At 72.3% G+C, this 109,447-nt stretch carries 121 protein-coding genes, 2 pseudogenes and 1 riboswitch (2 of these 124 only partly in view); of the genes and pseudogenes, 58 read left to right on the top strand and 65 right to left on the bottom strand.

Annotated features, from left to right (window positions below):
• Together ACNF49_RS20075 and ACNF49_RS20070 are read right to left on the bottom strand one after the other, a co-directional pair.
• Positions 1–1,043, bottom strand: the beginning of a protein-coding gene (locus tag ACNF49_RS20075; protein WP_482944653.1) for an AAA family ATPase. 2,005 nt of this gene lie to the left of the window's left edge; 1,043 of the gene's 3,048 nt are visible here — the first part of the coding sequence; the start codon lies at positions 1,041–1,043; the stop codon falls past the left edge of the window.
• Between the two features lie 10 nt (positions 1,044–1,053).
• Positions 1,054–1,701, bottom strand: a complete 648-nt coding sequence (locus tag ACNF49_RS20070; protein ID WP_482944652.1) for a hypothetical protein — start codon at positions 1,699–1,701, stop codon at positions 1,054–1,056.
• A gap of 292 nt (positions 1,702–1,993) precedes the next feature.
• Between ACNF49_RS20070 and ACNF49_RS20065 the strand changes: the two genes are divergently transcribed.
• The gene (locus ACNF49_RS20065) at positions 1,994–2,329 is read left to right on the top strand and encodes a carboxymuconolactone decarboxylase family protein (protein ID WP_352324894.1); all 336 of its coding nucleotides are present in this window, start codon (positions 1,994–1,996) and stop codon (positions 2,327–2,329) included.
• Here the strand turns inward: ACNF49_RS20065 and ACNF49_RS20060 are convergent.
• Positions 2,289–3,437 (bottom strand): PQQ-dependent sugar dehydrogenase, encoded by a 1,149-nt coding sequence (locus tag ACNF49_RS20060; protein ID WP_482944651.1) that lies wholly within the window; start codon positions 3,435–3,437, stop codon positions 2,289–2,291. The genes ACNF49_RS20065 and ACNF49_RS20060 overlap by 41 nt on opposite strands.
• A gap of 46 nt (positions 3,438–3,483) precedes the next feature.
• On the opposite strand from ACNF49_RS20060, the gene ACNF49_RS20055 reads away from it, so the two are divergent.
• Entirely contained in the window at positions 3,484–4,236 is a 753-nt protein-coding gene (locus ACNF49_RS20055; protein ID WP_357964698.1) for an SDR family NAD(P)-dependent oxidoreductase, read from the top strand.
• Between the two features lie 111 nt (positions 4,237–4,347).
• Here the strand turns inward: ACNF49_RS20055 and ACNF49_RS20050 are convergent, their stop codons facing one another.
• Entirely contained in the window at positions 4,348–5,559 is a 1,212-nt protein-coding gene (locus ACNF49_RS20050; protein ID WP_352357172.1) for an ABC transporter ATP-binding protein, read from the bottom strand.
• Between the two features lie 174 nt (positions 5,560–5,733).
• Here ACNF49_RS20050 and ACNF49_RS20045 point away from each other — a divergent pair.
• Positions 5,734–5,823: pseudogene (locus tag ACNF49_RS20045) on the top strand (LacI family DNA-binding transcriptional regulator); the annotation flags it as partial.
• A gap of 134 nt (positions 5,824–5,957) precedes the next feature.
• Here ACNF49_RS20045 and ACNF49_RS20040 read toward each other — a convergent pair.
• Positions 5,958–6,239 carry a hypothetical protein gene (locus ACNF49_RS20040; protein WP_482945743.1) on the bottom strand — a complete coding sequence of 94 codons (282 nt, stop codon included), beginning with the start codon at positions 6,237–6,239 and terminating at the stop codon, positions 5,958–5,960.
• Between the two features lie 60 nt (positions 6,240–6,299).
• On the opposite strand from ACNF49_RS20040, the gene ACNF49_RS20035 reads away from it, so the two are divergent.
• Positions 6,300–6,815, top strand: coding sequence for a substrate-binding domain-containing protein (locus tag ACNF49_RS20035; RefSeq protein ID WP_482944650.1), 516 nt, complete (start codon positions 6,300–6,302; stop codon positions 6,813–6,815).
• Positions 6,816–6,839: 24 nt separating this feature from the next.
• Here the strand turns inward: ACNF49_RS20035 and ACNF49_RS20030 are convergent, their stop codons facing one another.
• Positions 6,840–7,637, bottom strand: a complete 798-nt coding sequence (locus ACNF49_RS20030; protein WP_482944649.1) for an alpha/beta fold hydrolase — start codon at positions 7,635–7,637, stop codon at positions 6,840–6,842.
• 155 nt (positions 7,638–7,792) lie between these two features.
• On the opposite strand from ACNF49_RS20030, the gene ACNF49_RS20025 reads away from it, so the two are divergent.
• A complete protein-coding gene (locus ACNF49_RS20025) occupies positions 7,793–8,743 on the top strand; it encodes an alpha/beta hydrolase (protein WP_482944648.1) in 951 nt (316 codons plus the stop codon).
• A complete protein-coding gene (locus ACNF49_RS20020; RefSeq protein ID WP_482944647.1) occupies positions 8,736–9,899 on the top strand; it encodes an acyltransferase family protein in 1,164 nt (387 codons plus the stop codon). Before ACNF49_RS20025 ends, ACNF49_RS20020 begins: the two co-directional genes overlap by 8 nt.
• On the opposite strand, the gene ACNF49_RS20015 is transcribed toward ACNF49_RS20020, so the two are convergent.
• On the bottom strand, positions 9,896–10,381 hold the full coding sequence (locus tag ACNF49_RS20015; protein WP_482944646.1) for a glutathione peroxidase: 486 nt from the start codon (positions 10,379–10,381) through the stop codon (positions 9,896–9,898). The two genes, ACNF49_RS20020 and ACNF49_RS20015, sit on opposite strands and share 4 nt — an antisense overlap.
• A gap of 187 nt (positions 10,382–10,568) precedes the next feature.
• On the opposite strand from ACNF49_RS20015, the gene ACNF49_RS20010 reads away from it, so the two are divergent.
• Together ACNF49_RS20010 and ACNF49_RS20005 are read left to right on the top strand one after the other, a co-directional pair.
• Positions 10,569–10,964, top strand: a complete 396-nt coding sequence (locus ACNF49_RS20010; RefSeq protein ID WP_397163737.1) for an aggregation-promoting factor C-terminal-like domain-containing protein — start codon at positions 10,569–10,571, stop codon at positions 10,962–10,964.
• Between the two features lie 332 nt (positions 10,965–11,296).
• Positions 11,297–11,752 (top strand): aggregation-promoting factor C-terminal-like domain-containing protein, encoded by a 456-nt coding sequence (locus ACNF49_RS20005; RefSeq protein ID WP_357964708.1) that lies wholly within the window; start codon positions 11,297–11,299, stop codon positions 11,750–11,752.
• A gap of 40 nt (positions 11,753–11,792) precedes the next feature.
• On the opposite strand, the gene ACNF49_RS20000 is transcribed toward ACNF49_RS20005, so the two are convergent.
• Entirely contained in the window at positions 11,793–12,425 is a 633-nt protein-coding gene (locus ACNF49_RS20000; RefSeq protein ID WP_352357184.1) for a TetR/AcrR family transcriptional regulator, read from the bottom strand.
• A gap of 89 nt (positions 12,426–12,514) precedes the next feature.
• On the opposite strand from ACNF49_RS20000, the gene ACNF49_RS19995 reads away from it, so the two are divergent.
• Entirely contained in the window at positions 12,515–13,636 is a 1,122-nt protein-coding gene (locus ACNF49_RS19995; RefSeq protein WP_357964710.1) for a ferritin-like domain-containing protein, read from the top strand.
• 27 nt (positions 13,637–13,663) lie between these two features.
• Here ACNF49_RS19995 and ACNF49_RS19990 read toward each other — a convergent pair whose 3' ends face one another.
• Positions 13,664–14,143, bottom strand: a complete 480-nt coding sequence (locus tag ACNF49_RS19990) for a nucleoside deaminase (protein ID WP_482944645.1) — start codon at positions 14,141–14,143, stop codon at positions 13,664–13,666.
• 220 nt (positions 14,144–14,363) lie between these two features.
• Between ACNF49_RS19990 and ACNF49_RS19985 the strand changes: the two genes are divergently transcribed.
• Complete coding sequence (locus ACNF49_RS19985; protein WP_357964713.1) at positions 14,364–16,145, top strand: ABC transporter ATP-binding protein; 1,782 nt, start codon at positions 14,364–14,366, stop codon at positions 16,143–16,145.
• Positions 16,142–17,974 carry an ABC transporter ATP-binding protein gene (locus tag ACNF49_RS19980; RefSeq protein WP_357964715.1) on the top strand — a complete coding sequence of 611 codons (1,833 nt, stop codon included), beginning with the start codon at positions 16,142–16,144 and terminating at the stop codon, positions 17,972–17,974. Before ACNF49_RS19985 ends, ACNF49_RS19980 begins: the two co-directional genes overlap by 4 nt.
• A 55-nt stretch (positions 17,975–18,029) precedes the next feature.
• On the opposite strand, the gene ACNF49_RS19975 is transcribed toward ACNF49_RS19980, so the two are convergent.
• From ACNF49_RS19975 to ACNF49_RS19950, 6 genes are all read right to left on the bottom strand, one after another.
• Entirely contained in the window at positions 18,030–18,470 is a 441-nt protein-coding gene (locus ACNF49_RS19975; protein WP_357964716.1) for a hypothetical protein, read from the bottom strand.
• 165 nt (positions 18,471–18,635) lie between these two features.
• Positions 18,636–18,950 (bottom strand): hypothetical protein, encoded by a 315-nt coding sequence (locus tag ACNF49_RS19970; protein WP_357964718.1) that lies wholly within the window; start codon positions 18,948–18,950, stop codon positions 18,636–18,638.
• A 50-nt stretch (positions 18,951–19,000) separates the two neighbouring features.
• A complete protein-coding gene (locus tag ACNF49_RS19965; protein WP_357964720.1) occupies positions 19,001–19,330 on the bottom strand; it encodes a DUF202 domain-containing protein in 330 nt (109 codons plus the stop codon).
• On the bottom strand, positions 19,331–19,657 hold the full coding sequence (locus tag ACNF49_RS19960; protein WP_357964722.1) for a YidH family protein: 327 nt from the start codon (positions 19,655–19,657) through the stop codon (positions 19,331–19,333). It abuts the gene before it with no gap.
• A 47-nt stretch (positions 19,658–19,704) separates the two neighbouring features.
• Positions 19,705–20,091: a DUF8711 family protein gene (locus ACNF49_RS19955; protein WP_357964723.1), complete on the bottom strand. Its 387-nt coding sequence runs from the start codon at positions 20,089–20,091 to the stop codon at positions 19,705–19,707.
• A gap of 45 nt (positions 20,092–20,136) precedes the next feature.
• Positions 20,137–21,321: an aminotransferase class I/II-fold pyridoxal phosphate-dependent enzyme gene (locus ACNF49_RS19950; protein WP_482944643.1), complete on the bottom strand. Its 1,185-nt coding sequence runs from the start codon at positions 21,319–21,321 to the stop codon at positions 20,137–20,139.
• 172 nt (positions 21,322–21,493) lie between these two features.
• On the opposite strand from ACNF49_RS19950, the gene ACNF49_RS19945 reads away from it, so the two are divergent.
• Positions 21,494–21,751, top strand: a complete 258-nt coding sequence (locus ACNF49_RS19945) for a ubiquitin carboxyl-terminal hydrolase 14 (RefSeq protein ID WP_482944642.1) — start codon at positions 21,494–21,496, stop codon at positions 21,749–21,751.
• A gap of 37 nt (positions 21,752–21,788) precedes the next feature.
• On the opposite strand, the gene ACNF49_RS19940 is transcribed toward ACNF49_RS19945, so the two are convergent.
• Both ACNF49_RS19940 and ACNF49_RS19935 read right to left on the bottom strand, forming a co-directional pair.
• On the bottom strand, positions 21,789–23,393 hold the full coding sequence (locus tag ACNF49_RS19940) for a Na+/H+ antiporter (protein ID WP_357964727.1): 1,605 nt from the start codon (positions 23,391–23,393) through the stop codon (positions 21,789–21,791).
• A gap of 63 nt (positions 23,394–23,456) precedes the next feature.
• Positions 23,457–24,530, bottom strand: coding sequence for a hypothetical protein (locus ACNF49_RS19935; RefSeq protein ID WP_482944641.1), 1,074 nt, complete (start codon positions 24,528–24,530; stop codon positions 23,457–23,459).
• 392 nt (positions 24,531–24,922) lie between these two features.
• On the opposite strand from ACNF49_RS19935, the gene ACNF49_RS19930 reads away from it, so the two are divergent.
• Entirely contained in the window at positions 24,923–26,896 is a 1,974-nt protein-coding gene (locus ACNF49_RS19930; protein WP_357964730.1) for an ATP-dependent DNA helicase, read from the top strand.
• Between the two features lie 288 nt (positions 26,897–27,184).
• Here the strand turns inward: ACNF49_RS19930 and ACNF49_RS19925 are convergent, their stop codons facing one another.
• The 6 genes from ACNF49_RS19925 to ACNF49_RS19900 are packed head-to-tail and all read right to left on the bottom strand — an operon-like array spanning position 27,185 to position 31,776.
• The gene (locus ACNF49_RS19925; protein WP_482944640.1) at positions 27,185–27,937 is read right to left on the bottom strand and encodes an SGNH/GDSL hydrolase family protein; all 753 of its coding nucleotides are present in this window, start codon (positions 27,935–27,937) and stop codon (positions 27,185–27,187) included.
• Entirely contained in the window at positions 27,934–28,368 is a 435-nt protein-coding gene (gene aroQ / locus ACNF49_RS19920; protein ID WP_352363963.1) for a type II 3-dehydroquinate dehydratase, read from the bottom strand. The genes ACNF49_RS19925 and aroQ overlap by 4 nt, the downstream gene beginning before the upstream one ends.
• Positions 28,365–29,435 (bottom strand): 3-dehydroquinate synthase, encoded by a 1,071-nt coding sequence (aroB, locus tag ACNF49_RS19915; RefSeq protein ID WP_482944639.1) that lies wholly within the window; start codon positions 29,433–29,435, stop codon positions 28,365–28,367. The genes aroQ and aroB overlap by 4 nt, the downstream gene beginning before the upstream one ends.
• On the bottom strand, positions 29,432–29,932 hold the full coding sequence (locus ACNF49_RS19910; protein ID WP_482944638.1) for a shikimate kinase: 501 nt from the start codon (positions 29,930–29,932) through the stop codon (positions 29,432–29,434). Before ACNF49_RS19910 ends, aroB begins: the two co-directional genes overlap by 4 nt.
• Before the next feature lie 37 nt (positions 29,933–29,969).
• On the bottom strand, positions 29,970–31,151 hold the full coding sequence (gene aroC, locus ACNF49_RS19905) for a chorismate synthase (RefSeq protein ID WP_482944637.1): 1,182 nt from the start codon (positions 31,149–31,151) through the stop codon (positions 29,970–29,972).
• 43 nt (positions 31,152–31,194) lie between these two features.
• Entirely contained in the window at positions 31,195–31,776 is a 582-nt protein-coding gene (locus ACNF49_RS19900; protein ID WP_482944636.1) for a prepilin peptidase, read from the bottom strand.
• 266 nt (positions 31,777–32,042) lie between these two features.
• Between ACNF49_RS19900 and ACNF49_RS19895 the strand changes: the two genes are divergently transcribed.
• On the top strand, positions 32,043–32,426 hold the full coding sequence (locus tag ACNF49_RS19895; protein ID WP_352363953.1) for a hypothetical protein: 384 nt from the start codon (positions 32,043–32,045) through the stop codon (positions 32,424–32,426).
• Between the two features lie 23 nt (positions 32,427–32,449).
• Positions 32,450–32,830 carry a hypothetical protein gene (locus ACNF49_RS19890; RefSeq protein WP_357964741.1) on the top strand — a complete coding sequence of 127 codons (381 nt, stop codon included), beginning with the start codon at positions 32,450–32,452 and terminating at the stop codon, positions 32,828–32,830.
• A gap of 135 nt (positions 32,831–32,965) precedes the next feature.
• Here ACNF49_RS19890 and ACNF49_RS19885 read toward each other — a convergent pair whose 3' ends face one another.
• A complete protein-coding gene (locus tag ACNF49_RS19885) occupies positions 32,966–33,502 on the bottom strand; it encodes an SseB family protein (protein ID WP_357964742.1) in 537 nt (178 codons plus the stop codon).
• Between the two features lie 101 nt (positions 33,503–33,603).
• Between ACNF49_RS19885 and ACNF49_RS19880 the strand changes: the two genes are divergently transcribed.
• On the top strand, positions 33,604–34,212 hold the full coding sequence (locus ACNF49_RS19880) for a nucleotidyltransferase family protein (RefSeq protein ID WP_482944635.1): 609 nt from the start codon (positions 33,604–33,606) through the stop codon (positions 34,210–34,212).
• A gap of 10 nt (positions 34,213–34,222) precedes the next feature.
• Here the strand turns inward: ACNF49_RS19880 and bar are convergent, their stop codons facing one another.
• Positions 34,223–35,314, bottom strand: coding sequence for a barbiturase (gene bar / locus ACNF49_RS19875; protein ID WP_357964746.1), 1,092 nt, complete (start codon positions 35,312–35,314; stop codon positions 34,223–34,225).
• Between the two features lie 180 nt (positions 35,315–35,494).
• Here bar and ACNF49_RS19870 point away from each other — a divergent pair, with 180 nt between their 5' ends.
• The 3 genes from ACNF49_RS19870 (at position 35,495) to ACNF49_RS19860 (ending at position 38,021) form a co-directional block, all read left to right on the top strand.
• A complete protein-coding gene (locus tag ACNF49_RS19870) occupies positions 35,495–36,163 on the top strand; it encodes an alpha/beta fold hydrolase (RefSeq protein WP_482944634.1) in 669 nt (222 codons plus the stop codon).
• A 90-nt stretch (positions 36,164–36,253) separates the two neighbouring features.
• Positions 36,254–36,901, top strand: coding sequence for a TMEM175 family protein (locus ACNF49_RS19865; protein ID WP_482944633.1), 648 nt, complete (start codon positions 36,254–36,256; stop codon positions 36,899–36,901).
• 88 nt (positions 36,902–36,989) lie between these two features.
• Entirely contained in the window at positions 36,990–38,021 is a 1,032-nt protein-coding gene (locus tag ACNF49_RS19860; protein ID WP_482944632.1) for an FUSC family protein, read from the top strand.
• 21 nt (positions 38,022–38,042) lie between these two features.
• Here the strand turns inward: ACNF49_RS19860 and ACNF49_RS19855 are convergent, their stop codons facing one another.
• The 3 genes from ACNF49_RS19855 to ACNF49_RS19845 all read right to left on the bottom strand — a co-directional run bounded on the left by ACNF49_RS19855 (position 38,043) and on the right by ACNF49_RS19845 (position 40,243).
• The gene (locus tag ACNF49_RS19855; RefSeq protein ID WP_482941599.1) at positions 38,043–38,936 is read right to left on the bottom strand and encodes an IS982 family transposase; all 894 of its coding nucleotides are present in this window, start codon (positions 38,934–38,936) and stop codon (positions 38,043–38,045) included.
• Between the two features lie 222 nt (positions 38,937–39,158).
• The gene (ahpD, locus tag ACNF49_RS19850) at positions 39,159–39,695 is read right to left on the bottom strand and encodes an alkylhydroperoxidase, AhpD family (protein WP_357964753.1); all 537 of its coding nucleotides are present in this window, start codon (positions 39,693–39,695) and stop codon (positions 39,159–39,161) included.
• Positions 39,692–40,243, bottom strand: a complete 552-nt coding sequence (locus tag ACNF49_RS19845) for a peroxiredoxin (protein ID WP_357964755.1) — start codon at positions 40,241–40,243, stop codon at positions 39,692–39,694. Before ACNF49_RS19845 ends, ahpD begins: the two co-directional genes overlap by 4 nt.
• Before the next feature lie 116 nt (positions 40,244–40,359).
• Here ACNF49_RS19845 and ACNF49_RS19840 point away from each other — a divergent pair, with 116 nt between their 5' ends.
• Entirely contained in the window at positions 40,360–41,283 is a 924-nt protein-coding gene (locus ACNF49_RS19840) for a LysR substrate-binding domain-containing protein (protein WP_482944631.1), read from the top strand.
• On the opposite strand, the gene ACNF49_RS19835 is transcribed toward ACNF49_RS19840, so the two are convergent.
• From ACNF49_RS19835 to ACNF49_RS19825, 3 genes and pseudogenes are all read right to left on the bottom strand, one after another.
• Positions 41,273–41,647: a type II toxin-antitoxin system death-on-curing family toxin gene (locus ACNF49_RS19835; protein WP_482944630.1), complete on the bottom strand. Its 375-nt coding sequence runs from the start codon at positions 41,645–41,647 to the stop codon at positions 41,273–41,275. The genes ACNF49_RS19840 and ACNF49_RS19835 overlap by 11 nt on opposite strands.
• Entirely contained in the window at positions 41,644–41,847 is a 204-nt protein-coding gene (locus ACNF49_RS19830; protein WP_357964761.1) for a ribbon-helix-helix protein, CopG family, read from the bottom strand. The genes ACNF49_RS19835 and ACNF49_RS19830 overlap by 4 nt, the downstream gene beginning before the upstream one ends.
• 88 nt (positions 41,848–41,935) lie before the next feature.
• Positions 41,936–42,358 (bottom strand): annotated as a pseudogene (locus ACNF49_RS19825) (aldo/keto reductase); the annotation flags it as partial.
• A 38-nt stretch (positions 42,359–42,396) separates the two neighbouring features.
• Between ACNF49_RS19825 and ACNF49_RS19820 the strand changes: the two are divergent.
• On the top strand, positions 42,397–42,780 hold the full coding sequence (locus ACNF49_RS19820; protein ID WP_482944628.1) for an SbtR family transcriptional regulator: 384 nt from the start codon (positions 42,397–42,399) through the stop codon (positions 42,778–42,780).
• On the opposite strand, the gene ACNF49_RS19815 is transcribed toward ACNF49_RS19820, so the two are convergent.
• A complete protein-coding gene (locus ACNF49_RS19815) occupies positions 42,758–43,927 on the bottom strand; it encodes a pyridoxal phosphate-dependent aminotransferase (RefSeq protein WP_357964767.1) in 1,170 nt (389 codons plus the stop codon). The two genes, ACNF49_RS19820 and ACNF49_RS19815, sit on opposite strands and share 23 nt — an antisense overlap.
• A gap of 40 nt (positions 43,928–43,967) precedes the next feature.
• Here ACNF49_RS19815 and ACNF49_RS19810 point away from each other — a divergent pair, with 40 nt between their 5' ends.
• Genes ACNF49_RS19810 through ACNF49_RS19790 form a run of 5 tightly spaced genes read left to right on the top strand, consistent with a single transcriptional unit; the run spans position 43,968 to position 48,224 of the window.
• A complete protein-coding gene (locus ACNF49_RS19810) occupies positions 43,968–45,674 on the top strand; it encodes an alpha/beta fold hydrolase (RefSeq protein ID WP_482944627.1) in 1,707 nt (568 codons plus the stop codon).
• Positions 45,671–46,612, top strand: a complete 942-nt coding sequence (locus tag ACNF49_RS19805) for a DUF418 domain-containing protein (RefSeq protein WP_357964769.1) — start codon at positions 45,671–45,673, stop codon at positions 46,610–46,612. Before ACNF49_RS19810 ends, ACNF49_RS19805 begins: the two co-directional genes overlap by 4 nt.
• Positions 46,572–47,381, top strand: a complete 810-nt coding sequence (locus ACNF49_RS19800; protein ID WP_357964771.1) for a carbon-nitrogen hydrolase family protein — start codon at positions 46,572–46,574, stop codon at positions 47,379–47,381. Before ACNF49_RS19805 ends, ACNF49_RS19800 begins: the two co-directional genes overlap by 41 nt.
• A 4-nt stretch (positions 47,382–47,385) precedes the next feature.
• Positions 47,386–47,832, top strand: a complete 447-nt coding sequence (locus ACNF49_RS19795) for a hypothetical protein (RefSeq protein ID WP_482944626.1) — start codon at positions 47,386–47,388, stop codon at positions 47,830–47,832.
• Positions 47,829–48,224, top strand: coding sequence for a hypothetical protein (locus ACNF49_RS19790; RefSeq protein WP_352363918.1), 396 nt, complete (start codon positions 47,829–47,831; stop codon positions 48,222–48,224). Before ACNF49_RS19795 ends, ACNF49_RS19790 begins: the two co-directional genes overlap by 4 nt.
• A gap of 4 nt (positions 48,225–48,228) precedes the next feature.
• Here the strand turns inward: ACNF49_RS19790 and ACNF49_RS19785 are convergent, their stop codons facing one another.
• Together ACNF49_RS19785 and ACNF49_RS19780 are read right to left on the bottom strand one after the other, a co-directional pair.
• Positions 48,229–49,713: a carboxyl transferase domain-containing protein gene (locus ACNF49_RS19785; RefSeq protein WP_357964775.1), complete on the bottom strand. Its 1,485-nt coding sequence runs from the start codon at positions 49,711–49,713 to the stop codon at positions 48,229–48,231.
• A gap of 73 nt (positions 49,714–49,786) precedes the next feature.
• On the bottom strand, positions 49,787–50,944 hold the full coding sequence (locus ACNF49_RS19780) for a CaiB/BaiF CoA transferase family protein (protein WP_357964777.1): 1,158 nt from the start codon (positions 50,942–50,944) through the stop codon (positions 49,787–49,789).
• Positions 50,945–51,019: 75 nt separating this feature from the next.
• On the opposite strand from ACNF49_RS19780, the gene ACNF49_RS19775 reads away from it, so the two are divergent.
• From ACNF49_RS19775 to ACNF49_RS19765, 3 genes are read left to right on the top strand one after another with little or no spacing between them, the layout of a single operon-like run.
• Positions 51,020–51,550, top strand: a complete 531-nt coding sequence (locus ACNF49_RS19775) for a uridine kinase family protein (protein ID WP_357964779.1) — start codon at positions 51,020–51,022, stop codon at positions 51,548–51,550.
• Between the two features lie 47 nt (positions 51,551–51,597).
• Positions 51,598–52,131 carry an RNA polymerase sigma factor gene (locus tag ACNF49_RS19770; protein ID WP_482944625.1) on the top strand — a complete coding sequence of 178 codons (534 nt, stop codon included), beginning with the start codon at positions 51,598–51,600 and terminating at the stop codon, positions 52,129–52,131.
• Positions 52,121–52,570, top strand: a complete 450-nt coding sequence (locus ACNF49_RS19765) for a hypothetical protein (protein WP_482944624.1) — start codon at positions 52,121–52,123, stop codon at positions 52,568–52,570. Before ACNF49_RS19770 ends, ACNF49_RS19765 begins: the two co-directional genes overlap by 11 nt.
• On the opposite strand, the gene ACNF49_RS19760 is transcribed toward ACNF49_RS19765, so the two are convergent.
• A complete protein-coding gene (locus ACNF49_RS19760; RefSeq protein ID WP_357964784.1) occupies positions 52,548–53,228 on the bottom strand; it encodes a histidine phosphatase family protein in 681 nt (226 codons plus the stop codon). The two genes, ACNF49_RS19765 and ACNF49_RS19760, sit on opposite strands and share 23 nt — an antisense overlap.
• Before the next feature lie 72 nt (positions 53,229–53,300).
• On the opposite strand from ACNF49_RS19760, the gene ACNF49_RS19755 reads away from it, so the two are divergent.
• On the top strand, positions 53,301–54,170 hold the full coding sequence (locus ACNF49_RS19755; RefSeq protein WP_357964786.1) for an NAD(P)-dependent oxidoreductase: 870 nt from the start codon (positions 53,301–53,303) through the stop codon (positions 54,168–54,170).
• A gap of 14 nt (positions 54,171–54,184) precedes the next feature.
• Here the strand turns inward: ACNF49_RS19755 and ACNF49_RS19750 are convergent, their stop codons facing one another.
• From ACNF49_RS19750 to ACNF49_RS19740, 3 genes are read right to left on the bottom strand one after another with little or no spacing between them, the layout of a single operon-like run.
• On the bottom strand, positions 54,185–55,993 hold the full coding sequence (locus ACNF49_RS19750; RefSeq protein ID WP_482944623.1) for a hydantoinase B/oxoprolinase family protein: 1,809 nt from the start codon (positions 55,991–55,993) through the stop codon (positions 54,185–54,187).
• Positions 55,986–57,986 carry a hydantoinase/oxoprolinase family protein gene (locus ACNF49_RS19745; RefSeq protein ID WP_357964790.1) on the bottom strand — a complete coding sequence of 667 codons (2,001 nt, stop codon included), beginning with the start codon at positions 57,984–57,986 and terminating at the stop codon, positions 55,986–55,988. Before ACNF49_RS19745 ends, ACNF49_RS19750 begins: the two co-directional genes overlap by 8 nt.
• Before the next feature lie 6 nt (positions 57,987–57,992).
• Entirely contained in the window at positions 57,993–58,331 is a 339-nt protein-coding gene (locus ACNF49_RS19740) for a hypothetical protein (RefSeq protein WP_352363898.1), read from the bottom strand.
• A gap of 135 nt (positions 58,332–58,466) precedes the next feature.
• On the opposite strand from ACNF49_RS19740, the gene ACNF49_RS19735 reads away from it, so the two are divergent.
• Positions 58,467–59,081, top strand: coding sequence for a thymidine kinase (locus ACNF49_RS19735; protein ID WP_352322400.1), 615 nt, complete (start codon positions 58,467–58,469; stop codon positions 59,079–59,081).
• Positions 59,082–59,129: 48 nt separating this feature from the next.
• On the opposite strand, the gene ACNF49_RS19730 is transcribed toward ACNF49_RS19735, so the two are convergent.
• From ACNF49_RS19730 to ACNF49_RS19715, 4 genes are read right to left on the bottom strand one after another with little or no spacing between them, the layout of a single operon-like run.
• Complete coding sequence (locus ACNF49_RS19730; protein WP_357964792.1) at positions 59,130–59,534, bottom strand: MarR family winged helix-turn-helix transcriptional regulator; 405 nt, start codon at positions 59,532–59,534, stop codon at positions 59,130–59,132.
• A gap of 34 nt (positions 59,535–59,568) precedes the next feature.
• On the bottom strand, positions 59,569–60,240 hold the full coding sequence (locus ACNF49_RS19725; protein ID WP_482944622.1) for a DsbA family oxidoreductase: 672 nt from the start codon (positions 60,238–60,240) through the stop codon (positions 59,569–59,571).
• A 47-nt stretch (positions 60,241–60,287) separates the two neighbouring features.
• On the bottom strand, positions 60,288–61,184 hold the full coding sequence (locus ACNF49_RS19720) for a hypothetical protein (RefSeq protein WP_482944621.1): 897 nt from the start codon (positions 61,182–61,184) through the stop codon (positions 60,288–60,290).
• Between the two features lie 55 nt (positions 61,185–61,239).
• Positions 61,240–61,875 carry an SRPBCC family protein gene (locus ACNF49_RS19715; RefSeq protein WP_357964798.1) on the bottom strand — a complete coding sequence of 212 codons (636 nt, stop codon included), beginning with the start codon at positions 61,873–61,875 and terminating at the stop codon, positions 61,240–61,242.
• A 96-nt stretch (positions 61,876–61,971) separates the two neighbouring features.
• Here ACNF49_RS19715 and ACNF49_RS19710 point away from each other — a divergent pair, with 96 nt between their 5' ends.
• From ACNF49_RS19710 to cydB, 4 genes are all read left to right on the top strand, one after another.
• A complete protein-coding gene (locus ACNF49_RS19710; RefSeq protein ID WP_482944620.1) occupies positions 61,972–62,253 on the top strand; it encodes a hypothetical protein in 282 nt (93 codons plus the stop codon).
• Positions 62,214–62,894, top strand: coding sequence for a polysaccharide deacetylase family protein (locus tag ACNF49_RS19705; RefSeq protein WP_482944619.1), 681 nt, complete (start codon positions 62,214–62,216; stop codon positions 62,892–62,894). Before ACNF49_RS19710 ends, ACNF49_RS19705 begins: the two co-directional genes overlap by 40 nt.
• Positions 62,895–63,064: 170 nt before the next feature.
• Positions 63,065–64,408: a cytochrome ubiquinol oxidase subunit I gene (locus ACNF49_RS19700; RefSeq protein ID WP_482944618.1), complete on the top strand. Its 1,344-nt coding sequence runs from the start codon at positions 63,065–63,067 to the stop codon at positions 64,406–64,408.
• Between the two features lie 12 nt (positions 64,409–64,420).
• Positions 64,421–65,302, top strand: a complete 882-nt coding sequence (gene cydB / locus ACNF49_RS19695; RefSeq protein ID WP_482944617.1) for a cytochrome d ubiquinol oxidase subunit II — start codon at positions 64,421–64,423, stop codon at positions 65,300–65,302.
• A 6-nt stretch (positions 65,303–65,308) separates the two neighbouring features.
• Here the strand turns inward: cydB and ACNF49_RS19690 are convergent, their stop codons facing one another.
• From ACNF49_RS19690 to ACNF49_RS19650, 9 genes are all read right to left on the bottom strand, one after another.
• Complete coding sequence (locus ACNF49_RS19690; protein WP_482944616.1) at positions 65,309–65,734, bottom strand: hypothetical protein; 426 nt, start codon at positions 65,732–65,734, stop codon at positions 65,309–65,311.
• 54 nt (positions 65,735–65,788) lie between these two features.
• Positions 65,789–66,802 carry a leucine-rich repeat domain-containing protein gene (locus tag ACNF49_RS19685; protein ID WP_482944615.1) on the bottom strand — a complete coding sequence of 338 codons (1,014 nt, stop codon included), beginning with the start codon at positions 66,800–66,802 and terminating at the stop codon, positions 65,789–65,791.
• Positions 66,803–66,810: 8 nt separating this feature from the next.
• Positions 66,811–69,162: an aerobic carbon-monoxide dehydrogenase large subunit gene (gene cutA / locus ACNF49_RS19680; protein WP_482944614.1), complete on the bottom strand. Its 2,352-nt coding sequence runs from the start codon at positions 69,160–69,162 to the stop codon at positions 66,811–66,813.
• Between the two features lie 37 nt (positions 69,163–69,199).
• Positions 69,200–69,676 (bottom strand): (2Fe-2S)-binding protein, encoded by a 477-nt coding sequence (locus ACNF49_RS19675; protein ID WP_357964812.1) that lies wholly within the window; start codon positions 69,674–69,676, stop codon positions 69,200–69,202.
• Complete coding sequence (locus tag ACNF49_RS19670; protein WP_482944613.1) at positions 69,666–70,538, bottom strand: FAD binding domain-containing protein; 873 nt, start codon at positions 70,536–70,538, stop codon at positions 69,666–69,668. The genes ACNF49_RS19675 and ACNF49_RS19670 overlap by 11 nt, the downstream gene beginning before the upstream one ends.
• Positions 70,535–71,959: a uracil-xanthine permease family protein gene (locus ACNF49_RS19665; protein ID WP_482944612.1), complete on the bottom strand. Its 1,425-nt coding sequence runs from the start codon at positions 71,957–71,959 to the stop codon at positions 70,535–70,537. The genes ACNF49_RS19670 and ACNF49_RS19665 overlap by 4 nt, the downstream gene beginning before the upstream one ends.
• Before the next feature lie 151 nt (positions 71,960–72,110).
• On the bottom strand, positions 72,111–73,439 hold the full coding sequence (locus tag ACNF49_RS19660) for a uracil-xanthine permease family protein (protein ID WP_357964818.1): 1,329 nt from the start codon (positions 73,437–73,439) through the stop codon (positions 72,111–72,113).
• Between the two features lie 103 nt (positions 73,440–73,542).
• A complete protein-coding gene (locus tag ACNF49_RS19655; RefSeq protein WP_352363868.1) occupies positions 73,543–73,752 on the bottom strand; it encodes an RNA-binding S4 domain-containing protein in 210 nt (69 codons plus the stop codon).
• Positions 73,753–73,763: 11 nt separating this feature from the next.
• Positions 73,764–75,374, bottom strand: a complete 1,611-nt coding sequence (locus ACNF49_RS19650) for a PucR family transcriptional regulator (protein WP_357964820.1) — start codon at positions 75,372–75,374, stop codon at positions 73,764–73,766.
• Between the two features lie 130 nt (positions 75,375–75,504).
• Here ACNF49_RS19650 and ACNF49_RS19645 point away from each other — a divergent pair, with 130 nt between their 5' ends.
• The 8 genes from ACNF49_RS19645 (at position 75,505) to ACNF49_RS19610 (ending at position 85,518) form a co-directional block, all read left to right on the top strand.
• Positions 75,505–76,353, top strand: coding sequence for an oxamate carbamoyltransferase subunit AllH family protein (locus ACNF49_RS19645; RefSeq protein ID WP_482944611.1), 849 nt, complete (start codon positions 75,505–75,507; stop codon positions 76,351–76,353).
• Positions 76,350–77,693, top strand: coding sequence for an AllF/FdrA family protein (locus ACNF49_RS19640; RefSeq protein ID WP_482944610.1), 1,344 nt, complete (start codon positions 76,350–76,352; stop codon positions 77,691–77,693). The genes ACNF49_RS19645 and ACNF49_RS19640 overlap by 4 nt, the downstream gene beginning before the upstream one ends.
• 52 nt (positions 77,694–77,745) lie before the next feature.
• Positions 77,746–79,116, top strand: coding sequence for a YlbE family protein (locus ACNF49_RS19635; RefSeq protein ID WP_482944609.1), 1,371 nt, complete (start codon positions 77,746–77,748; stop codon positions 79,114–79,116).
• A gap of 202 nt (positions 79,117–79,318) precedes the next feature.
• On the top strand, positions 79,319–81,457 hold the full coding sequence (locus tag ACNF49_RS19630) for a serine/threonine-protein kinase (protein WP_482944608.1): 2,139 nt from the start codon (positions 79,319–79,321) through the stop codon (positions 81,455–81,457).
• A gap of 44 nt (positions 81,458–81,501) precedes the next feature.
• Entirely contained in the window at positions 81,502–82,074 is a 573-nt protein-coding gene (locus ACNF49_RS19625; RefSeq protein ID WP_482944607.1) for a TetR/AcrR family transcriptional regulator, read from the top strand.
• A gap of 65 nt (positions 82,075–82,139) precedes the next feature.
• The gene (locus ACNF49_RS19620; RefSeq protein ID WP_482944606.1) at positions 82,140–83,330 is read left to right on the top strand and encodes a Cmx/CmrA family chloramphenicol efflux MFS transporter; all 1,191 of its coding nucleotides are present in this window, start codon (positions 82,140–82,142) and stop codon (positions 83,328–83,330) included.
• Between the two features lie 15 nt (positions 83,331–83,345).
• A complete protein-coding gene (locus ACNF49_RS19615) occupies positions 83,346–84,167 on the top strand; it encodes an MOSC domain-containing protein (protein ID WP_482944605.1) in 822 nt (273 codons plus the stop codon).
• 76 nt (positions 84,168–84,243) lie between these two features.
• Positions 84,244–85,518, top strand: coding sequence for an MFS transporter (locus tag ACNF49_RS19610; protein ID WP_357964835.1), 1,275 nt, complete (start codon positions 84,244–84,246; stop codon positions 85,516–85,518).
• Positions 85,519–85,568: 50 nt separating this feature from the next.
• On the opposite strand, the gene ACNF49_RS19605 is transcribed toward ACNF49_RS19610, so the two are convergent.
• Positions 85,569–87,143 carry a bifunctional 3'-5' exonuclease/DNA polymerase gene (locus ACNF49_RS19605; protein WP_482944604.1) on the bottom strand — a complete coding sequence of 525 codons (1,575 nt, stop codon included), beginning with the start codon at positions 87,141–87,143 and terminating at the stop codon, positions 85,569–85,571.
• 15 nt (positions 87,144–87,158) lie between these two features.
• Positions 87,159–88,469, bottom strand: a complete 1,311-nt coding sequence (locus ACNF49_RS19600; protein ID WP_482944603.1) for a metallophosphoesterase family protein — start codon at positions 88,467–88,469, stop codon at positions 87,159–87,161.
• A gap of 306 nt (positions 88,470–88,775) precedes the next feature.
• Here ACNF49_RS19600 and ACNF49_RS19595 point away from each other — a divergent pair, with 306 nt between their 5' ends.
• The gene (locus ACNF49_RS19595) at positions 88,776–89,186 is read left to right on the top strand and encodes a hypothetical protein (RefSeq protein WP_357964838.1); all 411 of its coding nucleotides are present in this window, start codon (positions 88,776–88,778) and stop codon (positions 89,184–89,186) included.
• On the opposite strand, the gene ACNF49_RS19590 is transcribed toward ACNF49_RS19595, so the two are convergent.
• A complete protein-coding gene (locus tag ACNF49_RS19590) occupies positions 89,165–90,739 on the bottom strand; it encodes an FAD-binding oxidoreductase (protein WP_357965853.1) in 1,575 nt (524 codons plus the stop codon). The two genes, ACNF49_RS19595 and ACNF49_RS19590, sit on opposite strands and share 22 nt — an antisense overlap.
• A gap of 31 nt (positions 90,740–90,770) precedes the next feature.
• Here ACNF49_RS19590 and ACNF49_RS19585 point away from each other — a divergent pair, with 31 nt between their 5' ends.
• The 6 genes from ACNF49_RS19585 to ACNF49_RS19560 all read left to right on the top strand — a co-directional run bounded on the left by ACNF49_RS19585 (position 90,771) and on the right by ACNF49_RS19560 (position 96,577).
• On the top strand, positions 90,771–91,280 hold the full coding sequence (locus tag ACNF49_RS19585) for a TetR/AcrR family transcriptional regulator (RefSeq protein WP_482944602.1): 510 nt from the start codon (positions 90,771–90,773) through the stop codon (positions 91,278–91,280).
• A complete protein-coding gene (locus ACNF49_RS19580; RefSeq protein ID WP_482944601.1) occupies positions 91,273–92,760 on the top strand; it encodes a glycerol-3-phosphate dehydrogenase/oxidase in 1,488 nt (495 codons plus the stop codon). Before ACNF49_RS19585 ends, ACNF49_RS19580 begins: the two co-directional genes overlap by 8 nt.
• Before the next feature lie 110 nt (positions 92,761–92,870).
• On the top strand, positions 92,871–93,743 hold the full coding sequence (locus ACNF49_RS19575) for a sucrase ferredoxin (protein ID WP_482944600.1): 873 nt from the start codon (positions 92,871–92,873) through the stop codon (positions 93,741–93,743).
• A 96-nt stretch (positions 93,744–93,839) separates the two neighbouring features.
• Positions 93,840–94,151 carry a WhiB family transcriptional regulator gene (locus ACNF49_RS19570; RefSeq protein ID WP_125634885.1) on the top strand — a complete coding sequence of 104 codons (312 nt, stop codon included), beginning with the start codon at positions 93,840–93,842 and terminating at the stop codon, positions 94,149–94,151.
• A gap of 340 nt (positions 94,152–94,491) precedes the next feature.
• Positions 94,492–95,712: an esterase-like activity of phytase family protein gene (locus ACNF49_RS19565; RefSeq protein ID WP_482944599.1), complete on the top strand. Its 1,221-nt coding sequence runs from the start codon at positions 94,492–94,494 to the stop codon at positions 95,710–95,712.
• Between the two features lie 67 nt (positions 95,713–95,779).
• Positions 95,780–96,577, top strand: coding sequence for an alpha/beta fold hydrolase (locus ACNF49_RS19560; protein WP_482944598.1), 798 nt, complete (start codon positions 95,780–95,782; stop codon positions 96,575–96,577).
• A gap of 35 nt (positions 96,578–96,612) precedes the next feature.
• Here the strand turns inward: ACNF49_RS19560 and ACNF49_RS19555 are convergent, their stop codons facing one another.
• Positions 96,613–97,242 (bottom strand): TetR/AcrR family transcriptional regulator, encoded by a 630-nt coding sequence (locus ACNF49_RS19555; protein WP_482944597.1) that lies wholly within the window; start codon positions 97,240–97,242, stop codon positions 96,613–96,615.
• 83 nt (positions 97,243–97,325) lie between these two features.
• Between ACNF49_RS19555 and ACNF49_RS19550 the strand changes: the two genes are divergently transcribed.
• Positions 97,326–97,958 carry a maleylpyruvate isomerase N-terminal domain-containing protein gene (locus ACNF49_RS19550; RefSeq protein ID WP_482944596.1) on the top strand — a complete coding sequence of 211 codons (633 nt, stop codon included), beginning with the start codon at positions 97,326–97,328 and terminating at the stop codon, positions 97,956–97,958.
• Here the strand turns inward: ACNF49_RS19550 and ACNF49_RS19545 are convergent, their stop codons facing one another.
• Positions 97,959–98,192 carry a DUF397 domain-containing protein gene (locus ACNF49_RS19545; protein WP_352327185.1) on the bottom strand — a complete coding sequence of 78 codons (234 nt, stop codon included), beginning with the start codon at positions 98,190–98,192 and terminating at the stop codon, positions 97,959–97,961.
• A gap of 133 nt (positions 98,193–98,325) precedes the next feature.
• On the bottom strand, positions 98,326–99,207 hold the full coding sequence (locus ACNF49_RS19540) for a Sco1979 family transcriptional regulator (protein WP_482944595.1): 882 nt from the start codon (positions 99,205–99,207) through the stop codon (positions 98,326–98,328).
• Between the two features lie 231 nt (positions 99,208–99,438).
• Between ACNF49_RS19540 and ACNF49_RS19535 the strand changes: the two genes are divergently transcribed.
• Positions 99,439–99,810, top strand: a complete 372-nt coding sequence (locus ACNF49_RS19535) for an ATP-binding protein (RefSeq protein WP_357964858.1) — start codon at positions 99,439–99,441, stop codon at positions 99,808–99,810.
• A gap of 32 nt (positions 99,811–99,842) precedes the next feature.
• On the opposite strand, the gene ACNF49_RS19530 is transcribed toward ACNF49_RS19535, so the two are convergent.
• From ACNF49_RS19530 to ACNF49_RS19520, 3 genes are all read right to left on the bottom strand, one after another.
• Positions 99,843–100,469, bottom strand: coding sequence for a phosphoribosyltransferase (locus ACNF49_RS19530; RefSeq protein ID WP_482944593.1), 627 nt, complete (start codon positions 100,467–100,469; stop codon positions 99,843–99,845).
• Positions 100,470–100,634: 165 nt separating this feature from the next.
• The gene (rsgA, locus tag ACNF49_RS19525; protein WP_482944592.1) at positions 100,635–101,108 is read right to left on the bottom strand and encodes a ribosome small subunit-dependent GTPase A; all 474 of its coding nucleotides are present in this window, start codon (positions 101,106–101,108) and stop codon (positions 100,635–100,637) included.
• Positions 101,045–101,731 carry a ribosome small subunit-dependent GTPase A gene (locus ACNF49_RS19520; protein WP_482944591.1) on the bottom strand — a complete coding sequence of 229 codons (687 nt, stop codon included), beginning with the start codon at positions 101,729–101,731 and terminating at the stop codon, positions 101,045–101,047. Before ACNF49_RS19520 ends, rsgA begins: the two co-directional genes overlap by 64 nt.
• A gap of 235 nt (positions 101,732–101,966) precedes the next feature.
• Here ACNF49_RS19520 and ACNF49_RS19515 point away from each other — a divergent pair, with 235 nt between their 5' ends.
• Both ACNF49_RS19515 and ACNF49_RS19510 read left to right on the top strand, forming a co-directional pair.
• Positions 101,967–102,563: a sigma-70 family RNA polymerase sigma factor gene (locus ACNF49_RS19515; protein ID WP_482945548.1), complete on the top strand. Its 597-nt coding sequence runs from the start codon at positions 101,967–101,969 to the stop codon at positions 102,561–102,563.
• Positions 102,560–103,282, top strand: a complete 723-nt coding sequence (locus ACNF49_RS19510; RefSeq protein WP_482944590.1) for an anti-sigma factor family protein — start codon at positions 102,560–102,562, stop codon at positions 103,280–103,282. Before ACNF49_RS19515 ends, ACNF49_RS19510 begins: the two co-directional genes overlap by 4 nt.
• 46 nt (positions 103,283–103,328) lie before the next feature.
• Here the strand turns inward: ACNF49_RS19510 and ACNF49_RS19505 are convergent, their stop codons facing one another.
• Entirely contained in the window at positions 103,329–103,661 is a 333-nt protein-coding gene (locus ACNF49_RS19505) for an ArsR/SmtB family transcription factor (RefSeq protein WP_482944589.1), read from the bottom strand.
• Between the two features lie 87 nt (positions 103,662–103,748).
• On the opposite strand from ACNF49_RS19505, the gene ACNF49_RS19500 reads away from it, so the two are divergent.
• Positions 103,749–104,747: a zinc-dependent alcohol dehydrogenase family protein gene (locus tag ACNF49_RS19500; protein WP_482944588.1), complete on the top strand. Its 999-nt coding sequence runs from the start codon at positions 103,749–103,751 to the stop codon at positions 104,745–104,747.
• A gap of 55 nt (positions 104,748–104,802) precedes the next feature.
• Here the strand turns inward: ACNF49_RS19500 and glyA are convergent, their stop codons facing one another.
• The 4 genes from glyA to ACNF49_RS19480 form a co-directional block, all read right to left on the bottom strand.
• Complete coding sequence (gene glyA / locus ACNF49_RS19495) at positions 104,803–106,080, bottom strand: serine hydroxymethyltransferase (RefSeq protein WP_482945547.1); 1,278 nt, start codon at positions 106,078–106,080, stop codon at positions 104,803–104,805.
• 1 nt (position 106,081) lies between these two features.
• Positions 106,082–106,170: riboswitch (ZMP/ZTP riboswitch) on the bottom strand.
• A gap of 34 nt (positions 106,171–106,204) precedes the next feature.
• On the bottom strand, positions 106,205–107,137 hold the full coding sequence (locus tag ACNF49_RS19490; RefSeq protein WP_357964876.1) for a YihY/virulence factor BrkB family protein: 933 nt from the start codon (positions 107,135–107,137) through the stop codon (positions 106,205–106,207).
• A 58-nt stretch (positions 107,138–107,195) separates the two neighbouring features.
• Complete coding sequence (locus tag ACNF49_RS19485) at positions 107,196–107,570, bottom strand: YccF domain-containing protein (protein ID WP_357964879.1); 375 nt, start codon at positions 107,568–107,570, stop codon at positions 107,196–107,198.
• A 54-nt stretch (positions 107,571–107,624) separates the two neighbouring features.
• Complete coding sequence (locus tag ACNF49_RS19480) at positions 107,625–108,389, bottom strand: TIGR03084 family metal-binding protein (protein ID WP_482945546.1); 765 nt, start codon at positions 108,387–108,389, stop codon at positions 107,625–107,627.
• Positions 108,390–108,444: 55 nt separating this feature from the next.
• On the opposite strand from ACNF49_RS19480, the gene ACNF49_RS19475 reads away from it, so the two are divergent.
• From ACNF49_RS19475 to ACNF49_RS19465, 3 genes are all read left to right on the top strand, one after another.
• Positions 108,445–108,570, top strand: a complete 126-nt coding sequence (locus tag ACNF49_RS19475) for a hypothetical protein (protein ID WP_352328175.1) — start codon at positions 108,445–108,447, stop codon at positions 108,568–108,570.
• Positions 108,571–108,637: 67 nt separating this feature from the next.
• Positions 108,638–108,721, top strand: a complete 84-nt coding sequence (locus ACNF49_RS19470) for a putative leader peptide (RefSeq protein ID WP_311132608.1) — start codon at positions 108,638–108,640, stop codon at positions 108,719–108,721.
• 103 nt (positions 108,722–108,824) lie between these two features.
• Positions 108,825–109,447, top strand: partial view of a nitrite/sulfite reductase gene (locus tag ACNF49_RS19465; RefSeq protein WP_357964881.1) — the beginning only. 1,051 nt of this gene lie beyond the right edge of the window; only the first 623 of its 1,674 coding nucleotides appear in the window; it begins with the start codon at positions 108,825–108,827; its stop codon lies off the right edge, out of view.

Genomic DNA, 109,447 nt, shown 5'->3' with positions numbered 1-109,447 from the left:
TCCTCCGACAGGTACGTCATCCCGTGGCAGCCGGAGTGCGCCGAGAAGCCGCCCTGCCCGGGTGGCCCCTGCTGGGCCAGCTTGCCGCGCTTGCCGAGCGAGTCGGCCTCGTCGAAGAAGACGATCACCCCGCCGTACCGCAGCGCCAGCTTGCGCAGCTTCCTGAACAGGCCCTTGACCTTCAGGATGCCGACGCCCATGAACATGTTCGTGAAGGCTCCCGGATCCACGAACACGTACGGCTTGCCGGTCTCGCCCGCCACGGCCTCGGCCATCAGGGTCTTGCCGGTGCCGGGCGGGCCCCACAGCAGCAGGCCGCTGGGCACGTACCCGCCGCGCCGCTCGATCTCGTCGGGCCGCTCCAGGAAGACGATGTTCTCCTGGACCCGCTCGACCACGTGGTCCTGGCCCCAGACGTCGGCGAAGCGGGTCTTGATGTCGTCGGGGAAGTACGTCTCCACGCCGCCCCTGGACAGGAACCAGAACAGGCCGACGAACTGGATGATGACGAAGAAGAACAGGAAGACGATCTGCAGCAGGAACGGCAGCGCCTGCCAGATCAGCGTCGGCGCCTGCAACAGGGCGACGAACGGGCTGACGTCCAGCACCGCCCCCGCCACCAGCGCGATCAGCGTGACGAAGAAGGCGATCTTCAGGGCCCTGGAGATGCGGTATCTGGTCCAGTCGTCGAAGCGCCGGTGCGTCCACCGCTCGAACCCGCCGAAGACCTTCTGGCTCCAGAACCGGTGATAGCCCGACCAGTGCTCGCTGACGAGGAAGTGCAGTTGCCGCCCGGCCTCGGCGCCGAGCAGCCAGAAGATCCACTGGTACTCGTAACCGACTTTCCAGGCCGCCTCGGGGAAGGCCACGACGCCCGTCCAGTCGGCCGTCACCTTCCAGGTGAGGATCAGGTAGGCCAGGACCAGCGCGACGAGGAACTTGCTCCGGTCCCAGAACTGCATCTTCTTCCTGGTCACGGAGTCCGGGTCGGAGGGCCCGCTGCCGGGTGCGCGCAGCCCTTCGTGCTGAAAGGTGGTGGTCACTGACGCCCCCTCATCCGGGCAGCCGGAGCAGCTTGAACGAACCCGCGATCTTGTCGAACTCGGCGCCGCGGTCGCGGTAGCAGGTCGCCCGGCAGCCGATGAGCATGACCGAGACCGTCGCGCCCTTCTCGTCGAGGATCGCGGTCTGGTCGAACGTCTGTACGTCGGCGCCGATCTGGTAGTTGAAGCGCACCCGTACGCCTCTGGCGCCGTTCTCCAGGGCGAGGACGTCGTCGCTGAGGAGCTCGAACTTGGCGAACATCGGCGGCCGGCCGGTGCTCATGGTCCGCTGCTCGTACAGCTCGCGCATCGGGTCCGTGACGGGCAGGACGAAGTCGCGCAGCCGGTTGAGCGAGATCGCGTCGCGCTGCTGCTCGGTGAGCTTGTGCACGGTGGCGTACACGAACGGGTCGGACGAGCTCAGCAGATGGTTGACCGACGGCTCGGCCGACTGGTCGAAGGCCGTGGACCAGACCCGCTGCGCGCGTGTCGCCGCCGCCAGCGAACCGGGTTGGTCACCCGTCAGATACAGTTCGATCGGATAGGCGTTGAGCTGCTTGAACGAGGCGGGCACCTTGAAATAGGTGGTCCCTTCCCTGTCCCGCACGTAGGTGAACTCCGGCTGCCCGCACGCCGACAGCACGAAAACCGCGACCATGAGCGCGATCCAAGCCCGTGTCCTTTTCACCAGGGCTTACCTCCGCTTTACGGACCAACGCAGTTGTTGTGCCCGCTTTCATGCGGAATGAGGCCGGATGCACGATGAGAAATCTTGACCAAATCTTGGCCATTGATTGGCTTTACTTGTTACAGATCACCAAATGATGGTATGGGCCAGGCCGCCACACTCTACGGTCGCCCGGGATACAACGTTCGTGCAACCCCCATTGGTAGACCACAGGAAGTAGCAAAGGATATGAGGACGCCCATCCCGAGCCCCGGAGCGCACCATGAAAGAACCCGCGATGGAGACCGTCGACTCCTTCGGCATGACGGCTGAGCGGCAGTTCGCCGACCTGTGGTCAAGGACCGCCCTGTCGGTCAAGGAGCGCCGGCTGCTCCTGCTCGGGCTGCTCGTCGGACAGGGGCTCGACGAGCTGACCGCCGTACAGCTCGACGTCGCGCTGCGGGCGGGCGACCTGAGCGAGAGCGAGTTGCGCGAAGTGGTGGTGTTCCTGACCCACTACGCCGGCTGGACCCGCGGATCGCGGCTCAACGACCAGGTCGAGGAGCTGATCGAGCGGGTCAGGCAGGCTCGATCCGGTAGAGCGGACCCCGCAGGCTGAGCGCGTAGAGCTCGCCGTCGAGCCCCTCGCCGAACGAGGACAGCTGCTCGACCGTGCCGATCTCGGCCGCCTTCGACGGCTCCCCCGCGGGCGCGGCCCTGACCCAGCCGGCGCAGAAGTCCCCGTACAGGAAGCTGCCGCGCAGCCAGGGCAGCGCGGCGCCGCGGTAGACGTACCCGGCGATCACCGAGCAGCTGCCGTCCTTGCGCAGGGGGTAGGTGATGACCGGCTCGGTCAGGCCGCGGCCCGTGCCGCCGCGGAAGGGCCGCTCGCCCTCGCGCAGGTTCCAGCCGTAGTTCTCGCCGCCCTTGGAGGCGGCCGGCTGGCGGTCGACCTCCTCCACCTCGTCCTGGCCGACGTCGCCGATCCACAGGTCGCCGCTGTGCCGGTCGAAGCCGAACCGCCAGGGGTTGCGCAGGCCGTAGGCCCAGATCTCGGGCCGCGCGCCGTCCTTCCCGGCGAACGGGTTGTCCCGCGGCACCTTGTACGGCCTGCCGCGCGGATCGATGCGCAGGATCTTGCCCAGCAGCGTGCCGAGGTCCTGGCCGTTGCCCTGCGGGTCGCCCGCGCTGCCGCCGTCGCCGAGCCCTATGTAGAGATGGCCGTCGGGGCCGAAGGCGAGCTGGCCGCCGTTGTGGTTGGCGTACGGCTGCTCCTGGGTGAGCACGTCGCGCCGGCCGGTGGCACGATGCCCGTCGAAGGCCCATTCGGTGACGTGGGTGGCGCCGCGGGTGTCGGTCCAGTCGAGGTAGAGCCAGCGGCCCGAGGGATGGAAGGCCACGCCGAGCAGGCCCTGCTCGTTGCCGCCGCTCACCTCGCCCGACAGGTCCACGAGGACGTCGCCGTCCGTGGCGCGCAGCCGGCCGCCCTGCTCGGCGACGTAGAGCCGGGCGTCGCCCTTGCGCACGGCGAGGGCGACCGGCCGTTCGAACCGGCCGATCTCACGGAAACGCACCTGCCGGGGAGCGCTTTTCGGCTCAGGGCTCGCCGGCGTGGAAGCCCGAGTGGCGGCCGGCGGGGCGGAGGACACGGTGGCCGGGCCGGGCGGGGGCGAGGCGGCCGAGCAGGCGGTGAGGGCCAGGAGGAGCACGGCCGCGAGGGGGCGCACGCCGTCCATACTCGCACGCCCGACCGGGGACGTTAAGGTTCAGGACATGCCAACCGCATTGATCACGGGCGCCACCGCCGGCATCGGCGCCGCGTTCGCCCGCCGCCTGGCCGCCGACGCCTGCTCGCTCGTCCTGGTCGCGCGCGACGAGCAGCGGCTCGTCCAGGTCGCCGACCAGCTCAGGCTCAGGTACGGCGTGCACGTCGAGGTGCTGCCCGCCGACCTGGCCACCGAGGAGGGCCTGGCCAGGGTCGAGTCGAGGCTCCGCGACGGCGTCGACCTGCTGGTGAACAACGCCGGCTTCGGCCACCCCGGCGACTTCCTGAAGGTGCCGGTCGAGGACGAGCTGCGCATGCTCAAGGTCCACTGCGAGGCCGTGCTGCGGCTCACCCTGGCGGCGCTGCCCGCGATGCGCAAGCGCGACCGGGGCGCGGTGATCAACGTGGCGTCGGTCGCGGCGTTCTTCTCCCGCGGCACCTACAGCGCCTCGAAGGCGTGGGTGGTCAACTTCAGCGAGTCCGCGGCCAACGACGTGCGCAACCCGCGGATCAAGATCATGGCGCTGTGCCCCGGTTTCGTGCGCACCGAGTTCCACCAGCGGGCGTCCATGGACACCTCGGGCATCCCGGGGTTCCTGTGGCTGAAGGCCGACAACGTGGTCAGGGACGCCATGCGCGACCTCGCGCTCGGCAAGCGGGTCTCGGTGCCCGACCTGCGCTACAAGGCCATCGTGGCGATCGGCAAGCTGGTGCCGCACAACCTGGCCGGGCGCGTCTCGGCCCGGCTCGGCCGCCGCTGACCTCGGGGCGTACAACAAGGTTGGGCCCCCGCCGCGGGAGGGGGTCGCGGTGGGGGCCCGGGACGGCCGTGAGGAACTCACGGCCGGGACCGGCAGATCCGGCCGGACCTGCTAGCGGTTGGCCTCGTGGCCGATGGCCAGGCCGCTCGTCGGGTCGAAGAAGTGCAGGTTGTGCGTGTCCAGGACCAGGTCGATGCGCTGGCCGGGGCGCACGTGGCTGCGGGCGTTGACGCGGGCGGTCCACAGGGACTTGTCGCCCACCAGCGGCAGCGCCGCCTCCTCGTCGTCGCCCGTGTCGGCGGCGGCGACGGTGTCCTTGTGCTCGACCGGCGGGGCGTCGATCAGGAACAGCACGTTGATCTCGGAGCCCAGCTCCTCGGTGACCTCCGCCTTGACGGGCAGGGTGGCCCAGCCGTTGGCGTGGTTGCCGGCCGAGTTGGCGTCCTCGAAGTCCGACGGGCGGATGCCGAGGATGACCTTCTTGCCGATGTACTGGTCGAGGCCCGGCTTGTCGGCGAACGCCGAGTCGGGGATCGGCAGGCTGATGTCGGCGAAGCGCACGACCGCGCCGTTGTCGCGGGCCAGCTCGGCGGTGACGAAGTTCATCGAGGGCGAGCCCATGAAGCCGGCGACGAACAGGTTGACCGGCTTGTCGAACAGGTTCTGCGGGGTGTCGACCTGCTGCAGCAGACCGTCGCGCAGGACGCAGACGCGGTCGCCGAGGGTCATGGCCTCGACCTGGTCGTGGGTGACGTACACGGTGGTGACGCCGAGGCGCTCGTGCAGGGTGTTGAGCGAGGCGCGCATGGAGACGCGGAGCTTGGCGTCGAGGTTCGACAGCGGCTCGTCCATGAGGAAGGCCTGCGGCTCACGGACGATGGCGCGGCCCATGGCGACACGCTGGCGCTGACCACCGGACAGGGCGGCCGGCTTGCGCTTGAGGTAGGTCTCCAGGCCGAGCATCTTGGCGGCCTCGTTGACCCGCTTCTGGATCTCCGGCTTGGGCATCTTGCGGAGCTTGAGGCCGAAGGCGAGGTTCTCCTCGACCGTCATGTGCGGGTAGAGCGCGTAGTTCTGGAAGACCATCGCGATGTCGCGGTCCTTGGGCGGAAGGTGGTTGACCACCTTGTCGCCGATGGCGATCTCGCCGCCGCTGATGTCCTCGAGGCCGGCGATCATCCGGAGCGCGGTCGACTTACCGCAACCCGATGGGCCCACCAGCACCATGAACTCGCCGTCCTTGATCTCAAGGTTCAGCCCGTTCACGGCCTTCACGCCACCGGCGTAGATCTTGTCGACGTTCGTCAGAACGATGGATGCCATGACATTCCTTCGCGCTCCAGGGCGATCGGCCCGGACGTTGGTTCTCGGTTCCCGTGGATACGTTTTCACGTATCTCACCCGAAACGGACATCCGTGTCAAGGGGTACCGCGTGACCAGCCTTTGTAGGCACGGCGCTCTTCCGGTGGACCGGAATCCATGATGGAATCGTTTCCATGGAGAAGCGGGCGACGATCAAGGATGTGGCCGAGGCGGCGGGCGTCGGCGTCGCGACCGTGTCCCGGGTGTTGTCGGGCGGCTCGGCCAGCCCCAGCACCAGGGAACGGGTCCCGGCCGTCGCCGCCCAGCTCGACTACCGGCCCAGCGCGCTCGGCCGCAACCTGCGCCAGCGCCGCACCGGCGGCCTCGGCCTGCTGGTGCCCGACCTCACCGACACCTTCTACGGGCAGCTCTGCGAAGGCGTGCTCGCCTGCGCCCGGTCGGCGGGCGAGCCGGTCGTGCTGGGCTCGACGGGCGGCGACCCCGAGCAGGAGGCCGAGCTGATCGGCATGCTGCTCGAACAGAGCGTCGACCGGGTCATCGCGGTGCCCTCCGGCGACGCCGAGACGTGGGCCCCCGCGCTCAGGGCGGGCATGACGGTGGTCTTCGCCGACCGCCTGCCGCCCGAGGCCGGGCGCGACGGCGACCGCGACCCCGCCGAGAGCGCCCTCGACGATCTCATGCTCCTCGACGGCGTGGCCCCCGCGGGCGCGTCCCCGAGGGCGCCGCGCGGCCCCTGGACGTGCCCGCCGTCCTGGCCGACGACCGCGCCGGCATCCGTACGGCCGTGCGCTACCTGCGTGGCCTCGGCCACCGGCGCATCGCCTTCCTCGGCGGCCCCGGCCACGACCGGCGGGCCGCCGCCTTCCGCGAGGCCGTGGGCGCGCCGGTGGACGAGGAGCTGGTGGTGTTCGGCACCGGCAGCCGCGACTCGGCGTACGCCGCCGCCTCCGGCCTGTTCCAGAGCCGTCCCGACCTGTCGGCCGTCGTCGCGGGCGGGAACGTCCTGGGCGAGGCGGCCGTGCTGGCCGCCCGCGAGCTCGACCTGCGGGTGCCGAAGGACGTGTCGCTGGTGATGTACGACGACGTGCCCTGGGCCGAGCTGTGCGCCCCGCCGCTGACCGTGATCGCCCAGCCGGGCCGGGACATGGGATACCGCGCGTGCGAGCTGGTGCTGCGCGAGGGCACCCGGCGGGCGCGCACGGTGGTGCTGCCCACCGAGCTGATCATCCGTGGGAGCTGCGGCCCCCGCAGGTGACGTCGGGGTCACGGGGGCACGGTCTCAGCTCTCGCCGAGGACGTCCCGCGCATGAGCCTCGATCACCTCGGCCACCTCCCGGGGCGCCCTCAGGTGCGCGCCGTGCCCCTGCCCGTGGAGCGTGACGCGCCGGGCGCCGGGGATCACCTCCCGCAGGGCGTCGAGGCGCGCGCCGAGATGGGCGGGGCTGCGGTCGCCGCCGAGCAGCACCACCGGCGTGCGGATCGCCGCGTACGCCGCCCGCCGGTCGCCCAGGGCGTCGATCGCCAGCAGGTCGTCGATCTGGCGCGGCGCGCGCAGCCGCGTCGGCCGATGGCCGGCCACCGCCACGGCGGTCAGCCAGGAGACCGCCGGCGACAGGCCCACCACGTCCCTGAAGAAGATCCGCATCGCCCGGCCCGGCCGGCCCGCCGCCACCGCGGCCGCGGCCGCCTGGCTCGCCGCGCCGCCGAGCGAGGGTCCGAGGGCGACGGGCGGCTCGTACAGGACCGCGCCGGCGAAGGCGTCCGGCGCGAGGAGCAGGGACTCCAGCGCGGCCACCGCGCCGGAGGAATGGCCCACGAGCAGGACGGGCCCGCCGAGCGCCGCCGCCACCGCCACCGCGTCGGCGGCCTCCTGCGCCATGGTCGCGGGTCCGGCCAGATCCGGCCGGTACTGGCGGCGCCGGACGCGCACCACGCGGAACCGCGGCGCGAGCAGCCCCGCGACCTTGCCCCACTGGGTGCCGTCGTCGAGCCCCGCGTGCAGGACGAGGACGGCCGGGCCCCGCCCCTCCTCGACCACCCGGACGTCGGTCCCGTCGGCGGATGTCACCGTGAGCATGGCGCCTCCTCAGTGCGGCCACTGTACGCCTCCTCAGCCCCGTAATACCTCAGAGCTACGCGGAAGGTGCATCCCCTAGCGGGAAGCCGACTACAAGGCGTGATCCCTACCTTCGGTGCCGGAAGGAAGAACCAGCACGGAAGGGACCATCCGCCATGGCATCGCTCAGGAACCGCCTGCTCGCCGTGCTCGTCACCGCTTCGGTGGCGGTGCCCGCGTCCGGCGCCGGCGGGTCCGCGGGGGTGCCCGCGCCCGTTCCCGCCGCCGTGGCGCCGCTGCGCGCCGCGGCCCCCGCCGTGCTGGCCGCCGCACTGACCGAGCGGTACGCCGCCGGGCGCGCCGCCGTCCTGGCCGCCGAGCGCACCGCCGCCGCGCGGGGGCACCGCCTGCGGGCGGCGGCGCTGCGAGCCATGGCGGACCCGTCGCGCACGTTCCTGTCCTTCGACGGGCGCGACGGCGGCCGGACCGTGGAGGTCTTCGGCGACCTGGCGACGGCCCGGCGGATCGCCGTCCTGGTGCCCGGCTCCGACACGAACCTCGACCGGTACGGCCTCCTGCGCGCCGGCGCGACGCGGCTGCGCGAGACGCTCGGGGACGGCTCGGCGGTCATCGCCTGGGCCGGGTACCGCACGCCCGGCACGCTCAGCCTGGACGTGCTGACGCCCGCGCGGGCCGACGAGGCCGTACCCGGGCTGCGCGCGTTCGTACGGGAGCTGCGCGCGGTCAAGCCCGGCGCCCGGCTGTCGCTCGTGTGCCACTCCTACGGCTCGGTGGTGTGCGGACGGGCCGCGCCCGGCCTGGACGTGGCCGACATCGTCCTGATGGGCAGCCCCGGCGCGGGCGTCACCGACGTCGCCGCGATGCGCACCCGCGCGGTCGTGTGGGCCGGGTGCGGCGGCGCCGACTGGATCTCCGGGGTGCCCCACGCGCTGGTCGAGCTGCCGTTCGTCACGGTCGGGCTGGGGGCCGACCCGGTCTCGCCCGGGTTCGGCGCCCGCGTCTTCGCGGCGGGCGACGGCGGCCACAGCGACTACCTGCGGCCCGGCTCCCCCGCGCTGACGGCCGTCGCCCGCATCGTCTCGGGAGAGGCCGCCCGCGATGTCTGACTCCTCCCTCCGCGCCCGCTCCGGCCCGCGCGGGCTCACCGCCCGCATCGAGGCCGGGACGCCGCCGGAACGCGACCGGGCCCTGGACGCCCTGCGGGCCCTGGCCATCCTCGGAGTGGTGGCCGGGCACTGGCTGGTGACCGCCGTGGTCAGCGACAGCGGCAGCCTGCGCGTCACCAGCCCGCTCAAGTACCTGCCGCAGCTCGCCCCGATGTCGTGGGCGTTCCAGATGCTGGCGATCTTCTTCCTGGTGGGCGGCCTGGTCGGGGTGAAGGGTCACCGGTCGGCGCGGGCGGCCGGCATCGGCTACGTCCCGTGGCTGCGCGGCCGGTTGGGGCGGCTGTTCCGCCCGGTGGCGGTCGTCGCGGCGGTGTGGGCCGTGGCGGCGGTCGCGATGCTCGCCTCCGGGGTGCCGCTGGAGGACGTGCGGCTGCTGGTCAGGATGGCGGCGGCGCCGATGTGGTTCCTACTGGTGTTCGCCGCGCTGACGGCGGCCACGCCGCTGGCCGCCCGGCTGCACCCGGCCTGGCCGCTCGCGGCGGTGGCGGCCGCCGACGCGGTGCGGTTCGGGCCCGGCGGCCCGGAGTGGTTGTGGTGGGTGAACCTGGCGGCCGGCTGGCTGGTGCCGTACTGCCTGGGCGCGGCCTGGGCCCGCGGGGAGCTGCGGAGCCGGGCCACCGGCTGGACGCTGCTGGCCGGCGGCGCGGCCACGGCCCTGGCACTGGTGGTGTGGGGCGGCTACCCGGCGACCATGGTCGGGGTGCCGGGCGCCCCGGTCTCCAACCTGGACCCGCCCTCGCTCGCGGCCGTCGCCTTCGGGCTCGCCCAGTGCGGCGCGGCGCTGCTGCTGCTCAGCCCGCTGCGCCGGCTGCTGCGCCGCCCCGCCGTCTGGGCGCCCGTGGCCGTGGCGAACCTGGGCGCGATGACGATCTTCCTGTGGCACCAGACCGCGCTGATCGCGGTGACCGAGCTCGGGCTGCTGGCGGGCCGGGCGCTGCCCGGCCCGCCGGGCGGCGCCGCGCTGCCCGGCCTGCACACCCCGCCCGAGCAGCTCGGATGGGTGGCGGCCCGGCTGGCCTGGCTGCCGGTGTTCGCGGTGGCGCTGCTGGTGTGCTGCGCCGCCTTCCACACCTACGAACGCCGGCGGGCCCGCTAGAGCAGCTTCTCGATGGCCGCGACGACGGCCGGGTCGTCGGGGGCGGTGCGGGGGCGGAAGCGGGCCACGACGTTGCCCTCGCGGTCGAGCAGGAACTTCTCGAAGTTCCACTGGACGTCGCCCGCCGCGCCCTCCTCGTCGGCGGTCTCGGTGAGCGCCGCGTAGAGCGGGTGGCGGCCGGGGCCGTTGACGTCGGCCTTGGCCAGCAGCGGGAAGTCGACGCCGTAGGTCGCCGAGCAGAACTCCTGGATCTCCTCCGCCGTGCCGGGCTCCTGGCCGGCGAACTGGTTGCAGGGCATGCCGACCACGCTGAAGCCGCGCGGGCCGAAGTCCTGCTGGAGCTGGACCAGGCCGGAGTACTGCGGGGTCAGGCCGCAGCGGGAGGCCACGTTGACCAGGAGGACGGCCTTGTCGCCGGCGAGGTCGCCGAGCGTGGTGGGGTCGTCGGCGAGGGTGCGGAGCGGGATGTCGCGAAGGCTCATGATCTGAAGCTTACAGAACGATGCCGGGCGCAGATTGTGACCTATTCCTCATTTTTCCCACGAAACCCCTGAATATCAATATGTCGCGATCTTGGAATTGCGCCTAATTTTTCATGGTCAATTAGGAAAGAAGGGAGTTTGTCAGGCAGGGTGACGCGGTCCCCGTCCCCTTCGAAAGGGAATCCGCATGCCCATGCTCCGCCGTACCGGTGTCCTGGTCCTCGCCGCCACGCTCGCGACGGTGACCGGCACCACGGCCGCACAGGCGCAGAGCTCCCAGAGCAGTGGCAGGAACAAAGCCATCGCCAAGTCCCTGGCCGCCCAGCGCGGCTGGGGCGCCGCGAGCTACGGCTGCCTGGTCAGGCTCTGGGCCAGAGAGAGCGGCTGGAACCACAGGGCCGGCAACCGGTCGGGCGCCTACGGCATTCCGCAGGCACTTCCGGGCCACAAGATGGCCTCCTCGGGCGCCGACTGGCGCACGAACCCACGCACCCAGATCCGGTGGGGTCTGGGCTACATCAAGCAGCGGTACGGCTCGCCGTGTCGCGCGTGGGCGCACTTCCAATCCCACAGTTGGTACTGAGCCAAACCCCAGGTACGTCCGCGTTTTTACTCAAGGACATGCCATATAGGCGACGGGCCGGGCAATCCTGGCCCAGCGAGATCGCCCTTTATCCGAATTGAGCGCGCAAACACCTGTCCTTCGCGTGTCGAGATCGCGGCCCGCGGTCACGGCCCGTAATAGGAATCGTGCTTGAGGACACGTCGTGGCGCCTTCCGGGCCGTCCAGCACGATCGGGCGGTACAGATCCCGGGAGGCCGCGCGGACCCTCCGCGTCCGAGCCACGGACGCCGGACCGGCAGGGCGCCCCGAGGGGGCGCCCGTCCGCACGCGACCCGATAGCAAGGATCGCCTTGGACAGCAAACGCGTGCTCAGCGGCACTCTTCTCACTATCAGCGCGTTCGGCGTCAGCACCGGCCCGGCCTGGGCGGAGTCCCGGCCCCCGGTGATCAAGATGCGGACCTGGACAACGTCAGCGCAGCCGAAGATCGCGGCCGTACGGCCCGCCGGAAGAAACAAGAAGATCGCTCTGGGGCAGGTCGTCCAGCGTGCGTGGAACTACCGGGAGTTCCGCTGCCTGGACAACCTGTGGACCAGGGAGAGCAATTGGAACCACCACGCGCTCAACCGGTCGTCGGGCGCCTACGGAATCCCGCAGGCGCTGCCCGCGGGCAAGATGAGCGGCGCGGGCAAGGACTGGCGGTCCAACCCCGAGACGCAGATCCGCTGGGGCCTGGCCTACATCAAGGGAAGGTACGGCAGGCCCTGCGGCGCCTGGGGGCACTGGAGATCACACAACTGGTACTGATCTCCGCTCCGGAGGGCATCCGGGTCACCCGGGTGCCCTCCTACTGACCCGCGTGCACCGCGATGGCCTGGATGAGCAGTTCGACCCCGAACTCGAACTCCGCCTCGTGGTCGCACTCGGCCAGCAGCGGCGCCAGCGCGCTCACCTCGGGGAACAACGCCGGATCGACCACGGCGGCCTCGACCGTGCGGCTGTGGACGGGCGCGAACGTGGGCGTCACGCCGACCTCGCGCAGCAGCGAGCCCACGATGAAGGCGATGAACATGCGCAACATCCGGACGGCGTCGGGCCCGTCGAAGCCCGCGCCGCGCAGCGTGGCCAGCGCCCGCTCGACCGGCAACAGCCCGGCGTGGGAGTGGAGCTGGCGGCTGACCACCACCATGGTCGAGCGCGGATGGTGGTGGGCGATCTGCCGGAAGGCCCGCGCCTGCGCCCGCACCCGGTCGGTCCAGTGGGCGTCGGGGTCGTCGGTGAACTCGATGCCGCTCAGCACGCTCTCGGCCACGCCGTTGAGCAGGGCGTCCTTGTTCGGCACGTGGTTGTAGAGGGACATCACGCCGACGCCGAGCTCGGCCGCGATGCGGCGCATGGAGACCGCGTCGGCGCCCTCGCGCTCGATGAGGTCGATGGCCGCGGCCACGATGCGGGGCCTGGACAAGGGCTCGGTGGTCATAGCTCATTCTATTGACGCACGTACACCGTACGTGCAAGGGTCGAGCCGTGGACGTACACCGTACGTAATCCCCCTCGCGGAGGTCCCCCATGTCGACGCACGATCTCTACACCCTCCCCGCCGAGCTCTCCACCTGGGACGTCGGGATGGCCGGCGCCAGCCGGTTCACCTGGGAGTACGACGAGGGCCGCGACCGCATGCTGGCCTTGTACCAGAAGGGCAAGGACAAGCAGTGGGACTCGGCCAAACGCATCGACTGGGACCTGGAGGTGGACCCGTACAACGTGCTCGGGATCCCCGACACCACGATCGCCATCCACGACACCCCGCTGTGGCACCGGCTCGGCCCCCAGCAGCGCCAGGACGTGCGGCTGCACGGCGCGGCCTGGCAGTTCTCCCAGTTCCTGCACGGCGAGCAGGGCGCGATGATCTGCTCGGCCCGGATCGTGGAGTCGGTGCCCGACCTGGACTCCAAGTTCTACGCCGCCACCCAGACGATGGACGAGGCCCGCCACGCCGAGACCTACGCCCGCTTCCTCCAGGAGAAGGTGGGGCTGGCGTACCCGATCAACGAGCACCTCAAGGCGCTGCTGGAGAGCACGCTCAGCGACTCCCGCTGGGACATGCCCTACCTCGGCATGCAGGTGCTCATCGAGGGCCTGGCCCTGGCCGCGTTCGGCGTCATGCGCGACATCACCACCAAGCCGCTGCCCAAGCAGATCCTCGCGTACGTGATGCAGGACGAGGCCCGGCACGTCGCCTTCGGCCGGATGGCGCTGCGCGACTACTACCAGAACCTGTCGGAGTCCGAGCTGCGCGAGCGCGAGGACTTCGTCATCGAGGGCTGCTACCTGATGCGCGACCGGCTGCGCGGCGCGGAGTCCTGGGAGCACCTGGGCCTGTCCAGGGCCGAGACCGACGAGGTCATGCGGGCCACCGACCAGTCGGAGTACCTGCGGCTGTTCCGCTCGCTGCTGTTCAGCAGGATCGTGCCGTGCGTCAAGGACATCGGGCTGTGGAGCCCGCGGCTGCAGCAGGCGTACGCCGACATGGGCGTGCTGGAGATGGCCGGCCAGTCGCTCGACGCCCTCATGAAGCAGGACGAGGACATCGCCGACAAGCTGGACGAGGCCCGCTTCGCCGCCGAGGAGGCCGAGCGGCACGCCGAGGTCGCCGACACGATCGCCCTCGGCTCGTCCGGTACCGACTGACCGGCGGACGCGCCGCGCCCGCCGCCCTCACCGCGCGCCGTGGAAGCGGCGGTGCAGCTCGTGCACCTGTCCGGCCAGCTCCGGGACGGGCCCGTCCACCGCGATGCCCGGCGCGACGGCGTTGACCGGCAGCGTGCTCACCGGCGGCGCCGGCACGCCCAGCTCCGCCAGCCACCCGGCGAGCTGCGCCGACGACGCCACGTAGACGATGCGCCCGAGGCCCACCCAGGCGTGGGCCGCCGCGCACATCGGGCAGTGCTCGCCGGAGGTGTAGACGGTGGCCGCCGCCCGCTCGCCCGGTGTCAGGTTGGCCGCCGCCCACCGTGCCAGTTCGAACTCCGGATGCCGGGTGCGGTCGCCCCCGGCCACCCGGTTGTGGTCCTCGGCCAGCACGGCGCCGTCCGCGGCGACCAGCACCGACCCGAAGGGCTCGTCGCCGGACTCCAGCGCCTCGGTGGCCAGCTCGACACAGCGCCGCAGGTACGGCAGTTCACTTTCGTCGATCATCGCGACTTCCTGTCCGGTGAGAAAGGTGAGCGGAAAGGACAGCTCCGCCTTAGCGTGGGCCGCGCCCGAGCCGCAGGTGGACGTGGGCCCGGCCGCCCGGACGACGGCGGGCGCGGGGCCACCGGACGAGCCGTGAGGGTCTCGTTTCCGCCCGTAACCTGCAGAAACCCCCACATTTACCGCAAAAAATGGGTTGATCCCACGTATTAATCTGGATGGGATGCCTCCCGATACTGACACACCTCGCCGTCCCCTGCTCTCCTCCAACTCCCTGTGGCGGATGAAGTCCTACCTCCGCCCGTACGCCGCCAGACTGGTGCTCATCTGGCTGGCCGCGATCCTCAGCATCGCCGCGAGCATCGCGCTCCCCCTGATCAGTGAGAAGGTCATCGACGGTCCCGTGACGCGGGGCGACTCCGACGGGCTGCTCCCGCTCGGTCTCATCGCCCTGGGCGTGGGCGTCGTGGAGGCCGGGCTGATCTTCCTGCGGCGCTGGACCCAGGTCAAACCCGTCCTCGGGCTGGAGACCGCGATCCGCGACGACCTCTACGAGCACCTGCAGCGCCTGCCGATGGGCTTCCACGGCGACTGGCAGTCGGGCCAGTTGCTGTCGCGGGCCACGACGGACCTGTCCACGATCCGCCGCTTCCTCGGCTTCGGCATGCTCTTCCTGGTGATGAACATCCTCCAGCTCATCACGGTGACCGTGCTCCTGCTGAACAAGTACTGGCCGCTCGGGCTGCTGGTGCTGGCCTCGGCCGTGCCGATCGTGTGGACGTCCCTGCGGTTCGAGAAGCGGTACATCAAGATCTCCCGGCAGGTCCAGGACGAGCAGGGCGACCTCGCCACGCTCGTCGAGGAGTCGGCCATCGGCATCCGTACGATCAAGGCGTTCGGCCGCCGCCACCACGTCTACGACCGGTACGACGAGGCGGCCCGCAAGGTGTACGGCAGCTCGGTCGACAAGGCCACCCTGTCGGCCAGGTTCTTCGCCTTCCTCGAAGTGATCCCCAACGTCACCCTCGCCCTGGTGCTGCTGCTCGGCGCGCTCGCGGTGGGCTCCGGCTCGATGACGCTGGGCACGCTGGTCGCCTTCACCACCCTGATGCTCCAGCTCGTCTGGCCGATCGCCAGCCTCGGCTACATCCTGGCCATGGCCCAGGAGGCGATGACCTCCGCCGACCGGGTCATGGAGGTCATGGACACCGTCCCGGCCATCGAGAGCGGCAGCCGCACGATCGAGCTGCCCCGGGGCCACCTGCGGTTCGAGGGCGTCGGGTTCGCCTTCCCCGGCGCCGACGAGCCGGTGCTGCGCGACGTCTGGCTGGACGTGCGTCCCGGCGAGACGGTCGCGATCGTGGGCGCGACCGGCGCGGGCAAGACCACGCTGACCGCGCTGGTGCCCCGGCTGATCGACGCCACCACGGGCCGCGTCACCATCGACGGCGAGGACGTGCGCGACCTCGACCTGACCACGCTGCGCTCGCTGGTGGCCACCGCGTTCGAGGAGCCGACGCTGTTCTCGATGAGCGTGCGCGAGAACCTCATGCTCGGCCGGCTCGACGCCACCGAGGAGGAGATGGCCGACGCGATCGCCACCGCCCAGGCCGGCTTCGTGTACGACCTGCCCTGGGGCCTCGACACCCGCATCGGCGAGCAGGGCCTGTCGCTGTCGGGCGGGCAGCGGCAGCGGCTCGCCCTGGCGCGGGCGGTGCTGAGCAGGCCGCGGGTGCTCGTCCTCGACGACACCCTGTCCGCGCTCGACGTGGAGACCGAGGCGCTGGTGGAGGAGGCGTTGCGGCACGTCCTGCGCGAGGCGACCGGCATCGTGGTCGCCCACCGCGCCTCGACCGTGCTGCTGGCCGACAAGGTGGCGCTGCTGCGCGACGGCACCATCACGCACGTCGGCCGCCACCACGAGCTGCTGGCCGACGTGCCCGAGTACCGCGAGCTGCTGGCCCAGGACGCCGACTTCGACCCCTCGGAAGGAGCCCTGCGATGACCACCGCCCCCGTCTCCTCCTGGCGCGGCGTCGCCTCCGAGGAGCAGGACGAACTGCCGGAGAAGGTGTCGGTGCTGCTGCGGGAGCGCTCCCGCAGGCTGCTCGGCGACCTGCTGCGTCCCTACCGCAAGGCCATCGCGGTGCTCACCGCGATCATCGTCGTCTCGAACGCCGCGGCGCTGGCGATCCCGTACCTGGTCAAGGTGGGGATCGACGACGGCATCCCGCCGATGACCCGCGGGTCGGGGCCGTCGGTCCTGCTGGTCGTGGTCGGCGTGATCCTGGCCGCGGCCGTCACGCAGGCGCTCACCCGGCAGGCGTTCCTGCGCCTGTCGGGGAAGATCGGCCAGAGCGTGCTGCTGGAGCTGCGCAGGCGGGTGTTCGACCACTTCCAGCGGCTGTCGCTGAGCTTCCACGAGAAGTACACCTCGGGCCGGGTCATCTCCCGGCTGACCTCCGACATCGAGGCCATCTCCGAGCTGCTCCAGTCGGGCTTCGACGGGCTGGTCAAGGCGGTGCTGACGATGTTCGGCACGGCCGCGCTGCTGCTCGTCCTCGACGTGCACCTCGGCCTGGTGGCGCTGGTCCCACTGCCGCTGCTGCTGCTGTTCACGCGGTGGTTCCGGCGGCAGTCGGTGATCGTCTACCGGCGGACGCGGGAGACGGTCGCCCTGGTGATCGTGCACTTCGTGGAGTCGATGACCGGCATCCGCGCGGTGCAGGCGTTCCGCAGGGAGCCGCGCAACCAGGAGATCTTCGCCCAGCTCAACGACGACTACCGGGACGCCAACGCGCGCAGCATGGTCCTGGGCGCGGAGTTCATGTTCGGCATCAAGCTGATCGGCAACCTGACCGTGGGCGGGGTGCTGCTCTACGGCGGCTACCTGGCGATCCAGGGCGAGGTCACGGTCGGCGTGCTGGCCGCGTTCCTGCTGTACCTGCGGCAGTTCTACGAGCCGATGCAGGAGCTCAGCCAGTTCTACAACACCCTGCAGTCGGCGGGCGCGGCCCTGGAGAAGCTGTCGGGCGTGCTGGAGGAGGAGCCGGGCGTGCCGGAGCCGCGCCGGCCCGAGCCGCTGCCCCAGCAGGCCCGCGGCATGGTCCGCTTCGAGGACGTGCGCTTCGCCTACGTCGAGGAGATGCCGATCCTGCCCGGCCTCGACCTGACGATCCCCGGCGGGCAGAGCGTGGCGCTGGTCGGCGCGACCGGCGCGGGCAAGACGACGCTGGCCAAGCTGATCTCCCGCTTCTACGACCCGACCGCGGGCCGCGTGCTGCTCGACGGGGTCGATCTGCGCGACCTGGACGAGACGACGCTGCGCCAGGCCGTGGTCATGGTGACGCAGGAGAACTTCCTGTTCAGCGGCACGGTCGCGGACAACATCAGGTTCGGCCGGCCGGACGCCACCGACCGGCAGGTCCGCGAGGCGGCCAAGGCGATCGGCGCGCACGAGTTCGTCGCCGGGCTGCCCGACGGCTACGACACCGAGGTCGGCAAGCGCGGCGGGCGCATGTCGGCGGGCCAGCGGCAGCTCATCGCGTTCGCCAGGGCGTTCCTCGCCGACCCCGCGGTGCTCATCCTCGACGAGGCCACCTCCAGCCTCGACGTGCCGAGCGAGCGGCTGGTGCAGCGGGCGCTGCGCACGATCCTCGCCGACCGCACCGCGCTGATCATCGCCCACCGGCTCTCGACCGTGGAGATCGCCGACCGGGTGCTGGTGATGGAGGCCGGCCAGGTCGTCGAGGACGGTCCGCCCGACCGGCTCATCGCCGCCTCGGGCCGCTTCGCCGGGCTGCACCGGGCCTGGCTGGAGAGCCTGAGCCAGTGACCGCGACGCCATCGGCCCACCGCGCGGGCGGGGGGGCCGATGGCGGACGGGCGCGCTAGTGGTGAGCGGGCGCGACGGCCACGAGGTTGCGGTACAGCTCGTACCCGACGAAGAGGGCGACGGGCACCCCTACCGCGACGAGCAGCCGACCGGCCGAAGGCATCCCGGACAGGGGCGCCTTCGGCTCCTCCAGCACCGGACCCGACGCGGCGCCGAGCTCGGGCACGAGGTCCGGCAGCACCTCGGGCGCCGGCCGCAGCTCGGGGTGCCTGGCCAGGTAACCGCTGGGGAACGACGTCACGTGATAGGCGCCGCATCCCGGGCAGCACGTGCCCGACCAGGGGGGTTGCACGGCAACGCCGGAGCTGAGCCAGATCTCGACCTGATTGCCGTGGTCGTCGGCGAAATGCCGGACGACGAATTCCTCCTCCCAGACACGCAGACAGCGCAGGCACTCGAAGGGCCAGGTCTCGCGGGTCTCGAACCCGTCGCGCACGAGGATCACCCCCGGCTGGGATTCGGTGGTCTAGACCTGAGTCTGCGCCTGACCCCGCGCCTGCGCAAGGCGCACCTTATGACACTTCAAGCTACGAAACGCTTACCAAGTGTCATGGTTTAGCGCCGTTTTTCGGCACTTGCCCGCCCGCCGTCGCGTCCCGCGTCAGTACGGACGCCGCGGCGGAACCGGGCTGAGCAGCGGCGTCGCGTCCGGCACGACGGGCTCGTCCGACCGGAACAGTTCCGGATGGCGGGCGAGATAGCCGGCCGGGAACGTGGTGGTCTGCTGACAGCCGCAGTGCGGGCAGATCACCCCGTACGACGGCGGCGGCACCACGAGCCCGTCCCTGAGCCAGATCTCGGCGGCGTTCCCGTGCTCGTCGTCGACGTGCCGGACGAGGTAGTCCTCTTCCCAGACGTGCCAGCAACCGCGGCACTCGAAGGGCAGGGTCCTGCGTTCTTCCTCCACTGAGGTCACCCCCTCACTACGAGTGTCCGCCTCCCCTCCGGCACATCGCAAGCCGGGGGTCACCGGACCGTGAGCACGAAGGTGACCGCGCCGAGCACGACGCTGAGGGTGCCGAGCCAGGCGAACAACGCGTCGAGACCCGCGTCGATGGGCCGCCCGCCGTGCAGGGCCTCCTGGACCCGGCGGAAGCGCACGCCCGTCCTGATCAGCAGGACCGCCCCGCAGAGCGCGGCCAGCGCGAACCCCGCGACGGCCACGGCGGGCAGGCCGTGGCGCACCGCGAGCCCGGCGGCGCCGAGCCCGCCCGTGGCCAGCGCCACGGCGGTGCGGACCCAGGCGAGGCGGGTGCGCTCGCTCTGCAGGCCCTCGTCCCAGATCTCCTGTGACATCTACACCGACAGGATGATGAGCACGAGGGCGACGATCGCCACGGTGGCGACGCCGTACCCGAAGACGGCCGCGAGAGCGGGCGGCGGGAGCGGCGCCTGGTTGCGCAGGGCGCGCTGGATGTTGCGCCAGCGCGGATAGGCCATGCCCGCCGCCAGCGCGGACAACGACACCAGCATGACCGCCAGCACCGTGCGGACCCACGGCACGAACACGTCGGAGGGCACCGCCGCCATGGCCACCCCGCCCGCGCTGAGCGCCAGCGCCGTGCTCAGCCACGTCAGGAAGGTGCGTTCGTTGGCCAAGGTGAAACGCGGGTCGGGTTCCATGCCTTATATGGTAATTCGTCCCCTTTTCCCCTAGAGAGAGCGGGATTTCAGCTGCACGCCTTGGCGACCTGCTGGGCGTAGTCGACCGCCTCGCTGCCCACCTTCTGGGCCGCGTCGACGGCGTCGTTGACGTTCTGGACGTTGATCCCGGCCAAAGTCTTGGCAAGGTCTTCGCTGGCCTGCTTGAGCGTGGTGTTGGCGGCCTTGTCGGCCACGTCGTTGAGCTTGCCCGCGGCGTCGTCGAGCGCCTTCTCCATGGCCTTGGGGTCGTCGGTGAGGTCCTTGACCTTGGCGGCCAGCTCGGTGACGATCTTCGGCGCCTCCAGACACGCCTGGGCCTTGTCGATCGTGTCGTTGACCTCGCCGCACCCGGCGGCCAGGACGCATACGGCGAAGAGCGCCAGGGGCACGAACCGGCTCTTGATGAGTCGCATACCTCGACCTTACCCAGCGCCCCGCGCCCGCGGCGGCGCGCGCGTTCAGCGAAGGAGCCCCGATCGAGGGCCGGCGACGGCGAAGGCGGCCGTGATCCGGTCGAGCTGGGCGTCGGTGTGGGTGGCGGTGATGCTGACCCGGATGAGCGCCTGCCCCGGCGGCACCCCCGGCGAGATCATGGCCGTGGTGAACACCCCTTCGTCGAACAGCTCCCGCCACAGCCGGAAACACAGCAGGTCCTCCCCCACCGGCACGGCGATGACCGGACGGTCCGACGGCACGACGGCGTACCCCAGCCCGGCCAGCTCGCCGCTCAGCCGCCCGGCCGCCGCCCGCACCCGGCGCCGCCGCTCGGGCTCGGCCGCCACGATCTCCAGGGCGGCCAGCGCGGCGGCGGCGCAGGCCGGTGACAGCGCGGCGGTGAACACCATGGACCGCGCGTGGTGGCGCAGGTAGAGGATGATCTCCTCCGGTCCGGCGACCGCGCCGCCGATCGTGCCGAACGACTTGGAGAAGGTGACGGTCTGCACGTCCACGGCCTCCTCCAGGCCGTGCGCCTCGGCGGCGCCGCGACCGGCGTCACCGAGCAGGCCGGCGTCGTGGGCGCTGTCCAGCACGACGCGGGCTCCGTACGCGCGGGCGAGCTTGGCGATGCCCGGCAGGTCGCACACGTTCCCCGAGGTGGAGAACATGCCCTCGGTCACGATCAGCCGGCCGGCGTCCGGGTCGACCGCGGCCAGCAGCCGTTCCAGGTGGTCCATGTCGTTGTGCCGGTAGCGGCGTAAGCGCGCTCCGCCCAGGCGTACGGCATCGATGAGGCACGCGTGCACCAGCCGGTCGCCGATCACCACGTCGCCCGGCCCCAGCAGCGCGCCCAGCGCGAGGTTGGCCAGGTAGCCGGCGCTGGTCACCATGACCGCCGGACGTCCGAGGAACTCCGCGAGCCGCGCCTCCAGCTCCTCGTGCAGCGCGAGGGAGCCGTTCGTCAGCCGCGAACCGCCGCTGCCCGCCCCGAGCCGCCGGACCGCCGCGACGGCGGCCTCCTTGACGCGTGAATCCCCCGAGAGCCCGAGATAGTCGTTGGACCCGGCCTGCACCAGCACCCGTCCGCCGACCACCACCTCCCCGTCGCCCGGACGCTCCTGGATCGGGTGGTAGTAGGGATAGACGCCCAGCTCCTTGACCGGCTGGTACCCGGGCAGACGACACTTCGCGAACACATCGGCCATGCCTTCTCACTCCCCTGAGTGCGGCCCCCTGAGAGAAGTCTGGTCGACCACCCCGCGAACCGCGCGGAACCCCTCCGCCGAAGGCCCGGCGCGCACAGTGTTCTGGCTGGTCAGGGCCCGTACAGGAGGTCTGGGCGGAAGGCGACGGCGGCCGGGTCCTAGGATCTGATCCATGGCAATGTGCGAGCATCTTTCCCAGGCCGACGACCCGGCGGCGAAGACCCCAGAGGGCTGCGAGGAGTGCCTGGCCAGCGGCAGCCGATGGGTGCATCTGCGGCGCTGCCTGGAGTGCGGCCACGTCGGCTGCTGCGACTCCTCGCCCAACAAGCACGCGACCAAGCACTTCCACGAGACCACGCACCCGGTGATCCAGTCGTTCGAACCGGGCGAGAGCTGGCGCTGGTGCTTCGTGGACAACCAGATGGGCTGACCCGGCCGGCCGATGCCCTCGGCGGCGCCCGGCGGGGTCAGCGTTCGAGGATGGCCTCCTCGAAGTCGAGCTGGGCCATCACCTCGCGCAGCACCTCGTCGTCGAGACGGCGCTCGTCGCGCAGGCGGACGAACACCTCGCGCTCGGCCGTGAGCATGTCACGGCGCAGCCGCCGGTAGATGCTGCTGGGGGTCTCGGCGCCGCCCTGCGCGGTGCCGCCGCCCAGCCGTTCCCACGCGGTCAGCGACCGCCGCCACGACTTCTCCCTGAGCTGGTCGATGACCTGCTTCTTGATCTCGTCGGGCTCGCCCTCCTGCTCGACCAGCCGTTCGAGCTCGGCCAGGCCCGCCTCCAGCGCGGCCTGCTGGGCGGCCGCCTCGGCCAGCGTGTCCTCGTAGCGCTCCTGCTCGCTCGACACGCGCAGCTTCCTGATCAGCGCGGGGAACGTCATGCCCTGGATCAGCAGGGTGCCGATCACCGTGGTGAACGTCAGGAACAGCAGCATGGCGCGGTCGCGGGCCGGGATCTCCGGCGGGATCGAGAACGCCGCCGCGAGCGACACCACGCCCCGCATGCCGGCCCAGCCCAGGATCACCGTCTGCTGCGGGCTGGGCGCCGGGCCCCGCCGTACGAGCTTGACCAGCGGGGTGAAGGCGAACACCCACACGAACCTGGACACGATCGTCACCGCGAGCACCGCCAGCGCGTAGCCGGCGACCTGCCAGGGGCTGTAGCCGGTGATGCCCTGGACCACGGTCACGAGCTGCAGCCCGATGAGCGCGAAGACGATCGACTCCAGGAAGAAGTCGGTGACCTTCCACACCGCGTCGGACACCAGCCGGGTGCCGAACCCCCGCTGGTGCATGCGGTTGCCCAGGTAGAGGCCGACGACCACGACGGAGATCACGCCCGAGGCGTGCACCGGCTCGGGCCCGAGCCCGGAGACGTGCACGGACTCGGCCGCGAGATAGGCCGCGAACGGGATCAGCAGCATCAGCGTGTTCTCGACCAGCGAGTCGCGGGTGTGCTGGAACACCCAGGCGAACACGAACGCCAGCGCCAGCCCGATGGCCACCCCGCCGAGCGCCGCGAACAGGAACTGCGCCACGCCCTGGAACAGGTCGATGCTGCCGCCGACGGCCGCCCCGATGGCCACCCGGTAGGCCGTCAGCGCCGTGGCGTCGTTGAACAGGCTCTCGCCGATGAGGATCGTCAGCGACTTGCGCGGCAGCCCGAGCCGCCGGCCCACGGCGACGGCCGCGACGGCGTCGGGCGGCGCGATGATCGCGCCGAGCGCGAAGGCGGCGGCCAGCGGGAGCTGCGGCAGCAGCAGGTGGACGACCAGCCCCACCACGGCCGTGGTGAACAGCACCAGGCCGATCGACAGCAGCGCCACGGCCCGTTTGACGTCACGCAGGCGCAGGTAGGAGCTGTCGAGCGCGGCCGAGTAGAGCAGCGGGGGCAGGAACACGAACAGCACCAGCTCCGGCTGCAACGGCACGGCCGGCACCAGCGGCGAGACCAGCAGGCCGGCCGCGACCAGCAACAGCGGGGCCGGCCAGCCCCGCCGCCGCGCCACGGCCGCGACCGCCACCGCGCCACCGGCCATCAGCAGCAGTTGCAGGCCCATGGTCGGGTTCAACGACGCTCCTCCAGCTCGCCCGGGTGGATGCCGAGAGCGTACCCGGCGGGCGGGAGGAGGGTGTCACCACTCCCGGCGGTCGTGCCCGTCGCCGTAGTCCTGCTGCTGGTCGGGGCGCAGGCGTTCGCCGGTCGAGAACAGGGGGTCCGTCACGTAGGGACGGCCCATGTTCGGGTCGGACGACTGCGGCGGGTACTCCTGGCGGCCGAGCGCCAGCAGCGGGTCCACCGGGTTGGGCGGCGGGGACTGCTGGTAGCCCTGGTAGTTGTCGGCCGCGCGGTAGGAGTCCTGGGCGGGCGCGGGGTTGCGCCTGCGGCCGGCGCCGGGGATGCCGTGCATGGGAGTGCCGAGCCCGGCCGTGCTCTGCGGCTGGGCCTGATGCTGCGGCTGGGGCTGGGGCTGGGGCTGCGGCTGGGGCGGGGACGGCGGCTGCTGGTAGGAGCCGTACGGGTCCGCGGAGTACTGCTGGGCCGGCGGGAAGGGGTCGGCGGCCTGGGACGGGAAGCCGAGCGGGTCGGTGCTCAGCGGCGCCGGACGGCGCTGGTCGGCGGGCAGCTGGTAGACGGGCTCGTTGCTGTCGACGTACTGGGGGCCGGTGAAGGGGTCGCCGGTGTACTGGGGGCCGCTCAGCGGGTCGCCGGTGTACTGCGGGCCGCTGAAGGCGTCACCCGTGTACTGCGGGCCGCTCAGCGGATCGCCCGTGTACTGCGGGCCGCTGAACGGGTCGCCGGTGTAGTGGGGGCCGCTGTGCGGGTCGCCGGGGTACTGGGCGGCGGGCTGCTCGACGTACTGGGGGCCGGTGAAGGGGGTGCGCTCGCCGTACGACGGCGTCTCCCGGGGGCCGGTGGTCTCGCTGTAGGAGGCCACCAGCTTGTCCTGCGGCGCCGGGCCGCGCGCGACCAGCACGTCGTTGGGCGACAGCGACGCGGTGGGCCGCTCGTCGAGCGCCGGCGGCGGAGGCTGCTGCTGGGCGTGCTGGGGCGGCCGATGGTACGTCCCGGTGCCCGGCATGACCTCGGTGCCCGGCATGATCTCGGTGCCCGGATCGGCCGCGGGCACCGCGGGCTGCTCGCCCGTGGCCTCGGCGTAGCCGTCGTCGAGCGTGTCGAGCAGCCTGCCGACGTCCTCCATCGGCATGCGGAAGCTCGCTGTGCACATCTCCCCTCGCCACAGGCTGAGGACCAATGTGCCCTCATGCCACGTGACCCGGAGGCACCGCTCCTGACCTCGTGCATCGAAGAAGACTTCGCCGAACGACGGCAACGGGACAACTTCCGACATGGCAGACATACTGCTTTAACCAGCCTTTATTCGTCCACTCAACCCCGGAAAACCCTACCTAACCGCTCTCACCATCGAGACCGTGAACCCCTTCGATCACACCAGCAAGATCTTCCTGACCAGTTGGAGTTCCGTTCGACAGTGTGCCACGCGAGTCCCGCGGGGAGCCCGGGAACGCCGGGATGCGCATGGCCGGACACGCCGCGTCCCGGCGCGCCGGCCCGGGATAGCGGGTACCGTTGACGACCGTGCCGGACTCCCATCTCCCGTCAGTGGACGAACTGCTCAGCATCGCGGTCGGCGCTCTCGGAGGGAGCGAGCGGCAGGGCCAGGTCACCATGGTCAAGGCCGTCCAGAAGGCCATCGACGACGAGGAGCACCTGGCCGTCCAGGCGGGCACGGGCACCGGCAAGTCGCTGGCGTACCTGGTGCCCTCGATCCGGCACGCCATGGACAGCGACTCCCCCGTCGTGATCTCCACGGCCACCATCGCCCTGCAGCGCCAGCTCGTCGACCGCGACCTGCCCCGGCTGGCCGAGGCGCTGGGCAAGGAGCTGCCGCACGAGCCGACGTTCGCCATACTCAAGGGCCGGCGCAACTACCTGTGCCGCTACAAGGCGACGGCGGGCTGGCCCGAGGAGGACGAGCAGGACCAGCTCTTCGACCCGCGCGAGGTGAGCGCGACCGGCCGCATGGTCCAGCGCATCCAGGAGTGGGCCGACGAGACCGAGACGGGCGACCGCGACGAGCTGGTGCCCGGCGTGAGCGAGCAGGCCTGGCGACAGTTCTCGGTGAGCGCGCAGGAGTGCCTGGGCGCCACCCGCTGCCCGAGCGGCCCCGAGTGCTTCGCCGAGCTGGCCAGAGCGCGCGCGGGCGAGGTCGACGTCGTGGTGACCAACCACGCGCTGCTGGCCATCGACGCCATGGGCGACCTGCCGGTGCTGCCCGAGCACGAGGTCGTGGTCGTCGACGAGGCCCACGAGCTGGTCGACCGGGTGACCTCGGTGGTGACCAGCGAGCTGTCCGAGGCGTCGGTGATGCTGGCCGTGCGCCGCGTCGGCCGGCTGATCGAGCAGCCGCTCGCCGACCAGCTCATGGAGGCGGGCGAAGACCTCAAGGCGCTGCTGGCCGCCGCGCCGCCCGGCCGCATCGACGAGCTGCCGCAGGTGCTCGGGCTCACGCTGCAGCTCATCCGCGACACGGCCTGGCGCTGCATCACCGCCATGGGCCCGCGCAACGCCGACAAGGACGACCCCGACAAGGCGGGCCAGCGCAAGGCCGCCTTCACCGCGCTCGACGAGGTGCACGACACCGCCGTGCGCATGCTCGACGCCTACGGCCACGCCTCCGAGGCCGACCGCGCCGAGGTGGTCTGGCTCGACGGCGCCACCGACCGCCGTCCGCCCATGTTGCGGGTCGCGCCGCTGAGCGTGAGCGGCATGCTGCGCGACCGGCTGTTCGGCGAGCGCACGGTGGTGCTCACCTCCGCCACGCTCGCCCTCGGCGGCACGTTCGAGGGGCTGGCCGCGCAGTGGGGGCTGGGCGACAGCAAGCGCTGGCAGGGCATCGACGTCGGCTCGCCGTTCGACCACCCGCGCGCCGGCATCCTCTACGTCGCCAAACACCTCCCCCAGCCGGGCCGCGACGGGCTGCCGCAGCAGTATCTCGACGAGATCACCGAGCTCATCGAGGCGGCCGGTGGGCGCACGCTGGGGCTGTTCTCCTCGATGCGCGCCGCCAAGGCCGCCACGGAGGCGCTGCGCGAACGGCTCGACGTGCCGCTGCTGTGCCAGGGCGACGACTCGACCATGCTGCTGGTCAAGCAGTTCGCCGAGGACGAGCCGACCTGCCTGTTCGGCACGTTGTCGCTGTGGCAGGGGGTCGACGTCCCCGGGCCGTCGCTGCGGCTGGTCATCATCGACCGGGTGCCGTTCCCGCGTCCCGACGACCCGCTCACCTCGGCCCGGCAGCGGCACGTCGCGGCGCGCGGCGGCAACGGGTTCATGTCGGTGGCGGCCAACCACGCCGCCCTGCTGCTGGCCCAGGGCACCGGCCGGTTGCTGCGCGCCCAGGACGACAAGGGCGTCATCGCGGTCCTCGACCCGCGTCTGGCCACGGCCCGTTACAGCGGTTTCCTGCTGGGATCGTTGCCGCCGTTCTGGCGTACCACCGACCCGGCCGTCCCCCGCGCCGCGCTCAAGCGCCTGTCCACCGAGTCCTGACCGTCGCGGGCCCGCGGGGGCCACGGAGTGGGGCAAGGCGGGCTCGCGTGACGGCGGCCCGCCGGTGAAGGGTCAGCGGGCGTTTCCTGGAAGGCCACCGGCCCCGTACGGCGGGTGGCCTGACCAGGCGAAGCCGTAAGGAAAAAGCCCGATGCGAAAGGCGAGCACAGTCCCTCAAGATCGCCCCAGGCGGAGCCGCAGGGGAACGCCCCTCAGAGCCGGCCTGATGAGGCCACAGAACAGCCCCTCAGAGCCCGCCTGATCCGGGAACGGCCCTGCAAGGGGAAGTCAGAACGGGGTGAGGTCGGGGCGCTTCGGGGTGAGGCCGTCGCCGGAGGAGGTGCCGCGCAGGCGGCGGGACATCCACGGCACCAGGTGCTCGCGGATCCACTGGGCGTCCTCGCGGCGCCGCGCCCGCGGATCGACCAGCCGATCCGGCCACTCCTTGCGCCAGTCGTCGAACGGCACCCCCAGCACATCGAGCACGCGGGCCGCCACCAGCCGGTGGCCGTCCTCGTTCATGTGCAGGCGGTCGGTGCTCCAGGCCCGCCAGTCGCGTAGCCCCTGCATCGACCACTGGTCGACCAGCCGGCAGCCGTAGAGGTCGGCGATGGAGCGGATGTGCAGGTAGAAGATGGCGAAACGGCCGCGCAGCCGCCGCATCAGCGGTGTGTCGCGCGGATCGACCCCGGTGAACAGCAGCACGTCCGCGCCCCCGGCTCGCAGGTCGCGCACCGCGCGGGCCAGGCGCTTGGCCATCACATCGGGGTCGCTGCCCGGCCGCAGCAGGTCGTTGCCGCCCGCGCAGAAGCTGACCAGGTCGGGGCCCATCTCGATGGCCCGCGGCACCTGCTCGGTGATGATCTGGTCGAGCAGCTTGCCGCGGACGGCCAGGTTCGCGTAGCGGAACGCCGGGTCGTCGGCGGCGAGCCGTTCGGCCACCCGGTCGGCCCAGCCGCGGTAGTGCCCGTCGGGGCCTGGATCGTTCAGTCCTTCGGTGAAACTGTCCCCGAGGGCGACGAAGGACTTGTAATGCCTCATGAGCTGCTGTTCATCTCCGCGATAGCGTGTAGCGCCAGGACGTAGGACTGTAGTCCGAATCCGGCGATCGTGCCCGTCGCCACCCCGGCGACGACCGAGGTGTGGCGAAACTCTTCCCTCGCCGCGGGGTTGCTGATGTGCACCTCGACGAGCGGGGCGGTGCGCTGGGCGATGGCGTCGCGCACGGCGTAGGAGTAGTGGGTGAAGGCGGCCGGGTTGAGCACGACGGGGATGCGGCCGTCGGCGGCCTCGTGCAGCCAGCCGATCAGCTCGGCCTCGTCGTCGGTCTGGCGCACCTCGACCTGCTCGCCGAGCTTGCGGCCGGTCTCGCGGCACAGCTCGGCGAGGTCCTCCAGCGTCTCGGCCCCGTAGACGTCGGGCTCGCGGGTGCCGAGCCTGCTCAGGTTGGGGCCGTTGAGCACGAGGATCATCGCGCGATCTCCTTGTAGGCGGCTTCGAGCAGCTCTTCGGCGGGGTCTTCCAGACGCCCGGGCCTGGCCAGGTCGTCGAGGACGACGAAGCGCTGCTTGGCGCCCCGGTTCTTCTTGTCCAGCCGCATGTGGTCGCGCAGCCGCGGCCAGGCGCCGGCGTGGTAGGAGACCGGCAGGCCCACGGAGGTGAGGATCGCGCGGGTGCGGGCGGCCAGGTCGGCGCGGCCGGACAGCCGGGACAGCTCGGCGGCGTAGACCATGCCGATGGCGACCGCCTCGCCGTGGCGGATCGTGTAGTGCTCGTCGCGCTCGATGGCGTGGGCGAGCGTGTGGCCATAGTTGAGGATCTCGCGCAGGCCCTGCTCGCGCAGGTCGGCGCCCACGACGTCGGCCTTGACGCGGATCTTGCGCTCGATCAGCTCGCGGGTGTGGGGGCCGTCGGGCCTGGTGGCCCCCTCGGGGTCGGACTCGACCAGCGTGAGGATCCGCGGGTCGGCGATGAAGCCGCCCTTGATGATCTCGGCGAGCCCCGCCACGTAGTCGGCCTTCGGCATGCCGGGCAGCACGGCCAGGTCGCAGAGCACCCCGGCGGGCGGCAGGAACGTGCCCACCAGGTTCTTGCCCTCGGGGGTGTCGATGCCGTTCTTGCCGCCGACGGCGGCGTCGACCATGGCCAGCAGCGTCGTCGGCACGAGCACGACCTGCACGCCGCGCAGCCAGGTGCCGGCCACGAACCCGGCCAGGTCGGTCGTCGCGCCGCCGCCCACGCCCACGACGGCGTCGGAGCGGGTCAGGCCGTGGCGGCCGAGCGCGGACCACAGGCCGGCGGCCACCTCGGGCGTCTTGCACGCCTCGCCGTCGGGGACGGGCAGGTCGGCCACCTCGTAGCCGGCCTCGGCCAGCGCCGCGAGGACCGGGCGGGACAGCTCGGGCAGGCCCTGCGGGCGGACGACGGCGACCGTGCGCACGCCCGGCCGGAGCAGGCCCGGCAGCTCGGCCTGCACGCCGCTGCCCACCACGACGTCGTAGGGGCTGTCGCCGGAGACGGGGATCCGCGTCGCGGTCATGCCGGCAGGCCCTCCAGGATCTCGTCGGCGAGCTCGCCGGGCTCGCGCTTGTCGGTGGCGAGCGTGACCACGGCCAGGCGCTCGTAGACCGGCCGCCGCTCCTCCATCAGCTTCTTGAGCTGGCTGCGCGGGTTGAGCACGAGCAGCGGCCTGGCCGAGCCGAGCCCGACCCGCTGGACCGCGTCGGCCAGGCCCACCTGCAGGTAGACCACGTGGTGGCCGGCGAGCAGGGCCTGGGTCTCCTCGTTGAGCACGGCGCCGCCGCCGAGCGACAGCACGCCGTCGTGCTCGGCCGAGGCGCGGCGCACGGCCTCGTGCTCCAGCTCGCGGAAGCGGGCCTCGCCGTCCTCGACGAAGATGTCGGAGACCGGCTTGCCGGCCACGGCCTCGACGTCGGCGTCGGTGTCGCGGAAGGCGACGCCGAGCCGCTCGGCCAGCAGCCGCCCGATCGTGGTCTTGCCGGACCCGGGCGGGCCGATGAGCACGGCTCTGGTCACTGGTCGCTCACCCCTTCTCGTTCGCTCCGCGAGGCCGTCACTTGATCACCATCGAGGAGAGGTAGCCGGACAGGTTGCGGGCGACCTCCTCCACCGAGTCGCCGCCGAACTTCTCCAGGGCCACGTCGGCCAGCACCAGCGCGACCATGGCCTCGGCCACGATGCCCGCGGCCGGGACGGCGCACACGTCGGAGCGCTCGTGGTGGGCCTTGGCCGCCTCGCCGGTCTTGACGTCGATCGTGGCCAGCGCCCTCGGCACGGTGGAGATGGGCTTCATGGCGGCGCTGACCCGCAGGACCTCGCCGTTGGTCATGCCGCCCTCGACGCCGCCCGCGCGGTTGGTGATGCGCTTGACGCCGTTCTCGGCGGTGTACTCGATCTCGTCGTGGGCGCGCGAGCCGGGCCGGCGGGCGGTCTCGAAGCCGTCGCCGACCGCGACGCCCTTGATCGCCTGGATGCCCATGAGGGCCGCGGCGAGCCGGGAGTCGAGCCTGCGGTCCCAGTGGGTGTAGCTGCCCAGGCCGGGCGGCAGGCCGTAGGCGAGCACCTCGACGACGCCGCCGAGCGTGTCGCCGTCTTTGTGGGCCTGGTCGATGACGGCGACCATGGCGGCGCTGCCCTCGGGGTCGGAGCAGCGGACCGGGTCTTCGTCGATCCTGGCCAGGTCGCCGGGGCCGGGCAGCACCTCGGTGGGGGTCTGCGCGCCGCCGATGGAGGTGACGTGGCTGATGATGTCGACGCCGAGCGCCTGCTTCAGGAAGCGCCTGGCGACCTCGCCGAGCGCGACGCGGGCCGCGGTCTCGCGGGCGCTGGCCCGGTCGAGCACCTGGCGGGCGTCGTCGAAGCCGTACTTCTGCATGCCGGCCAGGTCGGCGTGGCCGGGGCGGGGGCGGGACCTCGGCGCGTTGCGGGCCAGGCCCTCCAGCTCGGCCGGGTCGACCGGGTCGGCCGACATGACCTTCTCCCACTTGGGCCACTCGGTGTTGCCGACGCGGACGGCGACCGGGCTGCCCATGGTGCGGCCGTGGCGCACGCCGCCGACGATCGTCACCTGGTCCTGCTCGAACTTCATCCGCGCGCCGCGGCCGTAGCCGAGCCTGCGGCGGCGCAGGGCCTCGTCGATCGCGGCCGTGGTCACCTCGACCCCGGCGGGCAGTCCTTCGAGGATGGCAACGAGTTCGGGGCCGTGGGACTCTCCGGCCGTCAACCAGCGCAACATGACTCCAAGTCTTCCACGTGCGGCCGGGTGGGATGTCCGTCGTTCACCAGCCGAGACAGAGCGCCACGAAAGCACCGAGCAGCATGAACGGCCCGAAGGGGAACTGGGTGTGCCGGTCGCCCCGCCCGGTGAGCAGCAGGGCGACCGCGTAGAGCGCGCCGAGCACCTGCCCGGCGAACGCCGCGGCCACCCACGTCTGCCAGCTCATCGCCGCCGCCGCCATGCCGATGAGCCCGGCCAGCTTGACGTCGCCGAGGCCCATCGCGGCCGGCCTGGCGAACCACAGCAGGCCGTAGACGGCCGCCAGCGCCGCCGCGCCGAGCAGCGCGCGCGGCAGCTCCCCGGTGGGCAGCAGGGTCAGTGCGATGATCGGGTACGCGGGCAGCGTGATCGCGTCGGGCAGCAGGCTGGTACGCCAGTCGATGACCGCCAGCGCCGTGCCGGCCAGCGCGAGCCCCGTGTACGGCGGCCCGGCGAGCCAGGCGGTCAGCGCCGTCACCGTGGCGGTCAGCAGTTCGACGCCGGGCGGCCAGGACGGCGGGGACGCGAGGTCGTCGTAGGCGTCGGCCAGCGCCCTGACCTGGAGTCCGGCGACCAGACCGAGCAGCGCCATCAGTGCGACCACGAGCAGACACTAATGCGGCGGCCCGGCGGCCGTCCCGGGATCGCGGCGGGCGGCCCGGGTATGGCGTGCGCCAAGAGCGAACCCCCGTCCCGGCGGGCCCTCGCGCCCCGGACGGATGGCCGCGACGCGCGCCGGCGGTCATGGGTTCGGGGGCGATCCCCCAAGGAACTTTGATCGTCCGGGCCGGGGTGGCACGCGGCTGCGGGGGTGGTCAGGAACCTACTTTCTGTCGTGGCCCCCCGGAAGAGTGACCGAGAGGAAGACCCATGTTCCGTGGCATCCTGGCCGGCGGCCTCGCGCTGAGCGCCGCAAGCCTCATCATGACCGGCCCCGCCGCGTACGCCGACCTGCAGGCCCCGTACGCGCGGGCCGCGGCGATCGTCGACGCGGACGGCGAGCTGAACAACGGCAAGAACATCCTCAAGACGTGGCGGGCCTCGACCGGCCGCTACTGCGTGATGGTCGACAGGCACGTCACCACGTCCGCCGCGGTGATCCAGATCACCCCGCGGGCGCCCCGCCGCCTGCCGTTCATCGCCTACCGGAACTCGTCGGCGACCTGCCACGAGTCCAACACCATCACCGTCGGCGTCTACGACACCAGCACCGGCCGGCTCGCCGACGGCGGCTTCGACCTGACCATCTCCTGACCGAGAACCGAGGGAGCACCCATATGAACATCATCCGGCGCGCCGCCGGCGTCGCGCTCGTCGCGGCCGCCGTCCTGACGCCTGCGGCGGCGTACGCGGACACTCCGTACGCCCAGGCCTCCGCCACCGTCAGGGCGGACGGCGTGGAGACGGCCAGCAAGAACGTCGAGGAGGTCAGGCGCATGTTCCGCGGGACGTACTGCGTGATCCTCGGCGAGGACGTCGACTACGACGGCGACCTGGCGATCCACGTGACGCCGATCGGCCGGTCCACCTACCCGCGCTCGCTGTCGGTGCAGCGCGAGGCTGCGGTCTGCGGCGGGCACTACCGGGCGGTCGCGGTCTACAGCCAGCTCGCCGACGGCGTGGCGGCCGACACCGGGTTCTACCTGACCGTCTCCTGACGACGTCCGGCGAACGCCCCCGGCCGGTGCCCGCCACCGGCCGGGGGCGTTCGCCGCGCCCGGCCCACGGGAGGGCGCGGCGTCCAGCCGCTGCTGTGGGGTGGCGCGGGTTCAGCGTGCGGAAGGTAGCGGTGTTCAGCCGTTACGGCGGGAGAACCAGCGGCGGCGGGGCGGGGCGGGCTCCATCCTGGCGACGGTGACGCCGCCGAGCTGGTCGACGGTGCCGGACTCGACCGCGGCCAGCGCCCTCAGCACCTCGCCCTCGATCACGAACTGCACCGGCCCGGCCACGTCGACCACGACCGCCGCGGCCTCCTCGTGCACGGCCGCCCGGCAGACCTGAAGCGTGCCGGTCTGGATCGGGCGCGCGTCCTTGCGCCACCTGGTCAGCGCGTCGGTGCCGGTGAAGGCGAGCACCGCGTGCCGGCCGTCCTGGCCGACGAGCTTGGGCAGCGCCATCTCGCTCTCCTTCTCCTGGCGCAGCCCGTGCTCACCGACCTCGGACTCGGTCAGCAGGGCGACCACCGGCACCAGCAGCCGCGCGCCGCTCAGCGCGGCCAGCACGTCGGCGGGGCCGCACGCGCCCGCCTCGTAGGCGGCCAGGGCGGCGGCCACGGCGGGGGCGGCGCTGCCGTCGTCGTCGGGGTCGAGTGGCTGTGGGATGGTCGGCACAACGAACGAGACTACCCGCGGGCCCCACCGCCCCCGTTCCTGGAGGCGCCCGAACGGCGGTCCGGCGGTGTTCTGTCGGGGTGGGGTGCTAGACAGGGGCGGTGCGGATCTCTCGGCTCCCCCTCGACGAGCAGACGGCGGCCGTGCGGGCCGTGCTGGAGACCGACCCGGTCCTGGTGCGGGTGCTCGGCGGAGCTCTCGCGCTCGGCCTGCCCGGCTGGTGGCTGGCGGCGGGCGCGGTCGTCCAGGCGATCTGGAACCACGTGACCGGCCGTCCGCCGGGCTACGGCGTCAAAGACTACGACCTGATCTACTACGATCCGTCCGACCTGTCGTGGGAGGCGGAGGACCGCGCGATCAGGGCCGGGCGGAAGCTGTTCGGCGACGTGCCGGTGGAGATCCGCAACGAGGCCCGCGTCCACCTGTGGTACGAGAGCCGCTTCGGCGTGCCGTGCCCGCCCTACGACAGCTCCGAGGCCGCGATCGACTCCTTCCCCAGCACCACGAGCGCGATCGGCGTCCGGCTCACCCCTTCGGGGGCGTGGCGGATCTACGCCCCCTACGGCGTGGCCGACGCCTTCAACCTCGTGCTGCGTCCCAACCCCCGGCAGGCGCAGCGCGAGGTCTACGAGGCCAAGGCGGCGCGCTGCGCCGAGGCGTGGCCCGAGGTGACCGTGCTCCCCTGGTGCCCGCCGAGTCCGGCCGGTTAGCCGAGGTGGGTCAGCCGAGGTCGGCGATGGCCGCGACGGGCCCGCCGCCCGACGGCCCCTGGTGCACGGCGGCCACCGAGACGAACACCGCGGGGTCGCCGGTGACCGAGGCCGCCACCCCGCCGACGGCCGCCTTGATCTGCCGGTGCCAGTGCACGTCGGAGTCGTCCAGCATGATGTTGCGCCGGCCGCGCACCCGTCCCGACGGGTCGGCCTCGCACTTCATGAACACGTTGACCAGCCGTCCGCCGAGGTCGGAGGGGTGGGGGCGGTCCGGCAGCGGCAGCCCGGAGTCCCTGATGGCCTCCCAGATGCCGTCGGCGTCGAGCGCGTCCTTCATGACGCTGTGCCCGATGCGGTAGCGCCCGCCGATGCCGCGTACGTTCCCCACCAGCACGATCTGCGCCCGGTCCAGCTCCACCCCCGACGAGCACGACGCCACCGACGAGTACAGCGACAGGTCCTTGTGGATCTGGTCGGCCCGCGGCATGTCGATCTCGCCGAGCGCGACGGCGATGCCGAGCGCGGTGGTGGAGTTGGACAGGTCCATCGACGGGCCGGTCTCCTCGATGGCGGTGTCCTGGCCGCGGCTCCTGGCCTCGGTGATCGTGGCCAGGGTGAGCAGCGGCGTCTTGGTCTGCACGTAGTGCACGTCGCGCGGGTCGTCGATGCCGGCGATCTTCATGGCCTCCCGCACCCCGGCGGCCACCTTCTCCACCATCGCCGGACGGCCGATGTCCTCGGGCAGGATCACCTCGCTCATCGCCACGCCCACCGACAGGCGCGGCTCGTCGCTCATCGGCGCGTCCGCCGTGGTGGCGAAGACGGTGGCGTGCGGGCTGAGGACGCCGTCGGTGCCGCCCGACCACACCAGCGGCACGCTCTCGGGGGCCGGGTGGCCGTGCTCGGCCAGGACCTCGCGGAAGGCCCGGTCGGCCAGGATGCGCGTGTAGTCGTTGACGCCGCCGTTGCCCTCGGTCTTGCCGATCACCGCGAGCACCCGGTGCGCCTCGATCACCCCGTCCGCGATGAGCCGCGACAGCCCGGAGGCGTCGGTCACGCTCTCGATCGGCACCTTTCGCACTTCAATCGGGTCCGGCATGCGTTGCCCCTTCTCCAGTACCGGCTTCCCCACCGTCGCGACGCTAGCCGAGCGGCCCGGCGGGGTTCATGGGCAATGTCTGCCCATGAACGGCCGCGGCGATGTCAAGGTCCGCTGGCTGGTCAAGCTCTCGGCGGAACCTTGAAGCGCTCAAAGGCACCGAAGGTAGTGTTTCCGGATGTGATTCGCGAAGCCCACGTCAACGGCATCAAGCTCGTCTACCGCGAGGAGGGCGATCCCGCCGCTCCGCCGCTGGTCCTGCTCCACGGCCGTACCGCGAACCACAACGACTGGAACGGCATCACCCAGCACTTCGCCGCCCGTCACCACGTCCTCGCCCCCGACCTGCGCGGCCACGGGGCCAGCGACCGTCCGGGCGAGTACGCGGTGGGCACGATGGCCGAGGACGTCGTGGCGCTCCTCGACCACCTGGGCCTCGACCGCGTCCGGCTGGTCGGGCACTCGCTCGGCGGCATGGTCTCCTACCACGTGGCCATGCGCCACCCCGAGCGGGTCGAGCGGCTGGTGCTGGAGGACGTCACGGCGCCGTACCCGATCGAGGGGCGGCAGCCGCTCGTGGAGGACGACTCCACCGGGTTCGACTGGCGGATGATGCACCAGACCGAGCCGTACATCGTCGTCCCCGACCCCGCGCTGGCCGCCGAGCTGGGGAAGATCACGGCGCCCACGCTGGTGCTGTCGGGCGGGCGGCTGAGCCCGTTCGACGCCCCCGGGCTGGCCCGCCTGATCCCCGGCGCCGAGCTGGTCACGATCGAGGCCGGGCACCTCGTCCACGCCACCGAACGGGCCGCCTTCCTGGCCGCGGTGGACGCCTTCCTGGACAGGTGAGCCCAGGGACGTCCGGACCTCTATGCTGGTCACCCCCACGATCCACGGAGACCCGCTGTGTCCAGCCCCCCACCGGCCCCCCGTCCCGGCATGACCCCGGAGCGGGTCGGGATGTTCAGCGACGCGGTCTTCGCGATCGCGATCACGCTGCTCGTCCTGGAGATCCCCCGCCCCGCGGAGGACGACTTCCGTGACCTCGCGGGCTTCCTGAGCCATCACCAGGGCTCGTTCGCGGCGTTCGTGCTGGCCTTCCTCATGTTGTGCTTCAGCTGGCGGGCCCACCACACGCTCTTCGACCAGCTCCACCGGGTCTCCCAGCCGGTCCTGCTGCTGCACGTGCCGCTGCTGCTGTTCTCGGCGTTCCTGCCGTACACGATGAACCTGTGGAGCGAGATGTCGGCGGCCGACGTCGACGTCCAGGCGTCCAAGGGGCTGGCCCTGGCGCTGTTCGCGGGGACGGAGGCGATCCTGATGTTCTGCCAGGGCGCGCTGTTCACGCTGGCCCTGACACAGGGGCTGCTCAACGCCAACGCGAGCAGGCGGCGCATGGCCACCTCGGCCTGGGTGTACTGGGGCTGCGGCGTGCTCTGGGCGGTCAGCGCGGTGCTGGCCTTCGGCGTCGGCGAGGACTCCACGTACGTGTGGATGGCCACGCCGGTCGTGGTCGCGGTCATCGTGTTCGTCCGCAGGCGGCTCGCCCCCGGCGTGGTTAGCCCGGACGTGACGGGGCAAACGTGACCTCAATGTCACAAAGACCCGCCAGGGTGAAAAGGTGCGAACGAGGCTCAGCGATCACGTAAGGGAACGACTGGGCACGTTCGGTCTCATGGCGCCCTCGATCGTGCAGTGCGCGGTGGGCGCGGCGCTGGCCTGGATCGTCGCCGTCGACCTGCTCGGGCACGCCCGGCCGTTCTTCGCGCCGATCTCCGTGCTGATCTGCGTCGGCGTGGGGCTCGGCCAGCGGTTGCGGCGCGTCGCCGAGCTGGTGGTGGGCGTGAGCCTCGGCGTCGGCGTCGGCGACCTGCTGGTGTCCTGGATCGGCTCGGGGCCCTGGCAGCTCGCGCTGGTCGTCGGGCTGGCCATGGCCGTCGCGCTGCTGCTCAACGGCGGGGCGCTGTTCGTCGCGCAGGCGGGCTCCTCGGCGGTGCTGGTGGCCACGCTGCTGCCCGGCGAGAACGCCGGCGGCCTCGACCGCATGGCCGACGCCCTCACCGGAGGCGTCATCGGCGTCGCGGCGGTCGCGCTGATGCCCGCCAGCCCGTTCACGATCGCGGCCAAACACCTGTCGGGAGTGCTGGACGCGCTGTCCACCGTCCTGGAGCAGGCGGCGGAGGCGATCGAGAAGCGGGACGTCGACCTGGCCGCCGAGGCGCTGGAGGAGGCGCGGACGACGCAGGCCGCCGTCGAGGAGTTCGCGATGGCGCTGGAGACCAGCAAGGAGATCACCATGATCTCGCCGCTGCACTGGCATCGCCGGGCCGCCCTGGCCCGGTACGAGACCGCCGCCACGCCCGTCGACCTGGCCCTGCGCAACGCCCGCGTGATGGTCCGCCGCACGCTGGCGGCGCTGGGCGAGGCGAGCCCGCCGCCCACGGCGCTGGCCGAGGCGATGCGGGAGGTCTCGGAGGCGGCGCTGCTGCTGCAACTGGAGCTGGCCGCCGGACGCGATCCCCTGCTGGCGCGGCAGGCGCTGCTCGCGGTGGCCGGCCGGGAACGGCCCGAGCGGCTGGGCTTCTCGGCGCACGTCATCATCGCGCAGCTGCGGTCGATCGCGGTGGACCTGTTGCAGGCGACGGGCCTGGAGCACGAGCAGGCCAGCCAGGCACTCACGCCGCTCGACGAGCCCCAGAGCAGCTAGACGAGTAAGTCCTAAGTCGAGTCAGTGGTCGTAGGCGATCAGGGATCGGGTGACGGGCTGGCCGGTGGCGCGGTTGTGCCAGATGGCGGCGGTCAGGGCCAGGATGCGCTGGGCGATGCGGGCGCCGACGCCGATGGCGGTTCTGGCGCCGTGAAGCTCCAGGTCGAGTTGGCCCTTGAGGGTGTCGTTGACGGACTCGATGAGCTGGCGGATGGGCTTGAGGAGTTCCTCGCCGGGGCGGGGTGTGCGGTTGCGGTAGGACGGGCGTAACAGCCGCACCCCCCGTTCGGCCAGGAAGGCGTCCAGCTCGGCGGAGATGTATCCCTTGTCGGCGATGATGAGCAGGCCGGGGCGTTCGGTCACGAGATCCGGGTCGTGTTCGATGACGGCCATGAGCACCTGGCGTTCGTCGATGTTGGGGGTGGCCAGGGCCCAGGTGATGGGCAGTCCGGCCGGGGTGCAGATCAGGTGCAGGCGCAGGCCCCAGAACCAGCGTGAGTGGGAGCGGCAGTAGCCGTAGCCGGCCCACCCCGCCAGTTCGGAACGGCGGGCTGTGGGGCGGGAACGGCCACACTCGACCGGGGTGGAGTCGGTCACCCAGAGCGGGTCGTCCCACAGGTCGGTGTCACGGGCCAGGGCTCGGATCGCTCTTTTGAGCAGGGGGAGGGCCTTGTGCAGGCGCTTGTTGTAGCCGGACTGGCCGGGCAGGTACGGAAAGGCGCCGGGCAGGTGTGCGGGGACGTAGCGCAGCCAGCGGGTCTGGGAGTGCACGCCGAGCAGGACCTGGGCGACTGCCAAGGTCAGCAGTTCGGCGTCGGTCAGTCGGGGTGGTCGTCCTGGCCGGGGTGATTCGCCCAGCCAGTCGTCGATCTTCACGTACAGTGCGGTCAGAAGGGTGTTGAGGTCGTTCGTCACACATCGATCCTCGACACCCTTCGTCGTGCCTGCACTCCGAACGACTTAGGACTTACTCGTCTAGGCCACAGAGCAGCCAGGGCCGCCCTCCCGCGCACGTCTCCCATGCACGCCTCCCGCGCACGCCTCCCCGCGCACGTCGAAGGCGGGCACCCGTACGGGCACCCGCCTTCTCGGTTCTGCGCTGTCGCGGTTCCACGCTTCCGTGGTTCCGCGGGGAGGTCAGACCGTCTGGAGCGCGGCCTCGGCCTCCACCGTCGCGGCGGTGGCGTTGATCACCGCGGCCACCCGCAGCGCCTCCTGGACCTGCTCACGCGGCATCCCCGCGCCCCGCAGCACCTGCTCGTGCGACTCCAGGCAGCGGCCGCAGCCGTTGATCGCGGAGACCGCCAGGCACCACAGCTCGAAGTCCGTCTTGTCCACGCCCGGGTTGCCGATCACGGTCATCCGGAGCCTGGCCGGCAGCGTCGCGTACGTCTCGTCGCCGATCAGGTGGGTGGCGCGGTAGTAGACGTTGTTCATCGCCATGATCGACGCGGCCGCCTTGGCGGCGGTGAACGCCTCGGCCGACAGGTTGTCGGCGGCGTCCTGCGAGAGCTCGGCGATGACCCGCGCCGACCTGGTGGCCAGGGCGCACGCCAGGACGGTGCCCCAGAGCTGCTGGTCGGTCAGCGACGAGGTGGTCGTGACCGAGCCCAGGTTGAGCCTGGTGTCCTTGGCGTAGTCGGGCAGGAGCGACTTCAGGGTGTCGACGCTCACTGGGCCAGCAGCTTCTGGGCGTCCAGGCCGGCCTCGCCCTTGTTCCAGTTGCACGGGCACAGCTCGTCGGACTGCAGGGCGTCGAGGACCCGCAGGACCTCCTTGACGTTGCGGCCCACGGAACCGGCGGTCACCATCGAGAACTGGATCTCGTTGTTCTGGTCGACGATGAACGTGGCGCGCTGGGCGACGCCGTCCTGGCCGAGCACGCCGCAGGCCTGCGACAGCTCGCGCTTGATGTCGCTCAGCATCGGGAAGGGCAGGTCGCGCAGGTCCTCGTGGTTCTTGCGCCAGGCGTGGTGCACGAACTCGGAGTCGATCGAGACGCCGAGAACCTGGGCGTCACGGTCGGCGAACTCGCCGTTGAGACGGCCGAACTCGGCGATCTCGGTCGGGCAGACGAACGTGAAGTCCTTCGGCCAGAAGAACACCACGCGCCACTTGCCCTCGTAGGTCTTGTGGTTGATCTCAGCGAACGCCTTGTCGGGGTCGAGGTCGACACAGGCCGTGAGTTCGTACTCGGGGAAGCGGTCACCGACGGTGAGCAAGTTCCTACTCCTTCGGAGGAAGTGCGGGTCAGGGCACCTACGTTGCCGCACCTACCATTGATTCGAGAAATCGAGTAGTTGGACCAATCTGAGAGGTGATTCCTATCAGTGAGCCCATGCCCACCCTCGCTCAGCTGCGTTCCTTCCTCGCCGTGGCCGAGCATCTCCACTTCAGGGAGGCGGCGACGGCACTGAAGATGAGCCAACCCACCCTGTCCGGAAATATCTCCTCATTGGAGGAGATATTGGACACGCAGCTGCTGGAGCGGACCACCCGGAAGGTGCTGCTCACCTCCGCCGGCGAGCGCGTGGCCGAGCACGCCTGGCGGGTGCTGGCCGCCGTGGAGGACCTGATGGGCGAGGCCGCCCAGAACCGCGAGCCCTTCAGCGGCCCCGCCCACCTCGGCGTGATCCCCACCGTGGCGCCGTACGTGCTGCCCGCGCTGCTGCCCATGTTCGCCCAGCGTTTCCCGCAGCTCAAGCTGACCGTCCACGAGGCCAAGACGGACACGATCCTGGAGGAGGTCCGCGAGGGGCGGCTCGACCTGGTGCTGCTCGCCCTGCCGACGGACGTGGGCGGCCTGGTGGAGGCGCCGCTCTACGACGAGGAGTTCCTGCTGACCCTCCCGCACGACCACCCCCTGGCCGCCGACCCCGCGCCGCTCGACCGCGACGCGCTCAAGGGCCTGGACATCGTACTCCTCAACCAGGGCCACTGCCTGCGCGAACAGGCCATCGACGTGTGCCGCGAGGTGGGCGCGCGGGCCACCGCGACCACGTACGCGACCAGCCTGCCGACGCTGGTGCAGCTCGTGGCGGGCGGCCTCGGCGTGACGCTGCTGCCGGAGTCGGCCGTGCCGGTGGAGACCGGCAAGCGGGTACGCCTGGCGCTGCGCCGCTTCGCCACCCCCGCCCCCGGGCGCACGATCGGCCTGGCCTACCGCGCCTCCTCGGCCCGCGCGGCCGAGTACGACCAGCTCGCCAAGGCCGTCCGCACCGCCATCCGCCAACGCCGCCTCCCGGTCAAACTCACCTCATGAACGTGCGCAGCGCCTCAGCGATCTCCGTCACGTCGTCGAGCTTGCCGGAGGCGACGGCGACGACCAGGTCGTAGGCGTCGTCGTCGGCCGGGTCGAGCTCGATTCCGTTCTTCGCGAGGAAGACGTAGGTCGTGAGCCAGCCCGCGCGCTTGTTCCCGTCGACGAGCGGATGATTGGTGACGATCGAGTGGAGGAGGGCCGCGGCCTTGGTCACGAGGTCGGGATAGGCATCATGCCCGAACAGCGAGGTCCGCGGCCGCAGGAGCGCGGCCTCCAGGAGCCCGAGGTCGCGCACCTGAACGGGGCCGCCCACCGCGACCCGGGCGATCCGAAGCCCTTGTTCGAGGCTGACGTGGCGGATCACTCGCCCAGCCTGCGCAACAGGTCCGCGAATCGCTTGGCGCCCTTCTCCGCCAGAGCGTCGGTGATCTCGTCGTCGGAGGCGCGCTCCAGGTATTCCTCGATCGCACGCAGCACGATCTGCTGCATGCTGCGCCCCTCCGACTCGGCACGCTTGCGAAGAGCCTCGGTCTGTTCGTCGTTCAGGCGAAGGGTCATGGCCATGCCCTCATCGTAGGTCGGAGACGGTATCACGGCGATACCATGGAGGACACTTTACTCTCCGCGACCTTTCGGTTACGCCGGCTCGGGGTCAGCGGGGGACGAGGTGGAAGGAGGAGGCGTCGGCGGGGGTGTGGGCGGGGTCGGAGAGGTCGTCCAGGCGGGTGACCGCCTCCGGCGGGAGGGTGAGGTCGAAGGCGGCCAGGTTCTCCCGCAGCTGCCGCACCGAACGCGGCCCGAGCAGCACCGACGTGACGCCGGGACGCCCCGCGACCCAGGCCAGGGCGACCGCGGCGGGGTCGGCCCCCAGGCCGGCCGCGACCTCGGCCAGCCCCTCGGCGACGGCCAGGTTGCGGTCGTTGAGCAGCGACTGCGCCCAGCGGGCCGCGCCGGGCATCGCGGCGCCGAGCAGGCGGCCCATGCGGCTGTCCGGGTCGGGGATCTCGCCGCGCCGGTAGCGGCCGGTCAGGACGCCGCCGCCGAGCGCGCCGTACACGACCGCGCCGAGACCGAACCGGGCGCAGGCGGAAGGAGGCCCTGTACGCGGCGATCGTGACCGACCGGCAGGAGCGCCTGGCCGAGATGGCCGAAGAGCTGGCCGGCGCCGCCGACGCCGGAGCGGCCTTCTTCGAGTTCTTCGACCGCATCGTGGCCTACTCGACGGTCAAGAAGATCCTGGTCGACGCCCTGACCAGCGCGGGCATCGACGCCAAGGCGGGCGCGCCCGACATCAAGGGCGCGATCAGCGCGCTGCTGGAGCGGGCGCAGCGGGCGGGGGCGGTGCGGCCGGACGTGGGCATGGCGGAGCTGCTCGCCCTGCTCAGCGCCGCCTGCCTGGCGGCGCAGCACCACGACTGGAGCGACGACCTGCGGGCCAGGGCCCTGGCCGTGCTGTTCGACGGCCTGCGCCGGGCTACCCCTGCGACAGGCGCTTGAGCCGGGTCACCGCCTCGTCGATGACCTCGTCCTTCTTGCAGAACGCGAACCGGACGAAGTGCCGGCCGCGTTCGGGATGCTCGTAGAAGACCTGCGTGGGGATGGCCACCACCCCGGCCAGCTCGGGCAGGCGGCGGGTGAGCTCCAGGCCGTCGGTGAAGCCCAGCGGCCGGATGTCGGTCTGCACGAAGTACGTGCCCGCCGGCCCGAACACCTCGAAGCCCGCCGCCGTCAGCCCGTCCATCAGCCGGTCGCGCTTGTCCTGGAGCCCGGCGCGCAGCGCGGCCACCCACTCCAGCTCGGTGCGCAGCCCGTACGCCACTGCGAGCTGCCAGGGCGCGCTCGCGGTGAAGGTGAGGAACTGCTTGACCGTCGAGACCGCCCGCACCAGCTCGGGCGGCGCGCACACCCAGCCGGTCTTCCAGCCCGTGACCGAGAACGTCTTGCCCGCCGAGGAGATCATGACCGTGCGCTCGCGCATGCCGGGCAGCGTGGCCAGCGGGACGTGCTCGACGCCGTCGAAGGTGAGGTGCTCGTAGACCTCGTCGGTGATCGCGATCAGGCCGTGCTCCTGGCACAGCTCGGCGATGACGGTCAGCTCGTCCCTGGTGAAGACGGTCCCTGTCGGGTTGTGCGGTGAGTTGACCAGGATCGCCCGGGTACGCGGCGTGACGGCGGCGCGCAGCTCGTCGGGGTCGAAGGTGAAGCGGCCGTCCACCGGACGCAGCGTCACGGCCGCGAGCCTGGCCTGGGCCAGCGCGATCGAGGCCGCGTAGGAGTCGTAGTACGGCTCGAACGCGATCACCTCGTCGCCCGGCTCGCACAGCGCCAGCACGCTGGCCGCGATGGCCTCGGTGGCGCCCACGGTGACCAGCACCTCGCCCGCCGGGTCGTAGTCGAGCCGGTAGTGGGCCATCCGGTGCTCCGAGACCGCCTGCCGGAGCTCCAGCACCCCGGGCCCCGGCGGGTACTGGTTGGCGCCCGTGATGATCGCCTGCACGGCGCGGTCGAGCATGGCGGCCGGGCCGTCGGTGTCGGGGAAGCCCTGTCCGAGGTTGATGGAACCGGTCTGCACGGCGAGCGCGCTCATCTCGGCGAAAATCGTCGTGCCGAAAGCGCGCATCCTGGAAACAAGTGGTTCGGTCACGCCCCCACACTATTAGTCTCGTCTCGTGATCATCCGGGTCGTGCTAGCCCTCGCCCTGAGCGTTCCCCTCGTCACGCGTGACACGCCCCCTCCCGTGGAGGCCGCGCCCTGCCCGGTCGCCGTGCCGGAGCACACCGTCTGCGGATTCCTGCTGGTCCCCGAGCGCCGCGACGCGCCGGGCCGGACCATCAAGGTCGGGTACGCCGTGCACACCTCGACCGCCCCCGGCCGCAGGCCGGACCCGATCGTCTACATGGGCGGCGGGCCGGCGTCGTCGTCGCTGCAGCTCACCGGGTTCCTGAGCCAGATGTTCCCCGACCGCGACGTGGTGACGATCGAGCAGCGTGGCGGGAAGTACTCCCGCCCGGTGCTGGGCTGCCCCGAGACGGCCGAGGCGCTGCTCGGACGGCTGCGCAGACCGCCCGCCGACGTGGGCGCGGCGGCCCGGCGCTGCCGCGCCCGCCTCCAGGAGCAGGGCATCGACCTGCGCGGCTACAACACCAAAGAGATCGCCGCCGACGTGGTCGCCCTGCGCCAGGCGCTCGGCCACCCCTCCTGGAACCTGTTCGGCGTCAGCTACTCCACCCGCGTCATGACCGACGTCGCCGCGGCGGACCCGCAGGGCGTGCGGTCGGTCGTGCTGGACTCGTTCCTGCCCGAGTCCGTGGCCTGGTACGACGACGCCGACCGCAACCTGCGCGACACCATGGCCGCGCTCGGCGCGGGCGACGCCTTCGACCGGCTGGTGGCCAGGCTCAACCGCTCCCCCGCCCGGGTGCCGACCACCGATCCGCTGCTCGGCCGGCCGTTCACGGCGACGATGTCCGGCGACGACGTGGCCACCGTCCTCGCCGAGGCGCTGCACGAGGCCGACGTGTCGGCCGTGGCGCCCGCGCTGGTCGGCGGGCTGGCCGAGGGGCACGACGAGCTGCTGCGGCCGCTGGCCGACGCGGTGGGCGAGGGGCTGGTGTCGCACGAGTTCGGGCTGTACCACGCGGTGCAGTGCCAGGACGAGGTGCCGTTCAACACCTTCACCACCAGATCCCGACTTTTCACAGTAAATGGGGACAAAGCGGTGTGTGATGCGTGGCAACTTCCCAAATCCGCCCCCGTGAACGCCGTCCCCGAGGCCCCCGTCTACGTCGTCGGCGGCGAACAGGACCCCACCACCCCCGCGAGGACGGCCGGCCCCGCCGCCAGGGCCATCCCCGGAGCCCGGTTCGAGACGTTCCGCGGCAGCCACGCCGTCTTCCTCAGCAGCGCGTGCGCCAGGAAGCACATCGCCGAGTTCGTCGAGGCCCCGGGACGCGTGCCGCCGAAGCCGTGCGAGCCCGACCCGGCCCAGCCGCCGACGCTCCGGCTCGCCGACACGCACGTCACCGGCGCGCCGTACGGGATCTCGCAGGCGCCCTGGCTGGCCGCGCCCTTCGCGCTGTTCGTGCTCGTCGCGCTCGTCCAGCTCGCCGCCGGCGCGCTGCGCGGCAGGGCGATGACCGCCTTCGCGGGGCTGGCCGGCGTGGCGTTCGCCGGGCTGACCGGCCAGGCCGTCTACGGCATGGCGAGCAGGAACGAGACGGCGCTGGCCGTCGGCGTCCCCGGTTCGGTCGGCGGCCTGTACACGTGGATCGCGGTGGCCTCGGCCGTGCTGAGCGTCGCGGCCCTGTTCCAGGCACGGCGGTGGCCGCACATCGTGGCGGCGGTCGCCGGCGCCGGATTCCTCGTATGGTGGTTCACCTGGTTCCTGTGACGCGCATCCGTGAGCTGGACGCCCTCCGCGGCTTCGCGGTGGGCGGCATCATGCTGGTCAACACCTGGCAGCACGCGAGCCACGAGCCCTACACCGGCATCGACCGCACGATCGAGGCCCTGTTCCAGAGCCGCTTCTACCCGATCTTCTCGCTGCTGTTCGGCATCAGTTTCGTGCTGTTCCTCGACCGTTCGGGAAGCCGCTGGGCGCTGGCCCGCAGGCTGGCCTGGCTGGCCTGCTTCGGCCTGCTCCAGCACACCTTCTACGAGGGCGAGGTGCTGACCGACTACGCCCTCTACGGCCTGGTGGTGCTGCTGCCCGCCTCGTTCCTGCCGGGCGGCCTGCCGGTGCTGGCGCTCGGCGTCGTGGCGACTGTCTGGGCCACCTGGCACGGCGCGGGCCCGTCGCTCATCCCGGGCCTGTTCCTGGTCGGCATGGGGCTGATGCGGCTGCGGCCGCCGAGGAGCCTGCTGGCCCCCGTGTTCGCGGCCGCGGCGCTGACCTCCCTGGTCCTGACGGTCACCTGGGCGGGCGTCGCGGAGGCGCCGGGGGCGGGCGACTGGACCGTCTACAGCGTGGCCGCGCTGTCGGGGGCGGCGGCGTACACCAGCGGGTTGCTGCTGGCGCTGCGGCCGTGGTCGTCGGCCCTGCTGGAGCCGCTGGGCCGGATGGCGCTGACGAACTACGTCACGGGCACGGCGGTGATCGCGCTGTGCACGGTCCCGCTGAAGACCGGCGCCACCCGCTGGCCGGTGCTCGCGGTGGCGCTGACGACCGTGGTGGCGCAGACGTTGTTCAGCGGATGGTGGCTCACCAGATTTCGGTACGGCCCACTTGAGTGGATCTGGCGGTGCCTGACCTGGTTTCGACTGGTGCCCAACCGGTTAGAGTCGGGCCGTGACCACAATCGCCCTCTGCCAGATTCCGGTCTCTCCTGACCCGGCCACCAACCTCAAGAGGGCCAGGGAGGCGCTCGCCCGCGCCGAGGGCGCCGACCTGGCGATCTTCCCCGAGGCCACGCTCACCCGTTACGGCAGGCGCGTGACCGAGCTGGCCGAGCCGCTCGACGGGCCGTTCGTGGCGGGGCTGTCGGAGGCGGCCCGCACCCACGGCCTGGCGGTGATCGCCGGCGTGTTCGAGCCGGGCGAGGGCCCGGCCGGCGCCAAGGTGCACAACACGGCCGTGGCGATCGGCCCCGACGGCGAGATCAAGGCCGCCTACCGGAAGATCCACCTGTTCGACTCCTTCGGCTCCAAGGAGTCCGACATGGTGGCGCCGGGCGCCGAGCCGACCGTGGTCGAGCTGGCCGGGCTGCGCGTCGGGCTGGTCACCTGCTACGACATCCGCTTCCCCGAGCTGACCAGGGCGCTGGTCGACAAGGGCGCCGACCTGTTCGCGGTGATCGCCGCCTGGGGGTCGGGCCCGCTGAAGGAGGACCATTGGGTCACGCTGGTCCGCGCACGGGCCCTGGAGAACACGATGTGGACGGCCGCCGTCGGCCAGGCGCCCAACCCGGAGGAGTCGAAGGACGGGTTCGGCGTGGGGCGCAGCATGCTGGTCGATCCGCTCGGAGTGGTCCGGGCCGACCTCGGCACCGGTCCTGGGGTCCAGCTGGTCCGCCTCGACACCGAATGGACGGCGACCGCCAGGGCCATGCTCCCGTGTCTGGATCACCGGGTGCTCAAGGGTCAACCGACCGTAAAGTAGAGCCATGAGCGGAACGCAGATGCAGAAGGTCGTGCCGCCGCGTCTGCTCGTGCCGTACCTGTCGGGCAAGCGCACCGTGATCTCCGGCTACGTCTACCGAGTCCAGGACTGCGTCAGGCTGACCACGCCGGCGGCCCTCTACTACGGCCTCGACCTGTCCTTCGACGGCTCGGAGCTGTTCCCCGAGGTCCCCGAGCTCTACCTGATGCGCTGGCACGCCCGCGACGTCGACACCTACGCGGTGCCCTACGGCCCGCACATGGGCGGCGACTGGAGCGACGTGCCGCCGTTCGCCGGCAACGGGTTCACCACCTCGCCCGACCACGTGGTGCCGCAGTTCCACACCGTCCCGATGCCGATCCCGGCGGGGGCGGAGATCGTCCACGTCGCCGGCGAGGGCGAGCGGCCCTTCGCCGGCTACGACGGCCTGACCTGGCGGCCCACCGCATGAGCGAGGAGATCACGCCGGTCGCCTCCGGCTTCGTGGCCCGCTTCGGCGAGCGTACGCTGCCGGCCGCGCTCGGCCCGGACAACGACCAGGTCGTGCTGTTCAGCGAGGTGGAGCTCGACGGCTTCGAGCCCGCCTCGGGCTACTGGCGGCGGGTGGTGGCCAGGTCGCGGCTGGAGTGGCTGGTGCTCGTCCGCACCGTCGGCGCCTTCGGCGGCGAGCCGTGCATCGTGCTCGACGAGGACGACGACGGCCTGCACATCGCCTACACCGGCCACAGCGGCATGAAGGCCGAGGCGCTCGGCTACTGGATGGTCGACCACGGCGCGTACGAGGTGGTCGTGCCGCGCGAGGAGGTCTTCTCCATCCGCGTCGAACGCATCCCCGTGCCGTAGGCGGTCAGCCCAGGGCGCGGTAGCGGGCCAGACGGGCCGCCAGGCGGTCGGCCGGGGCCACCTCCAGCAGCTTGGCGATCTCGTGCTCCAGCGCCCGCCCCACGCGCTCACAGAACTGCCTGGGCTCGTAGGCGGCGTCCGGCAGCTCGGGGATCACCCGGTCGACGATGCCGTCGCGCCGCAGGTCGGTGGCCCGGATGTGCTGGGCCTGGGCGATCTCGGGGGCGAAGTCGACCGACCGGTAGAGGATGGCCGAGGCGCCCTCCGGCGGCAGCGGCGACAACCAGGCGTGCTGCGCGCACAACACCCGGTCGGCCGGCAGCAGCGCCAGCGCCGCCCCGCCCGCGCCCTCGCCGAGCAGCAGGCACACGGTCGGCGCGTCGAGGGTGACCAGCTCGGCCAGGCAGCGGGCGATCTCGGCGGCCAGCCCGCCCTCCTCGGCCGACTTCGACAGGTCGGCCCCCGCGGTGTCGACCACGGTGACCAGCGGCAGCCCCAGCTCGGCCGCCAGGCGCATGCCGCGCCTGGCCACCCTGAGCCCGGCCGGGCCGAGCGGCGAGCGCCGGCGCTGTCTGCGCCGGTCCTGGCCGAGCACCACGGCGGGCGCCGACCCGAACCTGGCCAGCGCCAGCACGAGCCCCGGCTCGTTCTCGCCGGCGCCGCTGCCGCTGAGCGGCGTCACGTCGGTGGCGGCGAGCTTGAGCAGCGTGCGCACGCCCGGACGGTCGTCGCGGCGCGAGCGGGTGATCGCCTCCCACGCCTCCACCGGCCGCAGGTCCTCCGCGGGCGGCTCGCCCGCCTCGACGCCGGTACGGACGGCGCACAGCACGGAAAGGGCCCTGATCGCGACCCTGCGGGCGTCGTCGGCCGACACGACGGCGTCGACCAGGCCGTGCTCGTAGAAGTTCTCGGCCACCTGGACGCCCTCGGGAAAGGGGTAGCCGTGCAGCGCCTCGAACACCCGCGGCCCGAGGAACCCGATCAGCGCCCCCGGCTCGGCCGCCGTGACGTGCCCGAGCGAGCCCCAGGAGGCCAGCACGCCGCCCGTCGTCGGGTGGCGCAGGTAGACGACGTACGGCAGCCCGGCCGCGCGGTGCTCCTGCACCGCGACGGTGATCCGGACCATCTGGACGAACGCCAGCGCGCCCTCCTGCATCCGGGTGCCGCCCGAGGCCGGGGCGGCCAGCAGCGGCAGCCGCTCACGCGTGGCGCGCTCGACCGCGGCCGCGATGCGGGTGGCCGCGGCGACCCCGACCGACCCCGCCATGAAGGAGAACTCGCAGACCACGACGGCGACCCTGCGGCCGTCGAGCAGCCCCTCGCCGGTGATCACCGACTCGTCGTAGCCGGACTTCACGCGGGCCGCGGCCAGCTCCTCGGCATAGGAGGAGCCGGGCTCCGCCGGGTCGGCGGGCGGCGCGTCCCACGACTTCCACGACCCCCTGTCGAGGACCGCTTCGATCAGTGTGCGCGCGTCCGGACGGCTCACTATCGCTCCTAACGATCAACCGATGATGCCATGGTGACGCACGAGGGTACATGCCGGAGCCGGGAATTGCCGATCATCCCTCCCGCTCTTCGAGCCAGGCGAGCACGGCCTCGCCGTCCTGGCCGAGTGCGGGGGGCGCGGTGTGCTCGGCCGCGGGCAGGCCGTCGAAGCGCAGCGGCGGCCCGGGAAGCTCGATCGGGCCGAGCACGGGGTGGTCCACCTCGACCAGCAGCCCCTGGGAGCGGGTCTGCTCCCAGGCGTAGACCTCGTCGATCGACCTGATCGCGCCCGCGGGCACACCGGCCTCGCCCAGCCTGGCCAGCCAGTGGGCGCGGTCGTGGTCGGCCAGGGCCTTCTCCATGTCGGCGATCAGCTCGTCCCGGTGTGCGAATCTCTGCCTGTTGGTCGCATATTTCGCCACATCAGGGTCGATGTCGAGTAGCTTGGCGACCTTCTTCCACTGGCCGTCGTTCGCCACGGCGATCTGCAGCATGCCGTCGGCGCAGCGGAAGGCGCCGTAGGGGGCGATGGAGGCGTGGTGGTTGCCGTTGGCGCCGGGGACCTGGCCGCCGACCGTCCAGGCCGTGCCGTGGTAGGAGTGGACGCCGGTGACCGCGGCCAGCAGGGACGTGCGCACCACCCGGCCCCGGCCGGTGCGCTCGCGCTCGTACAGGGCGGCCGCCACGCCGTACGCGCCGTGGATGCCGGCCAGCAGGTCGGCGATCGAGGCGCCCACCCGGTACGGCTCCTCGCGCGAGGGCCCGGTCAGCGACATCAGCCCCGCCTCGCCCTGGGCGATCACGTCGTAGCCCGGCCGGCCGCCCTCGGGCCCGTCGTGGCCGAACCCGGTGATCGACAGGACGACCAGCCGCGGGTTGAGCTCGTGCAGGCGCTCGACGGGGAAGCCCAGCCGGTCGAGCACGCCGGTGCGGAAGTTCTCGATCAGCACGTCGCTCTGGCGGACGAGCCGCTCGATGAGCTGCCTGCCCTCGGCGGACTTGAGATCGACCGCGATGGACTGCTTGTTGCGGTTGGCCGCCAGGAAGTAGGTCGAGATGTCGTGGTCGGGCCCGACGAAGGGCGGCCCCCATCCGCGCGAGTCGTCACCGCCGTCCGGATGCTCCACCTTGATCACCCGGGCGCCCAGGTCGCCGAGCATCTGCGCGGCGTGCGGCCCCGCGAGGGCCCTGGACAGATCGAGGACGACGACGTCGCCGAGGGGTCCGAGCAAGGTCAACCTCCAGCTTGCGTTGGGCCGGAAGAATATTCTCTCAGGCGGCCGTCCACCATCGCCTACCCTGGTCCGGTGAATTCCCTGGCCCGCCGCATCCAGGCCCTGCCGCCCTCGTGCGGGCCCGTCCGCCTGGTGGCCGTCGACGGCCCGGCGGGCTCGGGCAAGACCACGTTCGCCGGCCGGCTCGGCGCGGCGCTCGGCTGCCAGGTGATCCACAGCGACGACTTCCCCGTCCACTGGGACGACGGCCCCGGCGCCTGGTTCCGCCTGCTGGACGAGCAGGTCCTGCAACCGCTGCGGCACGGCCGCCCGGCCGGTTTCCGCAGGTACGACTGGGTGCGCGAGCGCTACGCCGACCAGGTCGCCGTGCCGGCCGCGCCCGTGCTGGTCGTCGAGGGCGTCGGCACCGCCCGCCGGTCGGCCGCCCGGATGCTGGCCTTCACCGTCTGGGTGGAGGCCCCCGAGGCCGTGCGGCTGCGGCGCGTCCTCGACCGCGACGGCCCCGAGCTCGAACCCCGCTGGCGGCAGTGGTTCGCGGCCGAACGCGCCTGGTTCGCCGCCGACCGCACCCGCGAGCGCGCCGATCTCGTCGTCGAGACGTGAACCGCGTCGCCCTCCCGCCCGACTGAGCAGGGTGACGGAAGGACGACATGACCGATGAGCTGCTCGTCGTACGCGCCCAGCTGGGCGAGCGTGCGGCGATCGACGAACTCGTGCACCGCTGGCACACGCCGGTCTGGACCTACGTCCGGCGCATGCTGGACGCCGGGCGGGCCGACGACGTCACCCAGGAGATCTGGGCGGCCGTCGTGCGCGGCCTGCCCCGGCTGCGCGCCCCCGGACGGTTCACGCCCTGGTTGTTCACCATCGCCCGCCGGGCGGTCACCGACCGCCTGCGCGCGGAGTACGCCCGGACCGAGAGCACGACCGAGAACGCGGCCGGGCCGGAGCCGGTGACCGACGACCCGGCCGACGCCGTCGTGGACCGTGCCGGCCTGGTCGCCGCCCTGTCCGCCCTGCCCCTTCCCGAGCGGGAGATCCTCGTCCTGCACTACCTGGAGGACCTGCCGGTCGAGGAGTGCGCCCAGATCTGCGGCATTCCGGCGGGGACCGTCAAGTCCCGGCTCAGCCGCGCCCGCCGCCTCCTGCGCGTCCACCTGAAGGAGATCGACCATGACCGATGAGCCGCGCCTGACCGCCGACCAGATCATCGAGCGCCTCGAACCGTCGCTGTCGCCGTGGCGGCGCGTGCGCGCCCTGACCGCCCTGCTCGCCGGCGCCGCCGGGACGGTCTTCGTCTGCGCCCTGTGGTGGACCGAGCCCGGCCCGCTGCCCGGCCGCACGCACCTGGCCTTCGCCGCCCTCACCGCGTTCTGCCTGGCCTGGGCCTGCTACGGCGGCTGGCTCAGCACGCGCAGGACGCCGCTGTTCGCCCGCGACCGGGTGATCGCCGGCTGGATCGCCCTGGCCGCCGCCCTGCTCACCGCCGCGCTCGTCGCCGCCGTGGCCCCCGGCGCGCTGGCGCTCGGGCTGGCGTTCGTGGCGGTGAGCGCCGTGCTGGCCGGGCAGGCCCACGCGCGGCGGGCGCGGCTGCTGCGGCTCAAGCGGGATCTAGGTGGGTGACGTCGTTGAACGCCACCACCTCGAACCCCGCGCCCGCGGCCCGCCAGACCGACACCGAGGCGTTCAGCACCGGCGCGAACCGCAGGACGTCGGCCAGGTCGGCGTCGTCCCGCCCGGCCACGACGTGCCGCAGGGCCAGCACCACCGAGTCGTGGGCGACGATCAGCACCCGCCGCCCGTCGGCCGCCGCGCTCAGCCCGTGCAGGAAGTCCTTCAGCCGGACCACCACGTCGGCCAGCGACTCGCCGCCGGGCGGGCGGTAGGCGTAGGCCCCCTCGGCCCGCATCCGCCGCACCTCGCCGGGGAAACGCTCGCCGATGGCGGCCAGGTTGAACCGCGCGAACGCGCCCGACTCCTGGTCTCTGAGCCGCTCGTCCACGGTCACCGGCAGCGCGCCGGCGCCCCAGGTCTCCTGGGCGGTCTTCCAGGTGTCGAGCGCCCGCAGGTAGGGGGAGCACCACACCTCCTCGGGCGCCTCGCCGGCGGGCAGCCCGGCCAGCATCCGGCCGAGCGCCCGCGCCTGGAGCCGGCCGAGCTCGGTCAGCGTCACCTCGTGGTCGCCCCGCTCGTAGACCAGTGGCCGGTCGCCGGCCTGCGCGTGTGCCAGGTTCGCCTGGCTCTCCCCGTGGCGTACGGCGACGATCCGCGAAGGTCCCATGGCCGCCATCCTCGCATCCGGACGCCGTACCTCGCCGAAGCCGCCGGACGGGGCCGTCGTAGGGTGATCCTCATGACTGAAGTCGCAGTACTCGGGACCGGGCTCATGGGCGCTCCCATGGCCCGCAACCTGCTCAGGGCCGGCCTGCCGGTCAGGGTGTGGAACCGCACGCGGGACAAGGCCGAGCCGCTGGCGGCCGACGGCGCCGTCGTCGCCGGCTCCCCCGCCGAGGCGGTCGAGGGCGCCGACGTGATCGTCACGATGCTCAGCGACGGCGACGCCGTGCACGCGGCGATGACCGCCGCCGCGCCCGCGCTCCGCCCGGGCCAGGTGTGGGCGCAGATGAGCACGGTCGGCGTGGCGGCGGTCGACCGCCTGGCCGCCCTGGCCGCCGAGCACGGGCTGACCTTCGCCGACGCGCCCGTCCAGGGCACCAGGCAGCCGGCCGAACAGGGCAAGCTGGTCATCCTGGCGGCCGCCCCCGAGCCGGCCAGGCAGGCGCTCGCCCCGGTGTTCGACGCCGTCGGCTCGCGCACCCTCTGGCTCGGCGAGGACGGCGCCCAGGGCACCGGCACCAAGCTCAAGATGGCCGCCGTCAGCTACGCCATCTCGATGACCGGCATCGTGGCCGAGGCCCTGGCCCTGGCCAAGGGGCTCGGCCTCGATCCCGGCCTGATCCGCGAGGTGATCACCGGCGGCCCGCTGGACAACGTCTACTTCCAGGCCAAGTCGAAGGCCATCCAGGAGGGCGACTTCGAGCCGTCCTTCACCGTGCACAACGCCGAGAAGGACACCCGGCTGATCACCCAGGCGGGCGAGTCGGCCGGGGTGCGGCTGGACATGGTGGCGGCGGCCGGTGAGCGCCTGCGCCGCGCCGAGGCGCAGGGGCACGGCGACAAGGACATGGTGGCCACCTACTTCGCCAGCTTCGACAAGGAGTAGCCCTCGCCGGTTCCTTACAGTTCGTCCACCTCCGCGAACGTCCTGCCGCCGGACAGCCTCGGGTAGCCGGGGCCGCGGTCGAAGAAACGGTCCGCGGGCGGGCGGAGGCGGGCGCGGAGCTCGGCGGTGCCGCGTTCGTCGATGCGGTCGCCGTCCAGGACCACGCCGTAGTCGCCCAGGGCGCCGGCGATCGAGACCTTGCCGTCGCGGACGTCGGCCGCCACCGCCCTCGGGTCGCGGTCGTAGGGGGAGCCCCAGCCGCCGCCGCCCGTCGTGCGGATGCGGATCAGGTCGCCGGCCTGGACGGGGTGGTCGTCCACCAGGCCGTCCATCTCCTTGCCGGCGATCTCCACCCGGAACGGGCGCCCGGCCAGGCCGCCGTTGACGCCCCAGCACGACAGGATCGACCGGTCGGCGATCGACATGTACGACGCGTCCCGGAGCATCCTGATGTGCTTGTCGTAGCCCAGGCCGCCGCGGAACATGCCGGGGCCGCCCGAGTCGCAGGCCAGCCCCAGCCGCTCCACCCGGAACGGCCAGCGCGCCTCGGCGAACTCGACCGGGATGTTGCGCGAGTCGGGGACGACGTGGATGGTGTCCTCGCCGTCGGCGTACCAGCGGCCGCCCGAGCCGCCGCCCAGGACCTCGCGCATCAGGTACGGCATGCCGCCCGCGTCGCTGCCGTACACGCCGGTGTAGCGGATGGTTTCCTGGTCGGCGGGCATGCGTCCGCCGGTGGCCTTGGCCAGCACGCCGGCCAGCACGCCGAGCAGGCGCAGGATGACGAACGTGCGGGCGTTGGTGGGCGCCGGGAAGACCGGGGTGAGCAGCGTGCCCTTCTCCGGGAAGACCATCTTGATCAGCGGCACGACGCCCTCGTTGACGTCGAGCTCGGCCATGCGCTCGGGCGTGTCGGCGAGGTTGCGCAGCACCGGCGCCAGCCACTTCTTCAGGAAGACGCCGTCGGCGTAGTCGCCCGCGTGGTTGATCGGGCCCTTGGCCTGGGGCGAGGTGCCGGTGAAGTCGATCGTGAGCGGCGCGTCGGCGGCGTGGTCGACGGTGAGCGTGATGCGCTGGGCGTGCAGGCGGGGCTCGTCGACGCCGTCGTGCTCGGCGTAGTCCTCCCAGACGTACGTGCCTTCGGGGATCTTGGCGAGCAGTTCCCTGCGGAAGGTCTCGGTGGTCTTGGAGACGATCGCGTCGAAGCACTCCTCGACGGCCTGCCTGCCGTACCGGTCGAACAGCTCGCCGAGGCGGCGGGCGCCCATGAGGCAGGCCGAGCACTCGGCGTCGAGGTCGCCGGCGAGGGAGTCGGGCATGCGGGAGTTGCGGGTCATGATGCGCAGCGCGGTCTCGTTCGGCACGCCCTGGTCCCACAGCTTGATCGGCGGGATCATCAGGCCCTCCTCGTACACCGAGCGGGCGTGCGAGGGCATCGAGCCGGGCACCGCGCCGCCGATGTCGTCGTGGTGGCCGAACGCCTGCACGAACGCCACCACGGCCCCGTCGTGGAAGACCGGCACGGTGACGCACAGGTCGGGCAGGTGGCCGATGCCGCCCTCGGACAGGTAGACGTCGTTGTGGAAGTAGACGTCGCCGGGCTTCATCGTCTCGACCGGGAAGTCTCGCACGATCGGCTGGACGAGCGCGCTGTAGGAGCGGCCGGTGAGCTTGCGCAGCCGGGCGTCGTGGATGCCGGCGCGGAAGTCGTGCGCGTCGCGGATCATCGGGGAGCGGGCCGTACGGGCGATGGCCGTCTCGACCTCCTGCTCGACGGAGGCCAGCGTGCCCTCGACGATCTCCACCAGAATCGGATCAATCACGTCGGATCTCCACATTTCCGTATTCGTCCACCTTCGCGGTGAAGCCCGGGTGCACGGGGATCGTCGATCCGTACTCCTCGATGACCGCCGGGCCCTGGACGGTGGCGCCCGGCCCGAGCGCGGCCCGCTGGTGGATCGGGGTGTCGCGGGTCTCCTCGAAGTGCACCGGACGGACCGAGGTGGCCCCCTCCCCCGGCTTGTCGAGCCGCCGGATCGCCGGACGGGTGATGGGACCGATGCCCGAGACGCGCAGGTTGACCCATTCGACGCCATGGCGGGGGTCGTCGCGGTAGGCGTACCCGTACAGCTTCTCGTGGGCGTCGTGGAAGGCGTCGATCACCGTGCGCGTCCAGTCGTCGTCGAGCGGGCCCGCCGGGGCGGTGACGCGCACCTCGAACGCCTGCCCGTAGTAGCGCAGGTCGGCGCTGCGCACGTAGACCGGGTCGTCGAAGCCCTCGCGGTCGAGCGCCTCGGCGGCCTGGCCCTCCAGCTCCTGGAAGATCTGCGCGGCGGTCTTGAGCGCGAGGTCGCGGGTGACGTACGTGCGCACGTAGTCGTTCTTGACGTCGACGGTGAGCAGGCCGAACGCCGAGACGTTGCCCGGGTCGCGCGGGACGACGACGGCGGGCAGGCCCAGGATGTCGATCAGGCGGCAGGCCAGCAGCGGCCCCGACCCGCCGAACGTCACCAGCGGGTAGTCGCGTACGTCGAGGCCGCGCTTGACGGTGAGCTGCCGGATCGCGTTGCTCTGGTTGAACGCGCTGATCTCCAGGATGCCGGTCGCGGTGCGCTCGGGGGTGAGCCCGAGCTTGTCGGCCAGCGCCTCGACGCCCTGGCGGGCGGCGTCGGCGTCGAGCGGGATCTCGCCGCCCAGCAGGTGGGGCGGGATGCGGCCGAGGAACACGTGCGCGTCGGTGACCGTGACCTCCGAGCCGCCCTTGCCGTAGCACAGGGGCCCCGGATCGGCGCCGGCCGAGCGGGGGCCGACCTTCAGCGTGCCCTCGGGCGAGATCCAGGCCACCGAGCCGCCGCCCGCGCCGACCGTGACGATGTCGATCATCGGGATCTTGCACGGGTACCGGCCGATCGTGCCCTCGGTGGTCAGCGACGGCTCGCCGTCGATCACCACGGCCACGTCGGTCGAGGTGCCGCCGCCGTCGAGGGTGATCACGGACGGATGCCCGGCCGTGGAGGCGATCAGCGCCGCGCCGAGCGCGCCCGCCGCCGGGCCCGACAACACGGTGGTGATCGGCTGGTTGACGACCTCGCGCGCCGACAGCACGCCGCCGTTGGACTTCATCACCGAGAACGGCATGCCGAGCCGGTTGGACAGGCCGGCGATGTACCCGCGCATGGCGGGCTTGACCGCGGCGTCCACCAGGGTGGTGATCGAGCGCTCGTACTCGCGGTACTCGCGCAGCACGTCGCTGGAGAGCGAGATCACCGCCTCCGGGTGCTCGCGCCAGAGGATCTCGCGCATGCGGCGCTCGTGCTCGGGGTTGGCGTAGGAGTGCAGGAAGCACACGCCGACCGCGTTGATCCCCTTCGACCTGAGCCAGCGCGCCGCCTCGACGGCCTGCTCCTCGGAGAACGGCCGCACCTCGTTGCCGAGGTGGTCGAGCCGGCCGCCGACCGTCCTGACGAGGTGCACGGGGACGATCCGCGGCGGTTTGACCCAGAAGTAGGAGTTGCCGTAGCCGTCCGGCACACTCTGCCTGGCGATCTCCAGGATGAACTCGAAGCCCTCGGTGGTGATGAACCCGAGGTTCGCGATGCGGTCTTCGAGCAGCTGGTTCGTTGCGACGGTGGTGCCGTGGACGATGGAGGCGACGTCGAGCTCGCCCAGCTTCCCGATGCCCGCGACGAACCCGTCGGCCGGGTTCGCGGGCGTCGAGGGGGTCTTGGTGGTGACGATCTCACCGGTCTGCTCGTCCACCGCCACGACGTCGGTGAACGTGCCCCCGGTGTCCACTCCGATTCGGACGCTACGCATGGCTCCTCAGCTTCGGCGACGGCCGAGAACTTCGTCGATGACCCGGGGCGCGTTCTGGGTGCCGACGTAGGCCGCCAGGCGCACCACCAGCTCTTGGGATTTTGCCAGTTCGGCCTCGACTCTGGCCTTCCCCGACTGGCCCGCCTGCACGCCGAAATAGGCGCCCATGATCGTGCCCACCACCCCGGCCACGCCCGCGAACAGCGCGGCGAACTCCTTGGTGGCGAACACCGCGGCGCCGAAGGCGATCAGGATCGCGACGATGCCCGCCACGACGACCAGGAAACCGTACCGCCATCGGGTGGCGTCGGCCTGGGCGGCCGTCACGTCGTCCTGTGTCAGCATCGCGTCGAGCGTCGGTGGATTGTCGGTGACCACAGTTCCTCCTGATAGTCCAGGGGAGAAATGTCCCACGAGGTCATGGAACAAGCCAAGCCGCTAAGCTGGCCTCCTGTGACCGAACTGTCTGCCTTGTCAGCCGTGCCATCTGGAGCCCGGGACGCCGTACTGAAGTTCTACTTCGGCCCCATGGACTGCGGGAAGTCCACTCTGGCGCTCCAGATGAACTACAACCACGGCCGCCAGGGGCGGCGCGGACTGGTCCTGACCAAGCACGACCGCTCCGGCGGCCCGAAGGTCACCAGCCGGATCGGGCTGGGCCTCGAGGCGATCGAGGTGGAGGACTCACTCGACCTCGTCGGCCTGGTCACCTCGCACGAGCGCATCGACTACCTGATCTGCGACGAGGCCTGCTTCTACACGGTCGAGCAGATCGAGCAGCTCGCCGACCTGGTGGACGAGCACGGCATCGACGTCTACGCCTTCGGGCTGGCCTCCGACTTCAGGTCGGTCATGTTCCCCGGCGCGCAGCGGCTGTTCGAGCTGGCCGACGAGGTGTGCCGGCTGCAGGTCGAGGTGTTGTGCTGGTGCGGACGCCCCGGCCAGCTCAACGCGCGCGTGGTGGGCGGGGTGCTGGCGCGGACGGGCGAGCAGGTGGTGATCGGCGACACCGACGCCTCGCCGGTGCGCTACCAGGTGCTCTGCCGCCGCCACCACCGCTCCGGCCAGCTCGGCGAGGGCGGCGCCCCGGCCTGAGCCGGGCGCCTTGAGCCGGGGGCTTCACACCAGCCTGACCCGCGGGCCTCACACCAGCCGGTCGAGGGCGCCGCGGAACAGGCGTCGCTCGTCCACCGGCAGGGCGGCCAGGAAGGCGCGCTCGGCCTCCTCCACGGCCGGCACCGCGAGGCGCACGGTCTCGCGGCCGCGCTCGGTCAGCTCCACCGCGTTCTTGCGGCGGTCGCCCGGATGCGGCCGCCGCGCCACCAGCTTCTTGCCCTCCAGCGCGTCGACCATGGCGACCATCGTCGTGCGGTCGATGCCGAGCCGCTGGGCCGCCTCCTGCTGCGACAGCGGCTCGGGGGCGTCGATCACCGACAGCACCGCCAGCTCCCGCCCGTCGATCCCGTAGGGCGCGAGCGCCGGGCCGGTGAACTCGGCCAGGCGCAGCGCGGCATGTTTGAGCAGGTAACCAAGGCGGCGGCTCGACACCTTCCGATTGTCGCACCGCCGCGGGCGGGGCCGTTCAGACCGCGCAGTAGCCGTCGTCGTCGCACCCGTCGGCCGGCGGGGCGAGCTGGGTGATCGGCGTCTGGCCGGTACGCTCGGCGACCTCGTCGATCGCCGCCGCGAAGGTGTCCTCGGGCTGCGCGCCCGACACCGCGAACTTGCCCTCGAACAGGAACAGCGGCACCCCGCTGACCCCCAGCGCGCCGGCCCTGGCGAGCTGCTCGCGCACCTGCTCGGCGCCCTCGCCGGTGTCCTGGACGCCGACCTCGCCGGCCAGGCGGCTCAGCACGCCGGGGTCGCCGACGTTCGCGCCCTCGCTGAAGTACGCGCGGAACAGCCGGTCGGCCATCTCCTTGCCGAGCCCCTGGGCGGTGGCGACCTCGATGAGCCGGTGGGCCTCGAAGGTGTGGGAGCTGACGGCCCGCTCGTAGTCCATCTCCAGGCCCTCATCGGCGGCGGCGGCCCGGACACGTTCGGTCATCTGCCGCGCGCCCGGCCCGAACTTGCGCTCAAGGGCCGGGATCAGCGGCTCGCCCTCGACGGGGGCGTCGGGGTTGAGCTGGAACGGGCGCATGGTCACCTCGATCGTGCCGCCCTTGGCACGGAAACGCTCGGCGGCGCGGGCGAACCTGACGTGCCCGATGTAACACCAGGGGCACACGACATCGGAGAAAATCTCGACTTTCACCCCATCGACAACCACGCGGCCCGCACGGCGATTCCGCCGGCCGCGGGTCAGCCGGCGGCCAGCTCCTCCAGCCGGTACGGCAGGTAGGCCGAGTCGTCCACCAGGGCGGACGCGCCGCGCCACCAGCCGAACCACTCGCCGCTGCGCCACATCCAGTCGACCCGCTCGATGGCGGCCACCACGTCGCCGACGGTCCCCCAGCGCTCGCCCAGCTCCTCGCGGGTGACGCCATGGCGGACGGCCCAGGCCCGCAGCACCCCCGCGGCGGCGGCCGGGATCTCGCGGGCGTACGGGTCGGGCTTCTCGCCGGGCAGCCGGTGGGGCCCGAGCCCGGCGGCCACCCCCCAGCTCCACTGGGCCTCGGCGGGCCTGGAGTAACGCAACGACTGGAAGTCGAGATTGGACCCCAGCGCGTCGTCGGGACGGCGGGCGACGACCGCGTCGAGCCGGCCGCCCGCGTCGAAGTGCACCACGAGCCGCTGGCCCGGCCTGACCCCCGGCGGCAGCTCGAAGCGGTCCTCGGCCTGCCAGGAGTTGAGGTCGACCGCGGCGACGGGCCGGCCCCAGAGCTGGTCGGCGGCGTCGTCGGCGATCCAGGCGGCCAGCATCTCCAGCGCGGTCAGGTCGGTCCACGGCTCGATCGCGACGGCCGTGCGCAGCACCTCGTCGGGCGGCGGCAGCTTGCCGCCCCTGGGCCGCGTCCACCAGCCGGCGCCCAGCTCGCGGGTGCCGACGAGGAGCGCGGCGATGGCGGCCAGTTCGGCCGATCGGCGGGTGAGGGAGGCGCCGAGCGCGAGCCCGAGCGCGCGGTCGGTCCGCTGGTCGCCGAACACCGGCCGCGCCTCGGCGACCAGGGACTCGGCGGTGGGGCGCTCCTCCCCCAGCAGGTTGCGTACGATGCGCCTGGCTTCGTTCCGTGCGTCTTCAGCGTGTGCCTGCCGCATACCGCCACGCTACGCCCGGAGATCCTTTTCCGCGAGAGCCGTCGTGGCGCGTCCCTCAGCCGCGCCGGCCGCTTGTGTCGCGGCCGAGCAGCCGGCCCACGGCGACTCCGGCGAGCGCGGCGGCCGCGCCCATGCCGAAGGCGGCCAGCAGCGCCCACGGGCGGGTCTCGGCGTGCCGGGCGGGAGGCCGTTCGTAGACCGCCGGGGCGGCCGGCCCGGCCGGGGTGGCGGTCGGGGCAGCCGGGGCCGGGGGCGGGGCGCTGAGGTGGCCCTCGACGGCGGAGAAGAACTCGCCCGCCGTACGTTTCGCGACCGAGCCGAGCATGCGCTGCCCGACGCCGCCGATCATCCCGCCGATCACCGCGTCGGCGTCGTAGTCCACGCGGGTGCCGCCGTCGATCTCGCTCAGCCGGACCAGGACGGTGGCCTCGACCGTGCCCGGCGCGCCCTGGCCGCGGGCCCGCAGCGTGAAGCTCTCGGGCGCGCGCGGCTCGGCCAGCGCGACCTCCCCCTGGTAGACGCCCTTGATGGACGCCACGCCCGCGTTGACCGTCATCCTGTAGGTGTCCGGCCCGGTCTCCTCCAGGCGCTCGCAGCCCGGGATGGTGCGCACGAGCACCGCCGGGTCCTGGAGCGCGGCCCACACTCGATCTCGCTGTACGCCGATCACGGCGCTGCCCGCCACCTTCATGCGGCCACTCTAGGCACCGGCGACCGGCTGGTTAAGGGCAAGACCTGCCAGTCGGGCGACGCGTCGTGTGGATCAGGGCTGGCAAGATGGTGCTCCATGTGCTGGGGGCGTGGAACGGTCATGGGCGGGGCCGGGCGTGGCGGGCTGGGGCCGGCCGTGCTCGCCGGGGTGCTCGCCGGGGTGCTGGTGGCGCTGGCCGCCGGGTGTGCCGGCGGCGGCACCACCGGCGACACCGGCGGGGTCGTGACCGGGCCGTCGGCGAAGCCGTCCGCGACCGGGGGCCCCGCGTCCCGGCCCACCCCGCAGGGCCCGCCCGGGCGCTGCCGCGCGCCGGGGAGGTGGGCCCGATCAGGGGCGAGAACGGCCTGCCCCCGGTGATCAGCTCGATCCCCACCAAGCGCAAGGTCGTCTTCCTGACCATCGACGACGGCTGGGAGCAGGACCCCGGCTTCGTCAAGCTGGTACGCGACCGGCGCGTCCCCATCACCGCCTTCGCCATGCGCGACGCGGTCGAGGCCAAGGGCAGCCCCGACCCGGCCGGCGGCCCCGGCCGCTACGTGGGCGCCGGCAAGTGGGGATATTTCCGGCAGCTCCGCGACGTCCACGTGCCCGTCGAGAACCACACCCTCACCCATCCCGACCTGCGCCGCCTGCCCCTCGCCGGCCAGCGCCGCGAGATCTGCGGCGCGGCCCAGGTGGTCGGGAAGGAGATCGGGGCCCGGCCGACGTTGTTCCGGCCGCCGTTCGGCAGCTACAACACCGACACGCTGCGGGCCGCCCGGCGGTGCGGGGTGCGGGCCGTGCTGCTGTGGACCGCCACCGTCCAGCCGGGCGGCAAGATCGCCTACCAGGTGCCCGACAAGCGCCTGCGTCCGGGCGACATCCTGCTCCTGCACTTCCGGCCCAACCTGGCGGCGGACTTCCGGGTGCTGATCGACAAGATCAGGCGGCGCGGCTTCGAGCTGGGCAATCTGCAGGCCTACCTCGACGCCACGGGCGGGGTCCGCCGGGCGAGGTAGTACGCAGTCCGCCCGGCGGGTGACGCGCCGGAACGTACCCGTACGGGATCCTCGAAAAGTAGGCAGAACCGGGGGATGTGACCAACGTCGCATCGCGATGCTCTACGTCCTGTAGTACTACTACAGGTAGAAGTACTACAGCTTGTAGAGCTATGAGCGGGTGGGGATTGATGGACGCGCTTGACCTGGCACGGTGGCAGTTCGGGGTCACCACCGTATACCACTTCTTGTTCGTGCCCCTGACCATCGGTCTGGGCATCTTCGTCGCGGGCCTGCAGACGGCCTGGCACCGCACGGGCAAGGAGCACTACCTCAAGCTCACGAAGTTCTTCGGGAAGCTGTTCCTGATCAACTTCGCCATGGGCGTGGTGACCGGCATCGTGCAGGAATTCCAGTTCGGCATGAACTGGAGTGAGTACTCCACGTTCGTCGGTGACGTTTTCGGCGCCCCGCTGGCCATGGAGGCGCTGCTGGCCTTCTTCATGGAGTCCACGTTCCTCGGCCTGTGGATCTTCGGCTGGGACCGGCTGCCGAAGAAGGCGCACCTGGCGAGCATCTGGGCCGCCGCCATCGGCTCCAACCTGTCGGCCTACTTCATCCTCGCGGCCAACGCCTGGATGAAGCACCCGGTGGGCTACGAGGTCGTGGACGGCAAGGCCAGGATGACCGACCTGTGGGCCGTGCTGACCAACTCCACGGCGATCGCGCAGGTGCCGCACGTCATCGGGGCCGCGTTCATCGTGGCGGGCGGGTTCGTGCTGGCGGTGAGCGGCTACTGGCTGCTGCGGACGCGCGCGCCGATGTGGCGCAGCGCCGCCCGCGGCGCGCTGATCATGACGGCGATCGCGGGGGCGGTCGTCGCGGGCACCGGCGACATGTCGGCCAAGCTGATGTACGAGCAGCAGCCCATGAAGCTGGCCGCGGCCGAGGGCCTGGAGCGCGACACCGCGGGCGCGGCCTTCTCCCTCGCGCCCGGCATCGAGATCCCCAAGGTCCTCAGCTTCCTGGCCACCAACGACCCCAACGCCACCGTCCAGGGCACCGAGGACCTGCAGAAGCGTTTCGAGCAGCAGTTCGGCCCCGGCGACTATCGGCCCGACCCGACGATCGTGTTCTGGTCGTTCCGCGTGATGATCGTGTTCGGCATGGCCACCGCGGGGCTCGCGCTGCTCGGACTCTGGCTGACCCGGCGCCGGCGCGAGGTGCCGTCCTGGCTGGCTCGGGCGCTGCTGCTGGCGCTGCCGCTGCCGTTCGCGGCGGTGATCGCGGGCTGGCTGCTGAGCGAGATCGGCCGGCAGCCCTGGACGGTCGCCGGCGAGCTGCTGACCGCCTCGAGCGTCTCGCCCGGGGTGAGCCTGGCCGAGGTCGCCATCTCGCTGACCGTCTTCACACTCCTGTACGGCGGCCTGGCCGTGGCCGAGGTCGTCCTGCTGGCCAAGCACGTGCGCAAGGGCGTCGAGGAGCGGCAGCCCGCTCCCGAGGCGCAGCCGCTCGAACCGTCGCTGATGTACTAGAGGGACCAGACCATGATCAACCTGTGGTTCGTCATCATCGCCTTCCTCTGGACCGGGTACTTCGTCCTCGAAGGCTTCGACTTCGGCGTCGGCCTGCTGGCGCCGCTCCTGAGCAGGAACGCCGCCGAGCAGCGCCAGAGCCTGCAGACCATCGGCCCGGTCTGGGACGGCAACGAGGTGTGGCTGATCACGGCGGTCGGCGCCATGTTCGCCGCCTTCCCCGCCTGGTACTCCGGCCTGTTCAGCGCGTTCTACCTGCCCGTCACGCTCATCCTGGTCGGCCTGATCGTGCGCGGCGTCGGGCTCGAATGGCGCGGCAAGGTCGCCAACCCGATCTGGTGCGACCTCGGCATCCTGGTCGGCAGCGGCCTCCCGGCGTTCCTGTGGGGCGCGATCTTCGCCGACGTGCTGTTCGACAGCGGCCCCGCGGCCCTGCTCGGCGGCGCGTTCACGCTGACGCTCTGCGTGCTGCACGGCGCGGTCTTCCTCGCGCTGCGCACCACCGGCCCGGTGCGCCGCCGGGCCAGGACCGCCGCCATGGCCGCGGCGGCGGTGGCCATCCCGGTGGCCGTGCTGGCCCTGTCGAACCTGGGCTCGCTGCCCGCCCTGGCCTCCATGGCCGCGCTGGCCGCCGCGGCGGCGCTGATCTGGCGGCGCAGGGAGGGCTGGGCGTTCGGCGCGACCGCCGCGGGCATCGTGCTGGCCACGCTGGCGGTCTTCATGGAGCTGCGCGTCGCGCCGCTGCCCGGGCTGACCCTGGCGGGGGCCGCCTCGGGGCCGTACACGCTGACGATGCTGAGCTGGATCGGGCTGATCACGCTGCCGTTCGTGCTGGTCTACCAGGGCTGGACGTACTGGGTGTTCCGCAAGCGGGTCATGCTGGCGGCGGCGTAGGGCTCGTCAGCCGACCGTGCGCATCTGGTTCGTGCGGTGGTCCTTCAGGTGGAGGTCGCCGCCGAGCCGCTCCTTCAGCAGCTCCAGCACCTTGCGGCTGGACAGCACGGTCCACAGGTTGCCGACCAGGTGCGGGTTGTACTCGGGGGCGGCGTCCATCCAGACGTCCTTGCCGGACTGGCTGGCGAACGTCGTGACGAAGAACTGGCCGTCGGCGGTCCGGCAGTAGCCCGTACGGATCTCGGCGGCGTCGACCTGCATGCGCGGCTTGCAGCCGACCTTGGCGGCGAGCTGCTCGACCGTCTGGGGCGCCGCCGCCCGCGGGGCGTTCTGGCCGGCCGCCGCCGGGCCGCCGGAGCCGCCGGAGCCGGAGCAGGCGGCGACCAGCCCGGCCAGCAGCGCGAGGACGGCCAGACGTGGAAGTGTCGTCATGTGCGGAGGTACGCACGCTAGCCCGCCCCGGTTCAGCGTCGGTTCGGCGCCGGCTCAGCGCAGGACGACGCAGCCCCGGGCGCGCAGCAGGTCGAGCACCGGCGGGTCGTCGTAGAGCTTGTTCCAGCGCAGGTCGAGCTTGCGCAGGCCGGTCAGCGCCGCGACCGCGGCGGGCAGCTCGCGCAGCCGGTTGTTGCGCAGGTCGAGATGGGTCAGGCCGGTCGGCAGCGCGGGCAGCTCGCTCAGGTGGTTGTTGCGCAGGTCGAGCACGCGCAGCTCGGTCAGCGCCGCGAGGGCGGCGGGCAGCCGGGTCAGCCGGTTGCCCTGCAGGTGCAGCTCGCGCAGGCGGCCGAGCCCGCCGACGGTCTCGGGCAGCGTCTCCAGCCGGTTGTTGTACAGGCGCAGCTCCACCAGCGACGCCATCGACCCGAGCGCGTCCGGGAGCCCGGTCAGCCGGTTGTCGGTGAGGTTGAGGTAGGCCAGCCGGTCGAGGCGGCCGAGCGCGGCCGGGACGTCGGTGAAGCCGTTGTCGCTCAGGTAGAGGTAGTCGGTGAGCGGCAGGTCGCCCACCTCGGGCGGGATCGAGGCGAGCCGGTTGTGGCCGAGGTCGAGCATGCGCAGCCGGGTCAGGCCGCCGATGGCCGCGGGGATCTCGGTGAGGGCGTTCTCGGCGAGGTTGAGGGATTCGAGCGCGGTCAGCTTCCACAGCGCGGCGGGCACGGCGGTCAGCCGGTTGCCGCCGGCCGCGAGGTGGCGCAGGCGCGGGCCGAGGTCGCCGGGCAGACGCTCGATCCGGTTGCCGTAGAGGAAGAGGGTCTCCAGGCCGGGCGGGCAGCCGGGGACCTCGCTCAGCTCGTTGCCGTCGAGGTGCAGGGCGCGCAGCGCGGTCAGGCCGGACAGGCCGGGCAGCTCGCGCAGCCGGTTGCCGTCGAGCCGCAGCTCCTCCAGCGCGGCCAGCCCGGCCACCCGAGGGGGCACGTGCGCGATCTCGTTCCAGGCCAGGTCGATCGTCCGCACGTCGTCGGGTACGTCGGGGAAGCGGGTCAGGCCGGCGCCGGGAGCGAGCATGGCGCCGATCATCGCATACGCAGCTCGAACAGGTCCGACGGCGAGATGGGCATACGGTCGATCTCGATGCCCTCGGCGTCCTCGATCGCCGAGGCGATGACCGCCGACACCGGGATCACGCCGGCCTCGCCCGCGCCCTTGATGCCGAGCGGGTTGAGCGGCGAGGGCGTCTCCAGGTGGGCGGTCTCGATCGGGGGGATCTCGGTGGCGTACGGCATGAGGAAGTCCATGAACGAGGCGTTGACGAGCTGGCCGTGCACGTCGTACTCCATGCGCTCGTACAGGGCGCCGCCGATGCCCTGGGCCACTCCCCCGTGGATCTGGCCCTCCACGATCATCGGGTTGATCAGCCGGCCGCAGTCGTGCACGACGGCGTACCTGACGACCCTGATCTCGGCGGTGTCCGGATCGGTCTCCACGACGGCCGCGTGCATGCCGGAGGCGAACGTGGACCTGATCGGCGAGTAGAACTCGCGTCCCTCCAGGCCCGGCTCGTCGCCCTCGGCCACCGGCGGGCGGGCCGGGTCGGCCGCGCCGGAGAACTGGGTCGCCCTGGCCGTCTCCTCGTCGAAGGCGTAGCGCAGCGGGTTGGCCAGCACCGCCACCGTCGAGAGCGGGATCGCGGCGGTCGGCGCGCCCACGACGTGCACCATGCCGTCGTCGATCTCCAGGTCGGCCGGGTCGGCCTCCAGGGCGTCGGCCGCGATACGCAGCGCCTTGTCCTTGACCTTCCGGCAGGCCAGGGCGATGGCGTTGCCGCTGACGACGGCGGCGCGGGAGGCGAAGGTGCCCACCGCGTACCCGAACCTGCGGGTGTCGCCGGTGACCACGCTGACGCGTTCGATGGGCACGCCCAGCTCGGCGGCGGCGATCTGGGCGAAGGCGGTCTCGTGGCCCTGCCCCTGGGAGGTCAGGCCGGTCGAGACGTGCACCCGGCCGTCGGAGGTGATCTGCACGTGCCCGCCCTCGTACGGGCCGACGCCCGTGCCCTCGACGTAGCAGCCGATGCCGATCCCCCGGCCCGGACGCCGCTCGAAGGAGTCCCAGCCGATCAGCTCCTTGATCATGCGGAGCATCTCCGGGTAGTCGCCGCTGTCGTAGATGAGCGGGCGGCCGTCCTGGAAGGTCATCCCCTGGTCGTAGGGGAACTCCTCGGGCCGGATGAAGTTGGCCGCGCGCACCTCGGTGCGGTCCTTGCCCAGATAGCGGGCGATCTTGTCCATGGTCCGCTCCATGCAGAACACGCCCTGCGGGCGACCGGCCCCGCGGTACGGCGTGACCTGCACGGTGTTGGTGTAGACCGCGGTGAACTCGACCCGGTAGGCCCCCGGCTTGTACGGCCCCAGCAACTGCGTGGAGGTGACGATGGGCACGATGATCCCGTACGGCGTGTAGGCGCCGTGATCATGCAGGATCGTCACGTCCAGGCCCAGGACGCGGCCGTCGTCGTCGAAGCCGACGCGTACGTGGTGGATCTGGGCGCGTTCGTGCGCGGAGGAGATGAAATGTTCCCTGCGGTCCTCGGTCCACTTGATCTCGCGGCCGAGCGTCATCGCGGCCCACGGCACCAGGATCTCCTCCGGCCACGGGTGCACGATCTTGACGCCGAAGCCGCCGCCGACGTCCGGGGCGATCACCTCGACCTGCGGCAGCGGCAGCCCGAGCGCGGCGGCGACGGCCATGCGCACGCTGGTGGAGGTCTGGGTGCTGGAGTGGACGCGCAGGTCGCGGCCGTCCCAGCGGGCGTGCACGCCGCGTCCCTCCAGCGGCATGCTGGCGCTGCGCTCGATGTCGAGCCGGAAGGCCAGCGTGTGCGGCGCGCTCTCGACGGCCTCGCGCGCGCCCCTGCCGTCGGCCCCCGGCACCTCCTGGACGAGGTGCGCCCCCACGTTCCCCGGCACGTCCTCGTGCACGAGCTGGGCGCCCTGCACCGCCTCGGCCAGGCCGACGACCGGCTTGAGCGGCTCGTAGGCGACCTCGATGAGCGCGCAGGCGTCCTCGGCGGCGTACCTGTCGGCGGCCACGACCATGACCACGGGCTCGCCGACGTGCCGGACGACCTCCCTGGCCAGCGGGTACGCCGTGCGCCCGTGGGTGAGCGCCGGGTGCGGGATCAGCAGCGGCAGCGGCCGGCCCACCCGCTCGGGCAGGTCCTCCCAGGTGTAGATCGCGACCAGGCCCGGCACGTCGAGCGCGGCGGACACGTCGATGTCGCCGACGCGGGCGTGGGCGTGGGGTGAGCGGACGAACGCGGCGGCGAGCGCGTCGCGGCCCAGGTCGTCGAGGAAGCGGCCCTGGCCGGTGAGCAGCCTCGGGTCCTCCCGCCGTTGCACCGGCTCGCCGAACATCCTGGTCGTCACGATCCCCCCACCCGCGGCCCGCCGGCCCGCCCGAAGCTCACGACTCCTCCGCCAGCAACTCGGCGGCGCGGTGGACGGCCTTGACGATGTTCTGGTAGCCGGTGCACCGGCACAGGTTGCCGGACACGCCTTCGAGCACCTCCTCGTGGGTGGGCGCCGGATTGTCGGCCAGCAGGGCGGTCACCGTGCACAGGAAGCCCGGGGTGCAGAAGCCGCACTGCAGGCCGTGGCACTCGGCGAAGGCCCGCTGCACCGGTGAGAGCCCGTCCGGGCCGGCCAGGCCCTCGACGGTGGTGATCTCGTGCCCGTCCACGGTGACCGCGAAGGTCAGGCACGACCGGACCGGCTCGCCGTCGAGCAGCACCGTGCAGCAGCCGCAGACGCCGTGCTCGCAGCCGACGTGCGTGCCGGTCAGGCCGAGGTCGTGGCGCAGGCAGTCGGACAGCAGGCGGCGTCCGGGGACGCTGACCCGCCGGGCCGTGCCGTTCACGGTCAGCGTGATCTCATGTTCCACCGGTCGCCGTCCCCTCCCGTGCCGCCTCGCGCAGTGCCCGTTCGGCCAGCACGCCCACCAGGTGCCGCCGGTAGGCGGCGGTGGCGTGGATGTCCCCTTCGGGGTCGGTCCCCTCCCGCACGGTCCGCGCGACGGCGGGCCAGTCGACGCTCGTGGCCGGCCGGTGGCCGCACGCGCGCGTCACGTCCATCAGGACGGGGACCGGGCCCACGCCGACGCAGGCGACCCTGGCCGCGGCGACGCGCAGGTCCTCGTCGAGCGTGACCACGGCGCAGACGCCGGCCAGGGCGTAGTCGCCGTGCCGCCGGGACACCTCCTCGAACGCCGTCCCCGCGCGCCCGCCGAGCGCCGGGAAGTAGGCCGACACGGCCAGCTCGTCCGGCCGGACGACGGACTCCATGGGCCCGACGAAGAACTCGTGCGCCGGCACGTCCCGCTCGGTGACGCCGTCGGGGGTCCAGCGGGCCAGCCGCACCGAGCCGCCCAGGACGGCCAGCACCGCGGGCAGTTCGGCGGCGGGGTCGGCGTGCACCAGGCTCCCGACGACCGTGCCCCGGTTGCGGATCACGGGGTGGGCGACCAGCCGCAGCGCCTTCGTCAGCAGCGGGTGCGCGCCGGACCGGGCCACCCGCGAGTGCCGGGCCAGCGCGCCCACCCGCACCCCGTCGCCGCCCGACTCCACCGTGTCCAGGGCGGTCAGGCGGTTGATGTCGACGATGTGCTCGGGCGCGGCCAGCCGCATGTTGAGCATGGGGATCAGGCTCTGGCCACCGGCCAGCACCTTGCCCCGCACCTCGGCGAGCGTCCGCAGCGCCGCGCCGAGGTCGCCGGGGGCGTGGTGGGTGAACGGCGGCGGCTTCACCCGGCCTCGCCCGGGGCCGGGTGCGGGGCTCGTCCCCGGGAGCGCCCGGCCATGACCCGCAGCAGGTGGTAGCCGCCCACCACCACGACGGTGCCGAGCGCGATGCCCTCCAGGGAGAAGTCTCCGCCGATCATGTGCGTCACCGGTCCGATCGCCAGGATGATGCCCGCGCCGATCGGGACCATGTTCACCGGGTCGGCGAAATCCACCCGGTTCTCGATCCAGATCTTGGCGCCGAGTAGTCCGATCATGCCGTAGAGGATGACGGTGACGCCGCCGAGCACGCCGCCCGGCGTGGCGGCGACCAGCGCCCCGAACTTCGGGCACAGGCCGAACAGGATCGCGATCAGGCCGGCGATGTAGTAGGCGGCCGTGGAGTAGACCTTGGTGGCCGCCATGACGCCGATGTTCTCGGCGTAGGTGGTGGTGGGCGAGCCGCCGACGGCGCTGGTGACGACGGTGGCGGCGCCGTCGGCGATGATCGCCCGGCCGATGTAGGGGTCGACGTCGGTGCCGGTCATCTCGCCGACGGCCTTGACGTGGCCGACGTTCTCGGCGATGAGCGCGATCACCGCGGGCAGCACGAGCAGCACGGCGGAGAACCGGAAGTCGGGCGCGTGGAAGTCCGGCAGCCCGAACCAGTCGGCCCTGGCGACGGCGTCGAAGCTGACCCGGTCGTGCGGGAAGGCCGTGGCCACGCAGTACGTGCCCTCGGCCGGGCAGGCGGCGCCGGCCGCGTCGCGCAGGTTCTGGCCGGGCAGCACGGAGGTGACCGGCCCCGCCACCAGGTCCAGCACCCAGGACAGCGCGAACCCGGTGACCAGCCCGATGAGCACCCCGACGCGCCCGGCGAAGCCCTTGAACGCCACGATCACCACGAACGTCACCAGCATCGTGACCAGCGCCACCCACTGGTCCTGCCCCCAGTAGACGTCCGCGACCACGTACGCCAGCCCGAACCCGATGAGCATCACCACCGCGCCGGTGACGACGGGCGGGAAGACCCGGTGGATGATCTGCACCCCGAGCACGTGCACGGCCAGCCCGGCCAGCGCCAGCACGAGCCCGGCCACCAGGATCGAGCCGGTCACGAGGGCGTCGGCGATGCTCTGGTCGGTGCCGACGGCGGCCCTGATGGCGAACACGCCGCCGACGAACGACGCGCTGGTGCCCAGGTAGCTGGGCACCTTGCCCTTCACGATCAGCAGGAACATGATCGTCGCGACGCCGGACATCATCACGGCGACATTCGGGTCGAGCCCCATCACCAGCGGGAACACGAACGTGGCGCCGAACATCGCGATCACGTGCTGGGCGCCGAAGCCGACCATGCGCGGCCAGCTCAGCCGCTCGTCGGGCCTGACCACCTCACCGGGCGCCAGATGCCTGCCGTCACCGTGTCTGGTCCATCCGAAAACCATCTGCGCCCTCTCTTCCGGGCCGGCGACCGTGCCTTTGCGGGCACATTAGGACCGCTGGGATGCGGCTACACGGGCATGATCTGCCAAATATCCCGCGGTCACCAGAGCGAACCTCCGTACGGGGGAAGTCGCCGGCCTCTCAGAGAGGGGGTTATCGGCCGGTTTCGGGCACCGGTTCGCGGCGCGTGGCGCGCAGCAGGTGGTAGCCGACGAGCAGCACGATCGTGCCGAGCGCGATGCCGCTGAGGGAGAACGTGCTGGTGATCGGGAACGCGACCGGGCCGATGGCGATGATGATGCCGGCGCCCACCGGGACCAGGTTGACCGGGTCGGACAGGTTCACCTTGTTCTCGATCCAGATGCGCGCGCCGAGCAGGCCGATCATGCCGTACAGGATGGTCGTGACGCCGCCGAGCACGCCGTCGGGGGTCGCGGCCACCAGCGCGCCGAACTTGGGGCACAGCCCGAACAGGATCGCGATGACCGCGGCGATGTAGTAGGCGGCCGTGGAGTAGACCTTGGTGGCCGCCATGACGCCGATGTTCTCGGCGTACGTGGTGGTGGCCGGGCCGCCGACCGAGGTGGCGACCACGGTGCCGACGCCGTCGGCCATGATGGCGCGGCCCATGTAGCCGTCGACGTCCGCGCCGGTCATCTCGCCGACGGCCTTGACGTGGCCGACGTTCTCGGCGATGAGCGCGATCACGACCGGCAGCACCAGCACGATCGCCGACACCTCGAAGACCGGCCCGTGCAGCGACGGCAGGCCGATCCAGTCGGCCTTGGCGACGCCCTGGAGGTCGACGCGGAAGTGCTCGGTCACCTTGCCGGTGGCGTCGGGGGCCAGGATCTTGCCGCCCACCATGTCCCAGACCCACGACAGCACGAACCCGAAGACCAGGCCGAGCAGCACGCCGATCCGGCCGAGGAAGCCCTTGAAGACCCCGATGAACACGAACGTGGCCGCCATGGTGAGCAGCGCCACCCACGGGTCCTTGGGCCAGTAGACGTCGGCCGCGACGTAGGCCATGCCGAAGCCGATCAGCATCACCACGCCGCCGGTGACGATCGGCGGAAAGACGCGGTGGATGATCCGCACGCCCAGCAGGTGGATGGCCAGGCCACAGGCGGCCAGCACGACGCCGACGGCCAGCAGCGCGCCGGTGACGGTCGCGTCGCCGCCCCCGGCCGCCCTGATCGCCACCACGGCCCCCACGAAGGACGCGCTCGACCCGACGTAGCTGGGGATCTTGCCCTTCACGATGAGCAGGAACAGGATCGTCGCGACGCCGGACATCATCACGGCCAGGTTCGCGTCGAGCCCCATGACCAGCGGGAACACGAACGTCGCGCCGAACATGGCGATGACGTGCTGGGCGCCGATGCCGACCATCCTGGGCCAGGAGAGCCGCTCGTCAGGCTTGACGACCTCTCCCGGCGTCAGACGCTTCCCGTCGCCGTGCAGCTTCCACCCGAACACCGCGAACCCACCTCAATCTTCCGCCTGACCAGCGGCGACGTCTTCCGAAGTATGTCGGAGAGCACAATAAGGGGTGTCGCGGCCATCCGGATACGGTGGGCCGTTATTGCACGTGGATCGTGAACCCGTCGCCGCTCACCACCTGGCCGGTACGGATCTTCGCCGTCTTGCGCAGCTCGACCTCGCCGTCGACCTGGACCAGGCCCTCGGCGATGAGGTGTTTGGCCATGCCGCCGGTCTCGGTGACCCCGCAGTACTTCAGCAGGTCGCACAGCGGGATGTACTCGGAACGCAGTTCGAAATCCAGATCCACGAGCCCCAAGCCTAGATGCCGCGCATGCGCAGCACGTGCAGGGCCAGGGTCAGGTTGAGCCGCAGGTGGGGGTCGTCGGTGAAGTTGCCGAGCAGGCGCTCCAGCTTCCCGATCCGGTAGCGCAGCGTGTTGTAGTGGAAGTGCAGCCGGCGGGCGGTCTCGGCGACGTTCAGGTTGGTCTCCAGCAGCACCTGCAGTGTGCGCCGCAGGTCGGCGTTCTCGGCGTCCTCGTCCCAGGCCAGCGGGCCCAGCGTCTCGCGGACGAACGCGTGCAGCTCGCCGGTGTCGTTCACCAGCGACAGCAGCCGGTAGACGCCGAGCTGGTCGAAGTGCGCGACCGCGCCCGGCCCGTGGAGCTGCCGGCCCACCCGGGCCGCCTTCATCGCCTGCGCGTACGCCTCCGGCAGCGTCCCGGCCCCCGGGCTCGGCCGCGAGGTGCCGGTCGAGAACGTCGCGGGCGGCAGGTCGGCGAACGCCGAGGCGGCGTCCTTGGCCACCCTGGCGGCGTCGAGCGAGGCGTCCACGACGGCGACGACCTCGTGCGAGAACCCGGCCACCGCGCCGCGCGGGTCGTGCCGCCGCACGGCCGCCGTCCAGCAGGACACCAGCCGGTCCTGGGCGCTGCGCTCGTCGCCGTCGGGGTCGAGCTCGGCCACCAGCACGATCACCGGCCGCGCCAGGTCCCAGCCGAACGCCCTGGCCCTGGCGTCGACCCGCTCGGGCGTGCCGGCCCGGCCGGTGAGCACGTCGCGCAGGAAGTCGGCCCGGTACTTGCTCTCGACCGCGTTGACCGCCTCCTGCCGGGTCACGACCAGCGCGGCGACGGTGGCGGCGCGTTCGAGGATGCCGATGTCGCTGTCCCTGATCGCGCCGGTGGCGCTGTAGGCGACGATCCGGCCGTGGTGGTGCCCGCCGGCCAGCACGGGGGCCGAGGCGAACGCCCTGCCGCGGCCGGGCGTGTCGGCGGCCCGCGCGGGCGGCGGCCCCTCGCGGGAGATCGACTCGCGCAGGGCGGCGACGTGCTCGGCCGCCCCGGCGGTGGCCAGGACCCGGCCGGAGCCGTCGACGGCGGCCACGGCCACGTCGAGGAGCTGGGCCACCTCGGCGGCGACCTCGTTCAGCCCGCCGCCGGCCAGCACCACGTGGACCAGCGCCCGGTGCGCCTCCTCGGCGCGGGCGAGCACGGCGGCCTGGCGGTTGAGGATGTCGGTGAGCACCTGGTTGAGGATGTCGTCGAAGCCGACGTCGTTGGGCAGCAGGATGAGCGGGAAGCCGAGCCGGTCGGCCTGCTCGGTCATCTCGGCGGGCAGCTCGTCCACGTACCGGCCGAGCTTGATCGCCAGGGCGGCCAGGCCGCGCTCGTCCAGGTCGGCGACCAGGCGGCCGAGCGACTGCGGCGTGTTGCGCAGCGGGTAGCCGGTGGTCAGCAGCAGCTCGTGCGGCTTGACCCAGGCCAGGATGTCGGGCACCTCCATCACGTTGAGCCGCTGCACGATGCGCCCGAGCCCGCTCTCCCCCGCGATCAGCCTGGCCTCGGCCAGCGTCGAGACGCCGAGCACCTCCCCGACCGAGACGCCATGGATGATCGTTCCGGTGCTGGCCAGACGCACGGGGGGCTCCATGTGGTGATTGTGACTCCACAGATGGTCTGTCAGGAAGAGCCAACCTTCCCGCTGACTGTTGGCAAATTTCTCCGTACGGAGGGTTCCGCGGCCGTTCTACGGTCAGGACCAGGGTCCGATGGGAGGTTCGGTGACCGTCAGTACTCATGCGCGGCGTGCGCGGGTCCGCGTGACGGGCGCGGCGAGCACCGCCGTGCGTCCCGTGCTGGAGGCCCCGCGCAGCCCGGCCCGGGTGCTCGCGGCGTTCTCCGCGGGGATATACCTGGAGGTCAGGACCGACTGCGAGCCTTCGGTGATCGCCCTCATCACCGGCGAGGCGGCCCGGCTGCCCAACTCGGTGCTGCTGGCCACGCCGCTGCCTCGGGTCACCGTGGGTGACGACGCCTCCGTGGGCGACCGCGGCATCGAGCTGGGCTCGCTGAGCCTCGGCGTGCGCCGCTGGTGGGACCCGGCTCCGGCGCTGGGCCCGGTCGACCCGCAGAGCCTGGCGGACGTCGTCCTGGACGGCCCCGGACGGCCCGGCCTGGCCGGGAACGACGCGGTCGAGCTGCTGGCGCGCAGCTGCGCGCAGGCCCGGCTGCTGGACGCGGTGACGGCGGCGGAACGGCTCGTGGGGCTCGGTCCAGGGCTCACGCCGAGCGGCGACGACGTGCTGGCCGGGCTGCTGGTGACGCTGAGGCACCTCGGCACGGCGACCGGCACGCGGCGGGCGGTCTGGCTGGCCGACTGGCTGGCGGCGACCGTCACCTACGACGCGCGCACCCGTACGACGCCGATCTCGGCGACGTTGCTGCACTGCGCGGCCAGGGGCGAGGCCAGCCCGGAGGTGACCGGTGTGCTGCGCGGCATCGCGGGCAGGCAGGCGCTCGAACCGGCGCTGCGGCGGTTGCACCGGCTCGGCCACACCTCGGGCGCCGACCTGGCCCAGGGCATCTCGATCGGGCTGGCCTCGGTCCGGGCGTTGAGCGGGCGCCCGTGAGCGACGACCTGATCCAGCTGAGAAAAGGGACGTACCACGACTCCGTCACGTTGATGCGAATAAGTCGGGCGCTGACCGAAATGCCGGGCGTGGAGGTGGCGATGGTGGCCATGGCCACCGAGCTCAACCTCGCCATCGTCCGCGACCTCGGCTTCGAGCCCCCGCCCGCGGGCCCCGGCGACCTGCTCATCGCCCTCCGCGGCGCCGACCCCGCACGGGCCGTCGAGGAGCTGGACGCCCGTCTGACCGCGCGAGCCACCACCTCCACCGGGGCCACGGCCGCCGAAGAGCAGCCGCCGCTCACCACCCGCTCGGCCGCCAGGACGCCGGCCGACCTGGTCCTGGTGTCCGTCCCCGGCGAGCACGCCTTCTGCGAGGCCTACGACGCGGTCGAGGCCGGGCTGCCGGTGATGATCTTCAGCGACGGCGTGCCCCTCGCCCAGGAGCGGTGGCTCAAGGAACTGGCCGAGGAGCGCGGCGTCCTGGTCATGGGGCCCGACTGCGGCACCGCCTCGATCGCGGGCGTCGGGCTCGGCTTCGCCAACGTGCTGCGCCCGGGGCCGGTCGGCCTGGTCGCCGCCTCCGGCACCGGCGCCCAGCAGGTGTCCTGCCTGCTCGACTGGGCCGAGGCCGGGATCAGCCACATCCTCGGCGTGGGCGGCAGGGACCTGTCGGCCGAGGTCGGCGGGCTGGCCACGATGCGCGCCCTGCGGCTGCTCGACGACGATCCGGCCACCGAGCTGATCGTGCTGGTCGGCAAGCCGCCCGACCCCGGCGTGGCGGAGGCCGTCCGGGAGGTGGCCGCCGGGCTGCGCACGCCGGTGGTGGAGGCGGTGCTGCCGGAGACCGACCTCACCGAGGCGGCCGGGCGGGCGCTGCGGGCGCTGGGCCGCAGCGTGCCCGGATGGCCGTCGTGGCCGGGTGCGCTGCGCGGGGAGCCGCGCAGCGTCAGGGGCCTGTACTCGGGCGGCACGCTCTGCGCGGAGGCCGCCGTGCTGGCCGGGCCCGGCGAGTTCACCGACTTCGGGGACGACGCCTACACCAGGGGCAGGGCGCATCCGATGATCGACCCGACGCTGCGCCTGGAGGCCCTGTCGCGCGTCCGGGCGGACGAGGTGGTGCTCATGGACGTCGTGCTCGGCCACGCCGCCGACCCCGACCCGGCGGCCTCGCTCGCGCCGGCCGTCGCCCGTACGCCGGCCACGGTCGTGGTGGCGCTGGTCGGCAGCGCGGGCGACCCCCAGGACCTGCACCGGCAGGCCGCGGCGCTGCGCGAGGCCGGGGCGGCCGTGTTCGTCTCCAACGCCGAGGCCGCCGGTCACGCCCGGAGCCTCCTGTGACCCCGCCCGCCATTCGCCCGTTCGCCGTTCGTCGTGTTGCCGGGAGGGTGTCGTGAGCCTGTTGTCCGGGCCGCCGCGGGTGATCACCGTCGGCGCGGGGCTGCTCGACGAGGCGCTGACGGCCCAGGCCGTGCCGACGACGCCGGTGGCCTGGCGGCCGCCGCTGCCCGGCACCGCCGACGCCCTGGCCAGGGTGCTGGCCGACCCGCGCAGGACGGCCGCCAACGAGCTGGCCGTGCGCAGGCTGACCGGCGCGCGGCCGTACCTGGTGGGACTGCGGCGGGCCGCCGAGGTGCTGCCCGCGAGGACGTTCCTGCACGCCGGGCCGCCGATCGAGTGGGACCGCGCCTCGGGCCCGATGCGCGGCGCGCTGATCGGCGCGATGTTGCTGGAGGGCCCGGCGGGCGACGAGCGGGAGGCCGAGGCCGGGCTGGCGGCGGGCGCGGTCGCGCTGCGGCCCTGCCACGAGCACGCCACGGTGGGGCCGATGGCGGGCGTGGTGAGCCCGTCGATGTGGCTGCTGGAGGTACGCGACGAGGAGCACGGCGGCACCGCCTACTGCTCGCTCAACGAGGGCCTGGGCAAGGTGCTCCGGTACGGCGCGTACGGCCCCGAGGTGCTCGACCGGCTGCGCTGGATGGAGGAGGTGCTCGGCCCGGTCCTCGCCGCGACGCTGGCCCGTACCGGCCCGATCGACCTGCGCTCGCTGATCGCGCAGGCCCTGCAGATGGGCGACGAGCTGCACAACCGCAACCGCGCGGCCACCTCGCTGCTGCTGCGCGAGCTGGCCCCGGCCCTCGTGGAGGCCGCGCCCGCGCAGGCGGCGCAGGTGCTGCGCTTCATCAACGGCAACGACCACTTCTTCCTCAACGCGGGCATGGCCGCGGGCAAGGTGAGCACGGACGCCGCCCGCGACATCCCCGGCTCCTCGCTGGTCGTGGCCATGGCCAGGAACGGCACCGACTTCGGCGTGCAGGTCTCCGGGCTCGGCGGACGCTGGTTCACCGGCCCGGCCGGGGTGCCCGACGGCCTCTACCTCGGCGCGTACGGCCCGCAGGACGCCAACCCCGACATCGGCGACTCCACGATCACCGAGACCTCCGGGCTGGGCGGCTTCGCGATGGCCGCCGCGCCCGCGATCGTGCGCTTCGTCGGCGGCGAGGTGGCCGACGCGGTACGGGCCACCCGCTCGATGTACGAGATCACGCTCGCCGAGCATCCCGCGTACCAGATTCCCGGGCTCGGATTCCGCGGCACGCCCGTCGGCATCGACGTGACGCTCGTCGCCAGGACGGGCATTCTGCCGGTCGTCAACACCGGCATCGCGGGACGCGTCGCGGGCACCGGCCAGGTCGGCGCGGGGCTGGTGGAGCCGCCCGCACAGGCGTTCACCAGCGCCTTGATCGCACTCGCCGCTGAGTAAGTGATCAGTTTGAAAAGCCGTATATCTGCACGTCAGAGCAGCTGTAAAGGGTCTTCGCCTTCCATTACTGATTTTCCGCCGATATCGTGGCGAACCTCATAATCTGCAAGTAGCGCATGGCGCACGGTGGCGCGTACGGCGATCCACCGCACGAAGTGGTCACGCTCTGATGTGACGGATGAGGCTGAATGGGGGCGGCAAGATGGCAGCCGACCGCTTGCTCGGCGGGCCCGGCCCGGACCAGGGTGCGCCGGGAGGTGACCCGCAGAGCCAGGGGCGACTGGTCGGCAGGCGTTACCGCTTGATGTCGCCGGTCGGCAGGGGCGGCATGGGCATGGTGTGGCACGCCCACGACGTGCTGCTCGACCGGGACGTCGCGGTCAAGGAGCTGATCCTGCCGTACGGGCTGGATCAGGCGGGCAAGCAGATGGCGCACCGGCGCATGCTGCGCGAGGCCAGGTCGGCTGCCCGGCTGACGCATCCGGGCATCGTCACCGTCCACGACGTCGTCGAGGAGGACGGCCGGCCGTGGATCGTGATGGAGCTGGTCCGCGCCTGGTCGCTGGAGCAGGCCGTGCGGCAGAGCGGCCCGCTGCCGGTGATCCAGGCCGCCGAGATCGGCATCCGCGTGCTCGACGCGCTCCGGCACGCGCACGCGGCCGGCATCCTGCACCGCGACATCAAGCCGGGCAACGTGCTGCTGACCTCGGACCGCGTGGTGCTGACCGACTTCGGCATCGCCGCCATCGAGGGCGACGTGACGATCACGCAGACCGGGCTGCTCATGGGCTCGCCCGCGTACGTGCCGCCGGAGCGGCTGTCCGGGCAGCCGATCGGGCAGGCGGCCGACCTGTGGTCCTTCGGCGCGACGCTGTACGCGGCCGTGGAGGGGCGGCCACCGTACGAGGGGCCGGACGCGATCGCGGTGCTGGGCGCGGTGCTCACCCAGGAGCCGATCAGGCCGCAGCGGGCCGGGGCGCTGCTGCCGGTGATCGAGGGACTGCTGCGCAAGAACCCGGCCGAGCGGCTCACCGCGGAGCAGGTCGCCGACCTGCTGGAAGCGGTGCTGCGCGCCCATGGCTCGGCCCGTCCACGCCCGCCCGAGACGCTGCCGGCCGAGTCCGACCCGACGCCGCTGGGGATGCTGCCGCCGCTGGAGCACCCGTCCGGGCCGATGCCCTCGCGCATCGTGGAGACCCCTTCGGGGCCGGTGCGGGTGCCGTACGACCCGCTGGCCGGCCCGGCGGGCGGGTACGCGGTGCCGCCCTACGACGGCCTGTCGAGCCCGTCGGGCAGCCATCGCACCGACCGGCTCCCGTCCCCGGCCGGCGGCTTCGACGCCTTCGGCGGCCCGTCCGGCCCGCACCGGATGGAACCGCCCGCCGAGGACCTCGACGACCTCGACGCGCCCGTCCCGCCCGCGCCGCAGCCGATCCTGCCGCTGACCACGGACAGCAGGGCGGCCGCCGTCCCGGCCCCGTGGCCGCTGGCCTCGGCCGACGAACTGCGCGAGCACTCGCGCGACCTGTCGCACGACATCAGCCACAGCCGCCTGGCGACCCTGCCCGGCTCCGGCGCCGGAGCACGCGCCGGCTCGTCGGGCACCGGCTCCACCCGGACCGGTTCCTCGCGCACCGGCTCCACCCGGACCGGCCCCACGCGCAACGGCCCCGCGCGCAGCGGTCCTTCGCGGGCGGGCACGAGCCGCCGCAGGGTCCAGGAGGGCGACGGCCCCTGGATGCGTGGCGGCAGGCCCACGCCGTTGCTGATCGCCGGCGCGGTCGCGGGCGTGGCCATGGTGATCGGCGCGATCGTGGTCATCCTGTCCGGCGGCTCGCCGCAGGTCTCGCCCGGCACGCAGTCGACGGCCGCCGCCAGCCAGGCGCCGCGGAAGTCCGGGCCGTCGCCGGTGCCCGACGGCTACAAGGAGCACACCCCGCCCGGCTTCGCGGCGGCGGTCCCGGACGGCTGGAAGCTGGCCGCCTCGGGGGACGCGGCCACCTTCACCGGCCCCAAGGACTCCGGCACCCGGATCGTCGTCGAGCAGGCCGCCCCACAGGCCGACGGGCTCGCCGAGCTGAGCCGGCGCGAGGCCGACGGCGGCGTGGAGGGCTACATCCAGGTGCAGCTCCAGGCCGTCGACTACCGCGACTGGAAGGCCGCCGACTGGGAGTACACCTACACCTCCAAGGACGGCGTCCCGATGCACGCCCTGACCCGGTACGTCACGCTCGACGACAAGACCGCCTTCACGATCGCGTTCGACATGCCCGAGCTGAAGTGGGACGACCAGGCCGGGGCCCGCAAGGTGTTCCTGGACACGTTCCGCCAGACCACCTGACCCATATTGCACTGATCATTCCAAAACGTGCTAGCGTGCTCGTCATGGCACGACCACGGATGTTCGAGGAGGACCGCGCCGTCGAGGCGGCCATGCGCGCGTTCTGGGACGCGGGCTACGAAGGCACCTCGACCCAGGACCTGTGCGAGGCCACCGGCCTGGGCCGCAGCAGCATCTACAACACCTTCGCGAGCAAGCGCGACCTCTACGAGCGGGCCCTGCGCCGCTACCAGGAGGAGCGCACGTCCGCGCTGATCGAGCTCATGGCCTCCGACGCGCCCGCCGTGGAGAAGATCAGGACCGTGCTGTGGCAGGCGGTCGACCCCGGGGCCGGCGACCCGGCCGGCTGCCTGGTGGTCAACGCCCTGGTGGAGCTGGCTCCGCACGACCCGGAGATCGCCGTCCTGCTGCGCCGCGACGGCGAGCGGCGGGTGGAGGCGATGCGGGGCGCGATCGAGCGCGGCCAGGCCCGCGGCGAGATCGGCGCGGACAAGGACGCCCTGGCCCTCGCGCACTTCGTCGTGGCCACGGTCAGCGGCCTGCGCGTCGCGGCCCGGGGCGGGGCGGGCCGGGCGGTGCTCGAATCCATCGCGACGACGGCGCTGACCGCTTTCTGACCCCCACCCACCTGTTTTTTCATGCCCGAGTTTTGTACTGAGCGTTCTAAAACAGAGGAGTTCTCATGCCGCTGGCGGTGTTCATCCTGGGGCTGGCGATCTTCGCCCAGGGCACCTCGGAGCTCATGCTGGCCGGACTGCTGCCGGAGATGGCCGCCGACCTCGGCGTGTCCGTCCCCGACGCGGGGCTGCTGATCTCGGCGTTCGCGATCGGGATGCTGGTGGGGGCGCCGGTGCTGGCCGTCGTGACGATGCGCTGGCCCCGCCGGACGGCACTGCTGACGTTCATGGCGGTCTTCGCGCTGACCCACGTGGCCGGAGCCCTGACCACCAGCTACGGCCTGCTGTTCGCCACCCGCGTGGCGGGCGCCTTCGTCTACGCCGGGTTCTGGGCGGTCGCGGCCTCCACGGCGGTCGGCCTGGTGCCGCCGAACGCCCGGGGCAGGGCGATGAGCATCGTGGCGGGCGGGCTGACCGTGGCCACCGTCGTCGGGCTGTCCCTGGGCACGGTCATCGGCCAGCACCTCGGCTGGCGCGCCGCGTTCTGGGCCGTGGCCGCGCTGTCGGCGCTGGCGGCCCTGGGCGTGCTGGCCACGATCCCCGGCGGCCGGCCGGAGCGGGAGTCCGCGCCGGGCGTGGCCGAGCAGCTCCGCTCGATGCTGAGCCCGCGCCTGTGGCTGGCCTTCGCCACCACCGCCCTGGCGACCGGCGGGCTGCTGGTCTCCTTCAGCTACCTGAGCGCGATGCTCGTCGACACGACCGGCCTGCGGGCCGCCTGGGTGCCCGCCGTCCTGGCGCTGTACGGGGTCGGCGCGGTGATCGGCATCACGATCGGCGGGCGCACCGCCGACACGCGCCCCTTCGCGACCCTGTACGCGGGCATCGCCGGGCTGGTCGTGACCTCGGTCCTGCTGGCCCTGGCCGCGCCGGTCGCGGTGCTGGCCGTGCCGCTGGTCCTGCTGCTCGGCGGGTTCGGCTTCGCCACCAACCCGACGCTGAACACCCGCGTCTTCGCCCTGGCCAAGGACGCCCCCACGATGGCCGCCGCGATGAACGTCTGCGCCTTCAACGTCGGCATCACCGTCGGGCCGTGGCTCGGCGGGCTGGCCATCGGGGCGGGTGCCGGATACCCGTCCGTCGGCTGGATCGGCGCCGTGCTCGGCGTGGCGGCCCTGGGCGTGGTGGCCCTGTCCGCCCGTCCGGGCCGGGAGCCGGTCGCCGCGGCCCACCGGGCCGAGGCCGTCCCGAGGCCGTGAGGTACGGTCCTGGCCATGGAACTGGCGAGCATCCACTTCTATCCCGTCAAGTCCACCGCGGGGCACGACGTCCATGAGGCCGAGGTGCAGCCGTGGGGGCTGGCCGGCGACCGGCGTTACCTGGTGACCGACGGCCAGGGCGGCCTGCTGACCGCCCGCGAGCACCCCATGCTGCTGGCCTGCGTGGCGCAGCTCGACGGCGACACCCTCACGCTGACCGGCCCGCACGCGCCCCCGCTGCGGGTCACCCCCACCATGCCCGCCGTCATGACCACCGTGGACGTCTGGCGCACGCCGGTCGAGCTCACCGACTGCGGCGACGACGCGGCGCGCTGGTTGTCGGACCTGATCGGCCGCCCGGCGCGGCTGGCCTGGCTCGACGACCCGACCCGCCGTCCCGTCAACCCCGAGTACGGCCTGCCCGGCGACCGGGTGAGCCTGGCCGACGGCTACCCCCTGCTGCTGACCACGACCGCCTCACTCGGCCGGCTCAACGACTGGATCGCCGAGACGGCGGCCGAGCGCGGCGAGGAGGTCCCCGCACCGCTGCCCATGCACCGCTTCCGGCCCAGCGTGGTGATCGACGGGGTGGAGCGGCCGTTCGCCGAGGACGACTGGAAGCGGCTGCGCATCGGCGCGGTCACCTTCCGGGTGACCAAGGGCTGCGACCGCTGCGTGCTGACCACGATCGACACCGCGACGTACACCAAGGGCAAGGAGCCCATCAGGACGCTGTCCCGCCACCGCAAGTGGGACGGCAAGGTCTGGTTCGGCATCAACCTGATCCCGGACGCCCCCGGCACGATCACCGTGGGGGATTCCGTCACCATCCTCTGAAAAAGGCACCTTTCCCAATAGAAATGGATGCCTGTCCTCTTTGGGTGGATGTCGGGGGCTATGCGAGACTTCACAGGTGACCAGCACCCCCACGAAACCCCCCGTTGCCCTGCCTGACCTCGCCGGCGTCCAGCGTCGAACCCTGGTCGTCCTGTCCGCCGCGCAGATCGTGGGCGGTGTGGGGGTGGCCGTCGGGCTGGCGCTCAGCTCGGTGGTCGTGGACGAGCTGTCCGGCTCGACCGTGATCAGCGGGTTCGCCGGAACGGCGACCGTGCTCGGAGCGGCGCTGCTCGCGCTGCCGACCGCGCGGCTGTCGAGCCTGGGAGGCCGCCGGGTCGGCCTGTCGCTGACCTACCTGGCCGCGCTGGCGGGCTGCGCGATCTCGGTGGCCGCGATCAGCCTGGGCAACTGGCCGCTGCTGCTGGCCGGCCTGGTGCTGGTCGGCGGCGGCAGCGCGGGCAGCCTGGCGGCCCGCTACTCGGCCACCGACCTGTCACCAAAGGGCCACGCGGCCCGGCACCTGTCGCTGGTGGTGTGGGCCTCGACCGTCGGCTCGGTCGCCGGGCCCAACCTGGCCGAGCCCGCCGACCGGATGGGGATCGAGGCGGGGCTGGCGGCCAAGGCGGGGCCGTTCGCGTTCGCGGCGCTGGCGTTCGCCGTGGCGCTGGTGATCATCATCGGCGGCCTGCGCCCGGACCCGCTCAAGCTGGCCCGCGAGCTGGACGGCGCCCCCGAGCCCGGCCCCGGCCGCCACCGCACGATCAGGACGGGCCTGCGCACGCTGCGCGAGACCCCCATGGCCCGCCGCGCGCTCGTCATGATCGCGGTGGCCCACACCGCGATGGTCTCGATCATGTCGATGACCCCCGTCAAGCTCCACCACGACGGTTCGAACCTCAACGTCATCGGCCTGGTGATCAGCCTGCACATCGCCGGCATGTACATGTTCTCGCCGGTCGTGGGCTGGCTGGCCGACCGGGCGGGCAAGGTGCCGGTGCTGGTGCTCGGCTCGGCGCTGCTGCTGGCCGCGGCCGTCCTGGCGGGCACGGCGGGGCACCGGGTGTGGCAGGTGACGACGGCCCTCATCGTGCTCGGGCTCGGCTGGTCGTGCGGGCTGGTGGCCGGGTCGGCGCTGGTCACCGAGTCGGTGCCGATCGACCGCCGGCCCGCCGTGCAGGGCCTGTCCGACCTGCTGATGAACGTCTGCGGCGCCACCGGGACGATCATCGCGGGCGCCATCGTGGGCATCCTGTCCTACGGCGTGCTCGGCCTGGTCGTCGGCGTCATGGTCACCCTGGCCGGGCTCTGGCTGGTCTCGGCCCGGTACCGCGACCGCGCCCGACCGGCCTGAACGCTCACTTGGCATCGCCGTGGCACCCCACGGCGACGGTCTTCCAACGGTCACTTGGCGTCGCCGTAGCACCCCACGGCGACGGTCTCCATCGGGAAGCGCACCGGGGTCGAGCCGAACAGCAGCCTGCTCGCCTCGGCCGCCGCCGCCGTCACCGCCGCGGCGACCTCCTCCGCCTGCTCCAGCGGGCAGTGCACCATGACCTCGTCGTGCTGGAAGAACACCAGCCTGGCGGGCTCGGGCAGCAGCCCGCGCAGCACCGCCAGCAACGCCAGGGCCCATTCGGCCGCGGTGCCCTGCACCACGAAGTTCCTGGTGAACCTGCCCCGGTCGCGGGCCGCCCGGCCGCCCTCCGGGCCGGACACCAGCTCCTTCCACCGCCCGGACGGCGGCGGGCTGGTCCGCCCGAGCCACGACCGCACCAGCCGCCCCTCCTCCCCGGCCTTGGCCGCGTCCTCCACGAACTGGTACGCCTTGGGGAAGCGCTGGCGCATGACGGCCAGCAGCTTGGAGGCGTCGCCGCTGGTGCCGCCGTACATGGCGGACAGCATCGCGATCTTGGCGTTCCCGCGCTCGCCGCCGAACGACTGGGCCAGCGCCGAGTACAGGTCGATCTCCCCCGCCGCCCTGGCCAGCCCGCCGTCGCCGGCCATCGCGGCCAGCACCCTCGGCTCCAGCTGGGCCGCGTCGGCGACGACCAGCGTCCACCCCTCGTCGGCCACCACGACCCGGCGCATCACCTTGGGGATCTGCAGCGCCCCGCCGCCGCTGGTCGCCCACCGGCCGGACACCACGCCGCCGACGACGTACTCGGGGCGGAAGCGCCCGCCGCGCACCCACTGGTCGGCCCACACCCAGCCGTGGAAGCTGTAGAGCCGGGCCAGCTCCTTGTAGGCCAGCAGCGGCGCGACGGCGGGGTGGTCGATCTTCTTCAACTCCCACGACCGGGTCGTCTTCAGCGCCACCCCGGCCCCCTTGAACGCCTTGACGAGCTGCTGCACCGAGTCGGGGTTGACCGGGCGCCCGAAGGCCGCCGCCACCTCGTCGGCCAGCGCCTGGAGCTTGGCCGGGCGCATGCCGTGCACGGGCCGCGGGCCGAGCATGTCGGTGAGCAGCGCGTCGTGCACGTCCCGGCGCCAGGGCATGCCCTCGTGCGACATCTCGGCGGCGACCAGCGCGCCCGCGGACTCGGCGGCGACCAGCAGCCGGAAGCGGCCGGGCTCGGGCAGCTCCTCGATCCGGCGGAGCTGGTCGGCCAGCACCTCGGCCACCGCCTCGGCGGGCAGCGGCTCGGGCGCGAACAGCGTGCCGGGCACGCTCGGCTGGTCGTCGGGCACCGGCAGGCCGTGCAGCCGGGCGTGGGCGGCCCGCGCCGAGCGCGGCTCGCCGTAGCGGCCCTCGTGGGCGAGCAGCAGCCCCTCGGTGAGCGCGAGGTCGTGGCAGCGCGCGACCCGCACGCCCTGCTCCAGCAGCGGCGGGTACGTCTCCCGCGTGTCGGCCCAGACCCACCGCGGCCCGCCCCCGGACTCCAGCTCCCGCACCGCGGACGCCGGGCCGGCCGCGCGCCGGGCCGTTCCACCGACGGGAAGTACCGTCTCCCCCGCAACCACGACATACACGCACATAAGGGTGCCAAACAGCTACGACAAATCGATGTGCACCTCGTCCTCCAGCGGCGGCCGGAGCTCCTGCTCCAGGCAGCCGGTGGCGGCGAAACAGCGCAGGGTCAGCCGGTCGGGCGTGACCGACACGTGCAGGAACTGCTTGAAGAACGGCGGCTGGTCCCAGTCGGACAGCTCCGACAGGAAGCGGTGGAACACCTTGTCCACGGGCAGCCTGAACGGCCACGGCCAGGCCCCGAGCAGCCGCGCCGCCCAGCGCATCCGCCGGGTGACCGTGACCGCGCCCTCGACCGGCCGGGCCGGCCGGTTGCCGATCTGGCTGGACATGATGCACACCGCCTCGTCGGGGGTGAGGCAGAGCCACTTCATCCGCAGCCGGCGGGCGTAGAGCTGGCTGTAGAAGGACAGCGAGTCGCCGCGCAGCGGGTAGCACTTGAACTCGTCCTCGGCCACGCCGGCGACGTCCACCCTGCCGATGATGTGGGTGGCGTGCATGAAGGCGCCGCCGCCGCCGGTCACGATGTACTGGATCACCCGGTCGCCCACCTTGACCGGATAGCGCTGGTAGTTGTGCACGTCCCCGCCGATGGCCGCGACGTACCGGTGGGCCGGGTCGCGCACGATGTCATCGATCGTGCCGCCTTCCTCCAGCGGTGACGGCTTGTGGACGTTGCCGGTGTAGATGGGCTTCCCGGTCACCAGGATCTTCGGCCGCGGGTCCAGCGAGACACGGCGCAACCAGGCCGTCTGCGCCTTGTCCAGCACGTTCTTGATGCCGGTGTCCACGCCCACGACCAGCAGGCTGTCGCTCTCGATCACCCAGTACGGCGCCGGCTGCGCGGCCTGCTGGGCCGGCCGCCCCCGGAGCTTGCGCGCCTCTGCCAGCCTGCCCTCGTCGATCGTCTCCGGCTTGCGCCACAGCAGCCCGCGCAGCCCGCGGTCCGGCTTCGGCTTGAGCGGCGGGGCGTCGCAGAAGACCCGCATGAAGCCGCCGAGCCCGTCGTACCAGTCGTGGTTGCCGGGGATCGCGTAGATCGGCGCCTCGTAGTCCTTGTACGGGCGGAAGAACTTGTCCCCGTACTCGTTGCCCGACCCCGTCGGGTAGATGACGTCGCTGGCGATGACCGCGAACGAGGTGTCCTGCCCGAGCCTGAGCATCCCGGGGACGACGGCGTACTGGGAGGCGTCGCCCTCGCCGGTGTCGCCCAGAATCAGGAAATTGAAATTTCCCCCGACGCCGGGCTTGATGCGAAATTCCGGATCTATCCCGCGGGCTTCCTGTGCCGCGATCCACCGTTTCCGCACCTCCCCCGAAGGATCACCGAACAAGCTCGCCAGGATCTCGTTCCTGGACAACCAGAGTGTGCGTAAATTCAGCCAGGTGAATCCGCCCTTGTCCGGTCTGAGCTGGGCAAACGTCCCCGGTTCCGCACAGGCCCAGCCGGCCCCCGCCTTCGACACCCGTGAGGAATGCTGCTTCCCGCGCTCGGCCGCGACTTCCACCATGACCACATCTTTACCGGCATCCACCATTCGCGCACACTCCACTCTCCGTACTCCCGGAAACACAGATGGTGCGGCATGGTGTAACCTCACGTCCCCAAGCAAGCCCTTGGGACGCGGAGGTGGGCTCCCATGAACCGGAACGGCCCGGACGACGCGACCCGGATGGGCAGCCCCGACGCGGCGGCCGTGCAGGCGTTACTCGCCTACGCGCTCACCCTCCCCCGGCGGGGCGGCCGGGGCGTCGACCGGGCGCGCGAGGCCGTCGCCCAGAGCCGGGCGCTGGCCGCCCGCTCCCCCGCCGAGTACACCGGCCTGCTGGCCCACTGCCTGCGCACGACGGCCAGGCTGCTGCTCGACCGTTCCCGCGCCACCGAGGCGCTGCCCATGGCGCAGGAGGCGGTGGCGCTCAGCCGCGGGCTGGACGGCGGCCACCTCGCGGTCTCCCTCTACCGGCTGGCCGAGGCGTACGAGGCACTCCACCGCTACAGCGACGCCGCCGAGACGCTGGCGGAGGCCGATCAGATCCCCGGCGGCGACTGAGGGACGAGCACCCCCGGGTTGAGTATCCCGGCCGGGTCCAGCCGGTCCTTGACGGCCTGGAGCACGCCCACGCCCAGCGGGCCCAGCTCCGCGCCGTAGGCGTCCCGGTGGTCGCGGCCCACCCCGTGGTGGTGCGAGATCGTCCCGCCGGCCTCGACGATGGCCGCGTTCACCGCCTCCTTGGCCCGCTCCCACTGCTCGACCGGGTCGCCCTGCTGCGGGGTCACGACGGTGAAGTACAGCGAGGCGCCGGTCTCGTACACGTGGGAGACGTGGCACATGACCAGCGGCGAGCCGAGCGCCCCGAGCAGGGCCAGCCGGACCGCGTCGTACAGACGCGGCAGGTTCGACCAGAAGCCGGCCGTCTCCAGGGTCTCCACGGTGGCGCCCGCGCCGAGCAGCGAGTCACGCAGGTACGGCGCGGAGAAGCGGCCGTGCTCCCACGCCTGGCCGGGCTCGGGCCCCAGCGGCTCGCCGCCGTGCCGGGCCAGCACCGCGGCGGCCGCGGCGTGCCGGTGGCCGATCCAGTCGCCCTCGACGCCGAGGATCACCAGGCAGCCGGAGCCGCCGCCGCCGATCGCGTCCGGCCGGGCCAGGCCGATCATGGTCTCGGTCTCGTCGGAGAGCCGCAGCACGGTGGGAAGCGGGCCTTCCTGGGCGAGTGCCCGCACGGCGGCCGTCCCCGCTCGGAACGACTCGAACCGCCAGCCCTCGTAGCGCCGCTCGGCCGGCCTTCTGCGCACCCGCAGCCGCAGCGACGTGATGACGCCGAACGCCCCCTCCGAGCCGAGGACGAGCTGGCGCAGGTCGGGCCCGGCCGCGGACTTGGGCGCGCGGCCGAGCTCCAGCGTCCCGGACGGCGTCGCCAGGGTGAGGCCGACGACCATGTCGTCGAAGCGCCCGTACCCGGCCGAGGCCTGGCCGCTGGAGCGGGCCGCGGCGAAGCCGCCGAGCGTGGCGTACTCGAAGGACTGGGGGAAGTGCCCCAGCGTGAGGCCGTGCTCGGCGAGCAGCCGCTCGGCCTCGGGGGCGCGCACGCCGGGCTCGAAGTCGGCCACCATCGACTCGGCGTCGACCGAGCGGAGCCGGTCGAGCCTGCCCAGGTCGAGCGCGATCACGCCGGTGAAGCCGGCCCGCGCGGCCACGAGCCCGCCGACGACGGAGGTGCCGCCGCCGAAGGGCACGACCGCGACCCGCTCGGCCGCACACAGCCGCAGCAGCTCTTCCACCTCGTCGTGCGAGCCGGGCAGCACGACCGCGTCGGGGGCGTCGGAGCCGTCTCCCGCGCGCATCCGCAGCAGGTCGGGCGTGGACTTGCCGCGCGTGTGCCGCAGCCTGGCCTCGTGGGAGGTCAGCACGTGCGCGGGCCCGGTGACGGCCGCGAGCGCGGCCAGCACCGGCTCGGGCAGCGCGACCGGGGGCAGCCGGACCTCCTCGATGGCGGCGGCCGGGGTCTCGGGCGCGCGCACGCCGAGCAGGTCGTGCAGCAGCTTGCGGATCTGTTCGGGCAGCTCGCGGGCCTTGGCGGGGTCGCCCCAGCCACTCCACAGCATGGGTTCACCGGTCACGCATACACTGTGACACATGACGTCGAATCGTCACAATGAGGGTGTGCTGGACGCGGCCCGCGCGTGCGTGCTGGCCTACGGCGTGCGCAGGACCACGCTCACGGACGTGGCCAAGCGGGCGGGCGTGTCGCGGATGACGATCTACCGCCGCTGGCCGGACGTGCGCTCGCTGGTCGCCGACCTGATGACGCGGGAGTGGGTCGCGGTCGTGTCGGGGCTCGACCTGTCCGCCCCGGTGCCCGCGATCGTGGCGGGCGTACGCGGGCTGCGCGGGCACCCGCTGTGGCGGAAGATCGTGGAGGCGGACCCGGAGCTGCTGCTGCCGTACCTGCTGGACCGGCGGGGGGCGAGCCACGAGGCGGTGCTGGCCCTGCTGGAGCCGGCGGTCGGCGGGCCGGCCAGGGCGCGGGCCGTGCTGCTGGTCGCCCAGTCGTTCCTGCTGTCGGCCCCCACGATGCTCGACCCCGTGACGCTCGACGACCTGGACGCCGAACTCACCGCCCTGCTGGAGGCCTACCTTGGATAGCTCGCTGAACGCCCGCAGAAGGTCGTACGAACTGGGCGTGGTCGCCGCCGAGCGGCTGGACGTGCTGGTGGTGGGGCTCGGCGCGACGGGAGCCGGCGCGGCCCTCGACGCCGCCTCCCGCGGGCTGAGCGTAGCGGCGGTCGACGCGCACGACCTGGCTTTCGGCACGTCGAGGTGGAGCTCCAAGATGGTCCACGGCGGGCTGCGCTACCTGGCCAAGGGCCAGGTGGACGTGGCCTACGAGAGCGCGGTCGAGCGCGGCATCCTGCTCAGGACGACGGCTCCGCACCTGGTCAAGGCCCATCCGTACCTGCTGCCGCTGACGCCGGCGGTCTCCCCGCGGCAGGCCGCCCTGGTGATGACCGGCTACCGGCTCGGCGACGGGCTGCGGACCGCCGCGCGCACGCCGCGCCGCCTGCTGCCCGGCCCCACGCGGCTCGGCGCGGCGCGCGCCCACACGCTCGCGCCGGTGCTGGCGCGCGACGGCCTGCGCGGCGGCCTGCTGTCGTGGGACGGCCGGCTGCTCGACGACGCCCGCCTGGTCGTGGCGCTGGCCAGGACCGCCGCCGGGCACGGCGCCCGCGTCCTGACCCGCTGCCGCGCCCTGCGGCTCACGGACGAGGGCGCCGAGGTGCGCGACGAGCTGACCGGCGAGCGGTTCACCATCCGGGCCAGGGCGGTGGTCAACGCGACGGGCGTGTGGGCCGGGCAGCTCGACCCGGCGGTACGGCTGCGGCCGTCCCGGGGCAGCCACCTCGTGCTCGACGCCGGGACGCTGCCGGGGCTGATCGCCGGCATGCACGTGCCCATTCCCGGAGAGAGCAACCGATTCGCGCTCGTACTCCCCCAGGGCGACGGCCGCGTCTACGTCGGGCTGACCGACGAACCGGTGGACGGGCCGGTGCCCGACGTCCCCGAGGTGCCCGCGGAGGACGTCACAGCGCTCCTGGAGGTGCTGAACGGCATTCTGGAGACTCGGGTGACACCTGAGGCGGTCGCGGGCGCGTACGCGGGCCTGAGGCCGCTCCTGGCCGCGGACGGCCGCACGGCGGACCTCTCCCGCCGGCACGCGGTCCTGTCGGACGGCGGTGTGGTCACGGTCGTCGGGGGCAAGCTCACCACATACCGGCGAATGGCCGAGGACGCCATCGACCGGGCCGTCTCCCTCAAAGAGCTCAGCGCCGGACCGAGCCGGACGAAGCAGATCCCACTGGTCGGCGCGGGCCCGCAGCCGGACGGGGTGCCGCCCCGGCTGGCCGAGCGGTACGGCAGCGAGGCCGCGGCGGCGTACGAGCTGGTCAAGGCCCACCCCGAGGAGGTCGGGCTGGGCCTGACCGAGGGCGACCTGCTCTGGTCGGTCCGGCACGAGGGCGCGCTCGACGAGGCCGACCTGCTGGACCGCAGGACCCGGATCGGCCTGGTCGCCGCCGACCGCGACCGGGCGCTGCCCGCGACACGCGACGTGCTCGGGATCACCTGACCCCGGCCCCAAACCCGCCAATGCGTTAGGTTATCCTTACCTAATTCGTCGGGAAGGGGGAGGCGTTGGCGAGGGGATGCGAGCATCCGGCGGGCTGCCACACGGGAGCCATGCCCACCCTGGCCAGCGCCACCGTGGGAGCCCGGCTCTGGCTGCTCGTCGAGTACGCCGGCGCGTGGCCGTCCCACCTGGAAAGCTTGCAACTTCCTGAAGAAATCTCCGAACTCGTGCGCAGAGCGCTCGAACGCGGTATCAGGCCCCAGCTCATCAGGCGTCCGGGCAAGCGAACCCGCCAGCGGGACCAGGGCATCCGTGTGCTATTGGCGTACGCGGCGGGCGACCACCCCTGGTTGGCCAGCGGTGTCGTCGCAGGTCCGGACGATCTTGACCTGGACGCCTTCGTGGCCGGAGTGCTCCCGGAGTCCTGCATACTTGATGACGAGCCGGTATTTCTGGTCTGCACGCACGCCAAGCGCAATGCGTGCTGCGCCCGCATTGGACTACCCCTCGCTCGGTCGCTGGCCGAATCTTTGCCCGACAGAGTGTGGGAAACGTCACACGTTGGCGGCGATCGCTACGCCGCCAACCTCGTGTGCTTGCCACACGGAATTTTCTACGGCAGCATGTCTCAGGCTGCTGCACTGGCAGCGGCTAACGCGTACCGGTCGGGCGAGGTCATCCTCGACCGTCTCCGGGGCGCGCAGGCATCCCTGAGCCATTGCAAGCCGTCGAGCATTTTGCCCGAGCCCATACGGGAGAGTGCTCCGTCGGCGCAGTGGCCGTGGAATCCTCCAGGTCGGACGGCGACGTCACCGAAGCAGTCGTGCGCTGCGGAGACGTCCGGTTCCAGGTTGTGGTTGAGCCATCGGCGTTCACAGCGCCGTGTGGTACGGCTTGCGCCGAGACGATCACCACCTACCGGCTGGTTTCGCTGGACAGGCTCACGCCTGTGCGGTACGCCACGCCCGCCCTCGCCTGACTAGGGAACATCACGGCCCGTCCTTGCGTTGGAACAGTGACGCCAAAAGCGTCCAATGCGGCTCAATTACCGAAATACCTCTCACGAAGGTGGTTTTCTCATGTCTCAGGTACGTCGGCAGCTCGCCCGCCCGCGCCCCAGCTGGGGTTGGCAGGATGATGCCGCGTGCCGGGGTGAGGATCTCGTGCTCTTCTTCGGCCCCGACGGGGAGCGGCAGCCCGAGCGTGACGTACGTGAGCGGAAGGCCAAGGCGATCTGCGCCGGGTGCCCTGTCCGCAACGAGTGCCTAGACTACGCGCTGTCCCGGCCGGAGAAGTACGGCACGTGGGGCGGTCTCAACGAGGACGAGCGCGCCAGCGAGCGTCGCCGTCGCATGCGCCGCGCCGCCAGCGCCGGCATCTCCGCCGCCTGACACACCTCGGCAGCATCAACGATCATCGCGTGATCACTCAGTTGTCCCGATGAACCGGAGCCTGGCCTTCCATGCCCAGGCTCTGGCGAACCCGGTCGGGGCAACTGCCTGATCAGGCCCGAGATCGTCATCCCGCACAAAGCATCGCCCGGCCACCCCCGCCCGACCCAGGGCAGGGGTGGCCGTCGCGTTTCCCATCGTCCGCGCCTTTCGTCCAGGCATGTGCGCAGGTCATCGGGCTCGGGACTGACTGGCAATGATGTCCGATTCATCCATGAGCGTCCCTGTAGGTCGTCTCGTGTTCGGAATGCCGTCATGTGCCGCCTCTAGCGTGCCCGCCATGAGACGCATCACCATCCTGACGTGCGCGGCGGCCGTCGCGCTCGCCCTCGCCGCCCCGGCCACCGCCGCCATGGCCGATCCCGCCCGGCCCGAGGACCGCGGACCCGCCACGTTCGGCCGGGCCACGCTGACCGGCTTCGCCGCGCTGCCCGCGCAGACCTACGTGCCCGGCAGCGAGCCGTCGGGCTCCCTCCTCGGCACCGCGCCGGTCAACGGCGTCACCCCGCCCTTCCCCGGCCAGCCCGTGCAGGGCTTCAGCGGCATCGCCCGCCGCCATGACGGCACCTTCGACGTGCTGTCCGACAACGGCTTCGGCAACAAGGCCAACAGCGCCGACTTCCTCCTGCGCGTGCACCGCGTCAAGCCGGACTTCGCCGCCAAGAGGGTCGAGGTGCTCGGCGGCTTCAACCTGACCGATCCGCGGGGGCTCGTCCCGTTCGCCCTGACCCGCAAGGACCGCACGCTGACGGGCTCCGACTTCGACGTCGAGTCGATCGTGCGCGCGACGGACGGCACGTACTGGATCGGCGACGAGTTCGGCCCGTTCCTGCTGCACTTCGACCGCAAGGGCCGGCTGCTCGACGCCCCGATCGAGCTGCCCGGCGTCAAGGCCCCCGAGAACCCGTGGCTGAACGGCGCCCAGCCCGACCTGGCCAGCTCCAAGGGCTTCGAGGGCATGGCCAGGTCGGTGGACGGCCGCCGGCTCTACCCGCTGCTCGAAGGCACGGTGAACGGCGACCCCGCGGGCACTCTGCGGATGAACGAGTTCGACCTGCGCAAGCGCGCATACACCGGGCGCACGTGGACGTACCGGCTGGAGGACCCCGCGCACTCCATCGGTGACGCCGTCGCCGTGGACGCGAACCGCTTCCTGATCATCGAGCGGGACAACCTCCAGGGCGACGCGGCCAAGGTCAAGCGCGTCTACCTGGCCGACACGCGCGACAGGGACCACGACGGCGCCCTGGACAAGACGCAGGTGGCCGACCTGCTCGACCTGGCCGACCCGCGCGGCATCGGCGGCACGCCCGGCACGTTCAGGTTCCCGTTCCAGACCATCGAGGACGTCGTCGTCCTCGACGACCGCACCCTCGGCCTCCTGGACGACAACAACTTCCCCTTCTCCAACGGCCGTACGCCGGGCCGTCCCGACGACAACGAGTTCATCACCGTCCGGCTCTCGCGCGGCCTTCAGGCCGATCCGCGAATTTTCCGGTAGAAGCATGTAGAGAAGCGTGGGACGGCTCCGACCTCCTCGTGACAGGAGCCCGCAGAAGGAGTTCGACATGCAGTCCACGGTTCAGACCGTCACCTCGGCCGACGGCACCCGCATCGCGTTCGAGAGCAGCGGCGAGGGCCACCCGGTGATCCTGGTGGGCGGTGCCTTCAACGACCGCACCACCGTCGCCGCCCTCGCCGCCGCGCTCGCCCCCGGCTTCCGCGCGATCGCCCACGACCGCCGCGGCCGGGGCGGCAGCGGCGACGCGCCCGCCTACGCCGTGGAGCGGGAGATCGAGGACCTCGCCGCGCTGATCGAGCACGCGGGCGGCTCGGCGAGCGTCTTCGGCCACTCCTCCGGCGCCATCCTCGCGCTGGAGGCCGCGGCGTACGGGCTGCCGATCGCCCGCCTGGCCGTCTACGAGCCGCCGTACGTCGTGGACGGCGCGCGCACCGCGCCCGGCGGCGACTTCGCCGAGCGCCTGCGCGCCCTCGTCGAGGGGGACCGCCGCGACGAGGCCGTGGCGCTGTTCCTGACCGAGGGCGCCGACGTGCCCGCGGAGGCCGTGGCGGGCATGCGGTCGGAGCCCGTGTGGGGCTGGTTCACCGCTCTGGCGCACACGCTCGCCTACGACGCCGCCGTGTGCGGTCCGGGGCAGTCACTGCCGGTCGAGCGGCTGTCCCGCATCACCGTGCCCACCCTGGCGATCGGCGGCGACCAGTCCCCGAAGTGGATGCTGGACGCCGTGCGGGCCGTCGCCGACGCCGTGCCGGGCGCCCGGCACGTGGTCCTGCCGGGCGAGGACCACGGCGTGCTCGGCCGGCCTGAGGCGCTGCTTCCGACGCTGACCGACTTCCTGTCCTGAGCGGGTCCGCCACGAAAGAGCCTGTCTGAGCGGGGTCATCCGCTTCCGGGGTGCTTGCCGAGTGCGTCCCGCAGCTCCGCCGCCGCCTCCGGGGTCAGCAGGGGGTGGGAGTAGAGGTCGAGCAGGGTGAGCGCGAGCAGGTGGGCGCCTTCGGGGCTGAACACGTCCACGCCGAGGCCGCGGGAGACGTGCTTGTGCAGCACGCCGACCGACAGCGACATGGCCGTGGACACGGTCGCGCGCGCCCTGCGCCCGGCGAACGGCTCGTCGGTGCGGGTCTCGTCGAGCTCCTCCAGCCACCGCTCGCTCAGCTCGGCGATGCCGTCGAACAGCGGCGCCGCCCAGCCCTCGGCCAGCGCCCGCGCCACGTACAGCCGGTAGGGCGCCAGCGCGTCGAGCGCCGCGGCCACGGGGTTGCGCCCGGCGGGCACGGCGCCGGCGCGGACGTCGTCGTCGATCCGCCGGACGACCCTGATCAGGTGTTCGTCGCACGCCTCGCGCAACGCCTGCTTGGAGCCGTAGTGGTGGCGCAGCAGCCCCGGGGACACCCCGGCGGTCCCGGCGATGGCGCGGGTCGTGGCCCCCTCGAAGCCGTGCTCGCCGAAGTGCAGCAGCGCCGCCTCCCTGATGCGGGCGCGCGCGGTGAGGTCTTCGGGCTCGGTCATGCGGTACGGCTCCCGTCCGGACGTGCGGATCGTGACGACCCTACACGCGGGTACACGAAGCGGACGGCGATAAGGTGCCCTTCATGCCGGACTCAGCACTCGTGACCGCGGACGACCTCGACGAGGCCGTCGCCCTCGCCGTCGACACGCTGCGGGCCGCGCCGCCGCAGGCGTGGGAGGCGAAGGCGGGCTCACTGGAGTGGACCTGCTGGGAGACCGTCGAGCACCTCGCCGACGACCTGTTCGCCTACGCCGCCCAGCTGGGGCTCAACGTGCCGCCGCTGGACACCTACGTGCCCTTCGCGCTGGAGCGGCGCAGGCCCGGCGGCCCGAACAACACCATCCACGCCGACCGCGCGGCCGGGCCCACCGGGCTGCTGCAGGTGCTCCAGGCCTCCGGCGCGCTGCTGTCGGCCATGGTCCGCACCGCGCCGCCGCAGGCGCGCGGTCATCACATCTTCGGCATGGCGGACGCCTCGGCGACCGCCGCGATGGGCCTGGTGGAAACGCTCGTGCATCTGCACGACGTGTCCGAGGGGCTGGGCCTGGCCTGGGAGCCGCCCGTGGACCTGTGCTCGCGGGTGCTGGCCCGCCTGTTCCCCGACGCCCCCGTGGACACCGCCCCCTGGGCCACGCTGCTGTGGGCGACCGGCCGCGGCGAGCTGCCCGGACGGCCACGTCAGACCCGGTGGCGCTGGTACAACGAACCCCGCTGATCAGACGATCAGGTCGTCGAACTCCCCGTCCTTGGCCCCCAGGACGAACGCGCTGATCTCGGCCTGCGTGTACACCAGCGCGGGGCCGTCGGGGAAGCGGGAGTTGCGCATGGCGATCTCACCCGTGGGCAGGCCCGCGACCTCGACGCAGTTGCCGTTGGGATTGCTTCGCCTGCTCTTGCGCCACACGACGGGAAGGTGACCGGCGGGGGTTCCGTTCCGGAACTCGTGCATGGGGGAAGCTCCTAGCGATCTTACGGATGCACGTGCATCCGCGTTTGCGCTGACCATACGACAGCACGACAGACTCCATATACCGGATGACCAAAAATCCGACTATGGAGTGGATCACAGGAGTTTCAGCAGCTCATCCGGAAATGAGCTGTTCCAGAAAGCGCCGTGTCTGCTTCGGCTCCAGGGCCTGGATGCTCAGCCGGTCCATGACCTCCATGTAGTGGTCGGAGTCGACCGGCTTGTCCAGATAGAGAGCGCTGGTGAGCTGCTCCATGTAGACCACGTCGGGCAGCTCGCGCTCGGGGAAGCGCAGGATGCTGAACGAGCCGCCGGCCGCCGCGTGCCCGCCGCTCTCGAACGGCATCACCTGCACGGTGACGTTACGCTCCTCCGTGGCGTCGAGCAGGTGGCGGATCTGCTCGCGCATGACGTCGGCCCCGCCGAGCCCCCGCCGCAGGACGGCCTCGTCGATCACGGCCCACAGCTTGAGCCCGCTCTCCAGGCGCCTCTGCCGGGTGGTGCGCAGGGTGACGCGGCGGTCGAGCTCGGGGTCGAGCGCCTTCTCGTTGCCGAGCCGGATCACGGCCTTGGCGTAGGCGGGCGTCTGCAGCAGGCCGGGGACGAACTGGTTCTCGAACGTGCGGATGGCCGAGGCGGCCCCCTCCAGCCCGATGTAGACCTCGAACCAGCCGGGCAGCAGGTCGCCGTACTTGTGCCACCAGCCCGGCGCGTTGGCCTGCCGGGCCAGGGCGAGCAGCGGCTCGCGGTCCTCCGGGGCGGTGACGCCATAGAGGGTGAGCAGGTCGGCGACGTCCCGCTGCTTGAAGCTGACCTGGCCGAGCTCAAGTCGGCTGATCTTCGCATGAGATGCCCGAATCGAGTACCCGGCATCCTCCCGGGAGATACCCTTCTCGGTACGGAGCCTGCGCAGTTGCGTACCCAGCAGGATCCGCAGCACCGTCGGGCTTCCCGGCGTGTAGCTGAGAAGCTTTCCCTCCGCGCTCTGTGCGCTCACTCGACCGCTCCTAGATCATCTGCACGTGCAGATGGTATTCGCATCGGTAAAACACGAAAAGTCTTGCATCACTACCCACACCCCGTAAAGATGGGCACTGGATCACCAGACCGCGCTTCGGGGGCCAGAATGACGACTTTCGACGCTCGGCCGCAAGCCGCCATCGGTTCCCGGCCACCAGGGTGGCTCGCCACCATTCTGGTGGATGGGCGCGCCGGAGAGTGCGACGCGGTGTTCCCGTTCCACGAACGCACCGCGTTCGAGCCGGCGTGCGTGGCGACGGCCCGGCGGTTCGTCGACCAGACGCTCACCTCGTGGGCCGCCGCCGACCTGGCCTACGACGTGCAACTGGTGGTCTCGGAGCTGGTCACGAACGCGATGCGGCACGGCGGCGGAGCCGTACAGCTCCGACTGCTCTTCCGCCGGCCCGAGCTGGCCTGCGTGGTGACCGATCACAGCGAGACCGTCCCGGTGGCGGCGCCGGCCGACGTGTTCGCCGAGTTCGGGCGCGGGCTGCGGCTGGTCGACGCGCTCTGCAACGCGTGGGGCTGGTTCGCCCCCGGCGGCTCCCGGAAGCTGGTCTGGGCGGTCCTGTCCGCATAGACACCGGTACGAGCGGCGCCGTCCGGTGAAGGTCACCTCCGCTCCAGGAGGTCCAGCACGTCGTCGTCGGTGAGCTGGTCGAAGTGTTCGTACCACTGGCCGACCGCCCTGAAGTCGATCGGGGTCAGCAGCACCACCACCTCGTCGGCCTCCGCACGCATCATCTCGACGGTCTCCTCGGCGCCGACCGGCACGGCCAGCGTCACCCTCGCGGGGCCGGCCGCGGCCACCGCGCGCAGGGCCGCCCGCGCCGTCACGCCCGTGGCCAGGCCGTCGTCCACGACGATCACCTCACGTCCGGCCAGCGGCGGCAGCGGCCGGTCACCCCGGTAGGCCCGCACCCGCCTGGCCAGCTCGTGCCGCTCCCGCTCGACCACGTCGGCCACGTCCTCGGGCGTCAGGCCCAGCCGGTCGAGCATCGTCAGGTCGAACACCGGCTCGCCGCCCTCGGCGATCGCCCCCACGCCCAGCTCGGGAGCGGGCGGGTAGCCGATCTTCCGGGTGACGAGCACGTCCAGCTCGCCGCCGAGCCGGCGGACGACCGGCACGGCGACGGCGACCCCGCCACGCGGCAACGCCAGCACGACGGGGTCGCGCACCTCCGGCAGCCGCTCGGCCAGCAACGCCCCGGCCGCGGCCCGATCCGCGAACACCTGCATGACCTGTGCATACCCGCACAACCCCCTCTACTCGCCTCCCTCCTGCACCAGGCAGGAGGAAGGGAAGAGAAGCCCGGTCCCGCCGAACAGGGTCCGGGCCCGCCGGACGCGGCCGGGGCCCGGCGAGGCCGGGCGGTCAGGGACCGGCAGGACGGTCGGCGACGGTCAGGGGCGGTTGCGGCTGGTGCGGCGCATCTCCTTGTGGATGATCTTCCACTTGTTCTGCTGCTCCTTGCGCAGCCGCGCATCCGTGCGGGACGCCATCCAGGCGGCCTCGCGTTGCAGCTTGCGCCAGCTCTGCAGCCGGCGTTCGGGCAGCTCGCCGTTCTCCATGGCGTCCAGGACGGCGCATCCCGGCTCGCTCACGTGCCCGCAGTCGGCGAAGCGGCACCGCTCGGCCAGCTGCTCGATGTCGGCGAAGACGAGGTCGACGCCCTCGCCGATGTCGTAGAGGCCGATCCGGCGGATGCCGGGGGTGTCGATGATCAGGCCGCCGCCGGGCAGCGGGATCAGCTCCCGGTGGACGGTCGTGTGCCGCCCGCGCCCGTCGGCCGCGCGTACCTGCTGGGTGTCCATCACGCCCGCCTCGGCCAGCGCGTTGACCAGGGTGGACTTGCCCGCGCCGGAAGGCCCGAGCACGACCGCCGTACGAGAGCCGTGCAGGTAGCTCGCGGCCAGCGAGACCCCCTCCCCAGCAGCGAGGAGACGGCGTGCACGTCGACGCCCGGCGCGGCGGCGCGCACGTCGGCCATCAGCTCTTCGAGGCCCGCCTCGAACAGGTCGGACTTGGTCACCAGCACGACGGGCGTGCCGCCGGACTCCCAGGCCAGGGCCACCAGGCGCTCGATGCGGCCGAGGTCGGCGAAGTCGGTCGAGTGCATGGACGGCTCGGCCACGAAGACGACGTCGACGTTGGCCGCGAGCACCTGGCCCTGGCCGTCGCCGGACAGGCCGCCGGTCGAGTGGCGGCTCACGCCGCCCCGGATGAACGCGGTGGTCCTGGAGAGCACCTGGTCGAGCTCGTACCGGCCTTCGGGCAGCCATCTGAGTGCGACCCAGTCGCCGACGCACGGCAGGGCCACCGGGTCGTCGGCGGAGGAACGGCGTACGCGGGCGCCGTAGCGGACGTGGTGCTGGCCGTCGGCGGCGATCACCTCGGCGGCGCCGCGGTCGACGCGGGCCACCCGCGCCGGGACGGTGTCAGCAGGAAGCTCGGTGGCGCGCAGATCGGTCCAGCCGAGCAGGGAAAGATCGTAAGACAAGACGGTGAAACCTTTGATCGAGAAGGAAACGGGCAGCTCAGGCGAGGGCCCGGAGGTAGACGGACGACAGGCGGAACAGAACGACCCGCATAGCCCTCACCTCCTCGATCGGTTGCAAATGCGACTCTAACCACCCTGTCCCGGCAGATGCAATCGGATTATGTTCGGCGATCCGTTGAACCCCGCCAGGGCGGCCGAGCGTACTCCCTCCCGACGGACGCGAGAAAGGGGAATGATGCGGATCAGCACGTATCCCCCGCCCTCGGCCGAGGGGACGGCCCCGGTGGGCAGGCCGCGCCTACGCCACCTGATCCGGCGGGTGCGACCGGACGACGAGGTGGTCGTGTCCGCGCTCTACCGGGAGTACCACCGGCCGTTGCTGGCCTTCGTGGTACGGCTGACGGCGGGCGACCGGCAATGGGCGGAAGACGTGGTGCAGGAGACGATGATCCGGGCCTGGCGCAGCGCCGAGCGGCTGGACCCCGACTCGGTCTCGCTCATGCCCTGGCTCGCCACGGTGGCCAGGCGCATCGTGATCGACGACCGGCGGCGCAGGGAGGCGCGCCCACCGGAATCGGGCGACGGGGCGCTGGACACCGTGCCGGTGCCGGACGAGCTGGAGGGGTTGCTGCGCCAGGTGGTCGTGTCGGAGGCGCTGAAGGCGTTGTCACCGGCGCATCGCGAGATCCTGAACGAGACGATCCTGCGGGACCGGTCGGTCAACGACGCCGCCGCGGCGCTCGGCATCCCGGTGGGCACCGTGAAGTCGCGGATCTACTACGCGGTCCGCGCGCTGCGGGTCGCTCTGGAGGAGCGGGGGGTGACGGCGTGACCGCGGGAGTCGAGCACACCGACGTGGGCGCCTACGCCCTCGGCCTGCTGGAGGAGGACGACCGGCTGGCCTTCGAGTCCCACCTGCGCACCTGCCCCTCCTGCCGCTTCGAGCTGTCGGACCTCGCGGGGGTCGCCAGCGTGCTGCACGGCATCGGCCCGCTGGAGGACGCCGGCCCTCCTCCCCGTGAGGGGCAGGCCGGTGTGGTCGACCTGCTCCGCCGCAAGAAGGCGGCCGACCGGCGGGCCCGCAGAGGGACGTTCCTGCTCGGGATGGCGGCGGCGGTCGCGCTGGCGACCGGCGGGCTGACCGTCGGCACGCAGCTCACCGGCGGCGGCGACCCGCCGCAGGCGATGGCGGGACGCGCCGACCACATGGGCCCGGCCGAGCAGTTCTACGCCGACGGCACGCCGATCGCGGGCAAGGGCGTCGGCGGGGTGTCGGGCGGGCTGGTGGTGGAGTCGAAGGGCTGGGGCACGCACGCGGCGCTCAAGCTGTCGGGGGTGAAGGGGCCGCTGGAGTGCGAGCTGGTGTCGGTGGGCAAGTCGGGCGAGCGGCGGGTGATGACCGGGTGGTCGGTGCCGGCGCCGGGTTACGGCGTGCCGGGCTCGCCGGCCCCGCTCTACATGCACGGCGGCAGCGCGACGCCGCTGGCGGAGATCGACCGCTTCGAGGTGGTCACCAGGACGGGCACGACCCTGCTCACCGTCAGGACCTGAGGTCGCGGACCCCGCGCGAGGCCCTTCCGCCGCCGGCGGGAGGGCCTCACCGCGTTCGGCGGGACGCGCGGTCGGCGGTGACGACGGCGTCGAGCAGGCCGGGGAACGCCTGGTCGAACTCGGCCCTGCGCAGGGTGTTCAGGCGGGAGGTGCCGGCGTAGTGCTGCCGGATGAGGCCGGCCTCGCGCAGCACCCGGAAGTGGTGGGTGGCGGTGGACTTGCTCACCGAGATGTCGAACCCGCCGCAGCTGATGTCGCCGGCGGCGGCGTCGAGCTGGGTGACGATGGTGCGCCGGACCGGGTCGACGAAGGCTTCGAGAACCCGCTGCAGGGTGACTTCGCGCAGGTCGGGGTGGTCCGGGGTGCGGTCGGCGTCCATGGGTCCATGGTACGACATTCATCGAAGTTTGACGGCAGTCGTACTTTGGCGGTTGAATGGCGGCCTCTGACACGGAAGGACGATGTGATGACCAGGACGGTGCTGTTCCACGAGCTCGGCGGCCCCGAGGTGCTGGAGCTGGCGGACGTGGCGGCCGGCGAGCCGGGGCCGGGCGAGGTGCGCATCCGGGTGGACGCGATCGGCCTGAACCGGGCCGAGGCGCTGTTCCGCAGCGGCCACTACATCGAGCCCGTCCGGCGTTTCCCCGCCCGGCTGGGCACCGAGGCCGCCGGGGTGGTCGAGGCGGTGGGCGAGGGCGTCACCGGGTTGCGGGCCGGCCAGCCGGTGAGCACGGTGCCGGCGTTCTCGCAGAACGACTACGGCGTGTACGCCGGGCGGGCGGTCGTGCCGGCGGCGGCGGTGCTGCCCCGCCCCGAGGGCGTGGACCCGGTGGCGGGCGCGGCCGTGTGGATGCCGTACGTGACGGCCTACGGCGCGCTGGTGGAGGTGGGCGGGATGCGTCCCGGGGACACGGTGGTGCTGAACGCCGCCTCCAGCAGCGTGGGCCTGGCCGCCATCCGGGTCGCCGACCGGATGGGCGCCACGCCGATCGCGCTCACTCGCACCGCGGCCAAGAAGGAGGCCCTGCTCAAGGAGGGCGCCGCCGAGGTGATCGTCACCGAGGAGGAGGACGTGACCGAGCGGGTGCTGGCGGCCACGGGCGGGCGCGGCGCCGAGTTCGTCTTCGACGCCGTGGCCGGGCCGGGCGTGACGGACCTGGCCAGGGTGGTCGCCCCCGAGGGGCTGCTGCTGGTGTACGGCGCGCTGAGCGGCGAGCCGACGCCGTATCCGGGGATCGACCTCGGCATGCCGGCGCTCAACATGCGGACGTACACGATGCACGAGACGACGCGGGTACCCGAACGGCTGCGGCGGGCGGCGGCGTTCGTGGCGTCGGGGCTGCGCTCGGGGGCGTTCCGGGCGGTGGTGGACCGCACGTTCGACCTGGAGGAGATCGTGCGGGCCCACCGGCACCTGGAGTCGAACGCGCAGTTCGGCAAGATCGTGGTGACGGTGCGGCACTGACCGTCCGGCCGCCCGCCGCGAGGGGCGGGACGGGTCGGACGGGCGGGCCGCGGGATCAGGACAGGCCGGGGGCGGGGAACTGGGCGGTCAGCTCGCTGACCTCGTGGTGGACGCGGGTGATGACGTCCTCGGCGTCGCCCTTGGCCAGGGCCGTGACGACCTCGTCCATCCAGGCGCCGATCTGCCGCATCTCGGCCTCGCCCATGCCGCGCGAGGTGACCGACGGGGTGCCGATGCGGATGCCCGACGGGTCGAACGGCTTGCGGGTGTCGAACGGCACCGCGTTGTAGTTGGTCTCCAGGCCGGCCCGGTCGAGCGCCTGGGCGGCGGGCTTGCCGCCGATGCCCTTGGGCGTCAGGTCGAGCAGGATCAGGTGGTTGTCGGTGCCGCCGGAGACCAGGTCGAAGCCCCGGCTGGACAGCTCGTCGGCCAGGGCCTTGGCGTTGGCGACGACCTGGTGGGCATAGTCGCGGAAGGACGGCTGGGCGGCCTCGTGCAGCGCGACGGCGATGGCGGCGGTGGTGTGGTTGTGGGGGCCGCCCTGGAGGCCGGGGAAGACGGCCTTGTTGAGCGCGGTGGCGTGCTCGTCGCTGGTGGCCATGAGCATGGCGCCGCGCGGGCCGCGCAGCGTCTTGTGGGTGGTCGTGGAGATCACGTCGGCGTGACCCACCGGGGACGGGTGGGCGCCGCCCGCGACCAGGCCGGCGATGTGCGCGATGTCGGCCGCGAGCACGGCGCCGACCTCGCGGGCGATGGAGGCGAAGCCCTCGAAGTCGATCGTGCGCGGGATCGCGGTGCCGCCGCAGAAGATCAGCTTCGGCCGGTGCTCCAGGGCCAGCTCGCGGACCTCGTCGAGGTCGACTCGGCCGGTGTCGCGGCGCACGCCGTACCGGACCGGGTTGAACCACTTGCCGGTGGCCGAGACCGACCAGCCGTGGGTCAGGTGGCCGCCGAACGGCAGGCCCATGCCGAGCACGGTGTCGCCGGGCTGCAGGAAGGCCAGGTAGACGGCCAGGTTGGCGGGCGAGCCCGAGTACGGCTGGACGTTGGCGTGGTTGACGCCGAACACGGCCTTGGCCCGGTCGATCGCCAGCGTCTCGATCTGGTCGATGACCTGCTGGCCCTCGTAGTAGCGCTTGCCCGCGTAGCCCTCGGAGTACTTGTTGGTCAGCACCGTGCCGGTCGCCTCGAGCACGGCCTTGGACACGTAGTTCTCGGACGCGATCAGCTTGACGGTGTCGGCCTGGCGGCGCTCCTCCGCCTTGATGAGCTCGGCGAGCTGCGGGTCGGCGCTAGCAAGAGAACTCATGACTCCCCTGTCATCATTGACAATTGGCGAAGACCCAGGCGCTCGGCCTCCGCTCCCGGTTGATTCGCTCCCTGGTGGTCGATCCCACCGAATGCGCCAGTCGCGTCGCCCTAGACGATAGCGGATGCGCAACCGGCCGCTCGTCCCGCTACTTGGTCCGGCTCACACCCGGCCAGAGCCGGTCGACCTCGGCGTTGAGGATGGCTCCGATGAGCACGGCCAGGGCGGTGATGTACAACCACAGCAGCAGCGCGATCGGGGCGGCCAGGGAGCCGTAGACGGACACGGGCGAGAACCAGGCCGCCAGCACCGCCCGCAGCACGGCGGCGCACACGATCCACAGGAACAGGGCCAGGATCGCGCCGGGCAGCTCCCGGTACCACTTCGTCCGCACCGGCACGCTGACGTGGTAGAGCACGGTGAGGAACAACACCGAGCCGCTGATCACGACGGGCCAGTAGAGGATGTCGATGAGGATGCCGTACTCGCCGGGGAGCGCGTCCTTGAGCAGGGTGGGGCCGATGACCAGGATCGGCATGACGATGATGCCGATGATCAGGCCGACGACGTAGAGGCCGAAGGACATCAGCCGGGTGCGGATGATGCCGCGCTCCTCCCCCAGCCCGTACGCGACCGAGATGAGGTCGACGTAGACGTAGAGCGCCCGCGAGCCCGACCACAGCGACAGCAGGAAGCCCAGCGAGATGATGGACACCTTGTTGGCGTCGTCCCTGAGCACGTCGGTGATGAGCGGGTTGATCACCTTCTTGACGGCGTCGTCGGTGAACAGCAGCCCGGCCTGCTCGATCACCCAGCTCTTGACCTCGTTGACGACGCCGCCGCCGAGCCAGGTGCCGAGCTTGCCCAGCACGCCGATCAGGCCCAGCACGAACGGCGGCAGCGACAGCAGCGCGAAGAACGCGGCCTCGCCGGCCAGGCCGGTGACCCGGTAGTTGACACCGGCGTTCGTGGCCGCGCGCACGATCGCCCACGCATTGGTGTCGAGCACCCAGTTCAGCCTGGCCCGGGCGTTCGAGGCGAGCCGCCTCCTGGACCGGGAAGGCGCATTGGTGGACGTCATGGCACCCAACGGTATTTCGCAGTGACTCTCCGGGACAGCTTACGTCCCGGCTCCTGCCCTAGTCGTTGTCCACGATGCGCGCGCCCAGCGGGAGGAGGGAGACGGGGATCAGCTTGAGGTTCGCGATGCCCAGGGGGATGCCGATGATGGAGATGAACAGCGGGATCGAGGTGACGACGTGCCCGATCGCCAGCCAGATGCCCGCGACCACGCACCAGATGATGTTGCCGATGAGGGAGAAGACGCCGGCGTCGGGATCGCGCACGACCGTACGGCCGAACGGCCACAGAGCGTAGGCGGCGATCCTGAACGAGGCGATGCCGAACGGGATGGTGACGATGAGGATGCAGCAGATGATCCCGGCCACGGCGTAGCCGATCGCCAGCCAGATCCCGGCGAACACGAGCCAGATGACGTTCAGAATGGTCCGCATGCTCACAGCATGTCACCGGCCGTGCCGCCGACGTCATCCGGTACGACCCTGAACTTACCCTGACCGGGGCGGCCGCCCCGGCCCCGGCGGCCCCGCGAAGGCCTGGGCGATCTCCAGCCAGGCGCGGGCGGGCTCGCCGGCCGGCTCCAGGGCCGTGTCCGACAGGTGCACGCGCTGGGTGACGAGCAGGCAGAAGTCGAGCATCGGGCCGCGCACGGCGGCGGGCGCGTCCGCGGGGCCGGCGGTCCACAGGTCGCCGCCTGGGGTCGTGAGCTCGACGCGCACCGGCCCGGCCGGCTCGGGCAGGCCGCGGGCGGCGAAGCTGTAGGGCCGGGCGCGGACGCCGAGCAGGGCCACGTGCCGCAGCCGTTCGGTGGGCTCCCTGGCGACGCCGAGCGCGTCGGCCACGTCTCGGCCGTGGGCCCAGGTCTCCATCAGGCGCGCGGTGACGAAGGACGCGCCCGACATCGCCGGCCCGAACCACGGCACCCGCACGCGCGCGCCGAGCGTCCCGAACGCCGCCAGCGACCGGTCCCGGGACGTGCGGAACCAGGCGTGCAGCTCGCCCGATGGCAGGCCGCGCGCGGCCTCGGCGAGGTCGTCCACCGAGCCGGCCCGCGCGGCCAGGGCCCGGAAGCCGTCCGGATCGGTGACCGACACCACGGCGGCGTCGTCGAACCAGGCCAGGTGGCTCACCTGGTCGCGCACGGCCCAGCCCGCGGCGGGCGTGGGCGTCTCCCAGTCGGCGGGGCGCAGCGGCGCCAGCAGCGCCTCCAGGGAATCGGTCTCGGCCCGGAGGTCGGCCAGCAGTCCGGCCATGAGGTCCACGCGCGCCAGCCTAACCCGAACAAGGTTCTGGGAGAATAATCGAGACGTGATCTGCGAGAGCTGCAAGGACAAGCGTCACGACGACTGCCGCGGCGGCTCCTGGTGCGACTGCCAGCACCAGAGCGAGGAACGGCCGCAGGAGTCGCCGCTCGACTGGCCGCGCCAGGGTTAGGGGCCCGCGGAGTCCAGACTCTGGACCCCATCTTGGACATCCGGGATCTCCGGAGTATCTTCAAGGTATGCCAGCGGACCCCATGCTCGTCGGTCGACGCCACGTCGACCTTCAGCGTGTCCGCAGTGCCATCTGTTGCGACGCCCGCTAACTCATCTTCTCCACCGCAGAGCGCGTCGCACCCACCTGAACCCCTGCACTCGACGACGAGGCAGGAGGAACGCTGCGCGCGCCCACAAAACGAAGGACGCGCAATGAGCACCCCTGCCAGCCGGCACCACAAGCGCCCGCGCGGCGAGGGCCAATGGGCCCTCGGTTACCGGGAACCGCTGAACAAGAACGAAGAGAACAAGAAGAACGACGACGGGCTCAACGTCCGCCAGCGCATCATCGACGTCTACGCCAAGCGCGGCTTCGACTCGATCGACCCCGCCGACCTGCGCGGGCGGATGCGCTGGTACGGCCTCTACACCCAGCGCAAGCCCGGCATCGACGGCGGCAAGACCGCGGTCCTGGAGCCGGAGGAGCTCGACGACCGCTACTTCATGCTCCGCGTGCGCATCGACGGCGGCCAGCTCGACCTGCGCCAGCTCCGCACGATCGCCGACATCGCCAACGAGTACGCGCGCGGCACGGCCGACCTCACCGACCGGCAGAACATCCAGCTCCACTGGATCGAGATCGAGTCGGTGCCCGACATCTGGGAGCGCCTGGAGGCCGTCGGCCTGTCCACCACCGAGGCGTGCGGCGACACCCCGCGGGTGATCCTGGGCTGCCCGCTGGCCGGCATCGACGCCGAGGAGGTGCTGGACGCCACCGACGACATCCACGCGATCAACCGGCAGTTCATCGGCAACCCCGAGTACTCCAACCTGCC

The sequence above is a fragment of the Actinomadura sp. ATCC 39365 genome, assembly GCF_054392275.1.
Note: the sequence above shows the minus strand (reverse complement) of the source record. Positions and strands in the feature narration are given on the sequence as shown.

Bases quoted from the DNA above. Each gene is read 5' to 3' on its own strand.
- ACNF49_RS20070 (WP_482944652.1), bottom strand. From the start codon at position 1,701: ATGGTCGCGGTTTTCGTGCTGTCGGCGTGCGGGCAGCCGGAGTTCACC.
- ACNF49_RS20065 (WP_352324894.1), top strand. From the start codon at position 1,994: ATGAAAGAACCCGCGATGGAGACCGTCGACTCCTTCGGCATGACGGCT.
- ACNF49_RS20055 (WP_357964698.1), top strand. From the start codon at position 3,484: ATGCCAACCGCATTGATCACGGGCGCCACCGCCGGCATCGGCGCCGCG.
- ACNF49_RS20050 (WP_352357172.1), bottom strand. From the start codon at position 5,559: ATGGCATCCATCGTTCTGACGAACGTCGACAAGATCTACGCCGGTGGC.
- ACNF49_RS20040 (WP_482945743.1), bottom strand. From the start codon at position 6,239: ATGAGATCGTCGAGGGCGCTCTCGGCGGGGTCGCGGTCGCCGTCGCGC.
- ACNF49_RS20030 (WP_482944649.1), bottom strand. From the start codon at position 7,637: ATGCTCACGGTGACATCCGCCGACGGGACCGACGTCCGGGTGGTCGAG.
- ACNF49_RS20025 (WP_482944648.1), top strand. From the start codon at position 7,793: ATGGCATCGCTCAGGAACCGCCTGCTCGCCGTGCTCGTCACCGCTTCG.
- ACNF49_RS20020 (WP_482944647.1), top strand. From the start codon at position 8,736: ATGTCTGACTCCTCCCTCCGCGCCCGCTCCGGCCCGCGCGGGCTCACC.
- ACNF49_RS20015 (WP_482944646.1), bottom strand. From the start codon at position 10,381: ATGAGCCTTCGCGACATCCCGCTCCGCACCCTCGCCGACGACCCCACC.
- ACNF49_RS20010 (WP_397163737.1), top strand. From the start codon at position 10,569: ATGCCCATGCTCCGCCGTACCGGTGTCCTGGTCCTCGCCGCCACGCTC.
- ACNF49_RS20000 (WP_352357184.1), bottom strand. From the start codon at position 12,425: ATGACCACCGAGCCCTTGTCCAGGCCCCGCATCGTGGCCGCGGCCATC.
- ACNF49_RS19995 (WP_357964710.1), top strand. From the start codon at position 12,515: ATGTCGACGCACGATCTCTACACCCTCCCCGCCGAGCTCTCCACCTGG.
- ACNF49_RS19990 (WP_482944645.1), bottom strand. From the start codon at position 14,143: ATGATCGACGAAAGTGAACTGCCGTACCTGCGGCGCTGTGTCGAGCTG.
- ACNF49_RS19985 (WP_357964713.1), top strand. From the start codon at position 14,364: ATGCCTCCCGATACTGACACACCTCGCCGTCCCCTGCTCTCCTCCAAC.
- ACNF49_RS19980 (WP_357964715.1), top strand. From the start codon at position 16,142: ATGACCACCGCCCCCGTCTCCTCCTGGCGCGGCGTCGCCTCCGAGGAG.
- ACNF49_RS19965 (WP_357964720.1), bottom strand. From the start codon at position 19,330: ATGTCACAGGAGATCTGGGACGAGGGCCTGCAGAGCGAGCGCACCCGC.
- ACNF49_RS19960 (WP_357964722.1), bottom strand. From the start codon at position 19,657: ATGGAACCCGACCCGCGTTTCACCTTGGCCAACGAACGCACCTTCCTG.
- ACNF49_RS19955 (WP_357964723.1), bottom strand. From the start codon at position 20,091: ATGCGACTCATCAAGAGCCGGTTCGTGCCCCTGGCGCTCTTCGCCGTA.
- ACNF49_RS19950 (WP_482944643.1), bottom strand. From the start codon at position 21,321: ATGGCCGATGTGTTCGCGAAGTGTCGTCTGCCCGGGTACCAGCCGGTC.
- ACNF49_RS19945 (WP_482944642.1), top strand. From the start codon at position 21,494: ATGGCAATGTGCGAGCATCTTTCCCAGGCCGACGACCCGGCGGCGAAG.
- ACNF49_RS19935 (WP_482944641.1), bottom strand. From the start codon at position 24,530: ATGCCGATGGAGGACGTCGGCAGGCTGCTCGACACGCTCGACGACGGC.
- ACNF49_RS19925 (WP_482944640.1), bottom strand. From the start codon at position 27,937: ATGAGGCATTACAAGTCCTTCGTCGCCCTCGGGGACAGTTTCACCGAA.
- aroQ (WP_352363963.1), bottom strand. From the start codon at position 28,368: ATGATCCTCGTGCTCAACGGCCCCAACCTGAGCAGGCTCGGCACCCGC.
- aroB (WP_482944639.1), bottom strand. From the start codon at position 29,435: ATGACCGCGACGCGGATCCCCGTCTCCGGCGACAGCCCCTACGACGTC.
- aroC (WP_482944637.1), bottom strand. From the start codon at position 31,151: ATGTTGCGCTGGTTGACGGCCGGAGAGTCCCACGGCCCCGAACTCGTT.
- ACNF49_RS19895 (WP_352363953.1), top strand. From the start codon at position 32,043: ATGTTCCGTGGCATCCTGGCCGGCGGCCTCGCGCTGAGCGCCGCAAGC.
- ACNF49_RS19890 (WP_357964741.1), top strand. From the start codon at position 32,450: ATGAACATCATCCGGCGCGCCGCCGGCGTCGCGCTCGTCGCGGCCGCC.
- bar (WP_357964746.1), bottom strand. From the start codon at position 35,314: ATGCCGGACCCGATTGAAGTGCGAAAGGTGCCGATCGAGAGCGTGACC.
- ACNF49_RS19865 (WP_482944633.1), top strand. From the start codon at position 36,254: ATGACCCCGGAGCGGGTCGGGATGTTCAGCGACGCGGTCTTCGCGATC.
- ACNF49_RS19860 (WP_482944632.1), top strand. From the start codon at position 36,990: ATGGCGCCCTCGATCGTGCAGTGCGCGGTGGGCGCGGCGCTGGCCTGG.
- ACNF49_RS19840 (WP_482944631.1), top strand. From the start codon at position 40,360: ATGCCCACCCTCGCTCAGCTGCGTTCCTTCCTCGCCGTGGCCGAGCAT.
- ACNF49_RS19830 (WP_357964761.1), bottom strand. From the start codon at position 41,847: ATGGCCATGACCCTTCGCCTGAACGACGAACAGACCGAGGCTCTTCGC.
- ACNF49_RS19795 (WP_482944626.1), top strand. From the start codon at position 47,386: ATGAGCGGAACGCAGATGCAGAAGGTCGTGCCGCCGCGTCTGCTCGTG.
- ACNF49_RS19790 (WP_352363918.1), top strand. From the start codon at position 47,829: ATGAGCGAGGAGATCACGCCGGTCGCCTCCGGCTTCGTGGCCCGCTTC.
- ACNF49_RS19770 (WP_482944625.1), top strand. From the start codon at position 51,598: ATGACCGATGAGCTGCTCGTCGTACGCGCCCAGCTGGGCGAGCGTGCG.
- ACNF49_RS19765 (WP_482944624.1), top strand. From the start codon at position 52,121: ATGACCGATGAGCCGCGCCTGACCGCCGACCAGATCATCGAGCGCCTC.
- ACNF49_RS19760 (WP_357964784.1), bottom strand. From the start codon at position 53,228: ATGGGACCTTCGCGGATCGTCGCCGTACGCCACGGGGAGAGCCAGGCG.
- ACNF49_RS19755 (WP_357964786.1), top strand. From the start codon at position 53,301: ATGACTGAAGTCGCAGTACTCGGGACCGGGCTCATGGGCGCTCCCATG.
- ACNF49_RS19745 (WP_357964790.1), bottom strand. From the start codon at position 57,986: ATGCGTAGCGTCCGAATCGGAGTGGACACCGGGGGCACGTTCACCGAC.
- ACNF49_RS19740 (WP_352363898.1), bottom strand. From the start codon at position 58,331: ATGCTGACACAGGACGACGTGACGGCCGCCCAGGCCGACGCCACCCGA.
- ACNF49_RS19720 (WP_482944621.1), bottom strand. From the start codon at position 61,184: ATGCGGCAGGCACACGCTGAAGACGCACGGAACGAAGCCAGGCGCATC.
- ACNF49_RS19715 (WP_357964798.1), bottom strand. From the start codon at position 61,875: ATGAAGGTGGCGGGCAGCGCCGTGATCGGCGTACAGCGAGATCGAGTG.
- ACNF49_RS19710 (WP_482944620.1), top strand. From the start codon at position 61,972: ATGTGCTGGGGGCGTGGAACGGTCATGGGCGGGGCCGGGCGTGGCGGG.
- ACNF49_RS19700 (WP_482944618.1), top strand. From the start codon at position 63,065: ATGGACGCGCTTGACCTGGCACGGTGGCAGTTCGGGGTCACCACCGTA.
- cydB (WP_482944617.1), top strand. From the start codon at position 64,421: ATGATCAACCTGTGGTTCGTCATCATCGCCTTCCTCTGGACCGGGTAC.
- ACNF49_RS19690 (WP_482944616.1), bottom strand. From the start codon at position 65,734: ATGACGACACTTCCACGTCTGGCCGTCCTCGCGCTGCTGGCCGGGCTG.
- ACNF49_RS19685 (WP_482944615.1), bottom strand. From the start codon at position 66,802: ATGCTCGCTCCCGGCGCCGGCCTGACCCGCTTCCCCGACGTACCCGAC.
- ACNF49_RS19665 (WP_482944612.1), bottom strand. From the start codon at position 71,959: ATGGTTTTCGGATGGACCAGACACGGTGACGGCAGGCATCTGGCGCCC.
- ACNF49_RS19650 (WP_357964820.1), bottom strand. From the start codon at position 75,374: ATGGAGCCCCCCGTGCGTCTGGCCAGCACCGGAACGATCATCCATGGC.
- ACNF49_RS19630 (WP_482944608.1), top strand. From the start codon at position 79,319: ATGGCAGCCGACCGCTTGCTCGGCGGGCCCGGCCCGGACCAGGGTGCG.
- ACNF49_RS19625 (WP_482944607.1), top strand. From the start codon at position 81,502: ATGGCACGACCACGGATGTTCGAGGAGGACCGCGCCGTCGAGGCGGCC.
- ACNF49_RS19620 (WP_482944606.1), top strand. From the start codon at position 82,140: ATGCCGCTGGCGGTGTTCATCCTGGGGCTGGCGATCTTCGCCCAGGGC.
- ACNF49_RS19615 (WP_482944605.1), top strand. From the start codon at position 83,346: ATGGAACTGGCGAGCATCCACTTCTATCCCGTCAAGTCCACCGCGGGG.
- ACNF49_RS19605 (WP_482944604.1), bottom strand. From the start codon at position 87,143: ATGTGCGTGTATGTCGTGGTTGCGGGGGAGACGGTACTTCCCGTCGGT.
- ACNF49_RS19595 (WP_357964838.1), top strand. From the start codon at position 88,776: ATGAACCGGAACGGCCCGGACGACGCGACCCGGATGGGCAGCCCCGAC.
- ACNF49_RS19590 (WP_357965853.1), bottom strand. From the start codon at position 90,739: ATGCTGTGGAGTGGCTGGGGCGACCCCGCCAAGGCCCGCGAGCTGCCC.
- ACNF49_RS19585 (WP_482944602.1), top strand. From the start codon at position 90,771: ATGACGTCGAATCGTCACAATGAGGGTGTGCTGGACGCGGCCCGCGCG.
- ACNF49_RS19575 (WP_482944600.1), top strand. From the start codon at position 92,871: ATGCCCACCCTGGCCAGCGCCACCGTGGGAGCCCGGCTCTGGCTGCTC.
- ACNF49_RS19570 (WP_125634885.1), top strand. From the start codon at position 93,840: ATGTCTCAGGTACGTCGGCAGCTCGCCCGCCCGCGCCCCAGCTGGGGT.
- ACNF49_RS19565 (WP_482944599.1), top strand. From the start codon at position 94,492: ATGAGACGCATCACCATCCTGACGTGCGCGGCGGCCGTCGCGCTCGCC.
- ACNF49_RS19560 (WP_482944598.1), top strand. From the start codon at position 95,780: ATGCAGTCCACGGTTCAGACCGTCACCTCGGCCGACGGCACCCGCATC.
- ACNF49_RS19555 (WP_482944597.1), bottom strand. From the start codon at position 97,242: ATGACCGAGCCCGAAGACCTCACCGCGCGCGCCCGCATCAGGGAGGCG.
- ACNF49_RS19550 (WP_482944596.1), top strand. From the start codon at position 97,326: ATGCCGGACTCAGCACTCGTGACCGCGGACGACCTCGACGAGGCCGTC.
- ACNF49_RS19545 (WP_352327185.1), bottom strand. From the start codon at position 98,192: ATGCACGAGTTCCGGAACGGAACCCCCGCCGGTCACCTTCCCGTCGTG.
- ACNF49_RS19530 (WP_482944593.1), bottom strand. From the start codon at position 100,469: ATGCAGGTGTTCGCGGATCGGGCCGCGGCCGGGGCGTTGCTGGCCGAG.
- ACNF49_RS19515 (WP_482945548.1), top strand. From the start codon at position 101,967: ATGCGGATCAGCACGTATCCCCCGCCCTCGGCCGAGGGGACGGCCCCG.
- ACNF49_RS19505 (WP_482944589.1), bottom strand. From the start codon at position 103,661: ATGGACGCCGACCGCACCCCGGACCACCCCGACCTGCGCGAAGTCACC.
- ACNF49_RS19500 (WP_482944588.1), top strand. From the start codon at position 103,749: ATGACCAGGACGGTGCTGTTCCACGAGCTCGGCGGCCCCGAGGTGCTG.
- ACNF49_RS19490 (WP_357964876.1), bottom strand. From the start codon at position 107,137: ATGACGTCCACCAATGCGCCTTCCCGGTCCAGGAGGCGGCTCGCCTCG.
- ACNF49_RS19485 (WP_357964879.1), bottom strand. From the start codon at position 107,570: ATGCGGACCATTCTGAACGTCATCTGGCTCGTGTTCGCCGGGATCTGG.
- ACNF49_RS19480 (WP_482945546.1), bottom strand. From the start codon at position 108,389: ATGGCCGGACTGCTGGCCGACCTCCGGGCCGAGACCGATTCCCTGGAG.
- ACNF49_RS19470 (WP_311132608.1), top strand. From the start codon at position 108,638: ATGCCAGCGGACCCCATGCTCGTCGGTCGACGCCACGTCGACCTTCAG.